104 protein-coding genes and 2 tRNA genes (2 of these 106 cut by a window edge) are annotated in these 115,343 nt (G+C 61.7%); 68 read left to right on the top strand and 38 right to left on the bottom strand.

What is annotated here, in order from left to right:
• The 3 genes in view from FGKAn22_RS08675 to FGKAn22_RS08665 are tightly spaced (at most 41 nt apart) and all read left to right on the top strand, a layout consistent with a single transcriptional unit that may run on beyond the window.
• On the top strand, positions 1–453 hold the 3' portion of the coding sequence (locus tag FGKAn22_RS08675) for an RNA pyrophosphohydrolase (protein ID WP_212785257.1). Its footprint begins 57 nt before the window's first position; only the last 453 of its 510 coding nucleotides appear in the window; the start codon falls outside the window, past its left edge; it ends in the stop codon at positions 451–453.
• A gap of 41 nt (positions 454–494) precedes the next feature.
• Complete coding sequence (locus tag FGKAn22_RS08670) at positions 495–1,091, top strand: CBS domain-containing protein (protein WP_212785256.1); 597 nt, start codon at positions 495–497, stop codon at positions 1,089–1,091.
• Between the two features lie 27 nt (positions 1,092–1,118).
• Entirely contained in the window at positions 1,119–2,159 is a 1,041-nt protein-coding gene (locus FGKAn22_RS08665) for a PEGA domain-containing protein (protein ID WP_212785255.1), read from the top strand.
• Between the two features lie 50 nt (positions 2,160–2,209).
• Here the strand turns inward: FGKAn22_RS08665 and dut are convergent, their stop codons facing one another.
• Both dut and coaBC read right to left on the bottom strand, forming a co-directional pair.
• Positions 2,210–2,665 (bottom strand): dUTP diphosphatase, encoded by a 456-nt coding sequence (dut, locus tag FGKAn22_RS08660; protein ID WP_212785254.1) that lies wholly within the window; start codon positions 2,663–2,665, stop codon positions 2,210–2,212.
• Positions 2,662–3,855: a bifunctional phosphopantothenoylcysteine decarboxylase/phosphopantothenate--cysteine ligase CoaBC gene (gene coaBC / locus FGKAn22_RS08655; RefSeq protein WP_212785253.1), complete on the bottom strand. Its 1,194-nt coding sequence runs from the start codon at positions 3,853–3,855 to the stop codon at positions 2,662–2,664. The genes dut and coaBC overlap by 4 nt, the downstream gene beginning before the upstream one ends.
• Before the next feature lie 137 nt (positions 3,856–3,992).
• Between coaBC and radC the strand changes: the two genes are divergently transcribed.
• The 3 genes from radC to FGKAn22_RS08640 all read left to right on the top strand — a co-directional run bounded on the left by radC (position 3,993) and on the right by FGKAn22_RS08640 (position 9,724).
• Complete coding sequence (gene radC, locus FGKAn22_RS08650; RefSeq protein WP_212785252.1) at positions 3,993–4,667, top strand: RadC family protein; 675 nt, start codon at positions 3,993–3,995, stop codon at positions 4,665–4,667.
• A gap of 74 nt (positions 4,668–4,741) precedes the next feature.
• Positions 4,742–6,337, top strand: a complete 1,596-nt coding sequence (locus FGKAn22_RS08645) for a tetratricopeptide repeat protein (protein WP_212785251.1) — start codon at positions 4,742–4,744, stop codon at positions 6,335–6,337.
• Between the two features lie 21 nt (positions 6,338–6,358).
• Complete coding sequence (locus FGKAn22_RS08640) at positions 6,359–9,724, top strand: FecR domain-containing protein (RefSeq protein WP_212785250.1); 3,366 nt, start codon at positions 6,359–6,361, stop codon at positions 9,722–9,724.
• 68 nt (positions 9,725–9,792) lie between these two features.
• Here the strand turns inward: FGKAn22_RS08640 and purB are convergent, their stop codons facing one another.
• From purB to FGKAn22_RS08615, 5 genes are all read right to left on the bottom strand, one after another.
• Entirely contained in the window at positions 9,793–11,157 is a 1,365-nt protein-coding gene (purB, locus tag FGKAn22_RS08635) for an adenylosuccinate lyase (protein WP_212785249.1), read from the bottom strand.
• 119 nt (positions 11,158–11,276) lie between these two features.
• The gene (gene mnmA, locus FGKAn22_RS08630) at positions 11,277–12,362 is read right to left on the bottom strand and encodes a tRNA 2-thiouridine(34) synthase MnmA (RefSeq protein WP_281411910.1); all 1,086 of its coding nucleotides are present in this window, start codon (positions 12,360–12,362) and stop codon (positions 11,277–11,279) included.
• A gap of 67 nt (positions 12,363–12,429) precedes the next feature.
• Entirely contained in the window at positions 12,430–12,876 is a 447-nt protein-coding gene (locus FGKAn22_RS08625; RefSeq protein ID WP_212785247.1) for an NUDIX hydrolase, read from the bottom strand.
• A 66-nt stretch (positions 12,877–12,942) separates the two neighbouring features.
• Positions 12,943–13,161 carry a hypothetical protein gene (locus FGKAn22_RS08620; protein ID WP_212785246.1) on the bottom strand — a complete coding sequence of 73 codons (219 nt, stop codon included), beginning with the start codon at positions 13,159–13,161 and terminating at the stop codon, positions 12,943–12,945.
• Between the two features lie 109 nt (positions 13,162–13,270).
• Positions 13,271–13,357, bottom strand: a tRNA-Leu gene (locus tag FGKAn22_RS08615).
• A gap of 81 nt (positions 13,358–13,438) precedes the next feature.
• Here FGKAn22_RS08615 and queA point away from each other — a divergent pair.
• The 5 genes from queA (at position 13,439) to FGKAn22_RS08590 (ending at position 19,109) form a co-directional block, all read left to right on the top strand.
• On the top strand, positions 13,439–14,467 hold the full coding sequence (gene queA, locus FGKAn22_RS08610; protein WP_212785245.1) for a tRNA preQ1(34) S-adenosylmethionine ribosyltransferase-isomerase QueA: 1,029 nt from the start codon (positions 13,439–13,441) through the stop codon (positions 14,465–14,467).
• A complete protein-coding gene (tgt, locus tag FGKAn22_RS08605; protein WP_212785244.1) occupies positions 14,467–15,600 on the top strand; it encodes a tRNA guanosine(34) transglycosylase Tgt in 1,134 nt (377 codons plus the stop codon). The genes queA and tgt overlap by 1 nt, the downstream gene beginning before the upstream one ends.
• Before the next feature lie 2 nt (positions 15,601–15,602).
• A complete protein-coding gene (locus FGKAn22_RS08600; RefSeq protein ID WP_212785243.1) occupies positions 15,603–16,382 on the top strand; it encodes a helix-turn-helix transcriptional regulator in 780 nt (259 codons plus the stop codon).
• Positions 16,383–16,443: 61 nt separating this feature from the next.
• On the top strand, positions 16,444–16,680 hold the full coding sequence (locus FGKAn22_RS08595; protein ID WP_212785242.1) for a hypothetical protein: 237 nt from the start codon (positions 16,444–16,446) through the stop codon (positions 16,678–16,680).
• Positions 16,681–16,859: 179 nt separating this feature from the next.
• On the top strand, positions 16,860–19,109 hold the full coding sequence (locus FGKAn22_RS08590) for a two-partner secretion domain-containing protein (protein WP_212787193.1): 2,250 nt from the start codon (positions 16,860–16,862) through the stop codon (positions 19,107–19,109).
• 196 nt (positions 19,110–19,305) lie between these two features.
• Here the strand turns inward: FGKAn22_RS08590 and FGKAn22_RS08585 are convergent, their stop codons facing one another.
• A complete protein-coding gene (locus FGKAn22_RS08585; RefSeq protein WP_212785241.1) occupies positions 19,306–19,461 on the bottom strand; it encodes a hypothetical protein in 156 nt (51 codons plus the stop codon).
• A gap of 371 nt (positions 19,462–19,832) precedes the next feature.
• Between FGKAn22_RS08585 and FGKAn22_RS08580 the strand changes: the two genes are divergently transcribed.
• From FGKAn22_RS08580 to folK, 16 genes are all read left to right on the top strand, one after another.
• A complete protein-coding gene (locus FGKAn22_RS08580) occupies positions 19,833–21,287 on the top strand; it encodes an MBG domain-containing protein (RefSeq protein ID WP_212785240.1) in 1,455 nt (484 codons plus the stop codon).
• Between the two features lie 26 nt (positions 21,288–21,313).
• A complete protein-coding gene (locus tag FGKAn22_RS08575; RefSeq protein WP_212785239.1) occupies positions 21,314–22,972 on the top strand; it encodes a ShlB/FhaC/HecB family hemolysin secretion/activation protein in 1,659 nt (552 codons plus the stop codon).
• A 34-nt stretch (positions 22,973–23,006) separates the two neighbouring features.
• Entirely contained in the window at positions 23,007–23,246 is a 240-nt protein-coding gene (locus tag FGKAn22_RS08570; protein WP_212785238.1) for a hypothetical protein, read from the top strand.
• A complete protein-coding gene (yajC, locus tag FGKAn22_RS08565) occupies positions 23,233–23,559 on the top strand; it encodes a preprotein translocase subunit YajC (RefSeq protein ID WP_212785237.1) in 327 nt (108 codons plus the stop codon). The genes FGKAn22_RS08570 and yajC overlap by 14 nt, the downstream gene beginning before the upstream one ends.
• 82 nt (positions 23,560–23,641) lie before the next feature.
• Positions 23,642–25,453, top strand: a complete 1,812-nt coding sequence (gene secD / locus FGKAn22_RS08560; RefSeq protein WP_212785236.1) for a protein translocase subunit SecD — start codon at positions 23,642–23,644, stop codon at positions 25,451–25,453.
• Between the two features lie 13 nt (positions 25,454–25,466).
• Positions 25,467–26,402: a protein translocase subunit SecF gene (secF, locus tag FGKAn22_RS08555; protein WP_212785235.1), complete on the top strand. Its 936-nt coding sequence runs from the start codon at positions 25,467–25,469 to the stop codon at positions 26,400–26,402.
• A 56-nt stretch (positions 26,403–26,458) separates the two neighbouring features.
• Complete coding sequence (locus FGKAn22_RS08550) at positions 26,459–27,097, top strand: DedA family protein (protein WP_212785234.1); 639 nt, start codon at positions 26,459–26,461, stop codon at positions 27,095–27,097.
• A gap of 106 nt (positions 27,098–27,203) precedes the next feature.
• On the top strand, positions 27,204–27,926 hold the full coding sequence (locus tag FGKAn22_RS08545; protein WP_246487373.1) for a glycine zipper 2TM domain-containing protein: 723 nt from the start codon (positions 27,204–27,206) through the stop codon (positions 27,924–27,926).
• 264 nt (positions 27,927–28,190) lie between these two features.
• Complete coding sequence (locus FGKAn22_RS08540; protein WP_212785233.1) at positions 28,191–28,802, top strand: DUF5666 domain-containing protein; 612 nt, start codon at positions 28,191–28,193, stop codon at positions 28,800–28,802.
• A gap of 37 nt (positions 28,803–28,839) precedes the next feature.
• Entirely contained in the window at positions 28,840–29,445 is a 606-nt protein-coding gene (wrbA, locus tag FGKAn22_RS08535; RefSeq protein ID WP_212785232.1) for an NAD(P)H:quinone oxidoreductase, read from the top strand.
• A gap of 30 nt (positions 29,446–29,475) precedes the next feature.
• Positions 29,476–31,200 carry an alpha-glucan family phosphorylase gene (gene glgP / locus FGKAn22_RS08530; protein ID WP_212785231.1) on the top strand — a complete coding sequence of 575 codons (1,725 nt, stop codon included), beginning with the start codon at positions 29,476–29,478 and terminating at the stop codon, positions 31,198–31,200.
• A gap of 21 nt (positions 31,201–31,221) precedes the next feature.
• Entirely contained in the window at positions 31,222–32,157 is a 936-nt protein-coding gene (locus FGKAn22_RS08525) for an NADP-dependent oxidoreductase (protein WP_212785230.1), read from the top strand.
• 137 nt (positions 32,158–32,294) lie between these two features.
• Positions 32,295–33,401 (top strand): metallophosphoesterase, encoded by a 1,107-nt coding sequence (locus tag FGKAn22_RS08520; RefSeq protein ID WP_212785229.1) that lies wholly within the window; start codon positions 32,295–32,297, stop codon positions 33,399–33,401.
• Between the two features lie 364 nt (positions 33,402–33,765).
• Entirely contained in the window at positions 33,766–34,968 is a 1,203-nt protein-coding gene (locus FGKAn22_RS08515) for an NAD(P)/FAD-dependent oxidoreductase (protein WP_212785228.1), read from the top strand.
• 35 nt (positions 34,969–35,003) lie between these two features.
• Positions 35,004–35,354: a dihydroneopterin aldolase gene (gene folB / locus FGKAn22_RS08510; RefSeq protein WP_212785227.1), complete on the top strand. Its 351-nt coding sequence runs from the start codon at positions 35,004–35,006 to the stop codon at positions 35,352–35,354.
• 7 nt (positions 35,355–35,361) lie between these two features.
• Positions 35,362–35,886: a 2-amino-4-hydroxy-6-hydroxymethyldihydropteridine diphosphokinase gene (folK, locus tag FGKAn22_RS08505; protein WP_212785226.1), complete on the top strand. Its 525-nt coding sequence runs from the start codon at positions 35,362–35,364 to the stop codon at positions 35,884–35,886.
• 72 nt (positions 35,887–35,958) lie between these two features.
• Here the strand turns inward: folK and mgtA are convergent, their stop codons facing one another.
• Together mgtA and ald are read right to left on the bottom strand one after the other, a co-directional pair.
• Positions 35,959–38,514, bottom strand: a complete 2,556-nt coding sequence (mgtA, locus tag FGKAn22_RS08500) for a magnesium-translocating P-type ATPase (protein ID WP_212785225.1) — start codon at positions 38,512–38,514, stop codon at positions 35,959–35,961.
• A 101-nt stretch (positions 38,515–38,615) separates the two neighbouring features.
• Positions 38,616–39,728, bottom strand: coding sequence for an alanine dehydrogenase (gene ald, locus FGKAn22_RS08495; protein WP_212785224.1), 1,113 nt, complete (start codon positions 39,726–39,728; stop codon positions 38,616–38,618).
• 249 nt (positions 39,729–39,977) lie between these two features.
• Between ald and FGKAn22_RS08490 the strand changes: the two genes are divergently transcribed.
• The 14 genes from FGKAn22_RS08490 to FGKAn22_RS08425 all read left to right on the top strand — a co-directional run bounded on the left by FGKAn22_RS08490 (position 39,978) and on the right by FGKAn22_RS08425 (position 54,338).
• Positions 39,978–40,565, top strand: coding sequence for a HupE/UreJ family protein (locus FGKAn22_RS08490; protein ID WP_212785223.1), 588 nt, complete (start codon positions 39,978–39,980; stop codon positions 40,563–40,565).
• A 29-nt stretch (positions 40,566–40,594) separates the two neighbouring features.
• On the top strand, positions 40,595–40,936 hold the full coding sequence (gene hypA, locus FGKAn22_RS08485) for a hydrogenase maturation nickel metallochaperone HypA (protein ID WP_212785222.1): 342 nt from the start codon (positions 40,595–40,597) through the stop codon (positions 40,934–40,936).
• A gap of 8 nt (positions 40,937–40,944) precedes the next feature.
• Complete coding sequence (gene hypB, locus FGKAn22_RS08480; protein WP_212785221.1) at positions 40,945–41,838, top strand: hydrogenase nickel incorporation protein HypB; 894 nt, start codon at positions 40,945–40,947, stop codon at positions 41,836–41,838.
• 10 nt (positions 41,839–41,848) lie between these two features.
• Positions 41,849–44,152: a carbamoyltransferase HypF gene (gene hypF, locus FGKAn22_RS08475; protein ID WP_212785220.1), complete on the top strand. Its 2,304-nt coding sequence runs from the start codon at positions 41,849–41,851 to the stop codon at positions 44,150–44,152.
• A gap of 3 nt (positions 44,153–44,155) precedes the next feature.
• Positions 44,156–44,389 carry a HypC/HybG/HupF family hydrogenase formation chaperone gene (locus tag FGKAn22_RS08470; protein WP_212785219.1) on the top strand — a complete coding sequence of 78 codons (234 nt, stop codon included), beginning with the start codon at positions 44,156–44,158 and terminating at the stop codon, positions 44,387–44,389.
• Entirely contained in the window at positions 44,386–45,522 is a 1,137-nt protein-coding gene (hypD, locus tag FGKAn22_RS08465) for a hydrogenase formation protein HypD (RefSeq protein WP_212785218.1), read from the top strand. The genes FGKAn22_RS08470 and hypD overlap by 4 nt, the downstream gene beginning before the upstream one ends.
• On the top strand, positions 45,519–46,586 hold the full coding sequence (hypE, locus tag FGKAn22_RS08460; protein ID WP_212785217.1) for a hydrogenase expression/formation protein HypE: 1,068 nt from the start codon (positions 45,519–45,521) through the stop codon (positions 46,584–46,586). The genes hypD and hypE overlap by 4 nt, the downstream gene beginning before the upstream one ends.
• A gap of 2 nt (positions 46,587–46,588) precedes the next feature.
• Positions 46,589–48,298, top strand: a complete 1,710-nt coding sequence (locus FGKAn22_RS08455) for a hydrogenase maturation protein (protein ID WP_212785216.1) — start codon at positions 46,589–46,591, stop codon at positions 48,296–48,298.
• Between the two features lie 227 nt (positions 48,299–48,525).
• Positions 48,526–48,966: a hydrogenase expression/formation C-terminal domain-containing protein gene (locus FGKAn22_RS08450; protein ID WP_212785215.1), complete on the top strand. Its 441-nt coding sequence runs from the start codon at positions 48,526–48,528 to the stop codon at positions 48,964–48,966.
• 160 nt (positions 48,967–49,126) lie between these two features.
• Entirely contained in the window at positions 49,127–51,163 is a 2,037-nt protein-coding gene (locus tag FGKAn22_RS08445; protein ID WP_212785214.1) for a glycoside hydrolase family 15 protein, read from the top strand.
• Between the two features lie 4 nt (positions 51,164–51,167).
• On the top strand, positions 51,168–52,433 hold the full coding sequence (locus FGKAn22_RS08440) for a protoglobin domain-containing protein (protein ID WP_212785213.1): 1,266 nt from the start codon (positions 51,168–51,170) through the stop codon (positions 52,431–52,433).
• Positions 52,434–52,443: 10 nt separating this feature from the next.
• Entirely contained in the window at positions 52,444–53,232 is a 789-nt protein-coding gene (locus FGKAn22_RS08435; protein ID WP_212785212.1) for a response regulator, read from the top strand.
• A complete protein-coding gene (locus FGKAn22_RS08430; protein ID WP_212785211.1) occupies positions 53,225–53,644 on the top strand; it encodes a response regulator in 420 nt (139 codons plus the stop codon). The genes FGKAn22_RS08435 and FGKAn22_RS08430 overlap by 8 nt, the downstream gene beginning before the upstream one ends.
• Positions 53,637–54,338 (top strand): response regulator, encoded by a 702-nt coding sequence (locus tag FGKAn22_RS08425; RefSeq protein WP_212785210.1) that lies wholly within the window; start codon positions 53,637–53,639, stop codon positions 54,336–54,338. The genes FGKAn22_RS08430 and FGKAn22_RS08425 overlap by 8 nt, the downstream gene beginning before the upstream one ends.
• A 25-nt stretch (positions 54,339–54,363) precedes the next feature.
• Here FGKAn22_RS08425 and FGKAn22_RS08420 read toward each other — a convergent pair whose 3' ends face one another.
• The 5 genes from FGKAn22_RS08420 to serB all read right to left on the bottom strand — a co-directional run bounded on the left by FGKAn22_RS08420 (position 54,364) and on the right by serB (position 62,145).
• Positions 54,364–56,277, bottom strand: a complete 1,914-nt coding sequence (locus FGKAn22_RS08420) for a diguanylate cyclase domain-containing protein (protein WP_212785209.1) — start codon at positions 56,275–56,277, stop codon at positions 54,364–54,366.
• Positions 56,278–56,435: 158 nt separating this feature from the next.
• The gene (locus tag FGKAn22_RS08415; RefSeq protein WP_212785208.1) at positions 56,436–57,518 is read right to left on the bottom strand and encodes a lipid A deacylase LpxR family protein; all 1,083 of its coding nucleotides are present in this window, start codon (positions 57,516–57,518) and stop codon (positions 56,436–56,438) included.
• A 53-nt stretch (positions 57,519–57,571) separates the two neighbouring features.
• The gene (locus tag FGKAn22_RS08410) at positions 57,572–60,394 is read right to left on the bottom strand and encodes an adenosylcobalamin-dependent ribonucleoside-diphosphate reductase (RefSeq protein ID WP_212785207.1); all 2,823 of its coding nucleotides are present in this window, start codon (positions 60,392–60,394) and stop codon (positions 57,572–57,574) included.
• Complete coding sequence (locus tag FGKAn22_RS08405; protein ID WP_212785206.1) at positions 60,391–61,017, bottom strand: hypothetical protein; 627 nt, start codon at positions 61,015–61,017, stop codon at positions 60,391–60,393. The genes FGKAn22_RS08410 and FGKAn22_RS08405 overlap by 4 nt, the downstream gene beginning before the upstream one ends.
• Positions 61,018–61,308: 291 nt before the next feature.
• Positions 61,309–62,145 (bottom strand): phosphoserine phosphatase SerB, encoded by an 837-nt coding sequence (gene serB / locus FGKAn22_RS08400; protein WP_212785205.1) that lies wholly within the window; start codon positions 62,143–62,145, stop codon positions 61,309–61,311.
• 166 nt (positions 62,146–62,311) lie between these two features.
• On the opposite strand from serB, the gene rlmF reads away from it, so the two are divergent.
• A complete protein-coding gene (gene rlmF, locus FGKAn22_RS08395; protein ID WP_212785204.1) occupies positions 62,312–63,256 on the top strand; it encodes a 23S rRNA (adenine(1618)-N(6))-methyltransferase RlmF in 945 nt (314 codons plus the stop codon).
• Between the two features lie 66 nt (positions 63,257–63,322).
• On the opposite strand, the gene FGKAn22_RS08390 is transcribed toward rlmF, so the two are convergent.
• Together FGKAn22_RS08390 and FGKAn22_RS08385 are read right to left on the bottom strand one after the other, a co-directional pair.
• On the bottom strand, positions 63,323–63,982 hold the full coding sequence (locus tag FGKAn22_RS08390) for a cysteine hydrolase family protein (protein ID WP_212785203.1): 660 nt from the start codon (positions 63,980–63,982) through the stop codon (positions 63,323–63,325).
• Positions 63,983–64,015: 33 nt separating this feature from the next.
• A complete protein-coding gene (locus tag FGKAn22_RS08385) occupies positions 64,016–64,408 on the bottom strand; it encodes a YybH family protein (RefSeq protein ID WP_212785202.1) in 393 nt (130 codons plus the stop codon).
• A 97-nt stretch (positions 64,409–64,505) separates the two neighbouring features.
• Between FGKAn22_RS08385 and FGKAn22_RS08380 the strand changes: the two genes are divergently transcribed.
• On the top strand, positions 64,506–65,471 hold the full coding sequence (locus FGKAn22_RS08380; protein WP_212785201.1) for a GlxA family transcriptional regulator: 966 nt from the start codon (positions 64,506–64,508) through the stop codon (positions 65,469–65,471).
• Between the two features lie 38 nt (positions 65,472–65,509).
• Here the strand turns inward: FGKAn22_RS08380 and FGKAn22_RS08375 are convergent, their stop codons facing one another.
• Positions 65,510–65,899 carry a winged helix-turn-helix transcriptional regulator gene (locus tag FGKAn22_RS08375; RefSeq protein ID WP_212785200.1) on the bottom strand — a complete coding sequence of 130 codons (390 nt, stop codon included), beginning with the start codon at positions 65,897–65,899 and terminating at the stop codon, positions 65,510–65,512.
• A 93-nt stretch (positions 65,900–65,992) separates the two neighbouring features.
• Between FGKAn22_RS08375 and FGKAn22_RS08370 the strand changes: the two genes are divergently transcribed.
• Complete coding sequence (locus tag FGKAn22_RS08370; protein WP_212785199.1) at positions 65,993–66,841, top strand: SDR family oxidoreductase; 849 nt, start codon at positions 65,993–65,995, stop codon at positions 66,839–66,841.
• 27 nt (positions 66,842–66,868) lie between these two features.
• Here the strand turns inward: FGKAn22_RS08370 and mfd are convergent, their stop codons facing one another.
• A complete protein-coding gene (gene mfd, locus FGKAn22_RS08365; protein WP_212785198.1) occupies positions 66,869–70,351 on the bottom strand; it encodes a transcription-repair coupling factor in 3,483 nt (1,160 codons plus the stop codon).
• 95 nt (positions 70,352–70,446) lie between these two features.
• On the opposite strand from mfd, the gene FGKAn22_RS08360 reads away from it, so the two are divergent.
• The 11 genes from FGKAn22_RS08360 to FGKAn22_RS08310 all read left to right on the top strand — a co-directional run bounded on the left by FGKAn22_RS08360 (position 70,447) and on the right by FGKAn22_RS08310 (position 86,627).
• Positions 70,447–71,733, top strand: coding sequence for an ABC transporter substrate-binding protein (locus FGKAn22_RS08360; protein WP_212785197.1), 1,287 nt, complete (start codon positions 70,447–70,449; stop codon positions 71,731–71,733).
• Between the two features lie 4 nt (positions 71,734–71,737).
• On the top strand, positions 71,738–74,713 hold the full coding sequence (locus tag FGKAn22_RS08355; RefSeq protein ID WP_212785196.1) for an ATP-binding protein: 2,976 nt from the start codon (positions 71,738–71,740) through the stop codon (positions 74,711–74,713).
• Positions 74,710–74,928, top strand: coding sequence for a hypothetical protein (locus FGKAn22_RS08350; protein ID WP_212785195.1), 219 nt, complete (start codon positions 74,710–74,712; stop codon positions 74,926–74,928). Before FGKAn22_RS08355 ends, FGKAn22_RS08350 begins: the two co-directional genes overlap by 4 nt.
• Positions 74,925–76,577: an HD domain-containing phosphohydrolase gene (locus FGKAn22_RS08345; protein WP_212785194.1), complete on the top strand. Its 1,653-nt coding sequence runs from the start codon at positions 74,925–74,927 to the stop codon at positions 76,575–76,577. The genes FGKAn22_RS08350 and FGKAn22_RS08345 overlap by 4 nt, the downstream gene beginning before the upstream one ends.
• A 148-nt stretch (positions 76,578–76,725) precedes the next feature.
• Positions 76,726–79,224, top strand: a complete 2,499-nt coding sequence (locus FGKAn22_RS08340; protein WP_212785193.1) for a PAS domain S-box protein — start codon at positions 76,726–76,728, stop codon at positions 79,222–79,224.
• A 39-nt stretch (positions 79,225–79,263) separates the two neighbouring features.
• Positions 79,264–79,944, top strand: coding sequence for a 2-C-methyl-D-erythritol 4-phosphate cytidylyltransferase (ispD, locus tag FGKAn22_RS08335; RefSeq protein ID WP_212785192.1), 681 nt, complete (start codon positions 79,264–79,266; stop codon positions 79,942–79,944).
• 2 nt (positions 79,945–79,946) lie between these two features.
• Entirely contained in the window at positions 79,947–80,423 is a 477-nt protein-coding gene (ispF, locus tag FGKAn22_RS08330; RefSeq protein ID WP_281411864.1) for a 2-C-methyl-D-erythritol 2,4-cyclodiphosphate synthase, read from the top strand.
• Positions 80,423–81,103, top strand: a complete 681-nt coding sequence (gene tsaB / locus FGKAn22_RS08325; RefSeq protein WP_212785191.1) for a tRNA (adenosine(37)-N6)-threonylcarbamoyltransferase complex dimerization subunit type 1 TsaB — start codon at positions 80,423–80,425, stop codon at positions 81,101–81,103. The genes ispF and tsaB overlap by 1 nt, the downstream gene beginning before the upstream one ends.
• A gap of 8 nt (positions 81,104–81,111) precedes the next feature.
• Positions 81,112–81,552 (top strand): ribosomal protein S18-alanine N-acetyltransferase, encoded by a 441-nt coding sequence (gene rimI / locus FGKAn22_RS08320; RefSeq protein WP_343214980.1) that lies wholly within the window; start codon positions 81,112–81,114, stop codon positions 81,550–81,552.
• Positions 81,545–82,462, top strand: coding sequence for a uracil-DNA glycosylase (locus tag FGKAn22_RS08315; protein WP_212785189.1), 918 nt, complete (start codon positions 81,545–81,547; stop codon positions 82,460–82,462). Before rimI ends, FGKAn22_RS08315 begins: the two co-directional genes overlap by 8 nt.
• Positions 82,463–82,532: 70 nt before the next feature.
• Complete coding sequence (locus FGKAn22_RS08310; protein ID WP_212785188.1) at positions 82,533–86,627, top strand: PAS domain S-box protein; 4,095 nt, start codon at positions 82,533–82,535, stop codon at positions 86,625–86,627.
• Positions 86,628–86,630: 3 nt separating this feature from the next.
• Here the strand turns inward: FGKAn22_RS08310 and lplT are convergent, their stop codons facing one another.
• Positions 86,631–87,860, bottom strand: coding sequence for a lysophospholipid transporter LplT (gene lplT, locus FGKAn22_RS08305; RefSeq protein ID WP_212785187.1), 1,230 nt, complete (start codon positions 87,858–87,860; stop codon positions 86,631–86,633).
• Positions 87,861–87,959: 99 nt separating this feature from the next.
• Here lplT and alr point away from each other — a divergent pair, with 99 nt between their 5' ends.
• From alr to FGKAn22_RS08280, 5 genes are read left to right on the top strand one after another with little or no spacing between them, the layout of a single operon-like run.
• On the top strand, positions 87,960–89,024 hold the full coding sequence (alr, locus tag FGKAn22_RS08300; RefSeq protein ID WP_212785186.1) for an alanine racemase: 1,065 nt from the start codon (positions 87,960–87,962) through the stop codon (positions 89,022–89,024).
• Positions 89,025–89,045: 21 nt separating this feature from the next.
• On the top strand, positions 89,046–89,909 hold the full coding sequence (locus FGKAn22_RS08295; RefSeq protein ID WP_212785185.1) for an S-methyl-5'-thioadenosine phosphorylase: 864 nt from the start codon (positions 89,046–89,048) through the stop codon (positions 89,907–89,909).
• Positions 89,910–89,918: 9 nt separating this feature from the next.
• Complete coding sequence (locus FGKAn22_RS08290; protein WP_212785184.1) at positions 89,919–90,446, top strand: adenine phosphoribosyltransferase; 528 nt, start codon at positions 89,919–89,921, stop codon at positions 90,444–90,446.
• Entirely contained in the window at positions 90,446–91,534 is a 1,089-nt protein-coding gene (gene mtnA / locus FGKAn22_RS08285) for an S-methyl-5-thioribose-1-phosphate isomerase (protein WP_212785183.1), read from the top strand. The genes FGKAn22_RS08290 and mtnA overlap by 1 nt, the downstream gene beginning before the upstream one ends.
• Entirely contained in the window at positions 91,531–92,166 is a 636-nt protein-coding gene (locus tag FGKAn22_RS08280; RefSeq protein WP_212785182.1) for a class II aldolase/adducin family protein, read from the top strand. Before mtnA ends, FGKAn22_RS08280 begins: the two co-directional genes overlap by 4 nt.
• A gap of 59 nt (positions 92,167–92,225) precedes the next feature.
• Here FGKAn22_RS08280 and FGKAn22_RS08275 read toward each other — a convergent pair whose 3' ends face one another.
• From FGKAn22_RS08275 to FGKAn22_RS08255, 5 genes are all read right to left on the bottom strand, one after another.
• Positions 92,226–92,678, bottom strand: a complete 453-nt coding sequence (locus FGKAn22_RS08275) for a DUF3617 domain-containing protein (protein WP_212785181.1) — start codon at positions 92,676–92,678, stop codon at positions 92,226–92,228.
• A 47-nt stretch (positions 92,679–92,725) separates the two neighbouring features.
• The gene (locus tag FGKAn22_RS08270; protein WP_212785180.1) at positions 92,726–93,586 is read right to left on the bottom strand and encodes a M48 family metallopeptidase; all 861 of its coding nucleotides are present in this window, start codon (positions 93,584–93,586) and stop codon (positions 92,726–92,728) included.
• Between the two features lie 10 nt (positions 93,587–93,596).
• Positions 93,597–94,091 carry an SH3 domain-containing protein gene (locus tag FGKAn22_RS08265; protein ID WP_212785179.1) on the bottom strand — a complete coding sequence of 165 codons (495 nt, stop codon included), beginning with the start codon at positions 94,089–94,091 and terminating at the stop codon, positions 93,597–93,599.
• A complete protein-coding gene (locus tag FGKAn22_RS08260; RefSeq protein WP_246487371.1) occupies positions 94,088–95,917 on the bottom strand; it encodes a CHASE2 domain-containing protein in 1,830 nt (609 codons plus the stop codon). Before FGKAn22_RS08260 ends, FGKAn22_RS08265 begins: the two co-directional genes overlap by 4 nt.
• Positions 95,918–96,013: 96 nt before the next feature.
• Positions 96,014–96,088, bottom strand: a tRNA-Arg gene (locus FGKAn22_RS08255).
• Positions 96,089–96,183: 95 nt separating this feature from the next.
• Between FGKAn22_RS08255 and FGKAn22_RS08250 the strand changes: the two genes are divergently transcribed.
• The 6 genes from FGKAn22_RS08250 (at position 96,184) to FGKAn22_RS08225 (ending at position 101,025) form a co-directional block, all read left to right on the top strand.
• Positions 96,184–96,627 (top strand): hypothetical protein, encoded by a 444-nt coding sequence (locus FGKAn22_RS08250; protein ID WP_212785178.1) that lies wholly within the window; start codon positions 96,184–96,186, stop codon positions 96,625–96,627.
• Complete coding sequence (locus FGKAn22_RS08245; protein WP_212785177.1) at positions 96,628–98,553, top strand: ATP-binding cassette domain-containing protein; 1,926 nt, start codon at positions 96,628–96,630, stop codon at positions 98,551–98,553.
• Between the two features lie 81 nt (positions 98,554–98,634).
• Positions 98,635–99,156, top strand: coding sequence for a cytochrome b (locus tag FGKAn22_RS08240; RefSeq protein ID WP_212785176.1), 522 nt, complete (start codon positions 98,635–98,637; stop codon positions 99,154–99,156).
• A gap of 206 nt (positions 99,157–99,362) precedes the next feature.
• On the top strand, positions 99,363–99,566 hold the full coding sequence (locus tag FGKAn22_RS08235) for a cold-shock protein (RefSeq protein WP_212785175.1): 204 nt from the start codon (positions 99,363–99,365) through the stop codon (positions 99,564–99,566).
• A gap of 147 nt (positions 99,567–99,713) precedes the next feature.
• The gene (locus FGKAn22_RS08230) at positions 99,714–100,109 is read left to right on the top strand and encodes a hypothetical protein (RefSeq protein WP_212785174.1); all 396 of its coding nucleotides are present in this window, start codon (positions 99,714–99,716) and stop codon (positions 100,107–100,109) included.
• 22 nt (positions 100,110–100,131) lie between these two features.
• The gene (locus tag FGKAn22_RS08225) at positions 100,132–101,025 is read left to right on the top strand and encodes a flagellar brake protein (RefSeq protein ID WP_212785173.1); all 894 of its coding nucleotides are present in this window, start codon (positions 100,132–100,134) and stop codon (positions 101,023–101,025) included.
• Between the two features lie 96 nt (positions 101,026–101,121).
• On the opposite strand, the gene FGKAn22_RS08220 is transcribed toward FGKAn22_RS08225, so the two are convergent.
• The 8 genes from FGKAn22_RS08220 to FGKAn22_RS08185 all read right to left on the bottom strand — a co-directional run bounded on the left by FGKAn22_RS08220 (position 101,122) and on the right by FGKAn22_RS08185 (position 106,833).
• Complete coding sequence (locus FGKAn22_RS08220) at positions 101,122–101,919, bottom strand: family 1 encapsulin nanocompartment shell protein (RefSeq protein ID WP_212785172.1); 798 nt, start codon at positions 101,917–101,919, stop codon at positions 101,122–101,124.
• A gap of 1 nt (position 101,920) precedes the next feature.
• Entirely contained in the window at positions 101,921–102,301 is a 381-nt protein-coding gene (locus FGKAn22_RS08215) for a ferritin family protein (RefSeq protein ID WP_212785171.1), read from the bottom strand.
• A 180-nt stretch (positions 102,302–102,481) separates the two neighbouring features.
• Complete coding sequence (locus tag FGKAn22_RS08210) at positions 102,482–102,868, bottom strand: VOC family protein (RefSeq protein WP_212785170.1); 387 nt, start codon at positions 102,866–102,868, stop codon at positions 102,482–102,484.
• Between the two features lie 56 nt (positions 102,869–102,924).
• Positions 102,925–103,824 carry a hypothetical protein gene (locus tag FGKAn22_RS08205; protein ID WP_212785169.1) on the bottom strand — a complete coding sequence of 300 codons (900 nt, stop codon included), beginning with the start codon at positions 103,822–103,824 and terminating at the stop codon, positions 102,925–102,927.
• A gap of 6 nt (positions 103,825–103,830) precedes the next feature.
• Positions 103,831–104,397 carry a LemA family protein gene (locus FGKAn22_RS08200; protein ID WP_212785168.1) on the bottom strand — a complete coding sequence of 189 codons (567 nt, stop codon included), beginning with the start codon at positions 104,395–104,397 and terminating at the stop codon, positions 103,831–103,833.
• 34 nt (positions 104,398–104,431) lie between these two features.
• The gene (locus tag FGKAn22_RS08195; RefSeq protein WP_212785167.1) at positions 104,432–105,115 is read right to left on the bottom strand and encodes an SIMPL domain-containing protein; all 684 of its coding nucleotides are present in this window, start codon (positions 105,113–105,115) and stop codon (positions 104,432–104,434) included.
• A 58-nt stretch (positions 105,116–105,173) separates the two neighbouring features.
• Positions 105,174–105,920: a fused MFS/spermidine synthase gene (locus FGKAn22_RS08190; RefSeq protein WP_212785166.1), complete on the bottom strand. Its 747-nt coding sequence runs from the start codon at positions 105,918–105,920 to the stop codon at positions 105,174–105,176.
• 67 nt (positions 105,921–105,987) lie between these two features.
• On the bottom strand, positions 105,988–106,833 hold the full coding sequence (locus tag FGKAn22_RS08185; protein WP_212785165.1) for an NAD(P)H-hydrate dehydratase: 846 nt from the start codon (positions 106,831–106,833) through the stop codon (positions 105,988–105,990).
• A gap of 71 nt (positions 106,834–106,904) precedes the next feature.
• Between FGKAn22_RS08185 and purL the strand changes: the two genes are divergently transcribed.
• Complete coding sequence (purL, locus tag FGKAn22_RS08180) at positions 106,905–110,807, top strand: phosphoribosylformylglycinamidine synthase (protein WP_212785164.1); 3,903 nt, start codon at positions 106,905–106,907, stop codon at positions 110,805–110,807.
• Between the two features lie 192 nt (positions 110,808–110,999).
• Here the strand turns inward: purL and FGKAn22_RS08175 are convergent, their stop codons facing one another.
• From FGKAn22_RS08175 to FGKAn22_RS08165, 3 genes are read right to left on the bottom strand one after another with little or no spacing between them, the layout of a single operon-like run.
• Complete coding sequence (locus FGKAn22_RS08175; protein WP_212785163.1) at positions 111,000–112,310, bottom strand: ankyrin repeat domain-containing protein; 1,311 nt, start codon at positions 112,308–112,310, stop codon at positions 111,000–111,002.
• A gap of 43 nt (positions 112,311–112,353) precedes the next feature.
• Positions 112,354–112,614: a KTSC domain-containing protein gene (locus FGKAn22_RS08170; protein WP_212785162.1), complete on the bottom strand. Its 261-nt coding sequence runs from the start codon at positions 112,612–112,614 to the stop codon at positions 112,354–112,356.
• 11 nt (positions 112,615–112,625) lie between these two features.
• Positions 112,626–113,819 (bottom strand): EAL domain-containing protein, encoded by a 1,194-nt coding sequence (locus tag FGKAn22_RS08165; RefSeq protein WP_212785161.1) that lies wholly within the window; start codon positions 113,817–113,819, stop codon positions 112,626–112,628.
• A gap of 302 nt (positions 113,820–114,121) precedes the next feature.
• Here FGKAn22_RS08165 and FGKAn22_RS08160 point away from each other — a divergent pair, with 302 nt between their 5' ends.
• Complete coding sequence (locus FGKAn22_RS08160) at positions 114,122–114,727, top strand: histidine phosphatase family protein (protein WP_212785160.1); 606 nt, start codon at positions 114,122–114,124, stop codon at positions 114,725–114,727.
• A gap of 99 nt (positions 114,728–114,826) precedes the next feature.
• On the opposite strand, the gene FGKAn22_RS08155 is transcribed toward FGKAn22_RS08160, so the two are convergent.
• Entirely contained in the window at positions 114,827–115,114 is a 288-nt protein-coding gene (locus FGKAn22_RS08155; protein ID WP_212785159.1) for a SemiSWEET transporter, read from the bottom strand.
• A gap of 89 nt (positions 115,115–115,203) precedes the next feature.
• A protein-coding gene (locus FGKAn22_RS08150; RefSeq protein WP_212785158.1) for an esterase/lipase family protein crosses the window boundary here: on the bottom strand, positions 115,204–115,343 show its end. 1,189 nt of this gene lie beyond the right edge of the window; only the last 140 of its 1,329 coding nucleotides appear in the window; the start codon falls outside the window, past its right edge; its stop codon occupies positions 115,204–115,206.

Here is a 115,343-nt window from a genome sequence, read left to right as displayed (position 1 = left end):
AATCAGGTGTTCTGGGGCAAGCGGATACGTCAGCATGCGTGGCAGTTTCCGCAAGGCGGCATCCAGTATGGCGAGACCCCGGAGCAGGCAATGTACCGCGAGTTGCACGAAGAAGTCGGCTTGCTGCCGGAGCATGTGAAGATACTCGGGCGCACCCGTGACTGGATGCGTTACGAGGTTCCCCAGAGCTGGAGCAAGCGTGAATCGCGCGGGGGCTATCGCGGGCAGAAACAGATTTGGTTCTTGCTGCGCCTGATCGGACGTGATTGTGATGTGCATCTGCGCGCCAGCGAGCATCCGGAGTTCGATGCGTGGCGTTGGAACGATTACTGGCTGGACATCAATGCCGTGATCGAATTCAAGCGAGAAGTGTATACGATGGCGCTTAACGAGCTGGCCCGCTATCTTCCGGGGCACAGGCATGGGATGGCCCATCTGCAGGCGCATAAGTGATTTTCCGCAGGCTGTCATCAACTTAATTGAGGAGTGTCGCCATGATCAGAGAATACAACGCACTGCAATCGTCCCTGTTGAAGTCCGGTTCCTCTTTTGTGCGCCCAGTCCAGTCTTTTCCGGAGCGCGTCAAACTGAGCGATCCTGCGACAGACGTGATGACCGATTTGGGCAAGGTGTCGGTGGTGAACGTACGTTCCAAGACTTCCATGGACAAGGCCAATGCCAAGATGATCCGCTATGGCGTGCGGATGTTGCTGGTGCTGGACGACAACGATCAGGTGGCGGGCCTGTTGACAGCGACCGATGTGCTGGGGGAGAAGCCGATGCGTTTCCTGCAGAACATGGGCGGAACCCATGCCGACATCATGGTGCGTGACATCATGACCACTCAGCGCGAACTGGAAGTGCTGAAGATCGAGGATGTGCGCAATGCCACGGTCGGGGATATCGTCGCCACCCTGAAACAGCACAACCGGCAGCATGCGATGGTCGTTGACGAAGCGGCGGACGGCAGGCAGTCGGTGTGCGGCCTGTTCTCCATCACCCAGATCGCCCGCCAGTTGGGCGCGCAAGTGCAGAGCTTCGAGTTGGCGCGCACTTTTGACGAAATCGAGGCAGTGATTGCGCGCGGTTAATATATTTGAAATCCTGAGGTAAATTCCATGAATCCATTATCACGGCGCGTTGCGCTGGTCGTCCTGTTGTCTGCCGTTGCCGGATGCTCTACCGTCAAGGACGCCAAGGATTCGGTTGCAAGCTGGGTTAACGGCGGCGATGGCACGCTCAGCACCAAGGCCGAGAAAAAGGCTGCTGGCGAGAGTTCCGGTCCCGCACTCAAGTATGCGGCGACGTTGCGTGTCAGCAAGTACGTAGATCAGCGCAAGACGGGCAATCCGCGATTGCTTGGCATGGCGAAAAATCGTGTGCGTGGCGTGGACGGTGAGCAGATGCTGCTTGACCAGGAGATCGCGACCATCGTGACGACGGCGATCAAGAAGCGTTTCGATGCTGAGGGCTATCAGGTAATGGAAGGCGGCAGTGCCGGCAACGCGCTGTTTGAGGTATCGGGCGTCATCAAGGACCTGACCCTGAATGTGAAAAACCGCGACGAAATTTCCATTGCCATCGAAACCACACTGAAGGATTTGAGCAGCGGCGAAGTGGTGTGGTCCGGCCTGGTGACAGAAAAGAACGATCGTTTTGCCGGTATTTCCGGCAATAACAAGGACGATGTGGTTGCCTACCTCAACAAGGAGTTGAAAGTCGCCAGCAGCAAGACGGTCGAGGCGGTCAGCGCGTCGCTGATGGCGGCGAAGCCGGAACTGTTCAACCTGACGGCGGGCACCAAGGCGATTCCCGGTGTGACGGTGTACGTCGCTCCGGCTGCTGCTAAGCCCGCACCGGCTGCGATGCCGGCAACCACCATGCCCGCTTATGGCGTGCAGTCTGGCAGCGCGGTTCCGCCACCGGCGTATATGCCACGTGCCAGTGCCACTACCGGGCTGTTGCTGGTGAATACCAATCCGCAGCGCGCCAAGGTGTATCTGGATGGGGTGTACTATGGGCTGTCGCCGTTGCGTCTGGAAATGGAGCCGGGCGTGCATGCGATCAGTGTGAAACTGGAAGGCTACAAGATGGTCACCGAGAAGGTGTCGGTGCGCAAGGGGGACAACACCGAGATGGAGTTGAACCTCGAACGCTGACTCTCCGACAGTAGGAGGTAAAACAAAGCCCGCTTTGCGGGCTTTGTTTTTTAGTGTTTGCCTGTGCTGCCGAAGCCGCCGCTACCGCGCTCGCTCAGCGGGAATTCTTCGACAATATTGAATTGTGCCTGCATCACCGGCACGATGACCAGCTGTGCCATGCGTTCCATCGGCATCAGCGTAAAAGGCATCTGGCTGCGGTTCCACAGCGAAACGAAGATCTGTCCCTGGTAGTCGGAATCGATCAGGCCGACCAGATTGCCGAGCACGATGCCGTGCTTATGCCCCAAGCCGGAGCGCGGCAGGATCATCGCGGCATAGCCGGGGTTTTCGAGGTGGATAGCGATGCCGCTGGGGATGAGTTCGCACTGCTTGGGCTGGATCACCATGCTCTGGTCGATGCAGGCCCGCAGGTCGATGCCCGCAGAACCGGCGGTTGCATAGCCGGGCATGTTGTCATGCAAACGGCGGTCGAGAATCTTGACGTCTACGGCAATGTGTTTCATCGGTTTGCTCCTTTGTAACGCAGTGCGATCTGCTGCATCAATTGACGAGCCAGTGTGAGCTTGTCGGCGCGCGGCAGAGGATGGGTGCCCTGATCGTCGAACAGGACCAGTTCGTTGTCGTCGCTGCCGATGGCCTGTTGAGCGAGATTGCCCACCAGCAGGGGCAGCTTCTTCGCGCGGCGTTTCTGCTCGGCATATTCGGCGAGATTCTCGCTCTCGGCGGCAAAGCCCACGCAGAACGGCGGGTTCGCAAGGCCGGCGACATGTGCCAGGATGTCCGGGTTGGGCACCAGATTCAGCGTGAGTGCTTCCGCGCTCTTCTTGATTTTCTGCTCGCTGGGTTGCGCCACGCGGTAATCGGCGACCGCGGCCACGCTGATGAAGACGTCACACGCTGTTGCGCGCTGCATCACCGCGTCGAACATCTGTGAGGCACTCTCTACATCCACGCCATGCGAGCCATGCGGCTTGGCAAGAGCGGTGGGGCCGGAAATCAGCGTCACTTCCGCCCCCAACTCCAGCGCAGCTTGTGCGATGGCATAGCCCATCTTGCCGGAGCTGCGGTTGGTGATGCCGCGCACCGCATCGATGGCCTCATAGGTCGGTCCGGCGGTGATGAGCACCCTGGTGCCAATCAGAATCTTTGGCTGGAAGAACGCAGCGACATCGCGCGCCAGCTGTTCCGCCTCCAGCATCCGACCCATGCCTTCCTCGCCGCAGGCCTGCACGCCGCTGACCGGTCCCAGTACTTGCACGCCGTCCGTTTGCAGTTGCGCAAGGTTGCGCTGCGTCGCGGCATTGCCCCACATCTCGCAATTCATCGCAGGGGCGATGAGGAGCGGGCAGTTGCGCGCCAGGCACAGGGTAGAGAGCAGATCGCCGGCCAGACCATGCGCCAACTTGGCGATGAAGTCCGCCGTGGCCGGTGCAATCACGATGGCGTCGGCGGTTCGGCTCAGATTGATATGCGCCATGCCGTTTTCGGTGGCGTCCCATTGATCGACCAGCACAGGGCGGCCGGTGAGCGCCTGCATGGTGGCCGGCGTGATGAAATGGCCGGCCGCTTCGGTCATGGCGACCTGCACCTCCATCCCTTGCTTGATGAGCAGGCGCGCCAACTCCGCCGCCTTGTAGGCCGCGATACCGCCGGTGATGCCGAGCAGGATGCGTTTTGTATGTGCTTGTTCCATAATGCCGTGCATCTTACAAGAAATTTCGGTGAGGGCGTTATGGCGATCACTGGCGACACGCTGCGCAGCAGCTTGTTGCGGCGCAGGCTAACCTTCAGGTTATGCCGAAGCCACGGGCCCGAGAGAAGGAGATGTGAATGGCTATCACTGACTGGCCCGAGGGCGACCGTCCCAGAGAGAAGCTCCTTCAGCGAGGTGCCTCGTCGCTTTCCGATGCCGAGTTGCTCGCTATCTTCCTGCGTACCGGCGTGGTGGGCAAGAGCGCAGTGGACTTGGCGCGCGAACTGCTAAGCCGATTCGGCAGCCTCACCCGGATGTTTGCCGCCAGCGAAGCGGAGTTCTGCGAGACGCACGGCATGGGACAGGCCAAGTACGTACAGCTGCAGGCCGTGCTGGAGATGTCGCGCCGCGCGCTGAAAGAGGAATTGCAGCGCGGCGATGCGCTCAACTCACCCCGGGCGGTGCGCGACTATCTGCAGTTGCTGCTCGGCGGCCGGCAGCAGGAGGTTTTCCTGGCGATGTTCCTCGACACCCAGCATCGCGTGGTCGCCGCCGAGGAGCTGTTCCACGGCACCCTCGGCCAGACCAGTGTCTATCCTCGCGAAGTGGTGAAGCGCGCATTGGCGCACAACGCCGCTGCCGTGATCCTTGCGCACAACCATCCTTCCGGTGTCGCCGAGCCGAGCCAGTCCGACCGTTTGCTTACCGATGCGCTCAAACAAGCCCTGAGTCTGGTGGATGTGCGCGTCCTCGATCACTTCGTGGTCGGAACCGGTCAAACTTTGTCATTCGCCGAGAAAGGGCTGATGTAGCTAGGCCTTTCGGCATATTGTTCTAAGGGGGGGAGGGGTGTAGTATTTTGCCCATAAAACAAACAGGGGGACTTATGAAGTTAGCATGTGCAGCGGGTTGGGTGTTGTCCGGTCTGGTATTGGCTATGAGTGGCGCATATGCGCAAGAGCCGGCAGGTACTGCTGTCGGCGGCAAGGCCAAGGTTTCCAAGAAAGCCAGGGCCGCGGCGAAAAAGTCAGTCCAACCGGATGCCCGCACCCTCCGGGTCCAGCGTGAAGCGGAAGCCCGTGCCAAGGCTGTGCTGGAAGCGCGTCAGCGCGCCGAGGCAGAGGCCAAGAGGTTGGCCGAAATCGAGGCCCGCGAGAAGCCGCTACGCAATGCAGACGAACTGATCAAGGGCGGCAAACCTGCCGAGGCCTACTTACTGTTGGAGCCACTCGAATTCGAACGTTCCGGCGAGGTGCGCTTCGATTACCTGCTGGGTATCGCTGCCCTTGACAGCGGCAAGCCGGACAAGGCGACACTGGCTTTTGAACGCGTCCTGGCCGTGGATCCCAATTTTGCCGGTGCCCGCCTGGACATGGCTCGCGCCTATTACCAGCTTGGCGACCTGCCGCGCGCCAAGACCGAGTTCGAGACCGTGATGGGACAGAACCCACCGGAAGCGGCGAAAGCAACGATCCAGAAATATCTGGATGCGATCGCCGCGTATGAGGAAGCGAAGAAGACTCATATGTCCGCCTATCTCGAGGGAGTGGTGGGGAACGACAGCAACGTCAATACCGGGACGGGATCGACGATCTCGGTTTCCAGCTTGTCCCCGGGGCTGGCTGCGCTGATCACCGCCATAACCGGAAATCCTAACCCGCAAATTCCGCCGTCACAGCGAAGGGATAATTATCTCGGCGTAAATGCCGGCGGTGAGATCAGCCGCAGCATAGGTGCGAACTGGCTGGTATATGGCGGGGCCGATGTCCGTCAACATGGCAACATGGTTGCGACTCCCTATGACACGACGAGTACGGAGGGAAGGGCGGGCGTGATGTATGCCAAAGAACAGAATGCATACAAGCTGACTTTGGTTGGCGGGCAAGCCTACTCGGCCAATTCCATGCGCCGCGATTCGGTGGGGGCGAATGCCGAGTGGCAACACACCTTCAGTCCGGCCAACCAACTGAATACCTTTGCGCAATATGCGAGAAATCGTGCCGTAGGTTCGCCGCCCACGGCGCCCGGAACGGATGCGAGAACCACCGGGAATACCGATTTGGTTCTTGCCGGAGCCGGTTGGCTGCACATCATGGCGGATGGCAAAAAGGCTGTGTTTGCCAGCGCCTATACGGGCAAGGAGCTGGATGTAGTCCCGGTGAATGTAATCCAGCCGCCGGATGGGAAAAAACGTTTTGACGGGGTGCGAGTCGGCGGGCAGGTCGCTTTTACCGACCAGGTGGACGGGTTCTCCAGCTTGGGGTGGCAGCATGCGGTGTATTCCAAGCCGAACGCCTTCATCGTCAACAACGGCAACCGCGATGAATACCAATACGACTTGATCGTCGGGGCGAACTGGCGCCTGGATAAGCTGTGGTCAGTCAAGCCGCAGGCCTGGTTCTCGAGAAAAAGCTCCAACCTGGCAATCTACAGTTACGACCGTACAGACATCTCGCTGACTCTTCGTCGCGACTTCAAATAATCTTGATTGGAGAGGTGCGTCATGAAAAAATTCAGAATCCTCCTGTTGATGTCGGGTTTTGTTCTTTTGTCGGTGCAATCAGAAGGCGCTCTGGCGGCGGTGGCCGGACATGTTCAATTCGTGCACGGGGTGGTGCAGATCACCACCCCAGGCGGTCAAGTCCGAACAGCTCAAAAAGGGGATGCGGTCAACGAGGGCGATATCCTCACGTCCGCCGAGGATGCTTCGGCACAGGTCCGTATGCAAGACGGTGGATTCATTGCCGTTCGTCCAGAAACCAGGATGAAGTTTGATCAGTTCAGATTCAGCGGAAAAGAAGATGGCGAAGAAAGAGGCTTCTTTTCGCTGTTCAAAGGCGGATTCCGTGCGGTGACGGGGCTGATCGGGCGCATTAACAAACAGAATTACAAAATCACCACGCCGTCGGCAACCATCGGAATCCGCGGCACCGATCACGAATCCTACGAAGTCACCCCCGGCAGTGCGATGGCGCAGGTTGCTCCTGTCGGAGCATACAGCAAGGTGAATACGGGCGGGACTACCATGACCACCGACCAGGGGACGATCAATGTGCAGCCCAACCAGATGGGTTTCGCCGCCGGCATGAACCAGGCTCCAGTAGTGCAGCAGCTTAATACCAACATCTTCACGGTAGCGCCCGCTCCGGCAGAAGAAACCAAGCTGGAAAAGAAAGAAGAGAAGCCAGCGCAGCAGGCTGCGAGCGGTGGGGAGGCGACAGGGGCAGCCGGATCAGGAACGGAGCAGACTGAAAGCGCGCAGCAAGAGCCTGTTCGCGATACCGCTGTGGTCGATGCAACTCCGCCTGCAGCGGGAGTCCTGCCTGCGGCCACTACTCCGGTGGTGGCCGGTGGTGCGGCGGGAACCACAGTGTCGACACCAGTGGCGACGACCGTTGCGCCGCCGACAGTTTTGCCAGTTGACGGGCAGACCGTCAACCTGAACAACCAAACCATTACCACGACGGCGACTGGACAAACGACTACGGTCACCGGAAACATGCCGACCTATGCCGCATCGAACGGTTACGGCTATGAGGTGTTGGGAGTGGATCCCGCGACGGGCGCATGGGCCAATCCTTTTGCCACGAACCTGCCGGCTACCAGTTATCTGCTGGACGCCGGGAATAATCTGGTGGAGGTGGTCGGTCAGGGGAAAATTAGCGGAGGGGTGGCGAAGGATACTTATGTCAGTGCTGACGGCAGCGTCTATTTCGGTCGTTGGCAAGGGGGCGTCGTTGCCTTTACGGCGCCGGCGGGCAGCAATTTCGCATTGGGCAACACCAGCTTGCAATGGGTCTTCTCGGCCAACCCGCCGGTGGGGTATGTGCAGACATTGGCCGGCTTGACGAATTATTCCCTGACGGCTGCCACACATCCTACCGACCGGTTCGGCAACGTCGGCACCTTGACTGCGGCGACATTGTCGGCTGATTTTACTAACCAGATCGTCAATATTTCGCTGGCTCTCTCTTTCAGCACTGCCGATCCCAACTTCATCAGTACACAGAATAAGGCGTTTACGGTAACCACCCCCAATGGAATCCCGATTTCCGGGGATAACATCTGGATGGGAGGCATTAATGGCGTGACCTGTACCGGTGTCAATTGCGATGCGGCTGGATATACCGCAGACATCTGGGCGCGCTTTGCGGCAAATGCCGCCGACAAGGTGGCAATCCCTTACAACATCGTCGGCAATTCGACCGACGTGGTGCAGGGCGTGGCGATGGTTACCGCTGCGACGCCGCCCCTCGTCATCCCGCCAGTGGCCTCGGCGCCTTTTGTGCAAACCGACTTGGCTGTGGCAGTTGCGACAACCGAAACCACTTCGGTGCCCTCTCCTGCCTACACTACAGTCAATACCCTCATCGCGAAACCGGCGGATGTTAATAACACGCTGCCCAGTCCTTCTTTCACGGACCGTTTTGTTTCTAACGGCCCGGCTACCTATTCATTGAGCGGGGCTGTTGCTGCGCAGCCGGTAACCACGATAGCGGCAACTGGGATTCAATTTGGTCAATACAGCGCAACATCCGCGCAATACGTGCTGGGTGCGGGAAATCCCACTTCGTCGGGTAGGCCGGTTTACTCTCACTGGATTGGCGGTCCTGCGGTAACCCCGGTCTATCTTCCGGAAGTGTTGCTGACGACCAATGCCGCTTATACCTTTGCGGGCGGCACCACGCCCACGTCGACAATAGCAGGGGCAGCGGCAACCTTGAACTCAGCATCACTGAGCGTGAATTTTAGCCTGCAAGTGGTGAACTTCAATCTGGCGCTGTCGGTGGGGGGCACCCCCTGGAGTGCAGTCACCACGGGAGCGGGGGTGCCCTTGGAGATCATGTACTTCAACAGTGCCAAGGTCGGGTTCAGGGCTACGACCATGGCGCGTCCGGGTTGGTCATCGGCGCTGTCGGTAATGGTCGGTACTAGTCCTGCCAGTGGGGAAGTCGCCGGCCAACTGACCGGTAACGCGCTGAACGGGGCGATATTGTCCTATGCATTGTCCAATTTTAATATGGCAAACAGTACCGTCGACCAGGTCGCCGGGGTGGCGGCCTTCACCGGCACGGCGCAGAACACCGCGACCCCTTACCGAATCGCGGCGCTCTCCACCATCGATACGGTAATCCCCGCAACCGGTCCAAGCCAGCTGGCTCCGGTGACAATGGGTGGCTATAACAATTCAGGGAGGGTGCTGTTCGATGCGGCGGGTAACGCCACGCAGTTTGACACCGACAAGTCCTTCACAAACGGCGTGGGCACCGTTACGGTCAGTCCGGCGGCGGGTACCACCGTGGCCGGGTTGGGTACGGACCCCATCTCCGGCATCAGCTGGGGGCGTTGGGTGGGAACGGTGCTGATGACCGATCGTGTTACGAATACGACGACCAGCCTCAACGCTAACGGCACTTCACATTGGATCACCGGACCGGTGATGACCGGGCCGGTGGCTTTGCCGGTGTCCGGCACATACAACTATGTGCTGGCAGGAGGAACCGCCCCCACTGATTCGCTGGGCGGCGTGGGGACGCTGAACAGCGCCACGCTGAGCGCCAATTTCACAACCCAGACCGTGAACCTTGGGGTTAACGTGACTACGCCCAATGCGGGCAATCTGGTGGCGAGCGGGACTAATATCCCCATCGAACAGAAGAGCTTCTTCGGCGCCGCCACCGCGAACTCGCCTAGCGGCGGTCCGAATGTGGGCGCTCTGACCGTGACCTGTCCGGCGGGCTGTGCGGGGGCGCTATCCGGCCATGTGGGCGGCGTGTTCACTGGTGCCGGCGGTCTCGGGGCCGGAATGCTGTACGGCTTGCAGAATGGTTCTGTCAGCGTGAACGGTGTGACTGCCTTCCACCGCTGATTTTTGCCGCCCCCCAAATACAAAGCCCGCACAAGCGGGCTTTGTTATTTCTGGGAGCGTGGCTATTGTTAGATGCGCTTCGCCAGTTCCGCAGCCTTGCCGGTATAGGTGGCGGGCGACAGTTTCAGCAGGCGCTGTTTTTCGGCTTCCGGGATGTTCAGCGTTGCGATGAAGGCGGCAAGGCTTTCCTTATTGATGCCGCCCTTGCCGCGAGTCAGTTCCTTCAGCTTGTCGTAGGCGTTCTCCACGCCATAGCGGCGCATCACGGTCTGAATTGGCTCGGCCAGCACTTCCCAGCTGTTGTCCAGGTCTTCGGCCACGCGTTGTGGGTTGGCTTCCAGCTTGTTCAGGCCTTTCAACAGCGACTCGTATCCGAGCAGGGTGTAGCCCAGCGCCACGCCCATGTTGCGCAGCACCGTGGAGTCGGTCAGGTCGCGCTGCCAGCGCGAGATCGGCAGCTTCTCGGACAGGTGCTTCAGCAGGGCGTTGGCCAGGCCGAAGTTGCCTTCCGAGTTCTCGAAGTCGATCGGGTTGACCTTGTGCGGCATGGTCGAGGAGCCGACTTCGCCCGCCACCACCTTCTGCTTGAAGTAGCCCAGCGAGATGTAGCCCCAGATGTCGCGATCCAAATCGATAAGAATGGTGTTGATGCGTGCGAACGCGTCGTACAGCTCGGCCATGTAGTCGTGCGGCTCGATCTGGATGGTGTAGGGATTGAAGGTCAGGCCGCGCGCCTCGACGAAACGCTTCGCGAACGACTCCCAGTCCACTTCCGGGTAGGCCGACAGGTGCGCGTTGTAGTTGCCAACCGCGCCGTTGATCTTGCCGAGGATCTCCACGCCTGCGAGACGCTGCTCGGCACGCTGCAGACGGTACACCACGTTAGCCATCTCCTTGCCCAGCGTGCTCGGTGTGGCGGTCTGGCCGTGGGTGCGGCACAGCATCGGCAGCTCGGCGAGCTGGTGTGCGAGCTCCTTCAAGCGTGTAGTCACACTGTGCAGCGCAGGCAGCATCACCGCCTCGCGAGCGCCCTTGAGCATCAGCGCGTGGGAGAGGTTGTTGATGTCCTCCGACGTGCAGGCGAAGTGGATGAACTCCAGTACCTTCGCGGTCTCGGGATTGCCCGACAGTTTGTCGCGCAGCCAGTATTCGATGGCCTTAACGTCGTGATTGGTGCGCTTCTCGATACCTTTGATCGCCTCGGCATCCGCCTCGCAGAAGTTCGCGTTGAGGGCGTCCAGTTGCGCGACGGTCGCGGCGGAGAAGGGTGCGATCTCGGGAATGTCGGACTGAGCGCTGAGCGCCTTGAGCCATTCGATCTCGACCAGCACGCGGAAGCGGATCAGGCCGAATTCGCTGAAGTAGCCGCGCAAGGCGTCAACCTTGCCTGCGTAGCGTCCGTCGAGAGGGGAGAGGGCGGTAAGTGTGTTCATGATCGTGCCTTGAATCGGAAAGCGCGCATTTTACGCGAATCGGGATGGTGATTGTTTGCGAAGTCTTGCGGAATCGTTGGGAGCCGTTCGAGAACAATGGCTCGCGACGCGGCAGATCGCTAGAGGTTCCCCTCGATGATCCCGCCGCCCAGGCAGACTTCGCCGTCGTACACGACGACAGACTGGCCGGGCGTGACCGCCCATTGCGGCTCGTCGAATTCGAAGGCATAGCGTTCGCCCTGCAACGCCGCGATGCGGCAAGGGGCATCGGCCTGGCGGTACCGTGTCTTGGCGGCATAGGGGCGTGTCATGTCGGGTGCACGGCCGGAGATCCAGTGCATCTCCATGGCATCCAGATGCGGGTTCTGCAGCATGGGATGGTCGTGTCCCTGCACCACGATCAGACGGTTGTTTGCCATGTCCTTGCCCGCAACGAACCAGGGTTCGCCGGTGGAGTCCTTGCCGCCGCCGATGCCCAGGCCCTGGCGCTGGCCGATGGTGTAGAACGACAGCCCCATGTGCTTGCCCACCACCTTGCCTTCAGGCGTGCGCATCTCGCCCGGCTGGGTGGGCAGGTAGCGGTTGAGGAATTCGCGGAACGGGCGCTCGCCGATGAAGCAGATGCCGGTGCTGTCCTTCTTCGCATAGTTCGACAGACCATGCTGCTCGGCGATGGCGCGCACCTGCGACTTCAGCAGCTTGCCGAGCGGGAACATCGCCTTGGACAATTGCGCCTGGTTCAGGCGGTGCAGGAAATAGCTCTGGTCCTTGCTGTCGTCCTCGGCCTTGAGCAACTGGAACAGGCCGTCCACCTCCCGCACCTGCGCATAGTGCCCGGTGGCGATGCAGTCCGCGCCGAGCTGGATCGCGTGGTCGAGGAAGGCCTTGAACTTGATCTCGGAGTTGCACAGGATGTCCGGGTTGGGCGTGCGTCCGGCTTCGTATTCGCGCAGGAAATAGCTGAACACGCGATCCTTGTATTCCTTGGCGAAGTTCACCGCCTCGATGGGGATGCCGATGGTGTCGGCCACCGAGACCGCGTCCAGCAGGTCCTGGCGCGAGGAGCAGTACTCGCTGTCGTCGTCGTCTTCCCAGTTCTTCATGAACAGGCCGACCACGTCATAGCCCTGCTGCTTGAGCAACAGGGCGGTGACGGAGGAATCGACGCCGCCGGACATGCCGACGACCACGCGGGTTTTATGGATGCTTTTCACGTTCGTCCCCTCGCCCGCTTGCGGGAGAGGGTTGGGGAGAGGGGAACGAGCTTGCTCGTTACTCATAGTGGGTGATCAACTCCAGAGGGTAACGCTTGCCAGCGAGGTAATCCTCGACGCAGCGCAGGATCAGCGGGCTGCGATGGCGTTCCTGCGTGGCGCGGATTTCGTCCGGCGTCATCCATACCGCGCGCACGATGCCTTTGTCCAGCGCGCGCTCCGGCTCGTGGCAGGTGACGATGCCGGTGTAGGCGAAGCGCAGATAGGTGATGTCCGCCGAATCCGAATGCCAGCGGTAGATGCCAAGCAGATGCTGCGGGGTGAAATGGTAGGCGGTTTCTTCCAGCGCCTCGCGCGCTGCACCTTGTTCCAAAGTCTCGTTTGGTTCCCAGTGGCCTGCGGGCTGGTTGAACCGCAGACCCTGTGCGGTCTCTTCTTCCACCAGCAGGAACTTGCCCTCGCGTTCGATGACGGCGGCGACGGTGACGTTTGGTTTCCAGATCATGTCGGATGAAAAATACAAATAAAAAAGGCAGGGATAACTCCCTGCCTTCGTTCGTCCTCTTAGAGATTACTTGGCTGCGGGAGCGGCTTCAGCTTTTGGTGCGGCCTTCTTGTGCTTCTTGGATTTCTTGGCCTTCTTTGCCGGTTCCATCTTTTCAGCCTTGGCAGGAGCGGCTGCTTCGGCCTTAGCCGGTTCGGCGGCCGGCTTGGCAGCCTCAGCGGCGACGGCGGAGAAGGAAACAGCGGTAAAAACAGCAGCGATCAATGCAGTCATCAATTTGCTCATTCTGTAGCTCCTATAGGTTGTTTGCGAACGTTCGCGACACTATGCGTGTCGGTTACAGTAACGCAACAGCAACCCGACTGGTTGACGACTGATGCTGTCTATTGCAATTTGGTGCCGGGGGAGGGACTCGAACCCTCACGCCATCTCTGGCACCGGATTTTGAGTCCGGCACGTCTACCAGTTCCATCACCCCGGCGGTAAAGAGCCGCGAATTATCCATGAAACGATGGGCTTCATCAACTACAATCGCGCCCTCATAAAGTTTTGCTTTGTATTCATGCGTACCGAAGAATTCGATTTTGACCTGCCCGAGCGGCTGATTGCGCAACATCCGCCCGAGCGGCGCGGCACCAGCCGCTTGCTGTATGCGCACGACGGCGCGCTCGAGGATTGCCGATTTGCCGACCTGCTGCGGTTTATCCGTCCGAACGACGTGCTGGTGTTGAACGACACGCGCGTCATCAAGGCGCGGCTGTTCGGTGAGAAAGAGACGGGCGGCAAGGTCGAGGTGCTGGTCGAGCGCGTGCTGAACGAGCATGAGGTACTGGTGCAGATGCGCGCCAGCAAGTCGCCCAAGGCGGGCGCAAGGCTGATGCTTGTTGATGTGCTGCCGGTCGAGGTGCTGGGGCGCGAGGGCGAGTTCTTCCATCTGCGCTTCCTGAGTGAAGAGCCGGTGCTGGACCTGCTGGACCGCTACGGACGCCTGCCCCTGCCGCCCTATATCACGCATGCGGCGGGCGACGAGGACGAGCAGCGTTACCAGACCGTGTTCGCACGCGAGGCGGGCGCGGTGGCGGCGCCCACGGCGGGGCTGCATTTCGACGACGCCATGCTGCAAGCCCTGCGCGACAAGGGGGCGAAGCTCGCCTATGTCACGCTGCATGTCGGCGCCGGCACGTTCCAGCCGGTGCGTACCGAGAACATCCGCGAACACGCGATGCACAGCGAGCGCTATGAGATTCCGCAGGAGACCGTGGACGCCATCGCCGCCGCGCGCGCTGCGGGCGGTCGCGTGGTGTCGGTGGGCACGACCAGTCTGCGCGCGCTGGAGAGTGCAGCGCAGTCCGGTGAGCTGAAGGCCGGATCGGGTGAGACGCGCATCTTCATCACGCCGGGCTACCGTTTTCGCGTGGTGGACGTGCTACTGACCAACTTCCACCTGCCGAAGTCCACGCTGCTGATGCTGGTGTCCGCCTTCGGCGGGATGGAACGGATGCGGGCGGCCTACCGCCACGCCGTGGACAACGAATATCGCTTCTTCAGTTACGGGGATGCGATGCTGATTGAAAGAAATGAAGGGCAGTAATGGAATTTACCTTATATAAAACATCCGGCATGGCGCGGCGCGGCCAGTTGACCCTGGCGCACGGCACGGTGCAGACTCCGGCCTTTATGCCCGTTGGAACATACGGCACGGTGAAGGCGATGTCGCCTGCCGAATTGCACGATATCGACGCGCACATCGTGCTGGGCAACACCTTTCACCTGTGGCTGCGCCCGGGCCTCGAAGTCATCGAGGCGCACGGCGGGCTGCACCGCTTCATGGGCTGGGACGGTCCGATACTGACCGACTCCGGTGGCTTCCAGGTGTTCAGCCTCGGCGCGCTGCGCAAGATCACCGGCGGCGGCGTGGAGTTCAAGTCGCCGGTGAACGGCGACAAATGCTTCCTTTCGCCGGAAGAGTCGATGCGCATCCAGAAGGTATTGAACTCCGACATCGTGATGATCTTCGACGAATGCACTCCCTATCCCGCGGACGAGCGGGTCGCTGGCGAATCCATGCGCCTGTCTCTGAGCTGGGCGGAGCGCAGCAAGCGCGCCCACGAGGGCAATCCGAATGCGCTGTTCGGCATCGTGCAGGGCGGCATGCATGAACACCTGCGCGACGAATCGCTGGCGGGGCTGACCAATATCGGCTTCGACGGCTATGCCATCGGCGGCCTGTCGGTGGGGGAGCCCAAGGACGACATGCTGCGTATTCTCAAGCACACTGCGCCGCAGCTGCCGACCGACAAGCCGCGCTACCTGATGGGCGTGGGCACGCCGGAAGACATCGTGGCGGCGGTGTCGCAGGGCATCGACATGTTCGACTGCGTGATGCCGACGCGCAACGCGCGCAACGGCCACCTGTTCACGCGCCACGGCGACGTGCGCATCAAGAACGCGCAATACCGCATGGACACGCGCCCGCTGGACGAGGAGTGCGGCTGCTACACCTGCCGCAACTTCAGTCGCGCCTATCTGCACCATTTGCACAGGCTTGGCGAGATCCTCGGCGCGCGCCTGAATACCATCCACAACCTGCATTACTACCAGGACCTGATGCGCGACATCCGCAGGGCGATAGAAACGGGACGGTTTGACGCCTTCGTGGCGGATTTCCGGCGTGCGCGGGCAGGCTTCCCCCTTGAACTTTCGGGCCGCGAGAGTAGGGGATAAGCATGGAAGAAAGTACACGTGATTTCATTCATAACCTGTGGGACCAGTTGGCTGACTTCGACGCGGCCCACTCCGACGAGGCACTCACCCTCCTGATGGAAGGGCTATGCACCTTGGCGGGGGCGTGGAATGTCTCATGGATGGGGGTGGTGCGCCTGGATACCTCGTTCCCCGGCGATCCGGTAAAAGGCTGGCGCCCGCGCCTCGCCCATTTCCTGCACCCTTCGCCGCCGCTGAACGATGCCGTGCGGGAACAGATGGATGAGCTGGAACAAGGTATCGTGGATGTAACCACCATCCGAGGTGCCGAAGGCGCGGGCGCCTTCCGCGCCATGCGGCTGTGCGACGTGGCTGGCCCGGAGTGGTTCGAGTCGCTTTACTATCGTGTTTATTATCAGGGTTTCGGCAGGGCGGATGCTACCTGGGTGGCTTTCCCGGTGTCCGAGGACGCCGAATCCTGGTTTGGCATCTTCCGCGCTTCCGATCTCCCGCCTTTTACGGAAGCCGAACGGGATACCGTTGCCTACGCCCTGCGCGGCATCAAATGGTTCCACCGGCAGCTCATGCTCTCCCATGGCCTGCTGATCGCAGCGGCTTCACTGACGCCGGCGGAGCGGCGGGTGCTGCACCTGCTGTTGGCCGGCCTGCCGGAAAAACTGATTGCGGAAGAACTGGGACGCAGCTATCACACCACCCACGAACACGTTACCTCCATCTACCGCAAGTTCGGAGTCAGTAACCGGGCGGCGCTGATGGCCATCTGGCTGGGCAAGGCTTCCTGATTCCCACTTCCCCCTGATTAGGGGGTTAGTCATCTTCATGGCAATGGCATAGTTCGCCGCCATGATTTTCGTCCTTCCCGCCCCCGCAATCCGTGAACGCATCCATACCCTCCGGGACACGCTGGCCGACTTCGATGCCGCCCAAGGCCAGAGCTGCCACGCCATCCACGAATACGTCACCAACATCAACCGCAAGTTCGGCGTCAGCAACCGGTCGGCGCTGATGGCCATCTGGCTGCAAGGCTTCCTGATTCCCCATACCCCCGGATTAGGGGGAGGAGCAAGGTCGGCGCCGTGAGTACAATCCCCAACTTTTGACGCGGTTAAAAGGCGCGTGTCGTTGGGTGGTTCGTGCACGCGACATGCTACAGGTTTGCGGAAGCCGCTGGATGAACTTGCCCCGATGATTATCGAGGCCGAACGTGGTGCTTCAACAACCGGGAGCTGGGCCGAAAAATCAAATACTCTGGGGGAAATATGCAGCGCCATGCATCGATGAATCATATCTACCGGCTCGTGTGGAGCCATGTGCTCAACTCGTGGGTTGCCGTGGCGGAAACCGCTCGCGGATGCGGCAAACGTACCTGCCGCAGGCTCGTCGCCGCGGCGTTCGTGCTTTGCGCAGGCCAGGCGTTGGCTGCACCGACGGGCGGACTGGTCACCGCGGGCAGCGGCACGATCACCCGATCCGGTACCACCACCACCATCAAACAGACCAGCCCGAACCTGTCGCTCTCCTGGCAGAGCTTCGATACCGCGCCGACGGAGACGGTGAATTTCGTGCAGCCCTCGGCTGCTGCCGTCGCGGTCAACCGCATCTACGACACCAACGGCACCCAATTCCTCGGTCACCTCAATGCCAACGGCCAGGTCTACCTCATCAATCCCAATGGCATCCTGTTCGGTGCGGGTTCGCAGGTCAACGTCGGCGGCCTGGTGGCCTCCACGCTGGATATCAATGACGCCAGCCTGAACAGCGCGACGCGCAGCTTCAGTGGCCACGGCACCGGCAGCATCGTCAACCGGGGCACGATCAACGGCGGCTATGTCGCATTCATCGGCAACACCGTCAGCAACCAGGGCACCATTGTTGCGAATGGCGGGACTGCGGCGCTGGGCGCGGGCGATGCCGTCACGCTGACCTTCGCCGGCAACAGCCTGGTCAAGTTGCAGGTGGACCGGAGCACGCTGGACAACCTGGCCGAGAATGGCGGGCTGATCCGCGCCGACGGCGGCATGGTGCTGATGTCGGCGGGCGCGAAGAATGCGCTGCTTGCCAGCGCGGTGAACAATACCGGCGTCATCGAGGCGCGCACTGTGCAGAACGTCAACGGCACCATCATCCTGATGGGCGGGATGGCTGCGGGCACGGTCAACGTCGGCGGCACGCTGGATGCTTCCGCACCCGCGGCGGCAAATCCGGGCGCGATAAATCGCGCCCCTACGGGCGGTTTTATCGAAACTTCCGCCGCCCACGTCAAGATCGCCAACGGTGCGGTCGTCACCACCAAGTCCGAAAACGGCTTGAGCGGCACATGGCTCATCGATCCGGTGGACTTCACCATCGCGGCTTCCGGCGGCGACATGACCGGCGCGACGCTCTCGACCAACCTCGCCGGCGGCAACGTCATCATCCAATCCACCAGCGGCGCCGCCGGCACGGCGGGGGATGTGAACGTCAACGACAGCGTCACCTGGTCCGCTAATACGCTGACGCTGAACGCTCAGAGGAACATCAACATCAACGCCGCCATGAACGGCAGCGGTACCGCCGGCCTCGCGCTGGAATACGGCCAAGGCGCCGTGAACGCTGGCAACACCGCTGCGTACAACGTCAACGCTCCGGTCAACCTGGCCTCGACGGGCAGCTTCAGCACCAAGCTGGGCAGCGACGGCGCGACCACCCCCTACACCATCATCACCACCCTGGGTACGCGGAGCAGCAACGCCGGCACCGACCTGCAAGGCGTGGCCGGCAACCTCGCCGGCCACTACGTGCTGGGCGCAAACATCGATGCCACCGAGACGGTGGGCTGGGAAGGCGGCGCCGGCTTCATGCCGGCGGGTAACATATTTTTCAATTTCACCGGCGTCTTCGACGGCCTCGGCCATACCATCGACGGGCTGACCATCAATCGTCCCGGCGACTACGCGGGGCTGTTCGGCGCGGTGAGCGGCACGCTGCGCAACGTCGGACTCACCAACGTCAATATCAACGGGGGCAGCATAGCCGGCACGCTGACGGCAACTCTCAATGGCGGCTCGATTGCCAACAGCTACGCCACCGGCACGGTTGCCGGGGCAAACTATCAGACGACTGTCGGCGGTCTGGTGGGGGAGATGTCGGGGGGCACAATCACCAACAGCTATGCCACCGCCGACGTCCACGGCACTGCGGCATCCGCCGTATATGGCGGCGGTCTGGTGGGGGGGTATCGGGGGGCACGATCACGAACAGCTATGCCACGGGCGCAGTCAGCGCCACTGGAGGTGTATGGTTCATCGGCGGTCTGGTGGGGGCGATATCGGGGAGCACGGTCACCAACAGCTACTGGGACACCGTCACATCCGGCCAGGCGACCTCTGCGGCCGGCACCGGCCTCACCACCGCGCAGATGCAGTCCATGGCCAGCTTCGGCGGCTGGAGCATCGCCAACAGCGGCGGCAGTACGGCGGTTTGGCGCATCTACGAGGGAGCCACCTATCCGCTGCTGCGTACCTTCCTGACGCCCGTCACCCTCACGCCGGTTTATGACGGCACGGCGCAGACGCTGACCAACATCGGCGATTACACCGCCAGCATCGCCAACCCGGTCGGCGCCAACATTCTCGGCACGGTAACGGGACTGACCCTGAGCAGCAGCGCGACGCCGGGCAGCTACACGGCGTCGCTGACGAACACCCTGTACAGCAACCAGCAGGGCTATGACATCAGCACGATCACCCGCACCATCACCGGCACGGGCAGCGCGGCCAACGACCTCGCCATCGCCAACGGAGTGAGCTGGAGCGCGGGCCAGCTTACGCTCAGCGCGCAGAACAATATCCACCTCAATGCGGCCCTGAACGCCTCCGGCATGGGCAGCCTGGCGCTGCGATACGGTCAGGGCGCGGTGGCAGCGGGCAACACCGGCACCTACACCGGCAACGGCGCGCAAATCAACCTGCCCGCGGGCAATAACTTCAGCACCAAGCTGGGTTCGGATGGCACAATCACTACCTACACCGTCATTACCGCATTGGGGGCGGCGGGGAGTGTTACCGGCACCGACCTGCAGGGCATGGGCGGCAACCTTGCGGGCAACTACGTGCTGGGCGCCGACATCGACGCCACCGCCACTTCGGGCTGGAATGCCGGCGCCGGCTTCGCGCCGGTGGGCAACAACATTACGCCGTTCACCGGCAACTTTTCCGGCCTCGGCCACACCGTCACCGGGCTGACCATCAACCGTGGGGGGGGACAGTTTCGTCGGCCTGTTCGGTTATATCGACGCCGGCTCCACGCTGCGCTACGTCGGCCTGCTGAACAGCAGCATGAACGGAGCGAACGACGTAGGCGCGCTGGCGGGATACAATGCCGGAGCCATCAGTTACAGCTATGCCGACGGCGGCACGGTGAACGGCAGCAACAATTCCGTCGGCGGCTTGGTGGGCAGCAGCCCCGGCACCATCGATTACAGCTACGCCAACGTCCGCGTGACCGGCGGCAACACCGGCGCCGGCGGGTTGAAGGGTACCGGCTCCGGCAACGTCAGCAACAGCTACGCCACCGGCAGTGTGATGGGGTTTTTCAACGTTGGCGGCCTGGTGGGACAGCAAGGCGCCCCCGGCACCATCAGCAACTGCTATTCGACGGGCGCCGTCGACGGGCTCCCCACGGGCGGCTTGGTGGGCGGCCTGACCGGCGGGGCGGGTGGGGCGGGTGGGGGGGCTGTCAACGCGAACGTCGTCAACAGCTACTGGGACACCCAGACTTCCAGAGTGGCGTCCAGCTTGGGTGGCACCGGGCTCACCACCGCCCAGATGCAGTCCATGGCCAGCTTCAGCGGCTGGAGCATCGCCAACAGCGGCGGCAGCACGGCGGTTTGGCGCATCTACGAGGGGGCTACCTATCCATTGTTGAAATCCTTCCTCACGCCGCTTACCGTCACCGCCAACAGCACCGGCAAGACCTATGACGGTCTGGCCTACAGCGGCAGCAACGGCGCGAGCTATTCCGTGGCAGGAGCGGGAACCAGCCCCAACCTGCTGGGTTCCCTGAGCTATGGCGGCACGTCGCAAGGGGCGGTCAACGCGGGCAGCTACACGATCACCGCAAGCGGTTACTGGTCGAATCAGCGGGGCTACGACATCAGCTATGTGGACGGCGCGCTGACGGTGAACCCGGCGTCGCTCACCGTCACTGCCAACAATGCCGGCAAGACCTATGACGGCCTGGCCTGGAGCGGCAGTAACGGGGTTGCATACACCGGTTTCGTCAACGGCGAGACCTCCTCGGTGCTGGGCGGGACGCTGGCTTATGGCGGCACATCGCAGGGCGCGGTCAATGCGGGCACTTACGCCATCACTCCTTCCGGACTGACCAGCGGCAATTACACCATTACCTACGCGGGCGGCATCTTGAACATCGACAATGCCACTCCGTCGCAAACTGTCCAGAATGCGGTGAGCCAGGCACAGGCAACCGTGCTGCCGCCCCAAGCGAGCACGCCGCACGAGGCGAGTGCGCAGCCGCACACCATGGACCCGTCGCCGACGATCACCGATGTCTCTGCCGGAGGCGTCGTCATGGCCAATACCATGTGGAACGTTGCCGGGACCGGGCCGACGCTGCAAGTCGTGAACGGCGGCATGAAGCTGCCGGCAAACACCACCATTGGAAACGATTCGAAAGGGCCGCTATGAAATTCGATATCCGTCGAGGCCACCACATGAAACCGCTACTGGCAGCGCTGCTGTCCTTGCCTCTCGCCGCGCAGGCTGCGGGGGCCGTCGTTCCCGATGCCGGGTCGCTGCTGCAGCAGATCAAGCCTTCCGCGCCGCCCGAGCCCTCTCCCAGCGAGACCGGGCTCAAGATCGAACCCCGGAGCGGGGTGAAGCTGCCGCCCTCCGCGCCGTTCGAAGTCAAGGCCATCCGGATCTCGGGCAACACCCTGTTCGATACGGCAACCCTGCACGCGCTGGTGGCGGAAGGCGAAGGCAAAAAGCTTGACCTTTCCCAGCTGGACGAATTGGCTGCGCGCATCACCGACTACTACCAAAGCCATGGCTATCCGCTGGCGCGCGCGATCATTCCGGCGCAGACGATACGCGACGGCATGCTGGATTTCGAGGTCATCGAGGCGCGTTACGGCAGGATCAAGCTCGACAACCGCAGCCGAGTGGATGACGCCTTGCTGCAGGGCACGCTTTCCCCGTTGCAAGGCGGACAGGTGGTCGGCCAGCGGGAAATGGATCGTGCGCTCCTCCTGCTCTCGGACATCCCGGGTGTCGCGGTCAACGCGACTCTGAAGTCGGGCGAAGCCGTGGGGACTTCCGACCTGCAGGTGGAGGCAACGGCCGCTCCGGCCTTTGCTGCCCAGGTGTCCGTGGATAACTATGGCAACCGCTACACCGGCAAGACGCGCGCCGGAGCGACGGTCAACTTCACCAATCCGTTGCATCACGGCGACGTGCTGGGCGCGACGCTGCTGGGTTCGGGCAGCGGGCTGGATTACGGACGCATCAGTTACGAATCGCTGCTGAACGGGCTGGGTACCCGCATCGGCGGCGCGTATTCGGCGGTGCACTACGTCCTCGGCGACACCCTGGCACCGCTCAACGCGCACGGCACCGCTCAGGTGGGGAGCCTGTGGGTCCGGCAGCCGTTCATGCGCAGCCGCGACCTGAATCTCTACGGCCAGCTACAGTACGACCGGAAAATGCTGCGCGACCGCATCGACACGAGCGCGATCCGTACCGACCGCCATCTCGGCAACTGGGTGCTGAGCCTGAACGGCGACCTGCGCGATGCGCTCCTGTCCGGCGGCGTCAACACCTGGAGCCTGGCCTGGACATCGGGGCGCGTCTCTTTCGACGATGCCACGGCGCAGGCCGTCGATGCGGCCACCGCAGGAACCCAAGGCAGCTTCTCGAAATGGGACGCGAACTTTGCTCGGCATCAGGCGCTGACGCCGGAAAACGAGCTCTACATCGAGGTGGCCGCGCAGTGGGCGAATGCCAACCTGGATTCCGCGGAAAAGATGACGGTGGGCGGCCCCTATACAGTGCGAGCCTACGACGTGGGTGCCGCATCGGGCGACACAGGTTACGCGGGAAGCGTCGAGTGGCGCCACGACCTGCGCGCCGGAGGCGGCCAATGGCAGGCGGTGGCCTTCGTCGACAGCGCGCATGTGACGGTCAACAAGAGTCCCTGGGTGGGGGGAGCCAACGGCGCGACGCTGAGCGGCGCAGGCGTGGGGCTCAACTGGGCCGGCGGCGACCAGTGGCATGCCAAGGCCTATATCGCCTCGCGTCTCGGCTCGACTCCGGCGCTGGTGGCCAACTCATCGTCCACGCGGGCGTGGGTCGAGATCGGCAAGGGATTCTGACCGATCAGAGCCGGGCAGGGCGTGTCGAGCGCCCATGCGCCTGCACGCCATCAGGCGGGCGCATTATTCATGCGGGCTTTCTGAAATGCGGCCGTGCAGTCCCGAAATTCCCCATACCCGCACCGAATCCGTTGCCGGGCAGGATAAAAAATTCGGGATGTGCAGGGAGGGGGCACGCCCGGTTATACCCAAGGAACTCCTGAAGGCGCTTCATGATAAGATGCGCGCCTTTCGATCCTTTACTTTCGGAGACTTAAAAGATGTTCATCAGTAACGCCTACGCTCAAACCGCTGCTGCTCCCCAAGGCGGCGGAATCATGGACTTCCTGCCGCTGATCGCGCTGATCGCGGTGTTCTATTTCCTGGTGCTGCGTCCGCAGAGCAAGCGCGCCAAGGAACACAAGGCCATGGTCGAGGCGCTGCAGCGCGGCGACGAGATCATCACGGTGGGCGGTCAAGTCGGCACCGTCAGCAAGGTCTTCGAGGAATACGTGGGCATGCAGATCGCCGAGAACGTCGAAGTGACGGTGCAGAAGTCCGCGATCCAGAACGTGCTGCCCAAGGGCACGATCAAGTCCATCAAGTAATCGAATTGCGCCGCTCCCGCACTCGCCGGGGCGGCGCAAGCCATGCCTGTCCGGGCATGCGAGCAGTCATCACGAGGTTGTTATGAACCGTTACCCGCTGTGGAAATACCTGCTGATCCTGGCCGTGTTGCTGGCCGGGCTGATCTACACCTTGCCTAACTTCTACGGCGAGTCGCCTGCGGTTCAGGTGTCTCCGCTGCGCTCCAGCATGAAGGCGGATGCGGCGTTGCTGGAACGCGTCGCGGGCATCCTGAAGGCTGGCGGCCTGAATCCGGAAGTGGTCGCGCTGGACGGCAACAGCATCAAGGCGCGCTTCGCCGATACCGATCACCAGCTCAAGGCCAAGGACGTGTTGACCGCCCAACTGGGCGAGGATTACATGGTTGCGCTCAACCTGTTGTCGCGCTCGCCGCAATGGCTGACCAGTCTCCATGCCTTGCCGATGTACCTCGGCCTGGACTTGCGCGGCGGCGTGCATTTCCTGTTGCAGGTGGATATGAAGGCCGCGCTGGACAAGGCGCTGGAAGCGGCGACCGGTGACATCCGCAGCGCGCTGCGTGAACAGAACGTCGCTTACTCCGGCGTCAATCGCGACGGCAACGTGCTGGTGGTGAAATTCCGCGACGCCGATGCGCGCAGCAAGGGCGAGGCCGAGATCAAGCAGCGTTTCTCCGATTACAACCTGGCCGATAAGGACGAGGGCGGCGAGTTTCTGTTGCGCGCCACGCTGAAGCCCGAGGCCGAGCGCCGCCTCCAGGATTCCGCGGTGCAGCAGAATCTGCTGACCCTGCGCAATCGCGTGAACGAACTGGGCGTGGCCGAGCCGGTGATCCAGCAGCAGGGCGCGGACCGCGTGGTGGTGCAGCTGCCGGGCGTGCAGGACACGGCGCGCGCGAAAGACATCCTTGGCCGCACCGCGACACTGGAAGTGCGCATGGTGGACGAAGAGCATCAGGCCGTTCCGGGTGCCGTGGCACCGTTCGGCACCGAGATGTTCAAGGACCGCGAAGGCGGTTACCTGCTGGTGAAGAAGCAGGTGATCCTCACCGGCGAGCGCATCAACGGTGCACAGCCCGGCTTCGACAGCCGCACCAACGAGGCTGCAGTGCACATCAATCTCGACGGCGTAGGCGCACGCAAGTTCAAGGAAGCGACGCGCGAGAACGTCGGCAAGCGCATGGCCATCATCCTGTTCGAGAAGGGCAAGGGCGAGGTCGTCACCGCGCCGGTGATCCGCGAAGAGATCGGCGGCGGCCGCGTGCAGATCAGCGGCAAAATGAACACCATGGAAGCGCAGGATACCGCGCTGCTGCTGCGCGCAGGTGCGCTGGCTGCGCCGATGGAGATCATTGAAGAGCGTACCGTAGGCCCCAGCCTCGGCGCGGAAAACATCCAGCGCGGCTTCGATTCCACCAAGATCGGCTTCATCATGGTCGCGGTGTTCATGATCGCCTACTACCTGATGTTCGGCACGATCTCGATGCTGTCGCTGGGAGCGAACCTGCTGTTGCTGGTGGCGCTGCTGTCCACGCTGCAAGCCACGCTGACACTGCCGGGCATGGCGGGTATCGCGCTGACGCTGGGCATGGCGATCGACTCCAACGTGTTGATCAACGAACGCATTCGCGACGAGTTGCGCAACGGCCTGTCGCCTCAGGCGGCGATCCATGCGGGCTACGACCGTGCCTTCGGCACCATCCTCGACTCCAATATCACCACGCTGATCGTCGGCATCACGCTGTTCATGTTCGGCTCCGGTCCGATCAAGGGCTTCGCCGTGGTGCTGTGCCTGGGCATCCTGACTTCGATGTTCAGCGCGGTGCTGGTGTCTCGCTCGCTGGTGAACCTGATCTACGGGCGCAAGGCTCGCCTGTCCAGCGTGGCAATCGGTTAAAGGAACTGACGACATGGAATTCTTCAAGATCAAACGCGACATCCCGTTCATGAGCTACGGGAAGTACACCACTACCATCTCGCTGGTGACCTTCATCTTTGCGGTGTTCTTCCTCTCGACCAAGGGGCTGAACTTCGGCGTGGATTTCACCGGCGGTACGGTGATGGAAGTGCATTACGCCCAGTCTGCGGACATTGCCAAGGTGCGCGAGCGTCTGGCCGCTAGCGGTCTGCCGGACGCACAGGTGCAGAACTTCGGTTCCAGCCAGGATGTGCTGATCCAGGTGCCGCTGAAGCAGAACCATGCCGGCGCCAAGCTCTCCGAACAGGTGATGGAATCGCTGCGCGTGCAGGACGCTACTGTCGAGATGCGTCGCGTCGAATTCGTCGGTCCGCAGGTGGGCCAGGACCTGGTGGATAACGGCGCTTTGGCGCTGTTGCTGGTGTCCCTGGGTATCGTCGGCTACCTGTGGTTGCGCTTCGAGTGGAAGTTCGGCCTCGCGGCGATCATCGCCAACCTGCACGACGTGGTCATCATCCTGGGCTTCTTCGCCTTCTTCCAGTGGGAGTTCTCGCTGTCTGTGCTGGCGGCGGTGCTCGCGGTGCTGGGCTACTCGGTGAACGAATCGGTGGTGGTGTTCGACCGTATCCGCGAGAACTTCCGGTCGATGCGCAAGGCGGAGGTGGCCGAGATCATCGACAATGCCATCACCCGCACCATGTCCCGCACCATCATCACCCACGGCTGTACGCAGATGATGGTCGGCGCGATGCTGTTCCTCGGCGGCGAGACGCTGCACTACTTCGCCATGGCGCTGACCATCGGCATCCTGTTCAGTATCTATTCCTCGGTGCTGGTTGCCAGCCCGCTGCTGATGCTGCTCGGTGTGTCGCGCGAGGACTTTATCAAGCCGGAGAAGACAGAAGAGGCCGAAGAGGTCCTGCCGTAATTAAATACTGTCATTCCCGCTTAAGCGGGAATGACAGTTTCTGAGGTTCCAATACCGTGGATTTACTCGCAACATTCATCGACATCGTCCTGCACCTGGATACCCATCTGCTCGCCCTGACGCAGGAATACGGGATATGGGTGTACGCCATCCTGTTCCTCATTATCTTTTGCGAGACCGGCCTGGTGGTCGCGCCTTTTCTGCCAGGAGATTCGCTGCTGTTCGTGGCGGGTGCGCTGTGCGGCATGGGCGCGCTGCAGCTCGAATGGCTAGTTCCTGTGCTGATGCTGGCGGCCTTCGGCGGCGACAACACCAACTACTGGATTGGGCGCCTGATCGGCATGCGCCTGCTACGGCGCAGCAACAGGGTCATCAGGCAAGAGCACATCGACAAGACCCACGCCTTCTACGAGAAGCACGGCGGCAAGACCATCCTGTTCGCACGTTTCCTGCCCATCGTTCGCACCTTTGCGCCGTTCATCGCGGGCATCGGGCTGATGCGCTACCGCTTGTTCGTGATGTACAGTGCGCTGGGCAGCCTGGCGTGGATCGGCAGCCTGACCGTGGCGGGCTACCTGTTCGGCAACATCCCGTTCATCAAGAACAACCTCACCGTGATGATCCTCGGCATCATCGTGGTCTCGTTCCTGCCTGCCATCCGCGAATTCATCCGCCATCGCAGGCAGCGCGCCTGATGTTGTTCCCTACAATTTGATACAGTTGTTACGGAACGAGCAGACGGATAGCCGGTCACAGCCATGCCCCGCGTTTAGCGGGTATTTTTTGAAGAGGAGCGAATAAATGAAGAAAAGTTTGTTGGCGTTGAGCATTGTTTCCCTGTTCGGCAGCGCATACGCGGCAGATTTCACCGACACCGCGCGCGTGGTCTCCAGCACCCCGATCTACGAACGCGTTTCCGAGCCGAAGCGCGAGTGCTGGACTGAATCCGTGCAGGTCGCACCCAAAGAACGCTCCATCGGTGGCGCCGTGGTCGGCGGTCTCGCCGGCGGTCTGCTGGGCAGCCAGGTCGGCGGCGGCAACGGCAGTACCGTAGCAACCGGTGCGGGGGCTGTGGCCGGTGCCGTGGTCGGCGACCGTGTGGCCAATCCGGACAGCAACCGCTCCGCTACCGGTGCTGTGGTTGGCGGCGTGGCCGGCGCCCTGCTGGGTAGCCAGGTCGGCGGCGGCTCGGGCAACAAGGCCGCGACCGCAGTAGGCGGTATCGCCGGTGCCGTGATCGGCGACCGCGTCGCCAACCCGGACCAGCCGCGTACCGAACAGGTCGAGCGTTGCCGCGAGGTGCAATCCAGCCGCGAAGTCATCAAGGGCTACACTGTGGTTTATCGCTATAACGGCCAGGACGTCACCACCACCTTGCCTTACCGTCCCGGTTCGACCATCCGCGTCGGCGTCAGCGTGATCGATGAGGGCGGCCGAGCAGATGCGCCCAGCTATCGCCGTAACGAGCGCGGCGATGAACCAAACTACCGCCGTACCGACAGCGAATCGAGCTATTACCGCTGATCGCTTGCGCTAATGAAAAAGCCCGGCTCAGGCCGGGCTTTTTCATTTGGGTGTCCGTTGTCCAATTCGGGAGGGCAGGGGAGCTCTCAGCGAATCATTCATTCCGAATGCCCATTCCGCAGCATTCGTCCATGACTTCCTGGTGATGCACCCGCCATATTCCCGCACAGTGTAGCCGCACAATACTTGGAAGCAGGTATTGAAAACCCAGCCCGGCGGTCGCACGCTTTATCACTCATCAAGAAGGCTTTTCGGGAGCGCATCATGAGCAAAGGTAAGGCATTGCTGTTGGCGGTCGCGATTTTGTTCGGGGTGACGAACGCACTGGCACAGTCGCAGCCGGCCATGAGGATACGGGGCGCCATCACCGGTTTCGACGGCCACGAACTTCAGGTGGAAACGCGCAGCGGCACAGCGTTGAAGATGAGCGTCACCGACGAGACCAAAATAAGCGTCTTGTCCCCGCTCAAGATGAGCGCTATCAAACAGGGCAGCTTCGTCGGAGTGACTGCGGTCCGGCAGGGACCTGGAACTTCGCTGCTGGCGCGCGAAGTGCACCTGTTTCCGGAAGAGCTTCGGGGGACGGGGGAAGGTCATCGCGACTGGGATCTCGAGCCCGGCTCCACCATGACCAATGCCAACGTCGATGCGATCGTAGACACTAACAACGGCAAGGAACTGACGCTGGTCTACAAGGGCGGCAGCCAGAAGATCATCGTGACTAAGGGCGTGCCCATCATCACCTTCAAACCCGCCGACCAGTCGCTGCTCAAGGCTGGTGCGCAGGTCTTCATCATCACGCAGCAAGCGGCCGACGGCAGCCTGACGGCGCAGCGCATCCAGGTCGGCAAGGACAACATGAAGCCGCCGATGTAAACCGGTCTCGATAATTCTCAATCACAGGAGGTCTACCATGACAAAAGTACTCGTTCTCTATTACAGCATGTACGGGCATATCGAAAGAATGGCCGAGGCCGTGGCCGAGGGTGTTCGCACGGTGGAGGGCGTGGAAGTGGCGGTCAAACGCGTGCCGGAAATCATCCCGGAAGACCGGGCACGCGCCATGGGCGTCAAGCTGGACCAGCCGGCCCCCATCGCAACCGTCGACGAACTGAGGGGATACGACGCGATCATCTTCGGCACACCGACCCGGTTCGGCAACATGGCTGCACAGATGCGCAATTTTCTGGATCAGACCGGGAAGTTGTGGGTGGAAGGGGCGCTGATCGGCAAGGTCGCCAGCGTATTCACCAGCACCGGCACGCAGCACGGCGGGCAGGAAACGACGATCACATCCTTTCACTCGACGCTGCTGCACCAGGGCATGATCATCGTAGGCGTACCGTATTCCTGCAAGGGGCTCACGGTGATGACGGAGATCACCGGCGGTTCGCCCTATGGGGCTTCGACCATGGCTGGCGGTGACGGCAAGCGGATGCCCACCGATAACGAACTGGAGATCGCACGTTTCCAGGGGCAGCATGTGGCCCAGATCGCCAAGCGGCAGGCGGCGCACTGACAGTTTGCAGGCTTTGGGGAAGGACTCGACATGGACGGAAAAGACTATATCGCCTACTTCACAATGGAGATCGGCCTGAGTGAAGACATCAAGACTTATTCCGGTGGCCTCGGTATCCTCGCCGGAGACACCGTGCGCTCCGCCGCCGACCTCGGCATCCGCATGGTCGTGGTGACGCTGCTCCACCGCAAGGGCTATTTCCGCCAGAGACTCGATGCGTCCGGCTGGCAAACCGAAGAAGATGCCATCTGGCCGATAGCGGATCAGCTCGAGGAAATGGAACCGCGCTGCACGATGGAGATCGAGGGGCGGCGGCTCCAGTTGCGCGCCTGGAAGTACGAGGTCAAGGGCGTGAGCGGTTATAGCGTGCCGGTCATATTTCTGGATACCGACCTCGAGCAGAATGCCGAACAGGACCGGGCCATCACGGACCACCTCTACGGTGGCGATGTGCGTTACCGCATTTGCCAGGAGGCCGTGCTGGGAGTCGGCGGCGTCAGGATGCTCAGCGCCTTGGGGTACAACGACATCAAGCGCTATCACATGAACGAAGGGCATGCCGCCCTGTTGATCCTTGAGCTTGCCCACGAGTTTGCCAGACAGGCATGGGACCTTGCCTACGAGCCGGTCAGTCATACCGTTACGATGGAACATCTGCAGCTGGTCAAACCCAAGTGCATCTTCACCACCCACACTCCGGTGCCTGCCGGACACGACAAGTTCTCCGTGGAGCAGGTTCGCCAGGTCGTCACCGGGTATGGAGAGGCGTTCGCCGAACTCGAGCATGAATTCTGCCCCAAAAACGTGTTGAACATGACCTATCTCGCGCTCGAGAACAGCTACTACGTTAACGGAGTGGCGAAACGTCATGGCGAAGTGACGCAGCAGCTATTTTCCAAGTACGACATCCATTCCATCACCAACGGCGTGCATACCGCGACCTGGGCCGCGCCGCCGATCGCACGGCTGTTCGACGAGCGCATTCCGGGCTGGCGCGAGGACAATCAGAGCTTGCGCTATGCGCTCAACATCTCCAAACGGGACATCTGGGCGGTTCACCGTCAGGCGAAGGACATACTCATCGGCAAGGTGAAGGAGCTTACCGGCGTCAGCCTGGCACCCGACGTATTCACCATCGGCTTCGCAAGGCGCGCGGCCGAATACAAGCGCGCCGATCTGCTGTTCCAGGACATCGACAGGCTGGTCGAGATCGCAGGCAAGGGAGGCGCGTTGCAACTTGTCTATGCGGGCAAGGCCCATCCGCAGGATATGCCCGGCAAGGAACTGATACGCCGCATCCATGAGATCAAGGAGATACTCAAGGGGAAGATCAAGCTGGTCTATCTCGAGGATTACGGCATCGAGATGGCAAAACTGATCACCGCTGGCGTGGACCTTTGGCTCAACACTCCGCAGCCGCCGCTCGAAGCGTCCGGCACCAGCGGCATGAAGGCCGCCGTCAACGGCGTGCCCTCGTTCAGCATCCTGGACGGCTGGTGGGCGGAGGGCTGCATCGAGGGCGTGACCGGCTGGTCGATAGGCGCGGACAAGAATGCCGTCCTGGGAAGCGGCGAAACCAGGGAAGAGGATGCACAGGCGCTGTATAACAAGCTGGAGATGGTCATCCTTCCCATGTTCAACAACGAGCCGGATCGCTACTCTGATGTGATGCGCCACTCGATCGCCCTCAACGCGTCGTTCTTCAACACCGAGCGGATGCTTACCCAATACATTTCCAAGGCCTATTACAGGTGACCTTTTTGACAGGAGGCTTTCATGAAAGCAGTCAGGATTCATGCCTACGGCAATGCGGATGTGCTGAAGTATGAAGACGCGCCCCTGCCCGACGTCGCGCCCAACGACGTGCTGGTCCAGGTGGTGGCCGCCTCGGTGAACCCGGTCGACTGGAAGATCCGGGAGGGCTACCTGCAGCAGATGATCTCCTATCAGTTCCCGCTCACCCTGGGCTGGGATGTTTCAGGCGTGGTGGATGCGGTGGGCAGTAAGGTGACGCGCTTCAAGGTGGGCGACGCCGTGTTTTCCCGGCCCGACATCAGGCGCAACGGCACCTATGCCGAATACGTGGCGATACGGGAGGACGAGCTCGCGCTCAAGCCCGGGACGATCTCCCATGTCGAGGCTGCGACGCTTCCGCTGGCGGGCATCGCCGCGTGGGAGGCCATCGTCACCACGGCCAAGGTTACGGCAGGTCAGCGTGTGCTGATCCACGCCGCTTCCGGCGGCGTGGGCTCCATCGCGGTGCAGCTGGCCAAGTCGCGCGGGGCTTATGTCATCGCCACCACTTCCGAGAAGAACCGGGCCTTGGTGAGGTCCATTGGTGCCGATGAGGTGATCGATTACCGGGTGCTGAAGTTCGAGGAAGTGGCGCGCGAGATGGATGTCGTGCTCGACACCATGGGCGGTCAGGTGCAGGAAGCCTCATTGTCGGTGCTCAAACCCGGCGGCATCCTCGTCTCGATCATCAGCCCCCCTCCCGAGGAGAGGGCAAAAGCGCTCGGTGTGCGCAGCGCCTTCCTGTTCATCCAGCCGAGCGCTGCGATCCTGTCGCAACTTGCAGCGCTGGTCGAGAGCGGCAAGCTCCGTCCCATCGTCGGCGCGGAATTCGCCCTCAAGGATATCGCCAAGGCGCACGCGCTCAGTCAGTCGGGGCACGCGGTAGGCAAGATCGCCCTCTATGTGGGGCAACCCTGACACGCGCCCCCAGACTTTCCGGGTGACCGTTCCTCAGAACTGAGCCGGCCCCGGTTCCATAGCAGAGGCAGTTGGATGCAGATCGACACTTTCTGCCTGCCGGATCAACAGAAAAAAGCGCGGTATAGGAGGCAGACGTGTTCGGCGTCATTCTCATCTTCGCTGTCACACTCATGCAAGGCTATGTATTCTGGCGTGCCGCTTCGGTGCCGTTTGTCAGGCGCCGCATTTCGCGCAAAGGTCTGGCCGGACTTGGGTTCGTCCTGTGGGTGCTCTTTATGCTGGGCCGCGTTTCTGCTCACGAGGATTCCGGGAGCCTGGCGGCGATGCTGGAATTGCTGGGCATGACCTGGATGGCCGTATTGTTCCTGATGTCCGTGTCCCTGCTCGCGGTGGAGGCCGCCACCGGCTTCGGCATCTTTCTGGCTCGATTCGCTCCGACCTTGCGCGGCGCAGCGCTTGTCGTCGGAGGTGCGCTCTCTGCGGTGGCGCTCATTCAGGGGCTGCGGCCGCCGGTGGTGCAGTCCTATGACGTTTACCTCGATGGGCTGCCCGGAGAACTCGATGGCACGGTGATCGTTGCCTTGTCCGATCTGCATCTTGGACCCGTGCTCGGCGAAGGATGGCTCGCGGCTCGTATCGCGCAGGTCCGGGAAGAGCGGCCCGACATCGTCGTGCTGCTCGGCGATGTGTTCGAAGGGCACGGTGCCCCCGGAAAGGAATTGCTTGCGGTTCTGCGGCGCTTGTCTGCCCCGATGGGTATCTGGGCCGTTCTCGGCAACCATGAGTTTCACGGCAACCGGAGCAACACGGCCTGGTTCGAAGCAGCCGGTATCCACGTGCTGCGCGATACCTGGGTCGAACTGCGTCCGGGCCTCGTTCTGGCGGGCGTGGATGATCTCACCAACAACAATGCCGCTGATTCCCTTGCGAAGGCGCTCGCGGGACGGCCAACGGGTGTCACGGTCCTTCTGTCCCATGCGCCCTTGCCGGAGGACGTTGTCGCCGGCAAGGGCGTGAACCTGCTACTGAGCGGTCATACTCACGGCGGGCAAGTATGGCCCTTCGGCTATCTGGTCGAGCAACGATTCCCGCTGCTGGAAGGGCGCTATGAGTTTGAGGGGATGACGGCCATCGTTTCCCGCGGAATGGGAACCTGGGGCCCCCCCATGCGCCTTTGGCGTCCCGCGGAGATACTCCGCGTGACCTTGCATGGGGGAACAAGGACGCCGCATGGCATGTGAGTGCCAATAGCGGACCGTTCCTATTTCATGGCGTGAGCCGCTGTTTCATTCATCCGCTCATAGCACTCGGCTCACCTTCATCGGTAGGTGTTTACCCCATAGGTAACCGTCCGGGAGTTTGCTAAGTTGTCCCCGCATTCATGCAACTGAATGGCACTTCGGTATGCCCCGCCTTTGCATTTCTGGCTGACCCACCGCAGAGCGTAACAGCGAGTCCGGATGGCTTGTTCAGGTGCGGCTCAATGTTGAATTGATATGGGCGCTGCATAAGACATGGATAACGTCGATCTTTCGGTACATGGAGCGCAGTGATCGACTTGCTTGCTGCGCATGACTGCAATTTTCTTCGAGGTGAAGAGGCGACATGAAATCTGATTACGATTACGTGATTGTGGGCGGCGGGCTGGCGGGTGCTTCGGCAGTGGAGGGCATACGCGAGCGCGATGCGGCAGGAAGCATCCTGCTGATCGGCGAGGAGGTCCACTTGCCCTACGACCGGCCGCCGTTGTCCAAGAAACTGTGGTTCGGCAAGAAGAACGTGGAGGATATCTTTCTCCATGACCGCGCTTTTTACGATACGCATGGTGTGGCCCTGGCGCTGGGTGCTGCAGCGTCGCGGCTCGATCCCGCCGCAAAGAGGATCACCCTCGCAGGCGGCGCGACCTACGGCTACGGCAAGCTGCTGCTGGCAACGGGCTGCAAGCCGCGGCACTTGGATATTCCCGGCGGCGATCTCGATGGCATCTGTTACTTCCGCGACCTGGACGATTACCTGCACACCAGGGGCAAAGCCGCGGAGGGAAAGTCCGCGGTGGTGGTCGGCGGAGGATTCATCGGTTCCGAGCTGGCCGCCGCGCTCAACATCAACAAGCTCGACGTCACCATGATCTTTCCGGGTGAACTTCTGTGCGACCGGGTGCTGCCTGACTATCTCGGGCGGGCCGTGCAGCAGCGCTATCAGGAGAAGGGCGTGAGGATACTGGCGTCGGATAAGCCCGTGTCGTTCGGCAACAACGGCAACCAGTTCGTCACCCGCACATGGAAGGGCGAGACGATCGCGTCGGACATCGTCATCGTCGGCGTGGGCGTCGTCCCTGATCTGGAGCTCGCCAGGAGCGGCGGGCTGGAGGTGGGCAACGGCATCGTGGTGAACGAGTACCTCGAGACTTCCAGTCCGGATATCTATGCCGCCGGGGACAATGCCTTCTTTCCATACCGGGTGTTGGGGCAAGCTATGCGCATCGAGCATTGGGACCATGCCCTCATTCAGGGCAGGTGGGCTGGGCGCAACATGGCTGGCGCACATGAGCCCTACACCCATCTGCCGTATTTCTTCTCGGACCTGTTCGAATTCGGCTATGAGGCGACCGGCGAGGTCGATTCGCGGCTGGAGACCTTCGCCGACTGGCAGAAGGAGAACGAGACCGGCGTCATCTACTATCTTCGCGATGGCAAGGTCAGGGGTGTGATGATGTGCAACGTGTGGGACAAGGTCGAGACGGCGCGCGAACTGATCCGCAAGGACGAAACGGTGTCGCCAGAGAAGTTGCGCGGCCTCATCCGCTAGTTAACGGTATCGCAGGAAGAACACAGGGAGAACATATGGACCGTATCAGGATTAGTGACCTGCTCGTGCGCTGCATTCTTGGCATCAACGAGGATGAGCGCCGCGAAAAGCAGGATGTGGTGATCAACCTCGTCCTTCATGCCGACATCCACCAGGCCGGCAAGAGCGACAACATGAGGGACACTGTCGATTACCGCGCGCTCAAGAAACGCGTACTGGCCATGGCGGAAAGATCGCAATATTTCCTGGTGGAGGCGCTGGCCGAGGCCATCGCGGAACTGTGCCTTGAGCATCAGGCGGTGCGGCAGGTCGATGTGTGTGTGGAGAAGCCGAACGCGCTTCGTTTCGCGAGGAGCGTGGCGGTGGAAATCACCCGCAAGCGGTGAGCAGGCCTTGGCCCGCGCTTTCATCGGCATCGGCTCCAACATCGAACCCGCGAAGAACGTGCGGGCCGCGATCCATAGCCTCGCCCGGCAGACTCGGCTCATCGGCGTCTCCACGGTCTATTGCACCGACGCACTCGAGCGCCTGGAGCAGCCGCCCTATTTCAACTGCGTGGCGGAGATCGAAACGGAGTTGAGTCCCGTGCAGGTGAAGCATGCCATGCTGCGGCCCATCGAAAATGAACTGTGGCGCATCCGGACGCAGGACAAATACGCACCGCGCACCATAGACCTCGACCTCATCGTGTATGGCGAGCTGGCGATGGATGATGGAGACCTCAGGTTGCCCGATCCGGATATTTTCGAACGTCCCTTCCTCGCCATCCCGCTCTCTGAGCTCGCGCCCGATCTGGTGCTGGCCGGCTATGGCCTGCGCATCGGCGACATTGCCGCGAAGCTGTCGCTTGATGGAATGAGACCGCTACGGGATTATTCCTGGTTGCTGAAAGAGGATGTGAGCCGTCGCGTTAAATAAACCGGCGCGACGACGTCCTGACACGCGCTCCAACTTGCGGATGTCCGAGGTGGAAGGCCGGCTGTGACGGTTTTAACGCACTGTGAAATGCCGGTAAAAGTATTGCTTCACAAACTCCACCGTTACGAGATAACAGAGCACCATGGCCAGCAGGATCAGGAAGAACAGTGGCGGAGGCGCAACGAAGCCCAGGTGCGCCGCGAATGGTGTGAACGGCAGCGCCATTGCTATCAATACGACCGCCAAGGAAGTGACGGTCAGCGCAAGGTTCGGTCGACTCTTGAAAGGGTTTCCCCGGGTACGGATGACAAAGATCACCATGACCTGGGTGGCGAAGGATTCGATGAACCAGCCGGTGTGGAACAGCTCTTCACCGGCCCCGAAAACCTTCAGCAGGATGTAGAACGTCAGGAAATCGAATATCGAGCTGACCGGCCCGACGACCCACATGAAGTTGCGTATGAAGGTCGTGTCCCATTGCCTGGGTTGCGACAGATAGGCGTTGTCTACGTTATCCATGGGAATCGGAAGTTCCGAGATATCGTAGAGCAGGTTGTTGAGCAATATCTGCGACGGCAGCATGGGCAGGAACGGCAGGAATAGCGTCGCGGCGGCCATGCTGAACATGTTCCCGAAATTCGAACTCGTCCCCATCATGATGTATTTCATGATGTTGGCGAAGGTGCGCCGCCCCTCCCGCACGCCCGAGTGCAGCACGTTCAGGTCGTGCCGCAGCATGATCATGTCGGCCGCCGCCTTTGCGACATCCACCGCGCTGTCGACCGAAATGCCGACATCCGCAGTACGCAGCGAAGGGGCATCGTTGATGCCGTCACCGAGGTATCCGACTGTGCGCCCCTGCGCTTTCAGCGACAGGATCAAGCGGTTCTTCTGCATCGGGGTGACACGACAGAACAGGTTGGCCTCCCTCACCCGAACAGCAAGAGTCGGATCATCCATCTGCTGTATTTCGCTCCCGGTCAGCACGCCGGTGACCGGCATGTTCAGTTGTGCGCACACATAGCGGGTGACCAGCTCGCTGTCGCCGGTGACGATCTTGACGCTCACCCCGTCCGCAGCGAGCGCCTTGAGTGCATGTGCCGCGCTCTCTTTGGGCGAGTCCAGGAATGCAGCGAAGCCGGCGAAGATCAATTCGGTCTCGTCATCCACGATGGCATGCGGATGGTCCTGAGCCACCGGTCGCCACGCGATACCGAGCACCTTGAATCCTTCACGGCCGAGGCTGTCGTGCAAGGCATGGAGGGATGCCAATGCCTGGTCATCCAGCGGTTTAAAGCCCTGCGATTCCCCGACCGCATATTGTGTGGATAGCCTGAGGATATCCTCGGGCGAGCCTTTGACCACGAGTAGCCGTTTCTTGTCCTGTCCGGGTTTCTCCTGCTCGACCAGTACCGAAACGCGCCGACGTTCGAAGTCGAATGGGACCTCGTCGATCTTGCGCCAGCCGCTGGCATCGATCTCCTTGTGCTCGAGGATCGCGTCATCGAGCGGGCTTTTCAGCCCGGTTTCGAAATAACTGTTGAGGTAGGCCAGTTGCAACACCTGTTCACTCTCTTTCCCTTGAGCGTCTAGGTGCCGTTCCAGCCGGATGCGTCCTTCGGTGAGCGTACCGGTCTTGTCGGTGCATATCACGTCCATGCTGCCCAGATTGTGAATCGAGGCGAGCTGTTTCACGATCACCTGCTTTTTTGCCATGCGCAAGGCGCCCCGCGACAGCGTCACCGTGACCACCATCGGCAACAGTTCCGGTGTCAGCCCGACGGCCAGTGCGATCGCGAACAGGAATGATTCGAGAAAGGGGCGGTGAAAGAACGCGTTGTTCAGGAACACGAACAACACCAGCAGGAAAGTCAGGCGCATGATCAGCATGCCAAAGCTCTGTGTGCCCAGCTCGAATGCGGTGGGCGGCGGCTTGACCTGCAACGAATCCGCGATATCGCCCACGGCGGTGTCGGCGCCGGTGCGGCATACGAGGGCTTTGGCCATCCCGCTGATGACCGAAGTGCCCATGAACACGGAATTCACGGCTTGGCTGAGGTCTGCCGCCGGCTCGGACAATTCACGGGCGAATTTTTCTACCGGATAGGATTCCCCGGTCAGCAATGCCTGGTTGATGAAGAAGTCTTTCGCATCGAGCAAGCGGCAGTCGGCCGGGATCAGATCGCCTGCAGTCAGCAGTACCACATCTCCCGGTACCAGGCCTTCTATCTGAATCTCCTGTGGCTGGGCATCGCGCAGCACCGTGGTGCGTACCGCCACCGCCTTCTTCAACTGGTCTGCCGCGCGACCGGCACGGTATTCCTGAACGAAATCCAGCGTTACGCTCATCAGCACGATGACCCAGATGATCACGAAGCTGGTTATTTCATCGGTCAGCGCGGATACAGCGCTGGCGGCCAGAAGGACGATCACCAGCGGATTCTTGAAGTGACTCAGGTACTGGATGAGGATCGGCCGTTCGGCATGGTCACGCAGCGTGTTTGGGCCGAACCGTGCATGCCGTAGGAGCGCTTCATCTTGGCTCAGACCGGCCTGTGTCGCCTCCAAGCGCGATTGAAGGGATTCTGTCGGCAGATTCCAGAACGTGGCGTCGAGGCGATCCATCATGCTCACCTTTTTGGGGCAGACTGGGATGTCAATCGCATCGTACGCCTGAATGGAGCAGGCCGCGAATGACGGCTTTGGGGCGACAGCCGACGAAGAGTACCTTACAGAAACGCCCCCGCATCATGCATGAACGTCCCGAAGGCCGCGGCCACGGCCTGGTGGGTGATCTTGCCGTCCACGATGTTCAGTCCCTTTTGCAGCGCGCCGTTATCGCGCAATGCCTGCTTCCATCCCTTGTTCGCCAGTTGCAGCACGTAGGGCAGCGTGGCGTTGGTGAGGGCGAGGGTGGAGGTGCGCGGCACGCCGCCGGGCATGTTGGCGACGGCGTAGTGGATGATGCCGTCCACGATGTAGGTAGGATTTTCGTGGGTGGTGGGGTGCGTGGTCTCGGCGCAGCCGCCCTGGTCGACGGCAACGTCCACGATCACCGCGCCGGGATGCATGCTCTTGAGGTCTTCGCGTCGGATGAGCTTGGGCGTGAGCGCGCCTGGAATCAGCACGCCGCCGACGACGAGGTCGGCCTCGGCGAGTTGTTCCTGCACTGCGTGCCGGTTCGAGAACAGCAGTTGCACATTGGGCGGCATCACGTCGCTGAGGTAGCGCAGCCGTTCCAGCGAGGTGTCGAGGATGGTGACGTGCGCGCCCAGCCCTGCCGCCATCTTCGCGGCGTTGTGTCCCACCGTGCCGCCGCCGAGGATGGATACTCTCGCAGGCGCCACGCCGGGCACGCCGCCGAGCAGGATGCCGCGCCCGCCGTAGATATTCTCGAGGTACTTGGCGCCTTGTTGCACCGCCATGCGTCCCGCCACTTCCGACATCGGCGTGAGCAGGGGCAGTTCGCGCGAGGGCAGCTCGACCGTCTCGTAGGCGATGCAGGTCGCGCCGGAGGCGAGGTGCGCTTCGGTCAGTTTTCTGTCGGCGGCGAAGTGGAAGTAGGTGAACAGCACCTGTCCCGGCCTGATGCGCTTCCACTCCGGTTCGATCGGTTCCTTCACCTTGACGATGAGCTCGGCCTCGGCCCATACCGCACCGGCTTCTGGCGCGATGCGCGCCCCTGCCGCGGCGTATTGCTCGTCGTTAAATCCGCTTCCCAGCCCGGCGCCCTGTTCCACCAGCACTTCGTGTCCGGCGGCGATCAGCGCCTCGACGCCGGAAGGGACGACCGCAACGCGGTTCTCGTTGGTCTTGATCTCCTTGGGGATGCCGATCTTCATCTGCTGACCTCGTGGTTGCTCGTGGATGAGAGTCACACGATAGCAAATATTGATGCGGCAAAGTTAAGATCGAAGCTCATTGCGAGAAGAGCTGCAAATACTCGGCCCCCCGAAAATGAATACGGGTTTGTGCGTATTCAACAACTACTGGCGGACGGATACAGTCTCCCCCGAAAAATCGATTGCCGTGCGCGAATGATTCGCGGTATTTTTGGGCGTCGCGCCACGCAATCCTTACAAGGAACAGCCATGAAAATCTCATCGCGTAACAACCCGATTGTCCGCGCGGCCTGTTTGACGCTGCTGCTCGGCGCGTTGCCGTCGCTGGCCTACGCGCATCCGGGCGGGTCGGGTGGATTAGCACATGGGCTGGTGCATCCCTTCAGCGGCCTGGATCACTTGTGCGCCATGGTCGCAGTCGGCCTGTGGGCTGCGCAGATGGGCGGGCGCGCGGCCTGGCTGGTGCCGCTCTCTTTCGTGGCTGTCATGGCGCTGGGAGGGTTGCTGGGCATGGCGGAGATCGCAGTTCCTTTCGTCGAGACAGGGATCATCATGTCGCTGCTGGCGCTGGGCTTGCTGATCGCCGCTGCAGTCCGTTTGCCGCTGGCGTTGAGTGCTGCCATCGTCGGGATGTTTGCGCTCTTCCACGGCTACGCGCACGGTGCCGAGATGTCGCCGTGCACTTCCGCGCTTGCATATGCGCTGGGCTTCATGGCGGCGAGCGCCTTGCTGCACCTGTCCGGTTTCACCTTCGGCATGCTGGCGCGGGCACAGCTGCTGCGCTTTGTGGGCGCAGCTGTGGCGATGGCCGGAGGCTATCTCTGGTTCGCGGCCTGATCCTTCACTTTATGAAGAGGAAATGTCACATGCATGAAATGTCGCTGGCTGAGAGTGTAGTGGACTTGGTTGATTACCGCGCGCGCAGAGATGGATATCAGCGGGTCAAGACCGTGCGGCTGGAGATCGGCAAGCTGTCCGGCGTCGAGCCCGAGGCGATACGCTTCTGCTTCGACGAGGTAGCCAGCGGCACCTTGGCCGAAGGCGCTGCGCTGGATATCCTTGAACAGGACGGGCAGGCATGGTGCTTCGATTGCGGGCAGCTGGTGCCGCTTGCGGCGCGCAGCGATCCCTGTCCGGAATGCGGCGGTTTTCGCTTGCGGATGGACGAAGGCGTGGCGATGCGCGTCAAGGAATTGGAAATCGAATAGGGGAAATCATGTGTACGGTATGCGGCTGCAGCGGTGAGGAAGCGAAAATCGAAGGTACGGGGAATCACATGCGTTTCCACGTCCATGCCGACGGCACGGCGCATTCACATAGCGGTGGTGCTCATCATCACCGCCACGATATTCACTATGGCCTGGGGCCTGCCCATGCGCATGCGCCCGGCATGAGCCAGGCACGCATGGTCAAGGTCGAGCAGGACATTCTCGCCAAGAACGATGCCTATGCCGCGGCGAATCGCAACTATTTCCGCGCGCATGGCATTTTTGCACTCAATCTGGTTTCGAGTCCGGGTTCCGGAAAGACCACGTTGCTGGTGCGCACCGTCGGGGCCTTGCAAGAGCGCTATCCGGTCTGCGTGATCGAGGGCGACCAGCAGACTTCGCTGGATGCCGACCGCATCCGCGCCACAGGCGTTCCCGCGCTGCAGATCAACACCGGGCGCGGCTGCCATCTGGATGCGCACATGGTGGGCCATGCGCTGGAGCAGCTGCGGCCCAGGGACAACAGTCTGCTGCTGATCGAGAACGTGGGCAACCTGGTGTGCCCGGCTTCCTTCGATCTCGGCGAGGCGCACAAGGTCGCGATCCTGTCGGTGACAGAGGGCGAGGACAAGCCGCTGAAGTATCCCGACATGTTCGCCGCTGCGGATCTGATGCTGCTCAACAAGTCCGATCTGCTGCCCCACCTCGATTTCGACGTCTCTCTCGCCATCGAATATGCGCGCCGGGTCAATCCCGGCATCCGCGCCATCGTCCTTTCTGCACGCACCGGCGAGGGCATGGACGAATGGCTGGACTGGCTCGAGATGCAGATGGACATTGCCGCCTTTCCTGGCGCGGAGGCCGGCGAGTCGCGCATCGGCGAGCTCGAGGTGCGCGACTGAAAGGCTGGCGATGGATGCGACGCTTGCCGCCGAATCGTTGATGCGCTGCCGCGTGCAGGTGCGCGGCCAGGTGCAGGGTGTCGGCTTCCGTCCCTTCGTCTTCCGGCTCGCGCAGGAACTCGGACTGTCCGGCTGGGTGCGCAACTGCGGCGCGGGCGTGGAGCTCGAAGTGCAGGGGCACGGCAAACAAGTGGATTCGCTGCTGCGCAAGCTGCGCCATGAGCCACCGCCGCTCGCGCGCATCGCCGGGGTGTCGGTGGAGATCGCCGAGGTCGAGCCGGAACGCGGCTTCGCCATCCTGGAAAGCCGCGGCGGCGAGACATTGACCCGCATCGCACCGGACACCTCGATCTGCCCCGATTGCCTCGCAGAACTGTTCACACCAGGCGACCGCCGCTACCGTTATCCCTTCATCAATTGCACGCATTGCGGGCCGCGCTACACCCTCGCCGCGAGGGTGCCCTACGACCGTGCACACACTGCAATGGCGAAGTTTCCGTTGTGCCCGGCATGCCAAACCGAATACCACGCACCCGACAATCGCCGCTTCCACGCCGAGGCCACTGCTTGTCCGGTGTGCGGGCCGCAGCTTGCGTTGCTCAACGCGGACGGTTCTGCCGTGCGGACGGAAAACGCCATCGCGAGCGCCGTCGCCCAACTGAAGGACGGCAAGATACTCGCGGTGAAGGGACTGGGAGGTTTCCATCTGATGTGCGATGCGAACAATCCAGTGGCGGTCGCGCGCTTGCGCGAGCGCAAGGCGCGCGAGGAAAAGCCGTTTGCGGTGATGGCGCTGAACGCAGCCTCGCTCGAGGGTTATGCGAAATACACCGAGGCAGAACTCGCCCTGCTCGAAAGTCCGGCGCGGCCCGTAGTCATCCTCGAGCGCACAGGTGAATTGCAGGGTATCGCCGACGGCATGCCGGGCTTCGGGGCGATGCTGCCCTACACGCCGCTGCATTACCTGTTGTTCCATGAGGCGGCGGGGAGTCCGGCAGGGCGGTCATGGCTGTCCGAATCGCTGCCTTTCCTGATGGTGTGCACATCCGCGAACCCCGGCGGCGAGCCGCTGGTGTACCGCAACGACGAGGCCGTGCAGCGGTTGAATGGCATCGCCGACGGATTCCTGATTCACGACCGCGACATCCTCGTGCGCGCCGATGACTGCGTGATGCGCGTGTCCGGCAAGGCGCCAGGCTTCGTCCGCCGCAGCCGCGGCTATACGCCTTCGCCGATCGCATTGCCGCTTTCCGGCCCGCCCGTACTCGCCGTCGGGGGCTTCTACAAGAACGCCGTGTGCGTGACGCGCGGCAGCGAAGCATTCCTGTCACAGCACATCGGCGAACTCGACAATGCCGCGACCTGCGAGGCGCTGGAGCAGGCGGTCTGGCACCTGCTGGATGTCCTCGAGATCCGCCCCGAGCTGGTCGTCCACGATCTGCATCCCGATTTTTTCAGTTCCCGTTTCGCCGCGAGATTCGCCGCCGAGCGTGGCATCCCCGCGCTCGCGGTGCAGCACCATCATGCCCACATCGGCGCAGTCGCCGCCGAGCACGGGGTAAGCGGACCGCTGCTGGGACTGGCGCTGGACGGCGTGGGGCTGGGGACGGACGGCTCGGCGTGGGGGGGCGAACTGCTGCGGGTCGATGGTGCGAGGAAACAGCGGTTGGGCAGCCTCGATCCCCTGGCACTGCCCGGCGGCGATGCCGCGGCGCGCGAGCCTTGGCGCATGGCTGCCGCCGCATTGCACGCGCTGGGACGCGGCGAGGAAATCACGCAACGCTTTGCGGAACCGGCGGCACAAACCGTGGCCGCGATGCTCGAGCACGGCGCGAACGTGCCATACACCTCGAGCTGCGGCAGGCTGTTCGATGCGGCTGCGGCGCTTCTGCGCGTGAAGAACAGAAACGGCTTCGAGGGGCAGGCCGCGATGCTGCTCGAGGGCCTGGCCGCACATCACGGCAGGACTGGGCCGCTACAGCACGGTTTTGTGCTGGACGATGGGACGCTGAGCTTCCTGCCTTTGCTCGACCATCTTGCCGACATGCGCGACGCCGACGCAGGCGCGGCGCTGTTCCATGCCACACTGGCGGAGGGGCTGGCTGCCTGGGTAGTGCAGGCAGCGCGGCAGCAAGGCTTGCGCAAAGTCGCGCTGGGCGGCGGCTGTTTCCTCAACGCGGAGCTGAGTTCCTCTCTGGAAGAGGCTTTGCGCGAGGAAGGGATAACGGTGTTGAGGGCGGAGCAGGCGCCGCCCAACGATGGCGGGCTTGCGCTGGGGCAGGCGTGGATCGGACTGAATTTTTTGAAGGACTGAGCGATGTGTCTTGCGATTCCGGCCAGGGTGGTACAGATATTCGACGGCGAACGGGCCGTGGTGGACATGGGCGGCGTGCAGAAGGAGGTTTCGCTGGCGCTGCTGGAGGACGTGAGTGAGGGCGACTATGTGATCGTGCACGTCGGGTTCGCGCTGAACAGGCTAGACCCCGAAGAGGCGGAGAGGACGCTGGCGCTGTTCGCCGAGATGGACGAGCCGGATCCGGCCGCCGCATGAAATACGTCGACGAGTTTCGCGACGGCGCGCTGGCGAAGAACCTGGCCGCATCCATCGCGCGCGAGGTATGCGAGCGCAGCTACAGTTTCATGGAATTCTGCGGCGGCCACACCCACGCCATTTCGCGTTACGGCGTCACCGACCTGCTTCCACCCAATGTGCGCATGATCCACGGCCCCGGCTGCCCGGTGTGCGTGCTACCCATAGGTCGCGTGGACATGGCTATCGAGCTGGCGCTCGAGCATGGCGCGACGCTGTGCACCTATGCCGATACGGTGCGAGTCCCGGCCTCCGACAACCTGTCGCTGCAGAAGGCGAAGGCGCGCGGCGGTGACATCCGCATGGTCTATTCCGCCATCGATGCGCTGGCTCTCGCGCAGCAGCATCCGGAAAAACAGGTGGTGTTCTTCGCCATCGGTTTCGAGACCACGACGCCGCCCACGGCCGTGGTCATCAAACAGGCCAAGGCGTTAGGCCTGAAGAATTTTTCGGTACTGTGCTGTCATGTGCTCACGCCATCAGCTATCTCCAGCATCCTCGAATCGCCCGAGGTGCGCCAGTACGGCACCGTGCCGCTGGACGGCTTCATCGGCCCGGCCCATGTCTCCACCGTGATCGGCAGCCGTCCCTACGAGTTCTTCGCCGAGGAATACCGCAAGCCGGTGGTGATCGCTGGCTTCGAGCCGCTGGACGTGATGCAGGCGATCCTGATGCTGGTACGGCAAGTGAATGAGAACCGCGCCGAAGTGGAGAACGAATTCACCCGCGCGGTCACGCGCGACGGCAACCTCAAGGCGCAGAACCTGGTGGCCGAGGTGTTCGAGCTGCGCAGGGAGTTCGAATGGCGCGGACTGGGGCTGGTGCCGTATTCGGCGCTGAAGATACGCCGCGAGTTTGCCGACTTCGATGCGGAGCTGCGTTTCCCGCTGACCTACCGCGCGGTGGCGGACAACAAGGGCTGCGAGTGCGGCGCCGTCCTGCGCGGCGTGAGGCGTCCATGGGACTGCAAACTGTTCGGCACAGTGTGCACACCGGAAAACCCGGTTGGCTCCTGCATGGTGAGTTCCGAAGGCGCGTGTGCCGCACACTACACCTATGGCCGATTCAAGGATATCGAAGTGGTGAGCCTATGAATGACGCATTGAATGGCGGCAAAGTGCGCAAAGGCTATGTTCGCGCGCTGGACATCAAGAACGGGCGCGTGGACATGAGCCACGGTAGCGGCGGACGCGCGATGGCGCAGCTCATCGAGGAGCTGTTCACCGACGCGTTCGACAACGACTACCTGCGCCAGGGCAATGACGGCGCGCTGCTGCCGCAGGCTTCCGGCAGGCTGGTGATGGCGACCGATTCGCACGTGGTGTCGCCGCTGTTCTTCCCCGGGGGCGACATCGGCTGCCTCTCGGTGCACGGCACCATCAACGACGTCGCGGTGATGGGCGCGAGACCGCTTTATCTCTCTGCGAGTTTCATCCTCGAGGAGGGTTTCCCGCTGGCGGACCTTGAGCGCATCGTGATGTCCATGGCACTGTCAGCGAAGAACGCCGGCGTGCATATCGTCACCGGTGACACCAAGGTGGTGGAGCAGGGCAAGGGCGATGGCGTGTTCATCACTACAACCGGTGTGGGCGTGGTGCCCGACGGTGTACATCTTTCCGGCGACCGCGCGCGTGCGGGCGACCGAATTCTCGTTTCCGGCACGCTGGGGGATCACGGCATGGCCATCATGGCCCAGCGCGAGAGCCTGGGGTTCTCTTCAGCCATCGTCTCCGACACCGCGGCGCTGCACGGATTGGTCGCAGCGCTGCTGGACAGCGGGGCGGACATCCATGTGCTGCGCGACCCCACGCGCGGCGGACTCGCGACCACGCTCAACGAGATCGCCGCGCAGTCCGGCGTCGGCATGATGCTGGATGAGCGGGCCATTCCCATCAATCCCGAAGTGGCGAGTGCCTGCGAATTCCTCGGCCTCGACCCGTTGTATGTGGCCAACGAGGGCAAGCTGGTGGCCATCGTTGCGGCGGCAGACGCGGAGCGGGCGCTGGCCGCGATGCGCGAGCATCCGCTGGGCGCACAGGCCGCCATCGTCGGCACGGTGCAGGAGGATGCGCATCACTTCGTGCAGATGACCACCGGATTCGGCGGGAGGCGCATCGTCGACTGGCTCTCCGGCGAACAGTTACCAAGAATCTGCTGACCATGCGCATCCTGCTCCTCGCCCACAGTTTCAACAGCCTCACGCAGCGGATTTATGCCGAGCTGGCGGCGCGTGGGCACGACTTGTCAGTCGAGTTCGATATCGCGGATGAGGTGGCAGAAGAGGCGGTGCTGCTGTTCCGCCCTGAGCTCATCGTTTCGCCTTACCTGCGCCGCGAGATTCCCGAGTCCATCTGGAGCAAGCATGTCTGCCTGGTGGTGCATCCGGGCATCGTCGGCGACCGAGGGCCTTCCGCGCTGGACTGGGCGATACAGGAAGGCGAATCGGAGTGGGGTGTCACGGTGCTGCAGGCAGACGCCGAAATGGATGCGGGGCCTGTGTGGGCCAGCGAAACTTTTTCGATGCGCAGCGCCAGCAAGGCCAGCCTTTACCGAAATGAAGTCACGACAGCGGCCTGCCGCGCGGTGCTGGATGCCGTCGAGCGCTTTGCTTCCGGCCATTTCATGCCGGTGCCGCTCACCGAGTCCGCGCTGGGGCGGTTGCGCCCGCTGCTGCAGCAGGACGGACGGCGCATCGACTGGAGCAGTGACGACACCGCGACGGTGCTGCGCAAACTCGCGGCGGGAGACGGTTTCCCCGGCGTCGCCGACCGGATGTTCGGCGAGCCTTGCTTCCTGTATGACGGTCATGCCGAATCTTCGATACGCGGCGATGCTCCCGGTGAGGTCATCGGACGGCGCGAGACTGCGCTGCTGCGCACCACCGTGGATGGCGCGGTTTGGATCGGCCATGTGCGGCGCTACGAGAGCGACAACGCAATCAAGCTGCCTGCGGCTGTGGCCTTCGCCGATGAGGCTGTCTCGGTGCCGGAACTGCCGCTGACCGAGTGGTGGGCGGCGCAGACCGACACTTGGCAGGACATCGCCTACCGCGAGGCGGATGGCGTCGGCTACCTGCACTTCGAGTTCTACAACGGTGCGATGGGCACGGCACAATGCCGCCGCCTGCTGCGAGCCTACCGCTGGGCGCTGACGCGGCCGACGCGCGTGGTGGTGCTGATGGGCGGCACGGACTTCTGGAGCAACGGCATCCACCTCAACCTGATCGAGGCCGCTGAGTCGCCCGCCGACGAATCCTGGGCCAACATCAATGCAATGAACGACCTGGCCGAGGCCGTCATCCGCAGCGAGACGCACCTCACCGTTGCCGCGCTGCAGGGCAATGCCGGTGCGGGCGGCTGCTTCCTCGCGCGCGCGGCGGACCAGCTCTGGCTGCGCGACGGCGTGCTGCTCAACCCGCACTACAAGAACATGGGCAACCTCTACGGTTCCGAATTCTGGACTTACCTGCTGCCGCCCAGAGTGGGCGAGGAAGGCGTGAACGCCATCATGCGCAACCGTTTGCCGCTGACGGCGCAGGCGGCGGTGGATTGCGGCTTTGCCGATGCCAGCCTGTATTCCAATCCCGCCGCATTCCGCGCCGAAGTGACGCGGCGTGCACGCGAACTTGCTCTATCCCGGGATTTTCCCCAACAGCTTACCGCCAAGCGGATGAAGCGCATCGCGGACGAGGCGGCCAAGCCGCTGAGCCAGTACCGCGAAGAGGAACTGGAACAGATGCGGCGCAACTTCTACGGCTTCGATCCCAGCTACCACGTGGCCCGCTACCACTTCGTGCGCAAGTCTCCATGTTCCTGGACGCCGCGCCATCTCGCACGGCACCGCAACCCTGGATGGCAGGTCCCTGCCTGACGGTCGTCTCACAAGAAGGTTGCAGCGCGTAGGCCATCGATTGGAGCTACACAAATAGCGGTATTCAAATACTGCTTATGCCGTATGGAGTCGGCTATTCCCTGTACTTAGCATGTGATCATCCACGCATCCCGCGATGATGCTTACGTCAGGAGATTGACATGCCAGTCGAGAATAGTGGGTCCACATTTACAGGAAATGATACGCAACCGCATTCCGTTTTCTGGATGAGCCAATCCAACACGGTGTTGACTGTCGACAAGGAATCGGGTGCTTTGGCACGAGCCGTCCTGTCGGACATCGAAGAATGCGCGTCGCGTTTCGCCGCCGTCGGCGAAGAAGCCTCGATTAGCCTGCGCTGCCTGAAGGCGATGCCGGAGGAACGCGAGATCCTGGCAACCCTGCTGGGGCACGGAGAGGTGTCGGCCATCGTGGAGGCGGTCGACCGCAGCGAGATACATGAAACTTCCATTCCCTGCGTCTGGTGGGTGAGTCACCGGAATGCCGAAGGGGAAACCATCCGCGAGTCGATCGAGATCACCGGCGTTCCGGACGTCATCATCGGTGACCGGAGGGCTATCCCTTATGGACTGGAGACCCTGCGCATCGCGTGGCCGTTCCGTATGCACAGGCTGTCGACCGCTACTGCAAATGCAGACAAAGGGTGACCGCGATGAACCATCTAAATCACTGTGTCAGCCGTTACAGAGCCAAGGCATATCGCTCCTAAAATTGGCCTGCCAATTGGCCGTTAAGCAATCCACCTACTTGTAACTTGGTGACCTCATTAGCACTATCCATCGCTGATTCTGTCGAGGATTTAAGCCCATGCCACGCGATCTTCCCATTGGAAACGGTACGTTGCTTGCCGCTTTCGATTTCGATTTCCAGCTGCGCGATTTTTACTATCCTCGCGTCGGCAAGGAGAACCATGCGCTGGGTTATCCATGGCGGTTCGGCGTGTGGCTGGACGGCGAATTTTCCTGGCTCAACCGCCAGAACTGGCGACTGCATCTGGATTATGTCCCGGATGCGCTGGTTACGGACGTCAGCGCCACGCACACGCGCCTGCCGCTGCGCCTGCGTTTTCACGATGCCATCGATCATGAGAAGAACATCCTGATCCGGCAGGTCAGGGTGCAGAACCTGTCCCCCAGGCCGCTGGCGCCGCGGCTGTTCTTCCATGCCGACATCAATGCGCTGGAGAACGAGATCGGCGACACGGTATTCTTCGACCCCAAGAACGCCAGCCTGATCCACTACAAGGGGCCGCGCTATTTCCTGATGAGCTGCGCCACGTCGACCTCTCTCGGCGTCACCCATTTTTCCACCGGCTCCAAACGTCACCACGGGCTGGAGGGAACCTGGCGCGACGCGGAGAACGGAGAGCTGGGCGGCAATCCCATTTCGCAGGGTTCGGTGGATTCGGTCATCGGCATGCACCTGACCATCGAACCGAAACAGGAGGAAGTCTGCCACTACTGGATGGCGGTGGGAACGAATTATAGCGAGGTCGAGGAACTGCACCGGCAGGTGGCGCAGATCGGGCCGGAGCGGCTGATCGAGCGCAACATCGATTATTGGCGGCACTGGGTTGCCGCTTCCGAGCGGGATTTCACCGGGCTGCCCCCCGAGCTGGTGGCGATGTACAAGCGCAGCCTGCTGGTGCTGCGCACCCAGATCGACAACGGCGGCGCGGTGATCGCCGCCAACGACACCGACATTCGCCAGTTCAACCAGGACACCTACAGCTACATGTGGCCGCGCGACGGCGCGATAGTGTCGCAGGCTATTGACCGTGCCGGCTACGGCAGCGTGAGCCAGCGTTTCCTGCAGTTCTGCACCGTCAAGGCGCGCAGCTTCAATTATTCGGCCAGCATCCTGGACGAGACCGGCTTCCTTATGCACAAGTACAACCCGGACGGTTCGGTGGGCAGCTCATGGCAGCCGTGGCTGGATGGCGAGGAGATGCTGTTTCCAATCCAGGAAGACGAGACTGCGCTGGTGATCTGGGCGATCTGGAACCATTACCTGATCCACCGCGACATCGAGGTCATTCGCCCGTTCTACAGGCCGTTCGTGGAGCAGGCGGCGGATTTTCTGCTGTCCTTCCGCGACGACAAGACCGGCCTGCCGCTGCCTTCCTTCGACCTTTGGGAAGAGCGGCGCGGCATCTTCACCTATACCACCGCCACCGTCATCGGGGGGCTGAAAGCGGCCGCGGGGCTGGCTGCGCTGTTCCATGAAGAGGAGCGCGCACGCGTCTATGCACAGGCCGCCCAGGAGATCGCGGAGGCCATGAACGAGCATCTGTATTGTCCGCACGAAGGCCGTTATGCGCGCGGCATCCTGATCAAGGACGGTGAGCAGGTCCGCGACACCACCGTGGATGCGAGCCTGCTCGGGCTGGTGCTATTCGGGGATTACGACCCACTTGACGCGCGCGTGGTCCGAACGGTCCAGGCGGTGGAGGAGCGGCTGTGGGTGAAGATGGGGCACGGTGGCCTGGCGCGTTACGAAGGGGATGATTACCAGCGGGCGATATCGAGCTCGGCCGTGGCGGGAAATCCCTGGGTGGTCTGCACCCTGTGGCTGGCCCAGTACCGCATCGCCGCCGCGCGCGACATGGAATCTCTGGAACAGGCGCTGCCTTTACTGATGTGGGCGGTCGAACGGGCGCTGCCGTCCGGTGTGCTGCCGGAGCAGGTCCATCCACAGACGGGGGAGTGCCTGTCGATCTCCCCGTTGACCTGGAGCCACGGCACGCTGGTGGCGGCAGTGCTGGATTATGTCGAGAAGGCGCAGTCGCTGGACGGAAGGAACGCTCAGCCGCTCCCGGCACTGGCCGGATATGAGATGGGGTGAAGCGATGACCGAGCAGCCTTATGGCGAGGTGATCTCGCCGGTATTCGACGAGGCCGCGCGCAAGCAGCGGCTGGAATTCCTCAAGTTCAGCGAACGGGATGCCGAGTTGCTGCATGACCTGCAAGAGTTGTTCCGTGCGCGACTGGACGAGATATCCGAGCAGTTCTACACGCACCTGCTTGCCTTCGAGGAGACCCGCAAGGTGTTCAGGGACGAGGCCATGATCCGCCGCCTGGGCGAGGCGCAGAAAGCCTATTTGATGCAGGCGGTGCAGGGCCCTTACGATGCCGGCTATTTCGAGCGCCGCTGGCGCATCGGCTACATCCACAATGCCATCCATGTGGAGCCGGAATGGTTCATCGGAGCCTTCCAGCTCTACCACCGCATCCTCTATCCGATGATTCTGGAACACTACCGGAGCGATGCAAAGGCAGTGGTCGAGCACATCCTGGCGCTGGACAAGGTCATGAACCTCGACATGCAGATCGGCATCCAGAGCTATTACACCCACTACGCGGAGACCCTGGAGAAGTTGCGCGAGCTGAACCTCAAGATCGAGGCGGCAAGTGCCGCCAAGAGCCAGTTCCTCGCCAACATGTCGCACGAGTTCCGCACTCCGCTGAATGCCATCATCGGTTTCACAGAGGTGCTGCAGGACCAGATACCCGGCCCAATCAACGCCGACCAGATGGAGTATCTCGGCGACATCCACGAAGGCGGCCAGCTGCTGCTGCGGCTGATCAACGACGTGCTCGACTTGTCGAAGGTCGAAGCAGGGCGGTTGGAACTGTTCTACGAGACCTTCCCCATCGCGCAGACGGTGCGCGAGACCATCACCACCTTGCGCGGCATGGCCGAGAAGAAGGGGCTCAGTTTGCAAGCGGAGCTGCCGCCCGACCTTGGTCTGATCACGGCGGACCAGATCCGCTTCAAGCAGGTGTTGTACAACTTGTTGTCCAACGCCGTGAAGTTCACCGACAAAGGCACGGTGACGGTGTCTGCCGCGATAGAAGACCAGCAATTGCACCTGAAGGTCATCGACACCGGCATCGGCATCCGCTCGGAGGACATGGACCGCATCTTCGTCGAGTTCAGCCAGGTGGACGCTTCGCATGCGCGTCGCCACGAGGGAACCGGCTTGGGGCTGGTGCTTTCCAAGCGTTTGTTGGAAGCTCACCACGGGCGCATCTGGGTGGAGAGTAACTTCGGCGAGGGCAGCACTTTCCATGCCGTACTGCCGTTGCGGCCCGTCGAAAACGGGAAAAATTAGAGGATAGGCCATGGCCTCGAATGACGATATGGGAACCGGAAACAGTAACACCATCCTGGTGGTGGAGGACAACCCGCAGGCGGCGAAACTGATGTCCCTTTATCTCGTCAAGGCGGGCTATCAGGTGTTGATCGCGCAAAGCGGCGCCGAGGCCCTGTTGCTCGCTGCGCAATACCAGCCCATGGCTATCACGCTGGACCTGTTGCTGCCCGACATGGACGGCTGGCAGGTACTGAGCGAACTGAAGGCCATGCCGCGCACACGCAGTATTCCCGTGGTGATCGTTTCGGTGCTGGACCGCCAGGTACTGGGCTTCCGCCTCGGCGCGTCGGATTACCTGGTCAAGCCGGTGGACCGCACGGAACTGCTGCATGCCCTGCGGCGCAGCATTCCTCGTGGCGTTTCCCACAAGGTGATGGTGGTGCACACCGACCCGGATGAACTGAGCCTGCTGGCGATGATACTGGCACAAGAGAACTATGAAGTGATCCAGGCGCTGGGCCCAGAGGAAGCCGCCAACCTGGCGAAATGCGCGCAACCCGATCTGGTGGTGATCAACCTGATGGCAGGCGGGATGGACTTCTTCGGTTTGCTGGAAGTGCTAAAGGCGGCACCCGAGACCGCCCATATCCCCGTGCTGGCCTTGACCACCAGGGTATTCGCCGCCACCGAGGAACAGGCGCCCGGGGAAGGGAGGATCGAATTCGTGCTGTTGCGCGAGAACGAAATGATCGAAGAACGCCTGCTGGCAGCGATCACGATGCTGTTGAAAAGGGCGGGAATTTCATCCGATGAATAAGGGCGCGACAATGGAACAACCGGTAAAAACCATCCTGCTGGTCGAGGACGATGCCGCCAACCGCAAGCTGGTGCGTGTGGTGCTGGGCGATAAGTGCCACTACCGCATCCTCGAAGCGGCCAGCGCCGCCGAGGCGATGGAGCAACTCCGGCGCGAGAAACCGGACCTGCTGCTGCTCGACATCCGGCTCGGCGAGGGCAGCGGGCTGGACGTGATCGATGCGGTGAGGGCCGACAGCACCTACGACGACGTGCCGGCGGTGGCGATCACCGCGCAGGCGATGAAAGATGACGAACAGCGCTTCCTCGCTGCGGGCTTCGACGGATATTTGAGCAAGCCCGTGGATACCCGGCACCTGCCGGAAGTGGTCAAGCGTTTCATCAACGAAGGCAGGAAAGTGACACATGCCTGACAAGGATTTTCCCGCAGGCGCGGCCATCCTGGTGGTGGACGATGCGGCACCCAACGTGAAGCTGCTGCGACTCATCCTGGGCGCTGCCGGCTACCGTGTGCTCGAGGCATTCAGCGGTCCCGAGGCATTGGAAGTGTTGCGCCGCGAAAGGCCCGATGCCATGCTGCTGGACGTGCGCATGCCCGGCATGACGGGCTACGATGTATGCCGAAGAGTCCGCGAAGACCTGGAATTCGCTACGTTGCCGGTGATCATGGTGACCGCGCTGTCGCAGTCCGAGGAACGCATCATGGGCATCGAGGCCGGCGCCACCGATTTCATCAGCAAGCCGTTCAACAAGAGGGAGCTGCTGGCAAGGGTGAGGTCCAGCCTGATGATGGTGAAATACGGCAGAAGCGGCATCGTCCCGCAATTGCCCGGTGCAGTGGTGATCACCGATCCCGACTGGCGCATCCTCGCCTCGTCGCCCCAGGCCCTCACGTTATTGGATATCCCCTCGATGGGCGCGATGCAGTTCGATCTGACACAGCTGCTTGGACAGACGGAGAGGGAATTGCTCACGGCGGGAAAGGAGCTGGATGGCTTTCAACTGCACGTCCACCCTTCACTGGCGGCCAGACAGACCGCCATCAGGGACCCTGATGGCAATATCATCTTGCGGCTGGTTACGCTGAGCGAAACGATACCAGCCTAGCGCCATATCGATCCAACGCCGCTGGTCAGGTGCTTTGGTCATCAAAAGAGACTCTATTGCGTCCGGACGCTTTTGCCCGGTACATCGCAATATCCGCCTGCTTGAGTATCTCTTCCCGGCTTGCGTGGTAGTTGAACAGCACCACACCGATGCTGGCAGTGCAATGATATTCGACCGTGCTCCCCGCACTGCCGTTTTGCCGGACCGTCAGCAGGTATGGTTCTGCCAGAGAGGCACGGATCTTCTCGGCGACGATGTCCGCGTTTCTTGTGGACTCGACTTTGTCGATATCCAGTTCACTGAGCACCACGACATACTCATCGCCGCCGAAACGCGCTACCGTGTCGGTTTCGCGTATGCAGCCGCTGATGCGGCGTGCGACCTCGATCAGGAGCAGATCGCCCACATCGTGGCCAAAGGTGTCATTGAGCGGCTTGAAATTGTCCAGATCCAGCAGCATCAGCGCGCCATAGCGTCCGCTGCGCTTGCTGGCCGCAAGCGCCTGACCCATGCGGTCATTCAGCAGGCGGCGATTGGGGAGTTGCGTCAATGTGTCATAGAAGGCGAGGTTGCGTATCTGGGCTTCGGCCAGGTTGCGCTCGGTGAGGTCGAGGAAGGTGGCGATCGCCCCCTGCACAATGCCATCCACGATGATGGGCCGTGACCAGTACTCTATGGGTATGGCGCTGCCGTTTTTGTGCCAGAACACCTCGCTCAGGACATGGATTTCCCTGCTGCGATATGCGTTGTGCATCTTGCATTCCGAGGCCGGATAAGGACTGCCGTCGGGATGCGCATGATGAATGAGTGCATGTATATGCTTGCCGATGACTTCGTCCTCATGTTCATACCCCAGAATGCGCATGAACGACCGGTTCACGAACGTGCAATTGCCGTTCAAATCGAGGCCATAAGCCCCCTCCGCCATCGAGTTGAGAAGCGAATACATTTTTTGGTGCGATTCGTGCAGCGCCGTTTCGGCGTGTTTGCGCTCGGTGACATCCTGGAGGATGGCCACGCCTCCGGCGATCTGCCCTGCGGCATCGCGTGAGGTGGCGCAGGTCATGGCAAACCATCCATCGGTATCGCTGAGCGTGGCCGTGTAATGGCCCTCGTAGTAGCCTATTTCCCCTTCCAGCGCTTTTTTCAAGGCAGGCATGACCGACTGGTCCCTGAGTGACTTCATGTCCAGTCCGATCAGGCGCTCAGCCGAGTTGTGCATGATACTGGCGAAGCGATCGTTGCAATAAGTGATGACGAGGTTGGTGTCGTAATGGATGATGCCCACGGGCGAATGTTTCAGCAACAGCCGGTAGCGTTCCTCGCTGATGCGCACCGTTTCCTCGCGCTCGGAAGCCTCGAGGTGCAATACGATGTTCTCTCGAATGTTCCTGTTGATGTGCCGGATGCTCATGAGCATGAAACCGAGGTACAACGTTCCCGCCATGCCCATCGCAATAGACAGATTTTCTTCAGCAATAAACAGGCGGACTACGGCTGGCGTGAGGGCGGCTACGGCAAAGCAGATGCCGCTGAAAAGATCGGCCGAATATGAAACCACGCCACCAGCAGTCAAGCCCGCCAGCATAAAAATCAGAAACATCTGGTGCGGCGGATCATGGGGCGGGAACATCACAATCCCCGCCGAACCCCACATCACACCAATGGCAAGAACGCCGATACGGAACGTGGTCAGTCGGGCCCGTAACGATGATTGCTCGGTTGGCGGGGAACGCAGATAAGCATCGGCAAGGGCCGCGCGGAGGATCGCGACCAACACGATCAGGATCAGCCAGACAAGGACCGCTGTCGAAGCGATCACTTCGTGTTGTATATAGGCAAGGATCGCAGCGAGCAGCGTGCTGGTGATGATCGTAATCTTGCTTGAAGCCAACATCTGCCGGAGCAGGGCGGCTTGTATGGCTATGTGTTTATCCATGTTGTTATCACATTTATTTTGGCAGCCTACTGTTCCATATGACGGGTGGGTGCGAGTGATGAAGATTCCAGTCGCCCGGATTATGCCTTATGTCTCCTGATGTTTTTTGAGGCCGCGCCACGGCTGGTTACACTGAGCGAAACGACTACAGCCTAGCGTTACATATCCCACTCGTAGGCTATGGTGCCGAAGTTGAATATCGGCGCCGGTCCGGCGGGCGACCTGAATTCCGAGCCGCGGCGATGGAACAATATGCTCACACGCCTGCCTTCGCCTTCCCCCTTGCCCTGCCATTCCAGCACCATCCCGAAGGTGAGTTGGGGCACGATCTGTTTGCTGCTCACGTAGGAAACGTGGGGCGCTGTGCGCAGCATACTGCCGTCGATGAAGGTGTTGTGAACGATGCCTTTCATGTCCAGTCGCGCCAGCAGGTAGGCGGCACTGTCGATCTTGCTGAACTGGCCTATCGCCGGATTCTCGATGGTGCCCGGCGTGATATCCGTCAATTTGGTGCCGAGCCGCGCGGTCAGTCCGCCGTTGACGTAATCGAACAACGTGCCCCCCACTGCGCCGTAGTGCCAGGCAAAATCGACGGATAGCGGCGAGCCGGAGATCCGGTGCTGTGGCGTGTGGACCGTGCGCGAGTAAGTGATCTGGATAGCCGGTTCGGTCCTGATCTGGTTGTTCCAGCCTTGGGGCGAGGTAGATTTGCTCAGTGAGTGGATCAGCTTCTGCAACTGTTCCGCACCGGACAAGGGGCCGGTCACGCCGTAATCGACTTCCAGCGTTTCCAGTTCATCCCGGTGACCTTTGGGTTGCCGTTGCACCAGCATGCCGGTGTACAGCAAGCCGCCCCAGAAGCGGTCCATGGGCTGCGGCAGGGGCGTGGTCAGGTTTTTCGGTGTGAACATCAGCTGTCCGACGGCGAACCCGAACACGAGGTCATATTCCTGGTCGTTCATCACGGACGACAACGTGTCGTGCAACTGGTCCGGCACCCAGCCCGGGATGCAGTTCGGCTTGTAGCTGGAGGCCAGCTTGATACCGTTCGTATACCACTTGTCCGAGCGGCCCAGCAGTTTGGACGTGAATAGGTCGTTTTCCCACAGGATGTGTGTACCGTTCTCCTTCTCGCCGCATCCGGAAGGGATACCTTCCTTCCCGGCATGTGCGCCGGACGCGCTAAGCAGCAACACAGCCGCGACGACGGCTGAACAACATATCGTTTGAACCGGTTTCATGCGCCTCTCCTCCCTGTTTTATGTTCGGCGCAGGTCGTGCGGTTATGTCCCCGTCAGCCGCACGCTCCTATTGCCCCGCAACTGGTACAGAACTCGCAGCCGTCCTTCCTGATCAGCGTGGCGTTGCCGCACTCCTTGCACACCTTGCCGGTCAACGGCTTGATGCCCGTGGGTTTGATCTGCCCCTCGGGGATCTCCAGCACGCCCATCTGCTGCACCGGATAGCCGTGTTCGTCGAGGATGCCGAGCATCGCGTAGCGGTGGATGATGAGCTTCGCGACGTAGGAGACGGTGGAGGGGTAGCTCTCCATCTTGCTGCCGCCCGGCACGCGTGCCATGAAGTCGCCCAGCGGTTCGCCGAAGTTGAGCAGCTTGCGCAGCTTCATGCCGATCCACGCCGGGTCGATCACGCGCATGTCCAGGCTCAACACCTTGCACAGCCCGTCGAGGGCGCGCGGGTACACGCCGGAGAGCCACATCGAGTAGGGGCGGCGCTGGCCGTCGGGCAGCACCAGTTCCTTGAGGCCCAGCACGAAGTCGTCGCCGGTGCCGGCGTTGGCGATGTCCACCGTCCAGCTCATGGTGCCGTCGGTGCCGGTCTTCGGTTCCTTCTTCGCGAACAGCGCATCCATCACCGGCGTGGTCGCGCCATCAGTGATCTCCAGCGCGCCGAGCTGTTCGATGCGGTATTTCAGCAGGTGCGCGAACGCGGCGACCAGGCTGGGCATGCGCTTCACCTCGCCGTCCGGCGGCATCGGCATGTCGAAGGCGTCGTCGCCTGCGGTCTTCATCAGCATCTCCAGCTTCATGCGCAGCCACACGGGGTCGCGCGCGCGCATGTCCATCGACAGCGACTTCGCCAGCGCGCCGAGGCCGCGCGGCTGCTCCGAGCCGTTCACCCACACTTCGAACGGATGGTTGTGGCCGTTGGTGGTGTGGGAGATGAACACCACGAAGCGTCCGAGCGGATGCTTGACCACCTGCGACACCCAGCCCTCGCTGCCGCCGGTCAGGTCGGGACGGCCCGGCCAGCGCAGCGAGGCGAGGGCGGGCTTGGGCGCGGCTTCGAGTACGATGCGCCGGTCCTGGTCGAACATCAGGTCCTGCGGCTGTTCCTCCTTAGCGGCGGGCGAGACCGACAGCACTGCGCCCAGCACGGCGTTAGGGCGGTAGGTCGCGAGGCCCTTCAATCCGGCCTTCCACGCCTCGGTGTAAAGGTCCTTGAAATCCTCGTAGGGATAGTCGGCGGGCACGTTGACCGTCTTGCTGATCGAGGTGTCGATGAAGGGCGCGACGGCGGCGACCATCCTCATGTGGTCGATGGCGGAGATCTCCAGTGCCGTGACGAAGGCGGGTGGCAGCAGGTTCACGTCGCCCCCTGTCTCTTTGTACAAGCGCCAGGCATGATCCTCGACCTGGTAGTCCTTGGTGCTGCCGTCCAGCATGCGCTTCTTGCGCGTGTAGAACCACGAGAACGGCGGCTCGATGCCGTTCGAGGCATTGTCGGCGAAGGCGAGCGAGATGGTGCCCGTGGGCGCGATGGACAGCAGGTGGCTGTTGCGTATGCCATGCTTTCGTATCGATGCCTTGATCTCATCCGGCAGGCGCGAGGCGAAGCGCGGCGCGGCGAGATATTGCTCCGCATCCAGCAGTGGGAATGCGCCGCGTTCTTTCGCCAGTTCTATCGAGGCGAGATAAGCCTCGTCGCGCATGATGCGCGTGATATCGGCGGCGAAGGCGCGTGCCTCGTCGGTGTCGTAGCGTAGGCCCAGCATCGCCAGCGCATCGCCCAGCCCGGTAAAGCCCAGCCCGATGCGCCGCTTGTCCTGCGCTTCCTGCTGCTGTTCCGGCAGCGGCCAGGCGCTGACTTCCAGCACGTTGTCGAGCATGCGCACGCAGATGCGCACCAGTTGCTTGAACGGCTCGTAATCGAAGCCCGCATGGTTCGTGAACGGATTCTTCACCATGCGAGTCAGGTCGATGGAGCCGAGGCAGCAGCAGCCGTAGGCGGGCAGCGGTTGTTCCGCGCAGGGGTTGGTTGCCTCGATCGCCTCACAATACGACAGGTTGTTGTCGCTGTTCATCAGGTCGATGAACAGCACCCCCGGCTCGGCGTGATCGTAGGTGCTCTCCATGATCTGCTTCCACAGGTCGGCGGCGCGCATGCTGCGGTATACCCAATTGCCGTCGGCGCGCTGCACAGCACCCTGTTCGATGAGCGCGAGGGAAGGCGTCGCGCTGTGCACCAGTTCGAACGGCAGGTCGTTTTCCACTGCGTGCATGAGCGCGTCGGTGACGCCGACGGAGATGTTGAAGTTTCGCAGGTCGCCCTGGTCCTTGGCGTGGATGAATTTTTCGATGTCGGGATGGTCGCAGCGCAGCACGCCCATCTGGGCGCCGCGCCGCGCGCCGGCCGATTCCACCGTTTCGCAGGAGCGGTCGAACACGCGCATGTAGGAGATCGGGCCGCTGGCGCGCGAGTTGGTGCCTTTCACCTGTGCGCCCTCGGGGCGGATCGCGGAGAAGTCGTAACCCACGCCGCCGCCGCGCCGCATGGTCTCGGCGGCCTGCTGCAAGGCGTCGTAGATGCCGGGCTTGCCGTCGATGGTGCCGGAGATGGCATCGCCCACCGGCTGCACGAAGCAGTTGATCAGCGTCGCCTGGCTGTCCAGCCCCGCGGCGGAGTTGATGCGCCCGGCGGGCACGAAGCCGTTCTGCTGCGCGAGGAAGAACTCTTCCTCCCACTTCGCGCGCTGCTCCGGTTTCTCGGCTTGAGCCAGCCCGCGCGCCACGCGGCGGCGCACGTCCTCGACCGAGGTCTCGCCCGGCTCGGCATATTTTTCCAGCAATACTTCGGTACTGATTTCCTGTGTCATGGGTGTTCCTTTATTTCGGGCCGTGAGGCCGCTGCGGCTTTTTCTTTGGCGAGTTCGGCGCGGAACGCTTCCAGTTTGCCGTGGAAGTCATCCGCCTCGCCGTATTCGAGGAAACGGTCATAGCGATTATGCGCGGCGAGCACCTTGCGCGCATGTTTGATCGGGCAGAAATACTGCTCGGTGCGCGCGATGATCTCTCCCGCATAGGCCAGCAGGCCGACCGCATACGAGCAATACAGGCAATGCGCCTTCTCGATGGCGTTCAGGTAGGCCAGGTGCTGGTGGTCGTACACGATGTAGTCGACGCGCTTCACCCTGGCGATGCGGTAGACGGGAAAGCAGATCAGTTGATACAGGCTGATGCACAAGTCGAACAGCGCCAGTGGGACGGCGGCGCCGTAGATCACGGGCATGGTGAGGTAGTTCTGCGGACGGACGGTGAGGAACCAGCGGAACAGGCCCAGCTTCACACGCTGGTGCGCTTCCCGGACGGCCTGCTCAAACACCACGCGCTTTCCCTCCAGCTGGTAGCGCAGGCGCTGCTCGTGTTCCTCGACGGCGGCGTTCAGCTCATCCTCCAGCGCGGCGATCTGCTGGACGATCTGGCGTATCCGGTTGTTCATGCTGCTACCCCTTATGTAGGACGCAAACGGCCCGGCTCGATTCTGTACTGAATTGCGCTTTCGCGCTATCGGCAGGATTGCAGATTCGGAAATTCATCAGATTGCTGAAAAACGTCGCGAGGATGGTCAGCTGCAAGGCGCCCGGAGCGGAGCGACGAGAAAACGAGCTTGCGAGTTTCGGCGAAGACTAACCTTCAGGTTATGTCGAAGCCACATACCTTATGGGTAGGCGAGGAAGCGAGTACCGCGCAACGCCGCAGATGACCACCGCAGTAGTTTTTCAGCAATCTGTTAGTGCGACAGCAGGTTCACCAGCCCATCCAGTCCCACGAAATTCAGCGCGTAGCTCGCCTGTACCCGCACCACAGGCTTGGCATGGTAGGCGATGCTGATGCCGGCCTGCGCCATCATCTTCAGGTCGTTCGCACCGTCGCCCATGGCGATGACCTCGTCCGGTTTGAGTTCCAGTTCGTCACGGACATGCGCCAGCCAGTCGGCCTTGCCCTGCGCGTCCAGTATCTTGCCCAGCACCTTGCCGGTGAGCTTGCCGTCGACGATCTCCAGCGTGTTTGCGTGGGCGAAGTCGAGGCCGAGGCGGGCTTTCAGCCGCTCGGTGAAGAACACGAAGCCGCCGGACACCAGCAGCGTCTTGATGCCATGCTTCTTCAGTTCCGCCAGCATGGTCTCTGCGCCGGGATTGAGCTGAAGGCGCTCGTCGTACACGCGCTGCAATGCGCCTTCATCCAGGCCTTCCAGCAGCGCCACGCGGCGGCGCAGGCTCTCGGCGAAATCGATCTCGCCGCGCATCGCCGATTCGGTGATCTCCGCCACCTGTGGCTTCAGCCCTTGCATGTCGGCGATCTCGTCGATGCACTCGATGGAGATCAGCGTGGAATCCATGTCCATCACCAGCAGGCCGAAGTCGGAAAGATGCTTGCCCTGCGGCACAAAGCCGTAATCGAGCTGGTGCTCGAGGCAATAGGGCGCGATGCCGTCATGCGGCACGGCGTCGCGCAGGCGGTAGAGGTGCGCGCCGACCTGCTCGACGCGTGCGGCGGCGGAAAGCTGCGCGAGGTGGTCGATGTGGACGGCGGGGATGTCGTGTGCGGCTTGGATGATGAGGTTCATGCTATCGAGAGATGGTTCGTTGTTTGCCCGGGGCGGTAATTTCGAATCCGGCCCCCGGCTCAGATTACGGGCGCGTATTTTAGCGGAATATCACGGGCCGCGTTTGTCGCGGCGGGGCAGTATGCGGCTGTTACAATCGCCGAATATAAATGTTATGAACAGTGTCATGAGTCAAGCCGCAACAAAAGATAATTTGCATCCGCGCAATCTGCATCGGGGGCGCTACGACTTCGCTCAACTCGTCGCGGGCAGCCCGGAGCTGGCAGAGTTTGTGAAGGTGAATGAGCATGGGAATGAGACGATCGATTTCGCTGATCCGTCTGCCGTCAAAGCGCTCAATCGCGCATTGTTGAAACACCATTACGGCATCAAGGACTGGGACATCCCCGCACAATATCTGTGTCCGCCCATCCCCGGTCGCGCAGACTACCTGCACTATCTCGCCGACCTGCTGAGCGAGAGCAACGGCGGCAATATTCCGTGCGGAAAGTCGGTGCGCGTGCTCGACATCGGCGTGGGCGCGAACTGCATCTACCCGCTCATCGGCCATGCCACGTATGGCTGGCAGTTCGTCGGCACGGACGTCGATGCGGCAGCGCTGAAGAACGCGCAACGTATCCTGGATGCGAATCAGTTGAGCGATGCCGTCGAGCTGCGCCTGCAGGAATCCCCCACGGCGATTTTTGCAGGCGTGACCTATCCGGATGAATTCTTCGATCTCACGCTATGCAACCCGCCATTCCATGCTTCCCTGGCCGAAGCCAGACACGGCTCGCAGCGCAAATGGAAGAATCTCGGCAAGGAAAGCAACAAGCACAAGAATCCCGTGCTGAACTTCGGCGGGCAGAACCTGGAGCTGTGCTGCGAAGGCGGCGAAGAGGCATTCGTCTCGCGCATGATCGAAGAGAGCGTACCGGGTCACAGCAACTGCCTCTGGTTCACCACTCTGATCTCAAAGTCGTCCACTTTGCCGCACGTGTATCGCGCTTTGAAGTACGCCGGTGCGACAGACAATCGAACCATAGAGATGTCGCAAGGCCAGAAGAAGAGCCGCATCCTTGCCTGGACGTTCATGGATAAGCAACAGCAGCGGGATTGGTGGAAGCGGTGAGCGAAAAATACAAATGCGATGCTGAGCAGACCCGTTTAATTCGCCCCGCGCCCCCGGAAAGTTGGCTTACTCCAGGATAGCCCGCTCGACTGACACTACCGTTGCTGTTCTGTCCGCCAGCTCCGCCAGGCTGGCCGCCTGCACCACCACGGCCGGGATCGTATTGCCCTTGGCGTCGGGTAGATTGCGAGTGGCCGTCGCCGCGGCCACGATGGTCGGCGCATAGCCGAGGTCGCGCGCCGTCCGAGCGGTCGAACTGACGCAGTTGTGTGTCATGAAGCCGACGATGATGAGGTTCTTCCTGCCTGTGCGCTGAATCGCCTCTTCCAGCCTGGTATCGGCGAATGCACTTACCCGAGTCTTCTCGATGACCTGCTCGCCATCTTGCGGATGCAAGGCCGGAACAATCTCGAAATACTTGCCCTCGGGGTTGAACAGGCCACCGGCTCTACCCTTGTGCACGATGTGGATGACGGGCGTTCCCGATTTGCGAGCGCGTTTCAGCAACTGCGCCGTTTCGGCAATGGCCTCGTTCACCCCACTCAGAGGCAGTGCACCATCGACATATTCGCGCTGCGCATCGATGATGACGAGCACGCTGTTCGACAGTTTCGCCGCCTCCAATTCGACTCCCGCCATCTCGAACAGCGTTTTCGGCGCATCAGCCGCCAGCGCGGTCTGCATGCAAAACAACAAACCTGCCAGTGCGATTGCTGCAAATTTCATTTCATTCTCCTTGTGTGCGTTCAACCTGCAAGCTCAACCCTGCATGGGCTGCGTGATCGACCAGTGCGTCTGCACGATGCGCCAACCATCCTTGTCGTGCTGGTACACTTCGGTGCAGTTCCAGCGCATCACCGTCGCGCCGCTGTGCGATACGAGATTGAAGGTCAACACCGCCACTTCGCCATACACCTGCACCTTGGGGGCGAGCATTTCGTAACGATCGACATGGATCGTGCCGCGCAGCGGCGCATACCAGGCGGATAGCGCCTCCAGCCCGTCGATACGGCGCTCGATGAATGGATCGAAGTAGGTTACCTCTGGCGCGGAGATATCCAGATAGCCGGACGGGGCGCCCGCGCCCCAGCGATCCAGGGCGGTGCGTTCCAGTACGATGATCCCGGCAGCGATTTGCTCTGTGTTTGTCATGCTCGACTCCTGTACTGTTGAACTGTGCGCATCTTGTCATCGGCCACGGCAAAGCAGCAGTGGCATAATTGCCCAAATCCATGCCGAATCTGCCAACATGAAAATCGCCCTATTGTTAGAAGACGGCTCCACCGCCTCCAGCGTCGCCATCACACTGGATATGTTCCGCCTCGCCGCGCGTTTCCAGCCCGAAGCCGGCTGGCGACCGCATCTTTACTCCCCGCACGGAGGCTTGGTGCGCCTGACCGATGCGATGGCGGTGGAAACGCAACGCCTGCCCGCCGACCTCGGCGGCTACGACGCCATCATTCTGCCCGGATTCTTCGCCGAGTCGGTCGAGTGCATCACCGAGCGGCTGCAGACCAGTTGGCGCGGAGTCATTGCCCATCTGCAAAAGCTCCCCGACAGCACGCTGGTCGCGGCGAGCTGCTACGGCACGTTCGTGTTGGCGGAAGCCGGCTTACTGAACGGCGTTCCGGCGACGACCACCTGGTGGTTGTCCGATGCCTTCCGTCAACGCTACCCGCAAGTGAAGCTTGATGCGGACAAGGCGCTGGTCGATAGCGGACGCGCCATCACCGCCGGGGCGATGACCGCGCATGCCGACCTTGCTCTGCATGTGTTGCGGCGTTTGGGCGGCGTGGCGCTGGCGCGCAGCGTGGGCGGTATCATGCTGGTGGACGGCGCGCGCACTTCGCAGCGGCCGTTCATGTCGGTGCAGAAAGACTATGCAGAGCCGCTGATTCAGCACGCTATCGCGTGGATGGAAAAACATCTCACCCATCCCGCCAGCATCGACGAACTCGCGGATGCCATGCACGTCAGTTACCGCACTTTGAACCGGCGATTCACCGAAGTGGTCGGCATGGCTCCGCTCGCCTACATGCAGGCGTTGAAGATTGAACGGGCGAAGGAATTGCTGGAAATCTCCAATGCGGATTTCGAAACGATCACAGAGAAAGTCGGCTATGGCGATGCCTCGTCGTTCCGGCGCTTGTTCAAACGCAGCACCGGGTTGTCACCGGCGCAGTACCGGCGGCAGTTCAAGGGCAACATGAAGTAGCCGCGTATCGAGAGCGACTTGAGAAGTCTTCTAGACCCTCAGGCAAGCCGCTTCTGCTGTGCCTTCATGATCTTCGGCAGGTTGATTTCGATCCAGTCGGTCAGCGCCTCGACCTGCCTGCCGATACCCTCGCCCAGCGGCGTCAGGGAATACTCGACATGCGGCGGCACCACCGGGTACGAGACGCGGTCGATGAAACCGTCCTGCTCCAGTTGTTGCAGCGTCTGCGCCAGCATCTTCTCGCTCACCCCACCTACCTTGCGGCGCAGCTCGCTGAAACGATGCGTTCCTTCCATTAGCGCCACCAGAACCAATACGCCCCACTGACTGGTCACATGCTTGAGGATTTCGCGCGAAGGGCATTCCGTGGCCAAGACTTCTCCGCGACGCATTATCTCTGCGAGCTTGCCGGTATTTTTTTTAGGCATATCACTTACCTTTTTGTGCGTACTTACGAAAAGTAATTGTAACGGATACTCTGCGCATCCCGAATTTAACAACCAACGAAGAAAGGAAACACCATGATCGTCGTTACCGGAGCCACCGGCCAGCTGGGACATCTGGCTATCAAGGCCTTGCTGAAAAAAGTCCCCGCCGCCGACATCGTCGCCGCCGTACGCAACGTGGATAAGGCTGCTGATCTCGCGGCTCTTGGCGTGCAGGTTCGCCAGGCAGATTACAGCCAGCCCGCCAGTTGGGATGCAGCACTGCAAGGCGCGGACAAGGTATTGCTGATCTCCTCCAGCGAGATCGGTCAGCGTGCGAAACAGCACCAGGCCGTGATTGATGCCGCCAAGCGTGCAGGCGTGAAGCTGCTGGCCTACACCAGCGTGCTGCATGCCGACACCTCGCCGCTTGGCCTGGCCGCCGAACATAAAGAGACCGAAGCGGCACTGCGAGCTTCCGGAGTCCCATTCGTCTTGCTGCGCCACGGCTGGTACACCGAGAACTACACGATGGGCATCCCCGGTGCACTGGCTCATGGCGCGGTGTACGGCTGCGCAGGCGATGGCCGCATCTCATCGGCCACCCGCGCCGACTACGCCGAAGCGGACGTTGCCGTGCTGACTGCCGATAATCAGGCAGGGAAAATCTATGAGCTGGCAGGCGATACGGCTTACACCTTAAGCGAATTGGCGGCAGAGATATCGCGCCAATCCGGCAAGTGCATCGGTTACGTGAACCTGCCCGAAGCCGAATACAAGAACGTGCTGATCAAGGCGGGGTTGCCGGAGCCTGTCGCTGCGTTGCTCTCAGATTCCGACACGGGCGTATCCAAAGGCGGGCTGTTCGACGACAGCTATCAATTGAGCAAGCTCATCGGCAGGCCGACGATGCCATTGGCGACAGCGGTAAAGGCCGCGTTGTAAAGATAAGCAAGGCAGGCTGCGGCCTGCCTACTTCAACTCCCCAAAGAAATTCTTGATTGCCAGCACGCGCTGGTGCAGGTCGCCGTATTTCAGTTCGATCCTCAGCTTGTCCTGTCCCGCCATCTTGATGTGGCGCTTGCTCTGGATCAGGGTGATGATCTTCATCGGGTCGATGGGCGGGTTGGGCACGAACTGGATCACGATGGCTTCCGAGGAGGCATCCACCTTCATGATGCCGAGCGGCTTGGCGAGGATGCGCAGGCGGTGGCTGTCGAGCAGGGTCTGGGCGGGATCGGGCAGCAGGCCGAAGCGGTCGATGAGTTCCTGCTGCATGTCGTCCAGATCTTGCTGCGTGTCGCAGTTCGCCAGCCGCTTGTAGATCACCAGGCGCTGGTGGATGTCGCCGCAATAGTCGTTGGGCAGCAGGGCGGGGGTGTGCAGGTTGATTTCGGTGGTCACACCCAGCGGGTGCGCCATGTCAGGCTCGTGCCCGGCCTTGAGCGACTTGATCGCGGCGTTGAGCATGTCGTTGTAGAGCGAAAAGCCGATTTCCTGCATCTCGCCGCTCTGCGATTCGCCCAGCACTTCGCCCGCGCCGCGGATCTCGAGGTCGTGCATGGCAAGGTAGAAGCCGGAGCCGAGTTGTTCCATCGCCTGGATGGCTTCTAACCGTTTCTTCGCCTGTGCGGTGAGGCCGTCCATGCTGTCCACCAGCAGGTAGGCATAGGCCTGGTGGTGCGAGCGCCCGACGCGGCCGCGCAGCTGGTGCAGCTGTGCGAGGCCGAAGCGGTCGGCGCGGTTCATGATGATGGTGTTGGCGGTGGGCACGTCGATGCCGGTCTCGATGATGGTGGTGCACAGCAGCACGTTGAAACGCTGGTGGTGGAAGTCGCGCATCACCGCTTCCAGGTCGCGCTCGCCCATCTGGCCGTGTGCCACGCGGATGCGCGCTTCCGGCAGCAGCGTCTCTAGCTTCTCCAGCATGTTGTTGATGGTGTCTACCTCGTTGTGCAGGAAGTACACCTGGCCGCCGCGCTTGAGTTCGCGCAGCACGGCCTCGCGGATCACGCCCTGGCTGTATTGGCTGACGAAGGTCTTGATCGAGAGGCGGCGCTGCGGCGCGGTGGCGATCACCGAGAAGTCGCGCAAGCCTTCGAGCGACATCGCCAGCGTGCGCGGGATGGGCGTCGCGGTGAGCGTGAGCACGTCCACTTCGGCGCGCAATGCCTTCAGGCGCTCTTTCTGCTGCACGCCGAAGCGGTGCTCCTCGTCGAGGATCACCAGGCCGAGGTTGTGGAACTTCACGTCCTTCTGGATCAGCTTGTGGGTGCCGATGATGATATCCAGCTTGCCGTCGGCCAGATCCTTCAAAGCCTGCGTCGTCTCCTTGGCGGAGCGGAAGCGAGACAGTTCGGCGATCTTCACCGGAAAGTCGGCGAACCTGTTCGAGAAGTTCTGGAAGTGCTGCTCGGCGAGCAGCGTGGTCGGCACCAGCACCGCGACCTGCTTGCCGTCCATCACGGCGACGAAGGCGGCGCGCAACGCGACCTCGGTCTTGCCGAAGCCCACGTCGCCGCAGATTAGGCGGTCCATCGGCTTGCCGCACTTGAGGTCGATCAGTACGGCCTCGATGGCCGCGGCCTGGTCGGCGGTTTCCTCGAAACCGAAACCGGCGGCGAACGCCTCGTAGTCGTGGTAGTTCAGGTTGAATGCATGGCCCTTGCGCGTGGCGCGCTGCGCATAGAGGTTGAGCAGTTCGGCGGCGGTGTCGCGCACCTGCTGCATGGCGCGGCGTTTCGCCTTGTCCCACGCGCCGCTGCCCAGCTTGTGCAAGGGGGCGGATTCCGCCGCGCCGCCGCTGTAGCGGCTGATGACGTGCAGTTGCGAGACCGGCACGTAGAGCTTGTCCTCGCCCGCATATTCCAGCAGCAGGAACTCGTTCTCGCCCTCGCCGAGGTCGAGGTTCACCAGTCCCTGATAGCGCGCGATGCCGTGCTGCTCGTGCACCACCGGGTCGCCCGGCTTGAGCTCGGACAGGTCACGCAGCATGCCCTCGACGTTGCTCTTCTTCGCGGCGCGCGCGGCGCGGTTCCTGGGCTGCGAGGCATAGAGCTCGGTTTCGGTGACGATGGCGAGGTTGTCGTCGGGCAGGACGAAGCCGTTCTGCAGCGGTGCGACGCACAGCATGAACTTGTCCTGTGCGGCGATGAACGATGCATAGTCCTCGCAGGTGGCGGGCGCGAGGCCGTATTCCTGCAGGTAGTCTGCCATGATTTCGCGCCGCCCCAGGCTGTCGGCGAGCAGCAGCACGCGGCCCTGATAGCTCTTCAGGAAGTCCTCGAATTTTTGCGTGGGGACTTCGGCGCGGCGGTCCACGGCGATGTTGGGCAACTTTGCGGTTGCGCAGGGAGTGAGCGTCTTTGGCGCATCATGAAGCCGTTCGTGCTGAGCTTGTCGAAGCATGGACGGCTCGTCCTCTTGCCCTTCGACAGGCTTAGGGCGAACGGTTGATTGAACTATGTCGATGCGCGCGAACTCCTTCGCGCGGACGAAGAACTGCTTCGAATCCAGGAACAGCTCCTTCGGTTCCAGCAGCGGGCGCTGCGGGTCGCCGCGCAGCAGGTTGTAGCGCGAGGCGGCGTCCTTGCCGAAGCTGGCAATGGCCTCGTCCACGTCGTGATGCAGGCACAGCGTCGCATTCTTCGGCAGGTAGTCGAACAGCGTGGCGGTCTTGTCGAAGAACAGCGGCAGGTAATACTCGATGCCCGCCGGGGCGATGCCCTTGCTCACGTCCTTGTAGATGCGCGACTTCGACGGGTCCCCCTCGAAGCGCTCGCGGAAGCGCTGGCGGAAGGTCGCCTGTCCCTTCTCGTCCATCGGGAATTCGCGCGCGGGCAGCATGCGGATCTCCGGCACGGGATACAGGGTGCGCTGGCTGTCCACATCGAAGGTGGCGATGGTCTCGATCTCGTCGTCGAACAGGTCGATGCGGTAGGGCAGCACGCTGCCCATGGCGAACAGGTCGATGATGCCGCCGCGCACGCAGTATTCGCCGGGGGTCAGCACCTGTTGCACATGGTTGTATCCGGCGAAGGTCAGCTGTTCGCGCAGTTTGGCGACGTCCAGCCGCTCGCCGCGCTTGAGGAAGAAGGTGTAGGCGGCGAGATGCTCCACCGGCGGCAGCGGATACAGCACGGTGGTGAGCGGCACGATCACCACGTCGCAGGCGTTGCTGCGGATATGGTGCAGCGTCGCGAGCCGCTCGGAGATCAGGTCCTGGTGCGGAGAGAAGTGGTCGTAGGGCAGCGTCTCCCAGTCCGGCAGCAGGTGCACGCGCAGCTTTGGATCGAAGAACGGGATCTCCTCCACCAGCCGCTGCGCTTCAAGCGCGTTCGCGGCGACTACGACCAGCGGCGAGGCCTTCGTGGCGTACTGGGCCAGCGCCAGCGCGTCGGACGAGCCTTGTAACTGGGTGTAGCGGGGGCGGGAGTGTCGGGAGGTGAACAGCATGGGGAACAGCCTGAAACAAAGGCGCCCATTATAAAGGAGAGAAATCATGGATATGCGATAAAATCCGTGCATCGCATGTGGTTCGGGTGAATATCGTGGTTGAACGGTATGGTCGGTTACTGCTGTGTCTGATGCTGCTCTGCGGCAGTGCCTCGGCGCGTCCGCTACAGCCCGCAAAGGTGTTGTTCTATTACCCGATTGCGGTGGGCGGCGAGATCGCAAGCGTCATCGATCAGCGAGTCGCCGAGTTCGAGGCGATGCATCCTGCAATCGACATCGAGCCGATTTATTCCGGCACCTACAAAGAATCGTTAGCCAAGGTGCTGGCGGCCAACAGGGCCGGTACGCCGCCAACTTTGGCCGTGCTACACGCGGTGGATCTGCATACCCTGATTGATGCCGATGCGATTGTGCCTTTCGATGAGTTCGCTACAACCGTGGATCGAGATTGGCTGGAAGATTTCGAGCCGGCCTTCATGGTCAATAGCCGGGCTGGCGGCAAGACCTGGGGTATACCCTTCCAGCGTTCGACTATTCTGCTCTACTGGAACAAACGTGCGTTCAGTGCCGCTGGCTTGAATCCGGAGCGTCCGCCACAAAGCTGGGATGAGATGCGCAGCATGGCACGCCGGCTGACCTTGCGCGATAAGTCCGGAAATGTGACGCGCTGGGGCGTGCAGATACCTTCCTCGGGTTTCCCCTATTGGCTGTTCCAGGGGTGGGTGACGACCAACGGGGGAGAGTTGATGAATGCGGCGGGAACAGAAACATACTTTGACCAGCCTGCCGTGATCGAAGCGCTGGATTACTGGAATGACCTGTCGCGGGGGGATCAAGTGCACCCGCCCGGTATCATCGAGTGGGGAAGCACTCCGGATGATTTCCTTGATGAGCGCGTTTCCATGATCTGGACGACCAGCGGCAATCTGGCAAACATCGCACGCCGTGCACAATTCGAATTCGGCGTGACCTCACTGCCCGCACACAAGCGCTCCGGTTCGCCCACAGGCGGGGGGAATTTCTATGTGTTCAAACGCAGCACACCAGCCCAGCGCGAGGCCGCGCTGGAGTTCATTCAATGGATGACTTCGCCGCAGCAAGCAGCGCAATGGAGCATGGATACCGGCTATATCCCCGTGCGCAAGAGTGCCTGGGATGTGCCGTTGTACAGGCAGTATGCACGACGCTTTCCGGTAGCGACTGTCGCGCATGCGGCGCTGGAACACAGCGTGCCTGAGCTTTCGACCCACGAGAACCAACGCGTGACCAAGGTGCTCGACGAAGCTTTGTACGCAGCTTTGAAAGGGGAGAAGACACCTGGGCAAGCCTTGCGTGAGGCGCAGTCCAGGGCGATGCGCATTTTGCGGCCTTATCAAAGGTGAAAGAATGAACAGCATCGTCAATATATTCAGGAGGTTCGTCCCGGGCACCGCAGGACGCTCGTCCAGCGCGCTGTTGGATAAATGGCGCGCCGGTTCGGCGCTGGCCGCATTGGCTGTGCTGCTCATCTGTTTGGGGGTCACCTATTACCTTTGGCAGAAAGAGCAACGCGACATACAAAACGAGGTACGTTCGACTTTTCAAAACAGGACGGATCAGGCTGTCGTGCGCTTCAGGCAGCATTTCGAGATGTACGAACAGATGTTGCATGCAACCGAGGGATTGTTCATGGCTTCCAATCGCGTTGAGCCCGAGGAGTTCCGGCGCTTCATCGCGAGTCTGCACTTGCATGAAAAGATTCCTGAGATTCGCTCGGTGGGTTTCATTGCCGCAAGGCCAGACGCACAAAGTCTGGGCGGCATGCACGCGGTGACTACGCTGATCGAACCGGCGACGGCCGGGAACCGGGCCGCACTGGGGCGTGATATCTATCTCGATCGGCTGCGACGCGAGTCGCTGGATCTCGCCGCACATTCTGGCGGACTCGCGATCTCCAACAAGATCCGGTTGCTCGGGGAATCCGAAGCGGAAGCACAAACCGGCTTGCGGCTGTATTGGCCAGTTTATCGGCATGGTCGGTGGGATGGAGGCACCTTTTCGAATCGCGAAAACGGGCGCCGAGAGTTGGATGGCTGGGTGTTTGCCTCACTCGATATGGAACCGGTGCTCGGCGAATTCGCGCACGGCGAGAACCAGGTCACCATCGATATCTATGATGGCGACGACATGCTTGATGCCGAGCGACAGCAGGACAGCGAGGTGGATAGGGTGGGGGGGGATTCGGGTGTCGCGATGATGACGGCGGCGCGCCGTGTGGACATCGGCGGTTATACCTGGACACTTGTCGCCCATGCATTACCAGACACGATGGCGATATCGAAGCGTGACCAGTCTGCGCTGGTCCTGCGCATCGGGATCGCCGCCAGCGTTTTGTTGGCGTTGTTCACTGGGTTGTTGCTGCGCAGTGCGTTGCGTGCGCTGGTGCAACAGCATGAATTGGCGCAGCAGGAGGAAGCCTTACGTTTGAGCGAGAGCAAGCTGCAAGCTGTGCTGGATAATGCACCTGTCGGCATTTGGTTGTTGGATGTGGGCGGGCGCTACCGCTTCGTCAACAAGGTGTTTTGCGAATCGTTGGGTATACCGGAAGAGCGTTTCTTGAGTGCGAACAGCCTCTTCGAAGTGCTCGAGCCGACCATGGCGGAGCAATGCCTGCGTTCCGACCGTGAGTGCCTGCAAGGTGATGGCATCCACCACTCGCGTGAGGTGCTCACCCTCTTCGATGGTAAGCAGCACCAGATGGCGGTGACCAAGGTTAAGTTGCACGATAGTGCCGGAAAAGTGGTTGGGATGATCGGTGTGTCGGCGGATATCTCCGAACAGCAGGCGCGTGAAGAGGCATTGCAAGCCTTGCTGAGCGCCAAGAGCGCTTTCATGGCCAATATGAGCCATGAGATACGAACCCCCATGAACAGCGTGCTCGGCATGTCCCGCTTGGCACTGGATATCGCGCCGGAAGGAAGATTGCGCGGATACCTTGAAAAGATCGAAGAGTCGGGAGAGCTGCTGTTGCGCATCATCGACGACATCCTGGATTTCTCCAAAATCGAGGCAGGCAAACTGGAGATCGAAAACACCGACTTCGACCTGGGCGTGCTGATTGCCAGCGTGGCGAACTTGCATAGTGAACGTGCTCGAGCCAAGGGCATTGCGTTACGAATTGAGCACGTGCCGCAACTATCCCGTTTGCGCGGCGATGCTTTGCGTATTCGCCAAGTGCTGATCAATCTCATCGATAACGCCGTCAAATTTACCACGCGTGGCGAAGTGACAGTGCGCGTACAGGAAATCATCCACGGCGATGGCGTTGAGTTGCGCTTCGAAGTCGAAGACAGCGGCATCGGTATGAGCGAAGCTGTGATGCTGCGATTGTTTCAGCCTTTTCAGCAGGCCGATATGTCCACCACGCGGCAGTTCGGCGGCAGCGGCCTCGGGCTGAGTATATGCAAGCGGCTGGTCGAGCTGATGGGAGGGAAGATTGGCGTGCGCAGCAAGGAAGGGCTGGGCAGCGCATTCTGGTTCACCTTGCATTTGCTACGGGCGCCGCAAATCGAACTGCAAAAGGATATCTTGTCCAGGGACGCAACTGTGCAGATGCACAAGCTTCATGATGCCAAAGTGCTGCTGGTCGAGAACAATCCGTTCAATCAGGAGGTGGCAACCGAATTTCTTGTTAAGGCGGGTATGTCCGTACAGATTGCCAACACCGGGCTGGAAGCGCTTGAGTTGTTGCGCAAAGACACCTTCGACTGTGTGCTGATGGATGTGCAAATGCCGGAAATGGATGGACTGGAAGCGACACGCCAGATTCGCAGCAATTCCGCATGGGCGGAACTGCCAGTCATTGCGATGACTGCCAGCGCGTTCAGGGAAGACCGGGAGCAATGCATGGCGGCAGGCATGAGCGACTTCATCAGCAAGCCGGTGCATCCGGCGCAATTGTACGCAGTGATCGCACGCTGGCTGGTGGGGAGTTCCTCGTCGGATGAAATTCCGCCGGTCGAGCCGCTGCAGCCCTCCGAAACGGCAGAACTGGAACTGTCTGATCTGTATGAGCGCCTGGGGCAGGATCGCCACAAGGTCGGTGAGTTCGTGCACAAATTCCTCGGGATGGCGCGTGGCGATATGGTGAATATTGAAGAAGCCCTGCGCTTGCGCGACGGCGAGGCGCTGAAGCAGTGGGGGCATCATTTGCGTTCCCCGGCCTTTATGGTCGGGGCTTACCGCTTCTCCGCACTGTGCGAGCAGATGGAAAAATTGAAAGAAGAAAACTGGGCGGCGGTGCAGCATCTTGTGGCAGAAATGCATGCCGTTCTGGATTGTGTCGAAGATAAACTGGATCATGCCCTGGAGGCATTGGCATGAAAAGCTGGTTTGGCTGGACGCAGAAGCGGCGGCTGTTCTGCTGTACGGGGCGGCAGCTGCACCTTGGCATTGAGGGGCGGAAAGAGCCGGGTCTGCTCGCGCAGCGCACACGGGCAACGCAGATTGCCGGCTCGCTGTCGCTGGGCGAGCGCGGAATTTCCACAATCCAAAATGCCACGCTGGTTGCAAATTACTGGGGACAACGCGACACATGAGCCACGAACAGCAGATACTGCCCATACTTTATGAGATGGCCATGTCCATCGGCGGCGAGGTGAGCTTGAAACCGCTGCTGGTGAAGACGCTGCAACGACTGCTTTACCATACCTCGTTTCCGGCCGGCCTGGTGTTTCTCGATATGCCGCCCGACACCGGCGCGGCGACGGTTGAGGCCAGGCTGGAGGCCGTCATCGGCGATTTTGAACTCGGTGGAAGCGTCGGACATACTTTGACACTGCCTGCCACTCTTCTGCGCGGAGGTCCCGAACTGCGCGAAGACCCTGCATTGCTCGCATCGCTTTCCGGCCAAGGGAGTGCCTATTCCATGTTCCTGCGCCTGCCTATTGATCGCCATGGAGTGATCCTGCTGCTCGCGCCCAGGCTCCCGCAAACCGAACTGCCGCTCACCCGGATTTTCCAGCCGGTGATGGCGAACCTGGCCAAGGCCATTCTGCTCTGCCGTCATTACGATGCATACACCGCCGGGCTGGTCAGCGAACGCGACGTGGCCTGGGAGAGTCTGCGCAAGGTCAACCGCGCACTAAAGACGCTGAGTTCCGGCAATGAAGCTCTGGTTCGCGCCTCAGAAGAGGCTACGTTGCTTCAGGAAATGTGCCGCGTGGTGGTCGAGGTCGGCGGCTATCACGTGGCTTGGGTCGGCTATGCGCAGAATGACGAGAAGAAGTCGGTGCAGCCGATGGCTCAGTACGGAATCGAGGCGGACTATCTCGGCAAACTGCGCTTCTCATGGGCAGACGACGAGTTCGGGCGAGGGCCGACGGGAACCGCGATCCGCAGCGGCGAACTGCAGGTCATCTCAGATGCATATACCGCCCCTTCCTTTACACCTTGGCGCGCCGCGGCCATCGAGAGCGGCTGCGCTTCCATCCTCGCATTGCCACTCATGGACAGCGAGGGGCATGCCTTCGGCGCGCTCACCATCGACACCGCGGAAGCGAACGCATTCCACGAGGAAGAGGTCCGACTGTTGCGCGAGCTTGCCAACGACCTTTCGTATGGCATCGTCAATCTGCGCAGCCGTGCGGAACGCCGGCGCAATGCGGAACAGTTGCATAAGGGACTGGAGGATACGATCCAGGCGATCTCAGCCACGGTCGAGATGCGCGATCCCTCTACCTCCGGCCATCAGCGGCGCGTGGCGCAGCTCGCCGGGGCGATCGCCACCGAACTGGGGCTGACGCCGGATCGCGTCCACGGCATCCGCCTTGCCGGCATGGTGCACGATGTCGGCAAGATCGGTGTTCCGGCGGAGATACTCAGCAAACCGGCACGGCTGAGTCCGATTGAAATGCGGCTGGTGCGCGAGCATGCAGCGATGGGGTACAACATCCTCAAGGACGTCAAGTTTGCCTGGCCGGTCGCCGAGATCGCCCATCAGCACCACGAACGCATGGATGGTTCCGGCTACCCGCAGGGACTCAAGGGCGAGGCGATCTGCCTGGAAGCGAGGATCGTCGCCGTGGCCGACGTGGTGGAATCGATGGCTTCGCATCGTCCGTACAGGCCTGCAATGGGCATGGAATCGGTAGTGCAGGAGATAACCGTTAACCGCGGTGTGCTTTACGATGCGCAAGTGGTGGATGTCTGCCTCCGGCTGCTGGATCAAGGCTTCAAGTTCGAGTGAATTCACCAGGGAGGAACGAAAGCCTCCCCACCGCTTGGTATGCTTCCGGCAAGCGGCGGTTTCTGCGTATGTTGCGCTCCCCCTTCGCCAGGCAACACGGTATCATCGCCGTCATCCTTTGATGAACGAAAGGCCCGGTATCCGGCAAATGCGGCACGCAGAACATTCCCGAATCAGGCAACTCTGGCGCAATATCAGGCTGTTCATGGCCGTGTGGACACTGGTCATCGGTGGGTCCCTGGTCTGGAGCCTCTATTACCAGCAACACGGTTTCGAGTCCGCGCTGCATGCCGAGGCCACATCCATCCATGACATGGACATGGCATACCGTTACTGGATCGTCCACAGCGGCGGCATATACGTGCCGGTCAGTGACAAGACGCCTCCCAATCCCTTGCTGAGTCACGTGCCGGAGCGCGACATTACCACCCCTTCAGGGAAACAACTCACCCTGCTGAACTCGGCATATCTCCTCAGGCTGGTACATGAGGACATGGCTCATGGCAGCGGGCTGCGGGCTCATATCGCCAGCCTGAAGCCGATCAACCCGGTCAACATGGCGGACAACTGGGAGCGGCAGGCACTTGAAGCCTTCAAACGAGGCAGCAAGGAGTGGGCGTCGGTCGATGCGATGGACGGCAAAACCTACTACCGCTACATGAAGCCCATGGTTACGGAGCAGGATTGCCTGAAGTGCCATGCCAAGTACGGCGACAAGCTGGGAGACATCCGCGGCGGAGTCAGTGTTTCCATTCCTATCGACGCGCTGTTACGGGACGATCGGAACGAGCGCATCGTATTGATCGGCGGGCACGGAGTGATCTGGGGACTGGGCCTGCTGGGATTGTTCCTCGGCGGCAAGCGGCAACGGCGGGTGATCCTTGACGCGGAGCAGAGCGAAGCGGAGGCCACCCTGCTGGCGAATTCTATCGCGCATGCCATCTACGGCCAGGATGTGGAAGGGAACTGCACCTTTGTGAACGAGGCCTGCGTAAAGGTGCTTGGCTATAACGATGCATCCGAACTGCTTGGCAGGAAGATGCATGCGCTGATACACCATACCCGGCCGGACGGTTCGCCCTATCCCTACGAAGCCTGCCCGACCTACCGCTCGATCCATGAGGGGAGGTCGTTCTATGTCGACGACGAGGTGCTCTGGCGCAAGGACGGCAGTTCCTTCCCCGTCGAATACTGGTCCTATCCGGTGATGCAGGACGGTCAGGCGCGGGGCGCGGTGGTGACCTTCCTCGACATCACCGAGCAATTGCGCGTCAAGGATGAACTGAAGCACTCCCAGGTTTTGTTCGAGGCCGTCATCGAGAACATCCCGGCGATGGTGTTCCTCAAGCGGGCAGATGATCTTCGTTTTGAACTGTTCAATCGCACGGGCGAAAAACTGCTGGGTTATTCACGTGTCGATCTGCTGGGCAAGAACGACCACGACTTGTTCCCGAAGGAACAGGCGGACTTCTTCATTCAGAAGGATCGCGAGGTGCTGGCGAGCCATCGCTTGCTGGAGGTACCGGAAGAGCCGATCAAGGCCGCCGACGGCAGCGAGAAATGGCTGCATACCTTCAAGATCGGCCTGTACGACGAGAAGGGGCAGCCCAGCCACCTGCTCGGCATCTCGGTCGACATCACCGCACGCAAGAAGGTCGAGGACGAGCTGCGCGAGAGCGAAGCCAAGCTGGCCGAGGCTCAGCGCATGGCGCATCTGGGGCATTGGCATCTTGACCTGGCGAAGAACGAATTGAAGTGGTCGGACGAGATCTACCGCATCTTCGAAATCGATCCGCAGCGCTTCGGCGCCACCTACGAGGCGTTCCTCGACAGCATCCACCCGGACGACCGCGAAGCGGTGAACCAGGCCTATACCAATTCGCTGAAGAACCGCTCTTCCTACCGGATCGAGCACCGCCTGCTGATGAAGGACGGGCGGGTCAAATATGTCGAGGAGAAGTGCGAGACGACCTTTGCCGAGGATGGCACGCCGCTACGCTCCCTGGGGACGGTGCAGGACGTGACGGCGATCCGCTTCTCGGAGCGTGCCCTGCGCGAGCATCAGGAAGTGCTGGAGCAGGCGCTGGAAGGCACGATCCATACAGTCTCGATGGCGGTCGAGTTGCGCGATCCCTATACCTCCGGTCATCAGCGGCGCGTGGCCGAACTGGCCTGCGCGATCGGGCGGGCGATGGGATTGGACGACGAACGTATCAAGGGCATCCGCCTGGGCGCGACCATCCACGACATCGGCAAGATCGCCGTGCCGGCCGAGGTGCTCAGCAAACCCTCGCGGCTGACCACGATCGAATACCAGATCGTGCGGGAGCATGCCGTGATGGGCTACAACATCCTCAAGGACGTGAAGTTCCCCTGGCCGGTCGCCGAGATCGCGCATCAGCATCACGAGCGCATGGACGGTTCCGGCTATCCGCAGGGACTCAAGGGCGAGGCGATCTGCCTGGAAGCGAGGATAGTCGCCGTGGCCGACGTGGTGGAATCGATGGCCTCGCATCGTCCCTATCGTCCGGGGCTGGGCATGCCGGCGGCGCTGGATGAGATTGCCACCCACCGCGGGGTGCTCTATGACGCGCAGGTGGTCGATGCCTGCCGTCAGGTGCTGGATGCCGGATTCGAGTTCACCTGAGTTCGCGTCCGATGCGCGGGAGTTTGGTAAACTCGCGCCATGTCTGAATTCCACGCTCTGGTTCCTGCCGCCGGCTTCGGCGCGCGCATGGGGCATGAACTGCCCAAGCAATATCTGCCGCTCGCCGGCAAGCCGATGATCGCCCACGCGCTCGAAACGCTCTGCGCTTGTCCCGACCTGTCCACGGTATTCGTCGTGCTGGCTCCCGACGATACGCTGTTCCACGGTTACGACTGGTCGCATTGCGGCGAGAAGCTGCAGCCGCTGTATTGCGGCGGCGAGACGCGCGCGGAGAGCGTGGCCAACGGCCTGCTGGCGTCTGAGCTGGAGCCGGACGACTGGGTGCTGGTGCACGATGCGGCGCGCCCCTGTCTGATGCAGGCGCATCTGTCCAAACTGATCGCCGAGCTGCGCGACGACGCGGTGGGCGGCATTCTCGCCGTGCCGGTGGCGGACACGCTGAAACGCGCCGATGCGCAGCAGCGCATCGCCTGCACCGAGCCGCGCGAAGGGCTGTGGCAGGCACAGACGCCGCAGATGTTCCGCGCGGGCCTGCTGGCGCAGGCGCTGCAGCAATGCCGCAATGTGACGGACGAGGCATCTGCCGTCGAGGCGCTGGGCCTGAGCCCGAAGCTGGTGGCGAGCGAATCGACCAATTTCAAGGTGACTTATCCGCAGGACCTGCTGCTGGCGGAGTTGCTGCTTCAACAAGGAAAATAATCATGCGTATCGGACAGGGTTTCGACGTCCATCAACTCGTCGAAGGGCGCAAGCTCATCATCGGCGGCGTGGACATCCCGTATGACAAGGGGCTGCTCGGGCATTCCGACGCGGACGTGCTGCTGCATGCGATCAGCGATGCGCTGCTGGGCGCGGCGGCGCTGGGCGACATCGGCAAACATTTCGCCGATACCGACGCGAAGTACAAGAACATCGACAGCCGCATTCTACTTCGCGAAGTGGTGCACATGGTGCGCGAGCAGGGCTATCGCGTCGCCAACCTGGATGCGACCATCATCGCGCAGGCGCCGAAGATGGCGCCGCATATCGCGCACATGGTCGCGCACATCGCATCAGACCTGCGTGTGGAGAAAAGCGCCGTCAACGTGAAGGCGACCACCACCGAGAAGCTGGGCTATACCGGGCGCGGTGAGGGAATCGCGGCGCAGGCGGTGGTATTGCTGCTGGCAGATAACTGATGCGCGTATTGGCACTGGAAACCTCCACCGAATACTGCTCCGTCGCCTTGTGGCAGGACGGCGCAGTCATGGACCGCTGCGAAGCGGTGGGGCAGAAGCATTCCGAGGTATTGATGAGCATGCTGGATGCCTTGCTCAAGGATGCGGGACTCGGGATCAGGGACATGGACGGCATCGCCTTCGGCATGGGGCCGGGCTCGTTCACCGGCGTGCGCATCGCCTGCGGCGTGACACAGGGGCTGGCGCTGGGGGCGAACCTGCCGGTGGTCGGCGTGTGCACGCTCGAGGCGCTGGCCGAAGCGTCGGGACACGGCAAGGTGGTCGCGGTGCTGGATGCGCGCATGGGCGAGATCTACCACGCGGCCTACGAGAAGCAGGGCGGCGAGTGGATCGCGGCGAGCGAACCCTGTCTGTGCAAGCCGGGGGATGCGCCGGTGGTGACGGGCGAGCGCTGGTTCGCTACAGGCAGCGGTTTCTCGGTGAACAGCGAAGCGCTGCAGGCGCGTTATGCGGGGCAGCTGCATGGCGTGGACGGAACCGTCGTCCCGCAGGCCTCCGCCATCGCCTCGCTGGGCGCGCGGCGTCTCGCGAGAGGCGAGGGCGTCGATGCGGCGCAGGCTCTGCCGCTCTACTTGCGCGACAAGGTCGCGCTGAAGACCAGTGAACGGGAAGCGCGTTGATGCGACCCATGACCGAAGCCGACGTGGATGCGGTGTTCGCCATCGAGCAGGCGGTGCAGGCCTACCCGTGGACGCGCGGCAATTTCAGCGACTCGCTGGCGAACGGCTACCTGTGCCGCGTGGATGAGACGGAAGACGGAATACGCGGCTATGCGATCCTGATGCCGGCGGTGGACGAGGCGGAGTTGCTGACCATTGGTGTGGCCGCGGCCCAGCAGCGCAAAGGTCTGGGGCGCGCGATGCTGGGCGCGATGCTCATGCTTGCGCGCGAGAGGAACATGCAGCGCGTGTTCCTCGAAGTGCGTCCGTCCAACACGGCAGCGGTCGCGTTGTACCGCAGCGCGGGCTTCGCCGAGGTCGGTGTGCGGCGCGGTTACTATCAGAACGCGAACGGCAGCGAGGACGCGCTGGTGATGGCGTGCGATTTTGCTGGAGATGAACATGGATAGGCAGGAAGCGGTACTGCGCGAGTTGAATCTGTACCCGCTGTGGCAGCGGAGAGGCGCGCCTGCACCAATGGCCGGCAATCCTGAAGCGGATGTGGAATCGACGCCGCCCATTGAAGCGTCGATCGAAACCGCCGCTGCGGTAGCACCTCCGGCAGCCGAAGCGAGCAGGGTGGGTGGAGGCGAAGCCGATACCCAACAATCGGTGACGGGTATCGCGGAGCCTGTTCTGAGCGCAGACGAAGGGTTCAACCCATCCTGCGCAAGTTCGCCGTCGCTTGCCGCCGCAGATTCCGAGCCCGCGACGATCGTCACAACCGGGAACGGGGAACAGAATCGCGAACAGCGCATCGCCGAACTCGGTTGGCCGGAATTGAAGACGATGGTGCGCGATTGCACTGCCTGCAAGCTGCGCGCTGGATGCACGCAGACGGTGTTCGGCGTGGGCGACGAGCAGGCCGACTGGTTGTTCGTCGGCGAAGGGCCGGGCGCAGACGAGGATGTGCAGGGCGAGCCGTTTGTGGGGCAGGCGGGCAAGTTGCTGGACAACATGCTGATGTCAGTCAAACTGAAGCGCGGCAACAACGTGTACATCGCCAACATCGTCAAGTGCCGCCCGCCCGGCAACCGCACGCCGGAGGCCGACGAGATCGCCACCTGTTTCCCATACCTGCAACGACAGATACAACTGATTCGTCCCAAGGTGATCGTGGCGCTGGGCAAGACCGCCGCCACTGCGCTATTGGGGCGCGATGCAGCGCTCGGCTCGCTGCGCGGGACGACGCATGACTATCAGGGGATTCCTCTGATAGTCACCTATCACCCCGCCTACCTGCTGCGCAGCCCGCTGGAAAAGGCCAAGGCATGGGAGGATCTGTGCCGCGCGATGCAGGTATTTAACGCACTTCCATAAGGGCTTTTACTTAATAGTCCTGCAGTTGCTTGTGTAGTAGCATGCCTCATCGCTTCCGAATGGGGAATGCATGAAGCTGCATGACTTCCGCCTGTCTACGCGCATCACTGCCACCGCCCTGATCCTGGTGGCCGCAGCTTCGTTGGTAACGATGTATATCGAAGAGGCGCGCCTGCAGGATGTTTACCTCAGCGAGCGGCGTGCCGATCTGGAAGAGATATCCCACGCCGAAAAATTACGTTTGACCCAGGCGATAGACGCACTGCGCCAGAGTCTGCTGTTCCTGTCCGATACTCCGCCTGTCTCCGGCATCCTGCGCGCCGTACAGAACAACGGTTACGACACCCGCGATGGGGATACTCAGGCCAGATGGGAAGCGCGTTTGCAGCAGGTCTTTACCGCTTTTTCAAACTCACACCCGGGTTATGACCACATCCGCTACATCGGCGTGGCCGACGGGGGGCGGGAACTCGTGCGCGTCGAGCAGCGCGGCGGCAAGGCCGAGGTTATACCGCCTGCCGAGCTTAAGGCCAGAGATGAGCAGGACTATTTCAAGTCCACGCTGAACTTGCGGCCAGGCCAAGTGTATTTCTCGGCATTCGAATTCAACCGGGAGGATGTGCCCGTCGGGCAAGCTGCCCGGCTGATCGTGCGCGCCGCCTCGCCAGTCTATGCCGGGGACGGAAATATCTTCGGCATGGTGGTAGTCGATATGGATGTGGCGGAATTGCTGAAGTTCGCCACCTTGGGATTGCCGCCCGGGGTGCAGACTTATGTCGCCAACAGGGACGGGGTCTACCTGCTGCACCCCGAGACAGAGCGAAGTACTGCTTCCGCGCCGGGGCGCAAGGATGAAGCCAGCCGGGACTTCCCTACACTGAAATCGCTGTTCGATCTGCGGGTTCCTTCCTACCTGCCGCTGCATGCAGCCGCCACGAGGGACATGAGCGGATATGTGGCGGCTGAGCGGATCCATTTCGATTCCGGCAATCCGGCTCGTTTCCTGTTGCTGGCCTATCACATCCCGGCTGCCGTGGCGGCGCGGCAGGTCGCTTCGATTCCCGTAATACAAGTCGCCGGCGGATTCGCCGCGATGTTGCTCGTCGGAGGGCTCGTGCTGCTGATGCTGCGCCGAACCTTCACACCGCTCGAACAGCTCACCGCTACGGCCGACAAGATCGCCGCCGGCGATTATGGCGTCCAGTTGCCGAAGGATGGCGGCGGCGAGATCGGTAGTCTGCTCAATGCATTCAATGCCATGCTGGACAGCCTGAGCCAGCGGGAACTGGAGATCTATCGCATCAACGTGGGGCTGGAGCAGCAGGTGGCCGAGCGCACCAGGCAGCTGGAAGAGACCAACGATCGGTTGCGCGAGGAGATGCGCGAGCGCGAGCGAGCCGTCGAGGTCATCAGGCGCGAGCATGACTTCCGCGAGGAGATGATCGAGTCGCTGCCCGGCATCTTCTACATGATCGACGCCTCCGGACGCTTTTCGATGTGGAACGACAATCTCGAGCGCGTGCTGCATTGCAGTGCCGATGAACTTTCCCAAAGTCACCCCCTGGATTTTTTCGAAGGGGTGGATCGCGCCGCGATCGAGAGCAGCATCCGCAAGGTGTTCGAGGAGGGCGAGGCCACCGTGGATGCGGTGCTGGTGGCGCGGGATGGCAAGAAAACGCCTTATCACTTCACCGGCCGGCGCATAGAGCGCGACGGCGAGCCCGTGCTGGTCGGCCTGGGCATCGATATCGCCGAGAGGCAGCGCATCCTGCACGAGACCGAGATGCTGTTGCGGCGCAACCAGGTCTTGATGCTGACCTCGATGGACGGGATCCATGTGATGGATATGCAGGGCGATCTCGTGGCATCCAACGATGCGTTCTGCCGCATGCTGGGCTACAGCCGGGAAGAGGTGGCCAAGCTCAACGTCGCCGATTGGGATGTGCAGTGGTCTGCGGTGGAGTTGCGTGAAAAATTCAAGGAACTCATCGGCAAGAATGCCATGTTCGAGTCCGTGCACCGGCGCAAGGACGGTTCGCTGATCAACGTCGAGATCAGTGCAGCCGGAGTGGAACTGGATGGCACGCAATACCTGTATGCGTCGAGCCGGGACATCACCGCGCGCAAGCGTGCCGAAGCGGTGCTGGTGCAGCACAAGGCCGTGCTGGACACCGCGCAGGATGGGTTCTGGATGGCCGATGAGCGGGGGTATCTGCTGGAAGTCAACGAGGCTTACGCCAGGATGTCGGGTTATTCAGTCGAAGAACTGATGGGGATGCACATCGGCCAGCTGGAGGCGAAAGAGCAGGCGGAAGAGGTAACGGCACACATCGACAAAATCATTGCACAAGGCGCGGACCGCTTCGAGAGCCGACACCGCTGCAAGGACGGACATGAGATCGATGTCGAGGTATCGGTGACCTTCATGCCGGAATCCCGGCGGTTCTTCGTGTTCTGCCATGACATCACCCGACGCAAGCAGGCTGAGCAGGCATTGCGCGTCGCGGCGACAACCTTCGAGACCCACGACGCGATCGTGATCACCGATGCCGATGCCAACATCATCCGCGTCAACCAGGCCTACACGGACATCACCGGCTATGGCGCCGAGGAGGTGCTGGGCAGGAATCCGCGCATCATGAAATCGGGGCGGCATGACAAGGATTTCTACACCGGGATGTGGCAACAGTTGTTGCACACCGGATCGTGGGCGGGCGAGATCTGGGACCGGCGCAAGAACAAGCAGATATATCCGAAGTGGCTGACGATCACCGCGGTCAAGGACGAGCATCAGGAGATCACCAACTACGTCGGCATCTTCAGCGATATTACCGCGCGCAAACAAGCCGAGGAGGAGATCCGCAACCTGGCGTTCTATGACGCGCTGACCAAGCTGCCCAACCGGCGCCTGTTTCTCGACCGCTTCCGCGCCGCGCTGCCCGCCTCCGCGCGCCACCGCAACTACGGCGCGGTGCTGTTCATCGACATGGATAAGTTCAAGTCGCTCAACGACACGCTGGGGCACGATTACGGCGACATGATGCTGGTCGATGTCGCCAGGCGCATCAAGTCCTGCGTGCGCGAGTCGGATACCGTGGCGCGACTGGGTGGAGACGAGTTCGTGGTGCTGATCGAAGAGGTCAGCCGGAATGCGGAAGATGCCGCGCACAAGGTCGGACTGGTCGCCGAGAAGATCCGCGAGACGCTGGCGCAGCCGTACCGGCTCAAGGAGCACGAGCACCACAGTTCACCCAGCATCGGCATCAGCCTCTATCTCGGCAACGAGAGTCCGGTGGAAGAGCTGCTGCACCATGCCGATATGGCGATGTACCAGGCCAAGGATTCGGGGCGCAATGCGGTGCGTTTCTTCGACCCGCTCATGCAGGAGAACGTGGCGAACCACGCCGCGCTGGAACATGACCTGCGGCATGCCATCGCGAAGCAGCAGTTGCAGCTGTATTACCAGATACAGGTGGACAGCAGCAACCGGCCCATCGGCGCAGAGGCATTGCTGCGCTGGCAGCATCCGCAGCGCGGCCTGGTGATGCCCGCGCAGGTCATTCCGGTCGCCGAAGAGAGCACGCTGATCATCGATATCGGCCAGTGGGTGCTGGATACCGCTTGCCGGCAGCTCGCCCTATGGGGCGGCAACGAGCGGACGCGCAACCTGACGCTGGCGGTGAACATCAGCGCGAAGCAGTTCGCGCTGCCGGACTTCGTGGATAAGGTGGACAAGCTTCTGATGGCTCATCGCGTCAAACCTGAGCGCCTGAAGCTGGAGCTGACCGAGAGCATGGTGCTGGCCGATCTGGCGGGCACGGTGGACAAGATGAGGGCGCTACGCCAGCTCGGGGTCAGCCTTTCGATGGACGATTTCGGCACCGGTTATTCATCGCTGTCCTACCTCAAGCAATTGCCGCTCGATCAACTCAAGATCGACCAGAGCTTCATACACGGCATCGTAAGTGATGGCAGCGACGCGCTGCTGGTCCAGACCATCATCGATCTGGCAACCAGCTTCCATCTGAACGTGATTGCCGAAGGGGTGGAGAGCGAGGCGCAGCTGGCGTTCCTCAAACACCACGAATGTATGGCCTACCAAGGCTACTTGTTCAGCAAGCCGGTGCCGATCGGGGAGTTCGAGGCGCTGCTGGAGCAGATGTAACGGCTAGAAGACTTTGCCGGAGTCCTGGTCATGCCCGTGGCGCTTGTATAGTGCGGCCATGACGCCGGACAGCAGCAGGCCGAACACCAGGATGATGAGATAGATGTGCAGTTCCAGCTTCTGCATCACGGCGTACAGCCCCAGCATGACGAAGATGCTCAGGTTCTCGTTGAAGTTCTGCACAGCGATGGAACGGCCAGCGCCCATCAGCAGGTGGCCGCGGTGCTGCAGCAGCGCGTTCATCGGTACCACGAAATAGCCGCCCATCGCACCCATGACGATCAGCAGCAGCACTGCCAGCGTGCTGTTGGTTATCGGGATCATCATCAGCACGACCACGCCCATGGCGATGCCGACCGGCAGCACCTTCACCGAATGCTCCAGCGTGATGTATTTCGCCGCCAGCACTGACCCGATGGCTATACCGATGGCGAACCAGGCGGTGAGTCTCGCGGCCTCTCCGATGTCGTAGTTCAGCGCCACCGCGGCCCAGCCGAGGAGCAGCAGGCGCAGTGTGGCGCCCGCGCCCCAGAACAGCGTGGTCACCGCGAGCGAGACCTGGCCCAGCGGGTCTCTCCACAGCAGCTTGAAGCAGTGCCAGAAATCCCGGGTCAGCGCGACCGGGCTGGTATCGAACGGCTTGTGTTCGATGGCGACCCGCGGGATGTAGAGGTTGAACACCGCGGCGGCGATGTAGATCAGCACGATGACGGCTATTGCCAGCTTCGCCACGCTGTCGATCAGCGGGATGTCCAGCGACGTCACCAGCGGCGCGACGAGGTGGGGGGTGATGAGGATGCCGCCGATCACCGCGCCGAGCACGATGGCGGCGACGGTCAGGCCCTCCATCCAGCTGTTCGCCGTGACCAGCTGGCTGGGCGGCAGGTATTCGGTGAGGATGCCGTATTTCGCGGGCGAGTAGGCCGCAGCACCAAGTCCGACCAGGCCGTAGGCGAGCAGCGGATGGACGCCGGCCAGCATGGCAAGACAGCCGGATAGCTTGATGGTGTTGCTGATGAACATCACGCGCCCCTTGGGTAGCGAGTCGGCGAACGCACCGACGAACGGTGCCAATATGATGTAGGAGACGATGAATCCCTGCTGCAATACCGGCGTGTGCCAGGCCGGCGAGCTCAGGTCCTTGAGCAGGGCGATGGCGGCAAACAGCAGGGCATTGTCTGCGAGCGCGGACAAGAACTGCGCCGCAAGGATGATGTAGAAGCCGAGATTCATTCAGCAGGGGATATTTTTATCAGGCCGTTTTATAACATGAAAATATTGCCCCTGCTATCATTCGCGTCTATCTAAAACACTTGTCAGTTCCCCGTTTCCATGCCCCGCCCGATCCAAGCCCTTATCGACCACAGCGCACTGGAGAACAATCTTCGCGTGGCGCGCCGCGCCACGAGTGCGCGCATCATGGCCGTTATCAAAGCCGAAGGCTACGGCCACGGTCTCTTGCGCGTGGCGGAGGCGCTTGCCGATGCGGACGGCTATGCGCTGCTGGATATCCGCGATGCGCTGCGGCTGCGCGATGCGGGCTACCGGCAGGCCATCCTGCTGCTGGAAGGCTACTTCGACGCCGAGGACATGGTGCTGGCCGCCGAGCACGGGGTGAGCTGTGTGATCCACAGCGACTGGCAGATCGCGCTGCTGGACGCTTGCCCCAAGCGCGGCGCGTTGGACGTGTGGCTCAAGGTCAACACCGGCATGAACCGGCTCGGTTTCGCGCCGCAACAGGTGGCGCAGGCGATGGAGCGGCTGCGCCGCCACCGTGCGGTGCGCGACATCACGCTGATGACCCATTTCGCCAATGCCGACGAGGCGCGCGGCATCGCGGCGCCGCTGGCGCTGTTCAATGATGTCGCCGGCAGCTACCGCGCAGCGCGTTCGCTGTCGAATTCCGCGGCCTTGCTGCGCTATCCGCAGGCGCACGGCGACTGGGTGCGTCCCGGCATCATGCTGTACGGTGCTTCGCCGTTCGCCGAGACCAGCGCGCAGCAGCTCGGCCTGAAACCGGTGATGACCCTGAGCAGCCGCATCATCGCCGTGCAGGAACTGCGCGCGGGTGACGAGGTGGGTTACGGCTCGCTGTTCCGCGCCGAACATTCGATGCGCATCGGTATCGTCGCCTGCGGCTACGCCGACGGCTACCCGCGCCACGCACCGACGGGCACGCCCCTCCTGGTGGACGGGCAGCGCACGCGCACGCTGGGCCGCGTCTCGATGGATATGCTGTTCGCCGACCTGAGTGCCTTGCCCCAGGCGGGCGTCGGCAGCAGCGTCGTGCTGTGGGGAGAGGGCATGCCGGTCGAGGAGGTCGCACATGCTGCAGGCACGATCAGTTATGAATTGACCTGCGCGCTGACCGCGCGCGTGCCGGTCGTGACACGCTAATCATTTCAGGGGAGAGGAAACATGCTGGGCATCATCGGCGGCAGCGGTGTCTATAACATCGAAGGGTTGGAGAACACCCGTTGGGTGAAGGCGGAGTCGTCATTCGGCGAGCCATCGGACGAGGTTCTGATGGGCGAACTGAACGGCGAGTCCATCGCCTTCCTGCCGCGCCACGGCCGTGGTCACCGCATCTCGCCGTCAGACATCAACTTCCGCGCCAACATCGATGCATTGAAGCGGCTTGGCGTGACCGATGTCGTTTCGGTGAGCGCGGTCGGCTCGCTGCGCGAACACCTCGCACCGGGCACCTTCGTCATCGTCGACCAGTTCATCGACCGCACCTTCGCGCGGGAGAAGAGCTTCTTCGGCAGCGGAATGGTTGCGCACGTGTCGATGGCACGCCCGGTATGCAAGCGTCTCGGCGACCATCTCGAGGCCGCCGCGCGGCAGATGGAGATCAACGTGGTGCGCGGCGGCACCTATCTGGTGATGGAAGGGATGCAGTTCTCCAGTCTCGCCGAGTCGGAGCTATACCGCTCGTGGGGCTGCGACGTGATCGGCATGACCAACATGCCGGAAGCCAAGCTCGCGCGCGAGGCCGAGCTCTGCTACGCGACCGTGGCGATGGTCACCGACTACGACTGCTGGCATCCCGATCACGACCATGTGACGGTAGAGGCCATCGTCAAGGTGCTGCTGGAGAATGCCGACCGTGCGCGCGGCCTGGTCAAGAGTGTCGCGCCGCGCGTCCAGAACGACGCGGCAGGCTGTGAGTGCGGTTGCCGCCATGCCTTGCAGTACGCCATCCTCACCGCGCCCGAGGCGCGCGATCCCGAGCTGATCGAGAAACTGTCCGCAGTCGCGGGCCGCATACTCAACCGCTAAAGGAAAGCCATGACCATTAAGTCCAGAATTCGCACCATCCCGCACTATCCCCATCAGGGGATCATGTTCCGTGACATCACCACGTTGCTGAAGGACTCCGTCGGCCTGCGCGCCACCGTGCAGGAGCTCGCCCACCGCTACAAGGACATGAAGATCGACAAGGTGGTCGGCATCGAGTCGCGCGGCTTCATCGTCGGCACGCCGCTCGCCTATGAACTGGGTCTGGGGTTCGTCCCCATCCGCAAGCGCGGTAAGTTGCCCGCCGAGACGGTGGGGCGCGACTACCAGCTTGAGTACGGCAGCGATCGCATCGAGATCCACGTCGACGCGATCCGGACGGGCGACCGCGTGCTGCTGGTGGACGACCTCATCGCCACCGGTGGCACGGCGGAGGCCGCCGTCGGCCTGATCGAGGACATGGGAGGCGAGGTGGTGGAATGCGCCTTCGTCATCGACCTGCCGGACATCGGCGGCCGCGCGAGGCTGGAGAAACTGGGGCAGAAAGTATTCGCGCTGTGCGAATTCGAGGGTGACTGATGCAAGTTAACGGCAAACCCTATCGCACCATCTGGCCCACCGCCGACCATGCGGTGGAGATCATCGACCAGACCAGACTTCCGCACGAGTTCGTCACGGTGCGGCTGGAGAACATGCGCGACGCGGAGCGGGCGATACGCGACATGTGGGTGCGCGGCGCGCCTTTGATCGGCGTGACGGCGGCTTACGGTGTGGCGCTGTCGATGCGGCACCATGCTTCGGATGCGGCGCTTGAGGCGAGTTGCGGCGTGCTGCTCGCGGCGCGTCCGACGGCGGTGAACTTGCGCTGGGGAGTGGAGCGCATGCGCGCCTTCCTCGCACCGTTGCCCGAAGCCGAGCGCGCCGAGGCGGCTTGGCGGGAAGCGGCGCGCATCGCGGACGAGGACGTGGAGATCAACGCAAGCATCGGCCGCCATGGCGCCGAACTGTTCCGTGCGATGCGCGAGGCCAAGCAGCGCGACGGCCGCAGCGGTGTGGTCAACGTCCTGACCCACTGCAACGCGGGCTGGCTCGCGACGGTGGACTGGGGCACGGCGCTGGCACCCATCTATGCAGCGTTCGACGCGGGCATTCCACTGCATGTATGGGTGGACGAGACGCGTCCGCGCAACCAGGGCGCGAGCCTCACTGCATGGGAGCTGGGGCAGCACGGCGTGCCCCACACCGTCATCGTCGACAACGCGGGCGGCCATTTGATGCAGCATGGGTTGGTGGACATGGTCATCGTCGGCACCGACCGCGTGACCGCGCGCGGCGACGTATGCAACAAGATCGGCACTTATCTCAAGGCATTGGCTGCGCACGACAACGGCGTGCCGTTCTATGTCGCGCTGCCGACGCCGACCGTGGACTGGACGCTGCAGGACGGCGTGCAGGAGATCCCCATCGAGGAGCGCGCACCGGAAGAGGTGACGCACATCTCCGGTCTGTGCGAAGACGGCCAGGTGCGCACGGTGCAGGTCACTCCGCAGGGTGCACGTGCCGCGAACTACGGATTCGATGTCACGCCTGCGCGGCTGGTGACGGGGCTGATCACCGAACGCGGCGTCGTGAAAGCGAACGCCGGGGCGATGGAGGCACTGAAATGAACGAGAACCAGTTGCGCGGCGAGCTCGCGCGCATCGCAAAGCGGCTAGACGACCAGGGGCTGAACCGCGGCTCATCCGGCAACCTCAGCGCGCGCCATGAGGACGGCATGCTCATCACGCCCTCCGGCATGGGGGCGGGGCTGACCGGGGACGACATGGTGTTCGTCGATGCGCAGGGCAAGGCGCACGGCCGCCGCAAGCCATCCAGCGAATGGCTGTTCCACCGCGACATCTTCTCGCAGCGTCCCGAATTCGGCGCGGTGATCCATACCCATTCCGTCGCCGCGACCGCGCTGGCGTGCATGCGCCGCGACATCCCTTCGTTCCATTACATGATCCTGATGGCGGGCGGCGACAGCATCCGCTGTTCCGGCTATGCGACCTTCGGCACGCAGGCGTTATCCGATACGGTGCTGGAGGCGATGCAGGACCGCCGTGCCTGCCTGCTGGCGAACCACGGCATGATCGCCGCGGGCAGGAACCTGCTCGATGCATTCAAGCTCGCGGTCGAGGTCGAGACGTTGTGCGAACTCTATCTGCGCACGCTGCAGTCGGGCGGTCCGGTGTTGCTGAATGCGGAAGAACTGAGCGATGCCCGGCGGCAGTTCACCGAACTGCGCTACGGCGAGTAATAGACGCTCAAAATTCCGCGTTCCTTCGGATGTTGTCTTGAGTTCGCAGTTCTTGCGAACTATTTTTTGCCGCCGATATTCTGCGGGAGCTGCGAGGTATCGCAGGCCGGGCCGACGCGCTTGCCGCGGTACGTGCTGGTCATGTTGACGGGGTTTCCGCCCGTGGTGCCGGAGAGGCGCGTCACGCCCTGGTAGTTGTCCGGGGTGCCTGTGAATTCGCCGCTGCCGTTCGTCACCTCGCCGTTGCGGACGCAGTGCATCTTCCACGTGGTCTTGTTGCCGGACGTCGAGATGTTTGTCATCTTGCAAGTCTTGTCCTGCATCGCCTGGGGCGGATTGTGCGTCGTGGCTTTGGCGAGGCAGACCCTGGTGGTCGTCGCGGGGATGCTGAAGGGCATGTCGGGCATCTCGGTCTTGCTGGAGATTTCCCACCATTCGCCCTGCTCGGCAAAGGCTGCGGGAGCGAACGCGCCCCAGAGCAGGGCGAGGCTGATCGGCAATGTCTTTTTCACGATGATCTCCTTCGTGTCGGGTTGAAGTGCGGATTCGGCGGTGTCAGCTACCTGTGGAACAGGATGCCGGTATTGCCCATCACCGCCATGAAGCGCCGCGCGTGGTCGGGCTGGTTCTCGTAGCGGTCGAACTGGCCGTACATCAGCCGGTCCAGCAGGCTCAGGCGCTCGCCCAATGCAGGGTGGGTCTTGAACAGCAGAGCCAGGCTGGAGTCCTGCACGTTCATTCCCTGCAGGGTCTGTAGCACGGTGGGCAGGCCGTAGGGGTCATAGCCCGCGCGCGTGGCGATCACCACGCCCATGCGGTCGGCCTCGAACTCGTCTTCCTTGTCGAGGCCGCGCGCATAGACTTCAGTGCCCGCGCTGACCAGCTTGTTGAATGCGGGGTCTGCGCCTCCGCCCTTCAGGGCCTCTCCCGCGAACTCCGCCATCAGGCCGGTGCGCGCCCCCTTCTTGATCGCCTCCAAGTAATGCTTGCGCAGGATGTGCGACATCTCGTGCGCCAGCACGCCGGCCAGTTCCGCTTCGCTCCTCATCTGCGCGAGCAGCCCCCTGGTGACGAAGACATAGCCGCCGGGTGCGGCGAAGGCATTGACGTCATTGTCGTCCAGCACGCCGAAACGCCACGGCAGGTTGGGGCGCTCGGTCTGCAGTGCGAGCCACATACCTACGTCGTTCACGTACTTCTGGACGCGCTGGTTCTTCAGCAGCGGTGCGGCGCCCAGCAGGTTGCTGGCGATGCCGCCGCCCAGTTGGATCTCTTTCGACTCATCGATGTCGGCGGATGCCTGCTGCGCTTTTTTCAGACTGTCCAGCGCCTTGCCTACGTCGATGTCGCCCAGGTCGAAGGCAAGCGCGGAGGAGGCGAAACTGCACAGGAAAACGATGGATATGAGTTTGCGGTTCATTTCATTCTCCTCATTTCGCCGGAGGCAGGTAGTCGATCCGGTGCGTCGCCAGCTTGCCCGACTTGCCGAAGTTCAGCGCTTCCTGCCTGCTGGCCGCGTAGCGCTGCAATTCCTTCATCGCCTGAGGGTTGGGTTGCGGATTCTTCAGTTTCTCTTCGGAAAGGCCGCGTACGCCGGTGGACACTGTGCTGCCGCTGCCGCCGGTGGTGGCGACGCTGAACAGCGCTCCCAGTCCGCTGTCGCCGGACTTTTTCTGCGCGGCGGCATCGCCGAAGCGCAGGCTCAGCATCCTCACCCAGCCCGTTGCGCCGTCGGATCTGATCTGCATCCAGCCCGACTTCCGCGCGATCACCTCGACCCGGCTGCTTTGTGGCAGGCTGGACAGCGTGGCTGCATCGGAGAACGGTTTGGCTTTTATTTCGGTGGGGCGCACGGTGTAGGCGATTTCGGCCGCGTGCGCGGCGGATACGCTCCATGCCAGACAGAATGCGAGCAACCATCTCATGGTTTGTTCCTCCTCAACGTTGGTGCAAACAGTTCGACTTCCTGCTCCCGGCCCTTGACCTTATACGAACCGAAGGATTGGAAGTCAAATGCGTCGCCGCACAGTTCCTTCGTGTCGCGCGAGACGAGGATGCGCGACACGCCCTTGGTCAATCCTTCGATGCGGCTGGCGAGGTTCACCGTGTCGCCGATGGCGGTGTATTCGCGCCGCTGCTCCGAACCGATCAGGCCCACCACCGCGGGGCCGGAATGGATACCGATGCCGACGTCGAATCCGGGTTCGCTCTCGCCGATCTCCTGCTTGAAGCGTTGCAGTACCTCAGCCATCTCCAGCGCTGCCTCCACCGCGTGGCGCGCATGCTCCGCATCGTCCAGCGGCGCGCCCCAGAAGGCCATGATGGCGTCGCCGATGAACTTGTCCAGCGAGCCGCCGTGGCGGAAGATGACCTCGACCTGCAGGCTGAAATAGCGGTTGAGCAGTGCGACGACCTCCTGCGGCGTGTGGCGCTCCGACAGCGTGGTGAAACCGCGGATGTCGGAGAACAGCACCGTGATCTGGCGGCTTTCGCCCGCTCGGTTGAGGCCTCCGTGGGCGATCAGCTCCTTGACTACATGCGGGTTCACGAAGCGGCTGAACATCTGCACTGCCTGCTCGCGCGAACGGCGTTCGCGCAGGTACTCCGCGAGCGCGCAGGAGAAATAGCAGGCCCAGGCCAGCAGCAGTGGTGCCAATACCGGCAGCAGGTAAAGCCGCCCCGTCGCGAGGTAGCTGCCGCCCAGCAGCAGCATCGAAGCCACAGCCAGCCTAAGTCCTGCACGCAGCGCGTTCGTTCCACGCAGGAAGGCGGCGCCCAGCGCGACTATCAGTGCGAATGCGAGCAGGGGGGCGAACCACTGCGGCGCCGCTTGCATCATGCGCCGGTTCTTCAGGTTGTCCAGCGCGGTCGCCAGTATCTCCATGCCGGGATACAGGCTGGCGACGGGCGTCACACGCACGTCGTGCAGGCCGCTGGCGGCCGTGCCGACGACGACGATCTTGCCGGTGAATTCGTCGCGCGGGCGCAACGGATGCTCGCGGCCGAAGTCCTCGTACAGCTCGGCATAGGAAATATGCCGGAAGGAGCGTGCCTTGCCGCGCCATGCGAGGATCATGTCGTCCTGATGCGGCACCGGGTAGCCGAGGTCGGCGGCCACCCTTGCGGGCAGCGACGGGATCAGCCAGCCGCGCACGTCGGTGTAAAGCTGGTAGCGCCGTCCCACGCCGTCGGCGTCTTCCTCGAAGTTGATGGTGCCACTGCGCCAGTGGCGCGGGTCGATGGCCAGCGGCGGCAGCAGCGCAACGCGCGCATCCGGGGCGGCCTTGTCCGTGCGCGTCAGTCCCAGCATGGGCGCGATCTGCGCCAGCGGCGCCCCCTTGGCGTCCAGCACCGGGTCGCGCCGTATCATCGGGAAGTAGATATTGTCGCTAGCTCCCAACGCTTCATTGAACTGACGGTCGCTCTCCGGACGGTACTGGTCGCGTTCGCTGAACAGGATGTCGAACACGATGGCCGCGGGATGCTGCGCCGCGATGCCGCGCACCAATTCGCCGTGCACCGCGCGCGGCCACGGCCAGTTACCGGCGACGTCCTGCATGCGCGCGAGGCTGGCATCGTCGATGTCAACGATGACGATCTGCGGGTCGGGCTCCAGGTGTTGCGCCTGCTGGCGTACGAAGAGATCGGATAGCCTGTTTTCCAGCGGACGGAGCGTATGCAGCCAGCCGGTCTCGACGACGGCCAGCAGGAGGAACAGCATGGTGATTCGCACCAGTGGTTTTGAGAGCATTGCCATTCCGCAATATTAATCTCATTCGTGGCAGGCAGGGGGTAGGGTGATACCCCACAGAAACGGGCAGATAGCCTGAATCCGGGAAGGGGAAATTGGCGTCCTCGACAGGAATCGAACCTGTAATTGACCCTTAGGAGGGGCCGGTTATATCCATTTAACTACGAGGACAGCGGTGCGCATTCTAGCGGAAATGCGCCGCAATCAGAAACGCATTGACTGGTATCATGCGCGCCATTCGAAATATTCCGCACAGAGGAAATACTATGCAGGGTCGCATCAACTTGTTTTTGGCGTGGTTCTTCATTCCGCAGACGCTGGCAATGGGCTGGGTGGCGGCGGTCGGCCGCACGCTGCTGGATGCACTGGGCGCAACGACGTTCGAGGGTGACATCCCGGGGCGTATCGTTGGCGCGCTGCTGTCGCTGATGGTGGTCTACCTGGTGCTGCACTTCCGCGGTTCGCTGCCCCCGGAGGGCAAGCCCGAAGGCAACGGATACCGCTTCGGCCAGCGCATCGTGCTGCTGGGCAACGTGCTGGCGGCACTGCTGTTCGTGTTCCAGTTCTTCGAGCCTTCTATCAGCGATCACAACACGCACCTGATCCTGCAAAAATTCACCACGGCGTTCGGTTACTGGGCGATGGGTTGTTGGGCAGTGGGCTTCTCGTTCCTCTATCAATCCTCGCTGCCTCAGCAAGAAGCCAAGTAGATGCCACTCGTCACACTGGATAAGGCGAGCCTTGCCTTCGGGCACGTCGCGCTGCTGGACCACGCCGACTTTCAGCTCGACGAGGGCGAGCGCGTCGGCCTGATCGGGCGCAACGGCGGCGGCAAGTCGAGCATGATGCGCGTGCTCGCCGGGCAGGGGAATCTCGATGACGGGCTGGTGTGGCGCGCCCCGACGGCACGCATCTGCTACGTCAGCCAGGAGCCTGCGCTGGATGCCGACGACACGGTGTTCGACGCCGTGGCGAAAGGCTTGGGCAAGCTCCAGCAGCTGCTGCACGATTACCATCATGTCTCGCATCAAATCTCCGAGCCGGATGCGGATGTCGACAAGCTGTTGGAAGAGATGCAGCACTTGCAGACCCAACTCGAGGCACAGAACGGCTGGTCGGTGCAGGCGCGCATCGAAACCGCCATCGCCAGGCTCGACCTGAACGCCGACGACCGCGTGGGTGCCCTGTCCGGCGGACAGCGCAAACGCGTGGCGCTGGCGCAGGCGCTGGTGGCCGAGCCGGACGTGCTGATCCTCGACGAGCCGACCAACCACCTCGACTTCGCCTCCATCGAATGGCTCGAAGGCCTGCTCAACGAATTCAGGGGCGCGGTGCTGTTCGTCACCCATGACCGGCGCTTCCTCGACAACGTATCCACCCGTATCGTCGAACTGGACCGCGGCAGGCTGACCAGTTTTCAGGGTAACTTCGCCAACTACCTGAGCATCAAGGAACGCATGCTGGCGGACGAGGCCGTGGTGAACGCCAAGTTCGACAAGGTGCTGGCACAGGAAGAGGTGTGGATACGCCAGGGCGTCAAAGCCCGCCGCACACGCAACGAAGGGCGCGTGCTGCGTCTGGAACAGTTGCGCCGCGAGCGCGCGGCGCGGCGCGAGAAACAGGGCAAGGTCGAGATGAATCTCGATGCGGGCGAGCGTTCCGGCAAGCTGGTGGCGGAACTCACCAACGTGAGCAAGTCGTTCGGGGCGCGCAAGATCGTCGACGATTTTTCCTGCCGCATCCAGCGCGGCGACAAGATCGGTCTGCTCGGCCCCAACGGCGCGGGCAAGAGCACGCTGCTCAAGATCATCCTCGGCGAACTGGAGCCGGACAGCGGCAGCGTCAAGCTGGGGACGAAGATATCCGTCGCCTATTTCGACCAGTTGCGCGCGCAGCTCGACGACGAGGCGACGCTGGCTGACACCATCAGCCAGGGATCGGATTTCATCGAGATCGGCGGACAGAAGAAACACGTCATCAGCTACCTCGGCGATTTCCTGTTCGCGCCGGAGCGCGCCCGTTCGCCGGTAAAGAGCTGTTCCGGCGGCGAGCGCAATCGTTTGTTATTGGCGCGGTTGTTCACGCGTCCCGCCAACGTGCTAGTGCTGGACGAACCGACCAACGATCTGGACATCGAGACGCTGGAGCTGCTGGAAGAGCTGCTGGCGCAATACGATGGCACGCTGTTCCTGGTCAGCCACGACCGCGCCTTCCTCGACAACGTGGTGACGCAGGTGATCGCGTTCGAGGGCAACGGCAAGTTGATGGAATACGTCGGCGGCTACGAGGACTGGGTGCGCGTGCAGAAATTCCAGGCCGCGAGCACGGCAGCCAAGCCGGTCGCTGCACCGGTCAAGCCCGTGGTGCAGGCGGCACCCTCGGCGGCGGAAAAGCCGAAGCAGAGCAAGCTCAGCTACAAGGATGCACGCGAACTGGAGGAACTGCCCAAGCGCATCGAGGCACTGGAGCAGGAACAGATCGACATCACCGCACACTTCGCCGACGGCAGCATCTTCCGCAACGACCCCAAGCGCGCCAAGCAGTTGCAGGCACGCAGCGAGGAGATAGAGGCGGAAGTGCTGGCGGCGATGGAGCGATGGGAAGAGCTGGAACAGCGCGCCGGTTCATCGTCATAATTCTCGTATCTCCTTTCGCTATAATCCGGCGCAAGGGAGCAGAACAAAAAAACCAACCGATCAATTCTGGAGATTCTACGCATGGAAAAATACAGCAAACGCAACATCATCATTCACTGGCTGACCCTGGCCTTGCTGGTCGCCGCATGGTTCCTGGGCGATGCCCTGGACGAAGCGCGTCATGAAGGCGGCGCGACGATCGCGGGTTACGTGGTCCACTTGCTGGTGGGAGCCTCGGTGTTGCTGATGACGCTGGCACGCCTGGTTTTCCGCAGCAAGGACGGCATTCCTCCGGCAATGGGCAACACCCCGATGGACAAGGTCGCCAAGGGAATCCATTACGCGCTGTACGCAGTGCTGGTCCTGTTGCCGGTGAGCGGCATGATGGTGGTGCTGGGCAGCGATGTGGGCAAGGCGATCATGTCTGGCGACGCGACCCTGTTGCCGGCGAAGTTCCAGGGTGTGGAGGCGCACGAGGTCCACGAAGTGCTGGTGACCGTGCTGATCACGCTGGTGGTGGTTCACCTGCTGGGCGCGCTCAAGCACCAGTTCGTGATGAAGGACAACATCATGGATCGCATGTCGCTGCGCAATAAGGGCTGAGGCAGCGCTGCCGGAATCTGGCTGATGCGGCAATCGAAGGGCGGATCATTATGATCCGCCCTTTTGTTTCGCGGGTTCGGGATGGATAGATACCGCGCCTTAATTTACAGGGTTTTGTTTATTGAGCCGGGGTTTAGGGGTTGCTAAGTTGCGCATACCGGTCGGATGGCCTGGTACATCTTTCAACTCTTTAAGGAAAACGCATCATGGCAACTGGTATCGTTAAATGGTTCAACGACGCAAAGGGATTCGGTTTCATCAGCCCGGACGACGGCGGCGAGGATATCTTCGCGCATTTCTCCGCCATCCAGGCGCACGGGTTCAAGTCCCTGAAGGAAGGTCAGCGGGTCACCTTCGAGATCATGCAAGGAGCGAAGGGCAAGCAGGCAGCGAACATTCAATATGCCTGATGCCATGCCGGCAGCCCCTCGTCCGCCGGAGGGGCGCCGGATAGTCGCATAGTTTCCAGCGGGTGAATGGCGGCAACGGGCGCCTGCTTCCTGTTACGCCTTCCGAATCGCCGCCATGGCTGTCGGCATCATGGCATGGAGGATACGATGACTTCTTTTTTCGGGATAGACGAACACCACACGGACAGTACTCTAGACCACGGGCTGGTGTGCCTGGACAAATCCAATGAGAGGGAGGCGGCGTTGCTCGGCTCCTTCCGGCGCATCGCCACGGAAGATGTCGTCTTCGTCAAACACTACACTCCGCAGACCGGCCTCACCGTGAAATCGGTGGGCATCGTGCTGTCCAGCTTCGGGACCGAGGACGACAAGGGGATTTGCATCCCGGTCGAATGGGTCTGGAAGGGCGAAAAATTCCTCGAACAGCTCAGCGAAGAACTGCTTCACTGCGCCGAGCCTATCTATGAGGAATTCAACATCCTGGTGCAGCGGGAGATCATCGACCTGGCGCCCGACAGGCTCGAATTGCCGGAAGAATGGTGATGCTCGCGCCATCCTCCTGACCATGATGAATCTCCAGCCTGTCACCGTAGAAGACATTCCCGTCGGCAGCCCCTTGCCCTGGCGCTTGTATGACCGCGACGGTTACATCGTGTTTGCGCGCGGCGAATTGGTGGCAAGCCGTGAGCAACTGGAGAGCCTGCTCGCCAGAGGCTTGCTGCGGGACATGGATGCGCAGGCACAAACCCATGAGGCGGGTGACTGGGTCGAGTTCAGGGATGTCGAGCCGATAAGAGGGTTTCCGTCGCAGGGCATCAAGCCCCAGGTCGGGGCGCGAGTTCAGTTGCGCCTGCTGAACCGGAATCTCCAAACCTATTATTCCGCTCACATGGTCGGCTATATCAAGAACCGGAGCATCCTGGTGACGACGCCGGCCATTGCCGGAACCCCACTTATTCTGATGGATGGCGAGCAGGTGGAAGTGCGCATGGTGACCGGAAACAACATCCATGCATTTCAGACCTCCATCCAGCGCCTGTGCATCAGCCCTGTCCATTACATGCATCTGGATTACCCCGTCGAGGTGCGCGTACAGAAGCTGCGCCGGTCGCCCTGGGCCAGGGTGAGCCTCGGTGCCACCGTGACCGACGCACAGGGCTCCCACGAAATGGTCCGCATCGTCAATCTCAGCCCGGATGGCGCGCAACTTCATGCACCACCTTTGCTGGGCAATCCGGGCGAGGCCTTGCGGCTTTCTTTGCATGCCGACCTGGATGAGCTGAAGACCAACTTGAACCTCAATGCGACGATCGTGCATGTGCATATGCCGCAAGCCGGCAGGGAGGCGGAGGCCAACATGATGGAATACGGCATCGCCTTCCGCGATGTCTCCGCCGCGAATGCGCTCTGGTTGAAGGGAATTGTCTACCGGCAGATCGCCGAGGGCGGCCTGGTTTAGCAGGCCGTTGAAAAACTACTGATGAGACGACTAGCCATTCGACTAGGCCGTCTAAATACAACGGCCAAGTCGCTGGTTATGCGGTGGCTATCTGCGCTAACCTTTTGGACTGATGGTGCAGATCGCCTTGGGAGCGTTGATGCGCAGCACGATGGACTCGCGCACGGTGAAATTGAAGTGGGCGGAATCGGGGAAGGTGAATGCCACGGCGAGATCCTCGCCGACCAGGAGCGTGCCGGCTTCCGGCGCAGCCAGTACGCCGCCGCGGATGTCGGCCTTGTAGATGCCCAGGGTGCACAGCCCTTTCAGGTGGTCGATCTGCAGTATGTCCGAGCCTTCCGTGTAACGCCGGAACAGGTTGTTGTACAGCCTGGGCTCGAGCACCATGGCATACGGGCCGTGGAAGTGCGCATTGTCCAGCAGCGTCACTGCCGCCAGCACGTCGCGCAGCACCTGCTCCACGTCGTTCCAGTTCCCCGCGTCCAGGTGGTTGCGGTTCTCGACCGTGCACAGTCCTGCCAATCCGAATTCCGGGTCGCCCTGATAGATCAGCTCGTCTTCGCGCGCCGCCAGTTCGAAGGTCGCCTGGCCGAGTTGGCTGAAGTCCAGCGGCTGGCCCAGCTCGAGATGTGCGGAGACGCGCCGGCGGCTCATGGTGAAATGCCGGAAGATCATCGGCACGGGGATGGTGCGGGCGATGATGGTGGTGGCACCATGCGAGGCATGCTGGCGCTGGTCGTCATTGCCCACCGGCGCGGCCAGATATCCCAGCCCGAAGGGGCCTTCTACCGGCAGGAAGCGGCGGGCGGTCAATATTTTTCGCGCCTCGGCTATCGCCATCTCTTCCATGCGGTCGAGGATGACGGGGTCGAATGGCAGGGTAGGGGTGTCCATGTCATGCTCCTTTCATGTGGCCGACGGTCATGCGTCGTGTTCCGCCCTCGCTTTGCGCAAGGCTATCGCCGGCGATCTTGCTCTTGTTCTTTTCTTCGAGGCGGGTGAGATCGCCCTGCGTGAACAGATAGGTCCTCAGGATCTCATCCAGTCTGGGCGTGCTGCGGCGCAGCCATTCCAGCAGCATCGCCGCATGCTCCATCTCCTCGTGCATGTTGTGCAGCAGGATGTCGCGCAACTCCGCATCGGTGCAGGCATCGGCCCGCTGGTGGTACCAGTCCACCGCCTCGAATTCCTCCATCAGCGAAAGGATGGCGCGGTGGGCATCCACCGTCGGGATGGCGAGTTTCTCTTCGCGCTCGTGCAGGCCTTCGTGTGACATGATTTCGCTTCCTTCCTGATCGGTTGGCGGCGGCCGGGAAAACCAGAGTGGCAGCCGGACGCGACGATATTTGCACAGCGGGTAACGGGTGGACATACAGTGTTCGGCTGTATATCTGGTGGTAAAACTAGGTAGCCGTCAGCGCTGGCCGGCAGAGGGATGCACCCGCCCCTGCGACGGTCACATTTTCTTGTAGGTGATGGCGTTGATCGTGGCGCCTTGCGGGTCCTGGATCACGCAGAAACGGCCGACGTCGGGGATGTCGGTCGGCGGCACGCAGAGTTTCGCGCCCAGCTGTTCGGCGGTCTTCGCCGTCGCGTCGACGTCGTCGACCGTGACGTAGGTGCCCCATGCCGGCGGCATGCCTTTGGCATCTTTCGGGATCGCCATGATGCCGCCTATCCCGTTACCTCCCACCTTGATCACGGTATAGGTCATGCCGGGCATCTTCATGTCTTCCATGACCCAGCCGAAGAGCTTGGTGTAGAAGGCCTTCGCCGCTTCCACGTCCATGGTCATCAGCTCACTCCAGCTGAATGCCCCATGTTGTTTGAATGGTTCGTTCATCGCCGTTCCCTCCATGGTTGGTGAGGGATAAACCTTATGTGTCCCGCTTGTTGGAATCAATAAGGTGGATTGCTGAGCACCCAGCCGAAACCGGCCAGTGCGCCGAAGAAGATGACCAGATGAGCCCATGACCAGAACAGGTAGCGGCGTGAGAGTTTTTCCGGTGTGAGGTTGCTGAGCAGGAACAGCTTGCCGTCACTCGGCAGGTCGAGAAGGTGGATATCGGGCTGCGCCTGCACCTCGCGCCTCTTCTTTTCCACCTCGCGCTTGGCGGCCTGGCGCGCCAGCATCCACTCCTTCATGTCGAGTTGACCGTCCTGGTTGAGGTCGAAGCGCGCATGCAACGCGGGCTTGTCTTGCTTCCACTCGGCGAGCAGCGCGTTGAGTTCGGAGCGCGAGTCGAATTCCGCGCCCAGGCTGCGCGTGCGGAACTCGCCGATGGCATAGATGCTGTCGTCCTGGATGAACTTCCACTCGGTATAGCGGTGGTCGCCATCGGTCCACTGGTCGCGATGCCTGGTGACGATCTCGGCATGCTCCGGGTCGACCACGCACTCGCCGCTGTCGTCGCGCAGTACGAACGAATCGACGCTCTCGCCGCTATCGACGGTTTCCCAGTGGTCCTTGTCGGTGCGGCGTTCGACCGTGTAGCGGTACCACAGGCAGGGCAATCCCCGCAGTTTGCTGATGAGCGGCGTATCGCCGAAGGGGCGGCCGCGACCGACGAGTTCGACGTAGCCCTGTGCGGCGGAAGCGATTTTCGAGGTGGGGGTGTCGCGGATCGTGCGCAGCCGGTACAGCGCCGACAACCAGGCGAAGAAGCTGATGAGCGCCATCGCCGACAGGGTGCCCAGCCAGCCCTCGCGCGACTCCAGCTTGAAGCCGGCGAACAGCAGCAACAGCTGCGCGCCGGAGGTGACCAGTTGCGCGTATTCGCGGCGCAGCCTGACCAGCATGATTTGCTATTTGAACAGTTGTTTCATGTCCACATCCGCCTTTTCGGCAGACGAGAATTCCAGCAGCGGCTTGGCTTCATAGCGGAACATGTTGGCGATCAGCACGGCGGGGAACTGCTCGATGCCGACGTTGTAGATGTTCACCGACTCGTTGTACAGCTCGCGGCGGTCGGCGATACCGTTCTCCAGCCCGGTGATACGCGTCTGCAATTGCATGAAGTTCTCGTTCGCCTTCAGTTCGGGATAAGCCTCCGCCACCGCAAAGATGTTGCCCAGCCCCATGCGCAGCATGCCCTCCGCCTGGCCCAGCGCGCCGATGTCCTGGCTTTCGCGTGCGGACTGCACCCGCGAGCGGGCCTCGATCACCTTCTGCAAAGTAGATTGCTCGAACTCCTTGTACTGCTTGCACACCTCGACCAGCTTGGGCAGCTCGTCATGGCGCTGCTTGAGCAGCACGTCGATGTTGGCCCAGGCCTTGGCGACGGCGTGCTTGAGGTTGACCAGGTGGTTGTACAGGCTGATGCCGTAGAACAAAGCGACGAGGGTGATGCCGAGAAAGATCAGGCTGCTCATGTGTTCTCCTTGGTGTTATTGCAGTTCGCCTATGTTATTGCAATTCGATGGTGCCGCTTACCTGCACCGTCATGCGCGTGTCGCCGCCGGCGAATTCGGGTTCCGGTATCGCCGCATCCGATGCCATCGGCGCGGCACGCATCATCGCCTTGGCATAGGGGCGGGGCATGCCGCCGTTGATCGAGAAATGCACGTTCTTGTAGGCACGCGCACCGACGGCGGCGCGTATCGCATCGGCGCGGCGCTGGAATGCCTTGATCGCTTCGGCGATGAGTTCGCTCTCGCTCTGCGTGCGTGTGTCAGGCGCGAGGGTGAAATCCAGCCCGGTCAGTTGCAGCGAGGATTGCAGCTGCATGATGAGTTCGCCGGCCGCCTTGAAGTCGCGGCTCTCCAGCCGGATATCGGCATGGCCGCGCCAGGCGTCGACCTGGTTGTTCTTGCCGTAAACGGGATAGGTGTTCTGGCCGCCGCTGGTGACCTTCACGTTGCCGAAGGCTGCGGCCTTTTTCAGCGCGTCGTTGAGCGCGGTGTTGATCTGTTGCGCTACGCGGGCGGGCTGCTTGTCCTGCACCTCGATGCTCATGCCGGCCACCAGCAGGTCGTTGGCGACCTCGCGCGCAGCCTCGACCTGGAAGTCCACGCGGTTGTAGGGCTCGCTCTCGGCATGCGCCCAGCCATGGAGAGACAACAGACCAAACAGCAATGCGATGCGCAACATGGCAGCCTCCTTCTTGTTGTTAGTGGCCTATGCTAAAGCAAAACTGCGGCTATGTGGGTTACAGGATGAGGGTATTGTTGAGGCAGGTCTTCGCCTGCGCCAGTCGGGTTAGCGTGGGCAAGAGGTTCAGCCCGGTTGCTTCCTTCAACGCGTGCGCGCTTTCCTTCAGATCCTCGAACGGTATCTCGATGGGATCGCCCGCCGCCGCGAGGGCGACCGCGTTGCCGCTTTCGCAGGATGGGAATACCAGCGCACGGTCCTCGAACGCCTCGGCGATCTGCGCCGTGGTTCGGTTGAATCCGCGGCTGGCCGTCAGCAGGTTCACCGCCATCGCGCCGTTGCGGCTCAGGTGTGCGCGGCAGGCCTGGTAGAACGGCAGCGTCTCCAGCGCGCCGGTGCGAGCCTTCTCGTCGAAGCCATCCACCAGGATCAGGTCGAACTTCTTGTTGCTGTTCATCACGAATTCCGCGCCGTCGCCGATCACCAGATGGATGCGCTTCGGGTCTTCCGGCAGCTTGAAGAACTGCCGCGCCGCGGCGACCACGGCGGGCTCGATCTCCACCACGGTGAGGTGCGCGAGCGGATAGTGGCGGTAGAGGAACTTGGTCAGCGAAGCCGCGCCCAGCCCGATGAGCAGTACCTTTTTCGGAGGGTCGCGCAGCAGCAGCGAAGTCATCATCTCGCGCGTGTATTCCAGCTCCAGGTTCCACGGCCGCGCGATGCGCATCGCGCCCTGTACCCATTCGGAACCGAAATGCAGCGTGCGTACGCCGGCTTCTTCGCTGATTTCTATCGGTGTTGCCATTGTCTTTGCTTGTCATTCCCGCGAAGGCGGGAATCCAGAAGTTGTAATGAAGGTCTTTGAGGTTTGGTTATGCCCACTGATTGAGCAGCCAGCGCGCCCACTCGGTGACTTCGGTCGAAGTCATGCCTATCGTCGCGACCTGCTTTGCCAATTCATCGCCCGCCGCGCCATGCAGGTGCACGGCCAGCAGCAGCGCATCGTCAGCGCTCATGCCCTGGGCGATGAAGGCGGCGATCATGCCGGTCAGTACGTCGCCCATGCCGGGCGCGCTCATGCCGGGATTGCCGGCCTTGTTGACGTGCAGCTTGCCGTCACGCGTGGCGCACAGGCTGTCGGCGCCTTTCAGCACCACGCTGCTGCCGAACTTCTGCGCCAGTTTTTGCACCGCATCGGGGCGGTCGGCCTGCACCTCGTCGATCTCCATGCCCAGCAGGCGCGCGGCCTCGCCGGGGTGCGGGGTGATCACGGTCGCGGCATTGCGTCCCAGCAGCGTCGTGCGCAGGTCGGGGCGCTGCGCGAGGATGTTCAGCGCATCGGCGTCCAGCACCAGCGCGGCATTCGTGTTCATTGCATCATGCAGCAGCTTTTGCGCCGCCAGGTCGCGCCCCAGGCCGCAGCCGATGGCCAGCACGTCCATGCCGGTCAGTTTCAGCGCGGCGGCAGCCGGATGCAGCATCAGCTCCGGCTGCATCGGATCGACCGCAGGTGCGTTGTTCGCCATCAGCCCGACATGCACGCAACCCGCGCCCAGCTTGAGTGCGGCGCGGGCCGCCATCAGCGGCGCGCCGACCATGCCCGAAGCGCCGCCGATCACCACGACGGTGCCGAACTGGCCCTTGTGGCTGTCTTTCGGGCGTTTCGGGAAGCTGGACATGACTTGTCTGGAGGTGAGGGCGGGGATGCGTTTGCTCATTTCTGGTCGAGTGCTGTGTGTGAGGGGCATAGTATAATCGCGCCTCGCCATTTAATCGCACTGTCACATCTATGTACCAGACCTCCTACGGCAAATCCGCACTATCCGCATTCCGTCTCGAAAAACTGCGCGCCGCGCTGAACGATGCCGCTCCCGGCGTCGCTGTCGCCGACACGCGCCACTGCTACTTCAGCGCGCTCAAGAGCAAGACGCTGAGCCAGGCGCAATCCAAGCTGCTGGGCAAGGTGCTCGGCCTCGACAAGTCGGCGGGCGAGCCTGCCGACGTGAAGAAATACCAGCGCCTGCTGGTGATCCCGCGCCTCGGCACCATCTCGCCGTGGTCTACGAAGGCCACCGACATCGCGCAGCATTGCGGCCTGTCCGGCGTGCAGCGCATCGAGCGCGGCGTGGTGTATTACCTTTCGACCAAAAGCGGCAAGGCGCTGAGCCAGGCCGAGCTGGCCACGGTGCTGCCGCTGCTGCACGACCGCATGACCGAGACCGTGCTGGGCGATGTCGCCGGCGCGGCGGAAAAGATCTTCCAGCACGGCAAGCCGCAGCCCCTCGAGACCGTGGACGTGCTGAAGGGCGGCCGCAAGGCGCTGGAGAAGGCCAACCGCGAGATGGGCCTGGCGCTGTCGGCCGACGAGATCGACTACCTGGTTGAGAACTTCAAGAAGCTGGAGCGCAACCCGACTGACGTCGAGCTGATGATGTTCGCGCAGGCGAACTCCGAGCACTGCCGCCACAAGATCTTCAACGCTGACTGGGTGATTGACGGCGAGGCGCAGGACATGTCGCTGTTCGGCATGATCCGCAACACCCACAAGGTCAGCCCGCAGGGCACCGTGGTGGCCTATTCCGACAACTCCTCCGTCATCGAGGGCGCGCGCATCGATCGCTTCTACCCGCGTGCCGACGGTGGCTACGCGTTCAGCGAGGAACTGACCCACACCCTGATGAAGGTCGAGACGCACAACCACCCGACGGCCATCGCGCCGTTCGCGGGCGCGGCCACAGGCTCCGGCGGCGAGATCCGCGACGAGGGCGCGACCGGCAGCGGCTCCAAGCCCAAGGCCGGCCTGAGCGGTTTCTCCGTCTCGAACCTGAACATCCCCAGCTACGCACAGCCTTGGGAAGGCAATTACGGCAAACCCTCACGCATCGTCACCGCCCTGCAGATCATGCTGGACGGCCCGATCGGCAGCGCGGCGTTCAACAACGAATTCGGCCGCCCCAACCTGGCGGGTTATTTCCGCACCTTCGAAGAGAACGTCAGCGGCGAGATGCGCGGCTACCACAAGCCCATCATGCTGGCGGGCGGCGTCGGCAACATCAAGGCCGAGCACACGCACAAGCATGACCTGCCGACCGGCGCGCTGGTGATCCACCTCGGCGGCCCCGGCATGCTGATCGGCCTGGGCGGCGGCGCGGCATCCTCGATGGACACCGGCGCGAACGCCGAGAACCTGGACTTCGATTCGGTGCAGCGCGGCAACCCCGAGATGCAGCGCCGCGCGCAGGAAGTGATCGACCGTTGCTGGCAACTGGGCGACAAGAACCCCATCCTGTCCATCCACGACGTCGGCGCGGGCGGCATGTCCAACGCGCTGCCGGAACTGGTGCATGGCGGCGGCAAGGGCGCGCGCTTCGAGCTGCGCAAGATCCCTCTGGACGAGACCGGCATGTCGCCGAAGCAGATCTGGTGCAACGAGTCTCAGGAACGCTACGTGCTGGCCATCGCGCCCGAGCGCCTCGACGAGTTCCGCGCGATGTGCGAGCGCGAGCGCTGCCCGTTCGCCGTGGTGGGCACCGCCATCGACGAAGACCAGATCACCGTGCATGACGCGGAATTCAAGAATGATCCGGTGGACATGCCGCTGTCCGTGCTGCTCGGCAAGCCGCCCAAGATGACGCGCAACGTGAAGCGCGAGACGCCGCGCCTGTCGTCGTTCGACAGCAGCGCGTTCGACCTGCGCGAGTCCATCGAGCGCGTGCTGCGCCTGCCTTCCGTGGCGAACAAGACCTTCCTCATCAGCATCGGCGACCGCACCGTGGGCGGCATGACCGCGCGCGACCAGATGGTCGGCCCGTGGCAGGTGCCGGTGGCCGACGTGGCCGTCTCGCTGATGGGTTTCAACACCAACCGCGCCGAGGCCTTCGCCATCGGCGAGCGCACCCCGCTGGCGCTGATCAACGCACCCGCATCGGGCCGCATGGCGGTAGGCGAGGCGATCACCAACATTGCCGCCGCGCGCATCGAGAAGATCGGCGACATCAAGCTGTCGGCCAACTGGATGGCCGCGGCCGGACACCACGGCGAGGACGCCGCGCTGTTCGACACCGTGCGCGCGGTCGGCATGGAACTGTGCCCGCAGCTCGGCATCGGCATCCCGGTCGGCAAGGACTCGATGTCCATGAAGACGACCTGGAAGGAAGGCAAGAAGGACAAGGCCGTCACCGCGCCGCTGTCGCTGATCGTGTCGGCGTTCGCGCCGTGCCCGGATGCGCGCGACACGCTCACGCCCCAGCTCGCCGCCGACCTCGACACCACGCTGCTGCTGATCGACCTGGGGCAGGGCAAGAACCGCATGGGCGGCTCCGCGCTGGCGCAGGTTTACAAGCAGGTCGGCGACGTCGCGCCGGATGTGGACGATGCGCAGGTACTCAAGACCTTCTTCGAACTGGTGCAGCGCCTGAACGGCGAAGGCAAGCTGCTGGCCTATCACGATCGTTCCGACGGCGGCGCGTTCGTCGCATTGTGCGAGATGGCATTTGCCTCGCACATCGGCCTCGACATCCAGATCGACGGCTCGCACGGTGACACGCTGCGCGCGTTGTTCAACGAGGAGCTCGGCGCGGTGGTGCAGGTGAAGAACCGCGACGTGGCGCACATCCTTCAACTGGCGCAGGAGTCCGGCCTGAAGAGCGTGCAGAAGATCGCCACGCTGAACCAGACCGGTACGATCGAGATCACGCGCGGCAGCGACAAGCTGTACAGCGAGAACGCCGCGCAGCTGCAACGCGTGTGGTCGGAGACCACGTACCAGATGCAGAAGCTGCGCGACAACCCGGCCTGTGCGCAGCAGGAATTCGACCGCCTGCTCGACGTGAACGACCCCGGCCTGCACGCGAAGCTGACCTACGACCCGAACGAGAATCCATCCGTTCGCCCCGAGCTGGTCGAAGGGCGTGCGGTGCTGACCCGTCCGAAGATCGCCATCCTGCGCGAGCAGGGCGTGAACGGCCAGGTCGAGATGGCGGCGGCGTTCGACCGCGCCGGCTTCGCCGCGGTGGACGTGCACATGAGCGACATCATCAGCGGCCGCGTCAAGCTGGAAGACTTCAAGGGCTTCGCGGCCTGCGGCGGCTTCTCCTACGGCGACGTGCTGGGCGCGGGCGAGGGCTGGGCCAAGTCCATCCTGCTCAATCCAAGAGCGCGCGACGAGTTCGAAGCCTTCTTCAAGCGCAACGACACCTTCGCACTGGGCGTGTGCAACGGCTGCCAGATGATGAGCAACCTGCATGAGATCATCCCCGGCGCGGAGAACTGGGCGCACTTTGCGCGCAACCAGTCCGAGCAGTTCGAGGCGCGCTTCGCGATGGTCGAGGTGCAGAAGTCGCCCTCGATCTTCTTCGACGGCATGGCCGGCAGCCGCATGCCCATCGTCGTCGCGCACGGCGAAGGCTATGCCGACTTCGGCAACGCGAAGAAGCTGAAGGCCGCGCAGGACCTGGTGACGATGCGCTACGTGGACAACTACGGCCGGCCCACCGAGACCTATCCGCTCAACCCCAACGGCTCGCCGCAGGGCATCACCGGCCTCACCACCCCGGACGGCCGCTTCAGCATCATGATGCCGCACCCCGAACGCGTGTTCCGTGCGGTGCAGAACTCGTGGTATCCGAGCGAATGGCAGGAGAACGGGGCGTGGCTGCGGATGTTCCAGAATGCCCGTAAGTGGGTAGGTTGAAAGTAGTCTAGGCAGGAAAGAAAAAGGCGACCGGTGGTCGCCTTTTTTATGTGGTCTACTTTCGATTATTCAAACGAAGTTGCCCCCTATTTGTTCTTATGGCGCGCCACGCGCGATGGATGCCACACCAAAGCGATATCAGGGAAGTCTCCCTGGATTGAAAACGGCTCGATCCCAATAGCTCGCTCTCAATCACTTTTCGGCCAATGCTTTAAGCTTGGCTGCCAGTTCCGTATTTCCATTGCGTTCCGCAAAAAATGCTGCGTCGCCACCATTCCATGGAGCTTGCATATGCACATCGGCCCCCTTCGCAAGAAGCATGTTAACAATTTCAATGTTTCCTTCGTCCACTGCACTAAGAAGTGGCGTCCATCCATTCGTGTCCCTGGTATTAGGGTTAGCATGCAAATCAAGCAGTACCCTAACCTGATTAACTCTATTTCGGTTCGTTGCTATAAGAAGGGCCGTTGACCCATCTTCGGCCTGAGCATCAATTGAAATCCCTTTTTCAGAGACCAGAGCCTTTGCCAGATTCTCGCCCACTGGTGAAGAGGCCCCATAAGCCATAACCTCTGAAAGTACGGGGAAAATCTTGAAAGCCTCTTGGAAATAAACTTCACCGTTTTTCGCATTACCCTGCGCTACCATGTCAGCCCATTTGCGGTATAGAGCCATAGCAAGGGTTTGTTCCCCCATTCCATAATTCATGATATTTAATGCTAGACGAGCCTGAATGATCGCCTCATCATTGCGACCAAGCGTATTGGTTAGGTATCCGGCAAAGTTCCCTCGCAGCCAAGCGTCGTTCGGGTTTTGTTTAATCCGTTCTTCATAAAGCGCCACAGCTTTATTGTGCTCTTCTGTACGTATGTAGCCTGAGATTAAAAATTCATAAGCCGTATTGAGCACATTGTTTTTGGTTGTTCCGCTATGCAAGACACGTTCCACCCGTTTGTTTCCGGACGAATAGTCTCCTTTAGCGTAATTAATGCTTGCCCAGTTTAATTGTAGCCATGGATCATCGGTTCCAAGCTTCTCGGCATAAGCAAGGCTTTTTGCCGCCTCATCCAGTTTTGAATGTTGGTATTGGATATATCCGAGCAATACATATCCTTCTGCAAAGCTTGGATTGATTCGAATGGCCTCACGAACTGTCGCTTCGGCCTGCTCCAGAGTACCTGGAACAAAATTGCCAACAACGTAGATATTTTTTTGATACGTTACATTGCGATTATTAATATAGCCTTCCGCTATCTGACTGCGAGCTAATTCCTTCAGTGCTAGATAATCTTGAGGGTCAACTTTCAATGCATGCACAAGTTTTTCTCTGGCTTGAATAAGAATCGAGGTCTCTCCGCCCCATGAATCAAGCAATTCCCTAGATTCTTTGACCTCAGGGCTTCCCCCCCCATCCGAAAATTTTTCGGCGCCCAAATAGGAGGCAATAAAAATTGCTATCCCGCCCCCGACAAGTACTGAAATGATCTTGCTTTTTCGTGTCATTTATAGCTCTCTTTTTAGGTTAAATTAGATGGCAGCATCACACTTATTTCTGAGCGAACAAATCATCCAGCGGATTTTTCCCCGCCGGCGTGCTGGCCGATGAAATCCGCTTCGCGGTGAATTCCTCTTCGATGTTGTCGCGGTAGTAGCTCCAGGCTGAGGCCGAGCTGCTGAACTGGCGCCAGGTTTCCTCGCCGACGGCGCTGTACTGGAGCGTAGTACCGTCGTCGAGCTGGACTTGCAGGAGGCGGGTACGCGCGTCGTAGCCGATGGCGCGCAGCTTGCCGGAATTGATCTTCTTCATTTCCGTGGGCGCTATCCGTTCTGTTCGGCGGCCTGGAAGAAGGCTTCGTTTTCCAGTTCCTGCAACAGGCCGAGGACGATGCTCGACAGCTTGGTCAATTCCCGCAGACCGTTGGTGATCTCTTCCCTCGTGCTGCCGTTCCTGGCGGCCTCGATCAGTTTCGCCCCTTGCTCGTGAAGCAGGCGGTGCGGTTCTTCCAGCTCGTCGAATGTTGATATGCCTTTGAACTCCTGCCCCAGCCCGTAGTACCAGACTCCGAGTTTGCAGCGGTGGGGGTCCTGTTCAGCCGAGACGCCCTGGACGCTTTTTTCCTTGCTGTGGTTGAAGGCGAGGGTGGTGACCTGATCTATCAGGGTCTTGCGCCAGTGGATGTGATCGAGTTGCGCCATATGGATCAGGCCAGCCGGCAGGGCGGACCAGCGCCGGTCGCTTCTGATGAATGCGAGCAGTTCGGCCAGGGGCATGGGTTGGGCGAGCCAGAAACCCTGTGCGTCGGTACATCCGGCGTGAAGCAGGAAATCGTACACGTTGGCGCTTTCTATCCCTTCTGCCACGACGTTGATCCCCAGTTGGTGGGCCATACGGATGCTGGCTTGCACGATGGTCGTGCTCTTCTCGGATTCGACCATGCGCCGGATCAGGCCCTGGTCTATCTTGACGACCGAGAAAGGCCATTGGCTCAGGGTGTCGATGGAGGAATAGCCTGTTCCGTAATCGTCCATCGCCAGCTTGACGCCCAGCTTGACGAGTTCATTCAGGTTGTTGCGGATGTTGGGATCGTTGATGTCGATGATCGCCGCTTCCGTCAATTCGACCTGCAGCTTGTCGGGATCGATCTGGTGGCTTTCGATTGCCGAACGGATCAGTTCCAGCATTTCCGGTGACTCGAAGTCTTTTGACGATAAATTGAATGCGATACTTATCGAGGCATCCATATCGTTCAGGATCAGCATGTCGGCAACCAGTTTCGGGAACATGGCGCGGCTGATCTCGGTGATGAAGCCGGTCGATTCCGCGATGGGAATGAATTCGTCGGGAGGGATTATCGTGCCGTCAGGCTTCTTCCAGCGGATCAGTGCCTCGGCGCCGTTCACTTTGCCCCCTACCAGGGATACCTTGGGCTGGTAATAGAAGACGAACTCGTCGTGCGCCAAACCTTTGGCGAGTTCCACCAGGGTGATCGGAGGGGTTGTGCCTGCATCCATTTTTATCTCTCCCTGTAAGTGCGCACGCTCTAATGAGGACAAAGCCAAATTGTATGGCGTGCTGCATAAATAATCCGCACTCGAATTCTTCGTGGTTTTTACAACACCCAATCATCGGGCGCAACCCAAAAAAATGCCTATATATTTCTTGAGAAATTAAATGGAGGGGAATCATTTCCATATGAACGGAGCATCAAGCGAGACTGCAGAAGCTGGAGCTGGAGACAATCAGGCGGAGGCATATGTCGTGATGGTGAAACGGCTGTGATAACCTCGGCGCTCCTGTGTCTTGCGAGTGAAGAATGAAGATCGTCCTGGTCCGCCACGGCGAGAGCGAAGCGAATGTCGCGCACGTCATCAATGACGATCCCACCCGTGCGGTAAATCTCACGGAGCGGGGCAGGGCACAGGCCGAAGAGGCTGCCGGGCGCCTGCGCGATGTGCCGTTCACCCACGCCTACGCCTCCGAATTCCTGCGAGCGCAGCAGACCGCGGAGATCCTGCTGCGCCACCACGATTGTCCGCTGCAGATCGACGCGCGCCTCAACGAACGCCGCACCGGGCTGGACGGCCAGCCGGTGCATGTGTTCAACGACCTGGTGCGCCCCGATCCGCTGCATATCAGGCCGGAGGGCGGAGAGACGTTTCTGGAACAGATGGAAAGGCTGCGCGGTTTTCTGGATGAGGTCGCGGCGCGTCATCCGGATGGCGTGATACTGGCCGTGTCGCACGAGAACCCGATAGTCGCCGCACTGGCCTTGACCGTAGCCGACCCTGGGCAGGTGGTCAGGCGCAACATCACCAATTGCGAGGCGGTGGAACTGGATTGGCCGTTAGTAGATGCATCTAGGCAGGGCGGATCATGTCCTCGAGTCGTGCGTGGGAGTTCGCAACAAAGCACTAAATAAATCCGTTCGCCCTGAGCTTGTCGAAGGGCATTTCGTTTAACGGGTGAGCCAATAAGTCATCCGTTCATGGTTCGACAGGCACACCACGAACGGATGGCGTCAGCGTTCCTCGATAGCTTGCTCGCGCCGCATCTCCACTATCTTCAGCCACAACACCACCGAAGCCAGCATCAGCGTCACCGCGTTCGCCGCGATCACCGGCGTGCTGCCGATCGCCAGTCCGTAGCCCAGCCATAGTGCCACGCCCAGCGTGAACAGCGCATACATCGGCAGCGAGATGCCGGACAGGTCGCGAGTGTGCCAGGATTGCCATGCCTGCGGCACGAAGGCGACGGTGGTCAGGAACGCGGCGGGGTAGCCGAGCAGGGTGCTGAGGTCGGTGTTCATGGTCTTGCCTTGAGGTATTAGGGGGCGCATGAGGGGCGGCGCATGGCGCGCATTTTACCCAAGGCTGGGAAGTCCGCGGCGCGGACCGATCAAATCGGGGCGTTGATCCTGAATACCTTCTCGCCGACCTTCCGGGTGATCGTGATGTCGATCAACAGTGTCCTGTGCGCCTTGAAGAAATCGGGCAGTTGTTCGCCGGAGAGTTTCAGGCCGCCGGTCTGGTTCTGCG

It is taken from the genome of Ferrigenium kumadai, assembly GCF_018324385.1.
GTDB lineage: Bacteria > Pseudomonadota > Gammaproteobacteria > Burkholderiales > Gallionellaceae > Gallionella > Gallionella kumadai.
Note: the sequence above shows the minus strand (reverse complement) of the source record. Positions and strands in the feature narration are given on the sequence as shown.

Bases quoted from the DNA above. Each gene is read 5' to 3' on its own strand.
- hypA (WP_212785222.1), top strand. From the start codon at position 40,595: ATGCATGAAATGTCGCTGGCTGAGAGTGTAGTGGACTTGGTTGATTAC.
- FGKAn22_RS08195 (WP_212785167.1), bottom strand. From the start codon at position 105,115: ATGTTGCGCATCGCATTGCTGTTTGGTCTGTTGTCTCTCCATGGCTGG.
- FGKAn22_RS08575 (WP_212785239.1), top strand. From the start codon at position 21,314: ATGAAACCGCTACTGGCAGCGCTGCTGTCCTTGCCTCTCGCCGCGCAG.
- FGKAn22_RS08590 (WP_212787193.1), top strand. From the start codon at position 16,860: ATGCAGCGCCATGCATCGATGAATCATATCTACCGGCTCGTGTGGAGC.
- FGKAn22_RS08625 (WP_212785247.1), bottom strand. From the start codon at position 12,876: ATGATCTGGAAACCAAACGTCACCGTCGCCGCCGTCATCGAACGCGAG.
- FGKAn22_RS08405 (WP_212785206.1), bottom strand. From the start codon at position 61,017: ATGAACAACCGGATACGCCAGATCGTCCAGCAGATCGCCGCGCTGGAG.
- mfd (WP_212785198.1), bottom strand. From the start codon at position 70,351: ATGCTGTTCACCTCCCGACACTCCCGCCCCCGCTACACCCAGTTACAA.
- FGKAn22_RS08265 (WP_212785179.1), bottom strand. From the start codon at position 94,091: ATGAGATGGTTGCTCGCATTCTGTCTGGCATGGAGCGTATCCGCCGCG.
- wrbA (WP_212785232.1), top strand. From the start codon at position 28,840: ATGACAAAAGTACTCGTTCTCTATTACAGCATGTACGGGCATATCGAA.
- FGKAn22_RS08665 (WP_212785255.1), top strand. From the start codon at position 1,119: ATGAATCCATTATCACGGCGCGTTGCGCTGGTCGTCCTGTTGTCTGCC.
- FGKAn22_RS08250 (WP_212785178.1), top strand. From the start codon at position 96,184: ATGCAGGGTCGCATCAACTTGTTTTTGGCGTGGTTCTTCATTCCGCAG.
- FGKAn22_RS08270 (WP_212785180.1), bottom strand. From the start codon at position 93,586: ATGAACCGCAAACTCATATCCATCGTTTTCCTGTGCAGTTTCGCCTCC.
- FGKAn22_RS08310 (WP_212785188.1), top strand. From the start codon at position 82,533: ATGAAGCTGCATGACTTCCGCCTGTCTACGCGCATCACTGCCACCGCC.
- FGKAn22_RS08525 (WP_212785230.1), top strand. From the start codon at position 31,222: ATGAAAGCAGTCAGGATTCATGCCTACGGCAATGCGGATGTGCTGAAG.
- FGKAn22_RS08435 (WP_212785212.1), top strand. From the start codon at position 52,444: ATGGCCTCGAATGACGATATGGGAACCGGAAACAGTAACACCATCCTG.
- hypD (WP_212785218.1), top strand. From the start codon at position 44,386: ATGAAATACGTCGACGAGTTTCGCGACGGCGCGCTGGCGAAGAACCTG.
- FGKAn22_RS08430 (WP_212785211.1), top strand. From the start codon at position 53,225: ATGAATAAGGGCGCGACAATGGAACAACCGGTAAAAACCATCCTGCTG.
- FGKAn22_RS08390 (WP_212785203.1), bottom strand. From the start codon at position 63,982: ATGAAATTTGCAGCAATCGCACTGGCAGGTTTGTTGTTTTGCATGCAG.
- FGKAn22_RS08440 (WP_212785213.1), top strand. From the start codon at position 51,168: ATGACCGAGCAGCCTTATGGCGAGGTGATCTCGCCGGTATTCGACGAG.
- FGKAn22_RS08600 (WP_212785243.1), top strand. From the start codon at position 15,603: ATGGAAGAAAGTACACGTGATTTCATTCATAACCTGTGGGACCAGTTG.
- coaBC (WP_212785253.1), bottom strand. From the start codon at position 3,855: ATGGAACAAGCACATACAAAACGCATCCTGCTCGGCATCACCGGCGGT.
- FGKAn22_RS08190 (WP_212785166.1), bottom strand. From the start codon at position 105,920: ATGGCAACACCGATAGAAATCAGCGAAGAAGCCGGCGTACGCACGCTG.
- FGKAn22_RS08490 (WP_212785223.1), top strand. From the start codon at position 39,978: ATGAAAATCTCATCGCGTAACAACCCGATTGTCCGCGCGGCCTGTTTG.
- FGKAn22_RS08415 (WP_212785208.1), bottom strand. From the start codon at position 57,518: ATGAAACCGGTTCAAACGATATGTTGTTCAGCCGTCGTCGCGGCTGTG.
- hypE (WP_212785217.1), top strand. From the start codon at position 45,519: ATGAATGACGCATTGAATGGCGGCAAAGTGCGCAAAGGCTATGTTCGC.
- FGKAn22_RS08450 (WP_212785215.1), top strand. From the start codon at position 48,526: ATGAGCCAATCCAACACGGTGTTGACTGTCGACAAGGAATCGGGTGCT.
- FGKAn22_RS08240 (WP_212785176.1), top strand. From the start codon at position 98,635: ATGGAAAAATACAGCAAACGCAACATCATCATTCACTGGCTGACCCTG.
- ispD (WP_212785192.1), top strand. From the start codon at position 79,264: ATGTCTGAATTCCACGCTCTGGTTCCTGCCGCCGGCTTCGGCGCGCGC.
- FGKAn22_RS08380 (WP_212785201.1), top strand. From the start codon at position 64,506: ATGAAAATCGCCCTATTGTTAGAAGACGGCTCCACCGCCTCCAGCGTC.
- FGKAn22_RS08425 (WP_212785210.1), top strand. From the start codon at position 53,637: ATGCCTGACAAGGATTTTCCCGCAGGCGCGGCCATCCTGGTGGTGGAC.
- FGKAn22_RS08370 (WP_212785199.1), top strand. From the start codon at position 65,993: ATGATCGTCGTTACCGGAGCCACCGGCCAGCTGGGACATCTGGCTATC.
- FGKAn22_RS08175 (WP_212785163.1), bottom strand. From the start codon at position 112,310: ATGACACGAAAAAGCAAGATCATTTCAGTACTTGTCGGGGGCGGGATA.
- purL (WP_212785164.1), top strand. From the start codon at position 106,905: ATGTACCAGACCTCCTACGGCAAATCCGCACTATCCGCATTCCGTCTC.
- alr (WP_212785186.1), top strand. From the start codon at position 87,960: ATGCCCCGCCCGATCCAAGCCCTTATCGACCACAGCGCACTGGAGAAC.
- FGKAn22_RS08160 (WP_212785160.1), top strand. From the start codon at position 114,122: ATGAAGATCGTCCTGGTCCGCCACGGCGAGAGCGAAGCGAATGTCGCG.
- serB (WP_212785205.1), bottom strand. From the start codon at position 62,145: ATGAACCTCATCATCCAAGCCGCACACGACATCCCCGCCGTCCACATC.
- FGKAn22_RS08295 (WP_212785185.1), top strand. From the start codon at position 89,046: ATGCTGGGCATCATCGGCGGCAGCGGTGTCTATAACATCGAAGGGTTG.
- secF (WP_212785235.1), top strand. From the start codon at position 25,467: ATGGAATTCTTCAAGATCAAACGCGACATCCCGTTCATGAGCTACGGG.
- FGKAn22_RS08470 (WP_212785219.1), top strand. From the start codon at position 44,156: ATGTGTCTTGCGATTCCGGCCAGGGTGGTACAGATATTCGACGGCGAA.
- folB (WP_212785227.1), top strand. From the start codon at position 35,004: ATGGACCGTATCAGGATTAGTGACCTGCTCGTGCGCTGCATTCTTGGC.
- mgtA (WP_212785225.1), bottom strand. From the start codon at position 38,514: ATGATGGATCGCCTCGACGCCACGTTCTGGAATCTGCCGACAGAATCC.
- FGKAn22_RS08375 (WP_212785200.1), bottom strand. From the start codon at position 65,899: ATGCCTAAAAAAAATACCGGCAAGCTCGCAGAGATAATGCGTCGCGGA.
- FGKAn22_RS08570 (WP_212785238.1), top strand. From the start codon at position 23,007: ATGCGCCTGCACGCCATCAGGCGGGCGCATTATTCATGCGGGCTTTCT.
- ispF (WP_281411864.1), top strand. From the start codon at position 79,947: ATGCGTATCGGACAGGGTTTCGACGTCCATCAACTCGTCGAAGGGCGC.
- FGKAn22_RS08215 (WP_212785171.1), bottom strand. From the start codon at position 102,301: ATGTCACACGAAGGCCTGCACGAGCGCGAAGAGAAACTCGCCATCCCG.
- FGKAn22_RS08640 (WP_212785250.1), top strand. From the start codon at position 6,359: ATGAAAAAATTCAGAATCCTCCTGTTGATGTCGGGTTTTGTTCTTTTG.
- glgP (WP_212785231.1), top strand. From the start codon at position 29,476: ATGGACGGAAAAGACTATATCGCCTACTTCACAATGGAGATCGGCCTG.
- tgt (WP_212785244.1), top strand. From the start codon at position 14,467: ATGGAATTTACCTTATATAAAACATCCGGCATGGCGCGGCGCGGCCAG.
- FGKAn22_RS08340 (WP_212785193.1), top strand. From the start codon at position 76,726: ATGCGGCACGCAGAACATTCCCGAATCAGGCAACTCTGGCGCAATATC.
- FGKAn22_RS08420 (WP_212785209.1), bottom strand. From the start codon at position 56,277: ATGGATAAACACATAGCCATACAAGCCGCCCTGCTCCGGCAGATGTTG.
- FGKAn22_RS08540 (WP_212785233.1), top strand. From the start codon at position 28,191: ATGAGCAAAGGTAAGGCATTGCTGTTGGCGGTCGCGATTTTGTTCGGG.
- FGKAn22_RS08350 (WP_212785195.1), top strand. From the start codon at position 74,710: ATGAAAAGCTGGTTTGGCTGGACGCAGAAGCGGCGGCTGTTCTGCTGT.
- queA (WP_212785245.1), top strand. From the start codon at position 13,439: ATGCGTACCGAAGAATTCGATTTTGACCTGCCCGAGCGGCTGATTGCG.
- FGKAn22_RS08170 (WP_212785162.1), bottom strand. From the start codon at position 112,614: ATGAAGAAGATCAATTCCGGCAAGCTGCGCGCCATCGGCTACGACGCG.
- FGKAn22_RS08345 (WP_212785194.1), top strand. From the start codon at position 74,925: ATGAGCCACGAACAGCAGATACTGCCCATACTTTATGAGATGGCCATG.
- FGKAn22_RS08200 (WP_212785168.1), bottom strand. From the start codon at position 104,397: ATGAGCAGCCTGATCTTTCTCGGCATCACCCTCGTCGCTTTGTTCTAC.
- rimI (WP_343214980.1), top strand. From the start codon at position 81,112: ATGACCGAAGCCGACGTGGATGCGGTGTTCGCCATCGAGCAGGCGGTG.
- FGKAn22_RS08290 (WP_212785184.1), top strand. From the start codon at position 89,919: ATGACCATTAAGTCCAGAATTCGCACCATCCCGCACTATCCCCATCAG.
- hypB (WP_212785221.1), top strand. From the start codon at position 40,945: ATGTGTACGGTATGCGGCTGCAGCGGTGAGGAAGCGAAAATCGAAGGT.
- FGKAn22_RS08645 (WP_212785251.1), top strand. From the start codon at position 4,742: ATGAAGTTAGCATGTGCAGCGGGTTGGGTGTTGTCCGGTCTGGTATTG.
- rlmF (WP_212785204.1), top strand. From the start codon at position 62,312: ATGAGTCAAGCCGCAACAAAAGATAATTTGCATCCGCGCAATCTGCAT.
- yajC (WP_212785237.1), top strand. From the start codon at position 23,233: ATGTTCATCAGTAACGCCTACGCTCAAACCGCTGCTGCTCCCCAAGGC.
- radC (WP_212785252.1), top strand. From the start codon at position 3,993: ATGGCTATCACTGACTGGCCCGAGGGCGACCGTCCCAGAGAGAAGCTC.
- FGKAn22_RS08445 (WP_212785214.1), top strand. From the start codon at position 49,127: ATGCCACGCGATCTTCCCATTGGAAACGGTACGTTGCTTGCCGCTTTC.
- FGKAn22_RS08620 (WP_212785246.1), bottom strand. From the start codon at position 13,161: ATGAGCAAATTGATGACTGCATTGATCGCTGCTGTTTTTACCGCTGTT.
- FGKAn22_RS08210 (WP_212785170.1), bottom strand. From the start codon at position 102,868: ATGAACGAACCATTCAAACAACATGGGGCATTCAGCTGGAGTGAGCTG.
- FGKAn22_RS08545 (WP_246487373.1), top strand. From the start codon at position 27,204: ATGAAGAAAAGTTTGTTGGCGTTGAGCATTGTTTCCCTGTTCGGCAGC.
- FGKAn22_RS08410 (WP_212785207.1), bottom strand. From the start codon at position 60,394: ATGACACAGGAAATCAGTACCGAAGTATTGCTGGAAAAATATGCCGAG.
- secD (WP_212785236.1), top strand. From the start codon at position 23,642: ATGAACCGTTACCCGCTGTGGAAATACCTGCTGATCCTGGCCGTGTTG.
- FGKAn22_RS08225 (WP_212785173.1), top strand. From the start codon at position 100,132: ATGATGAATCTCCAGCCTGTCACCGTAGAAGACATTCCCGTCGGCAGC.
- FGKAn22_RS08245 (WP_212785177.1), top strand. From the start codon at position 96,628: ATGCCACTCGTCACACTGGATAAGGCGAGCCTTGCCTTCGGGCACGTC.
- FGKAn22_RS08670 (WP_212785256.1), top strand. From the start codon at position 495: ATGATCAGAGAATACAACGCACTGCAATCGTCCCTGTTGAAGTCCGGT.
- FGKAn22_RS08230 (WP_212785174.1), top strand. From the start codon at position 99,714: ATGACTTCTTTTTTCGGGATAGACGAACACCACACGGACAGTACTCTA.
- FGKAn22_RS08585 (WP_212785241.1), bottom strand. From the start codon at position 19,461: ATGCCGGAGGCGTTCAGGGCCGCATTGAGGTGGATATTGTTCTGCGCG.
- FGKAn22_RS08185 (WP_212785165.1), bottom strand. From the start codon at position 106,833: ATGAGCAAACGCATCCCCGCCCTCACCTCCAGACAAGTCATGTCCAGC.
- tsaB (WP_212785191.1), top strand. From the start codon at position 80,423: ATGCGCGTATTGGCACTGGAAACCTCCACCGAATACTGCTCCGTCGCC.
- hypF (WP_212785220.1), top strand. From the start codon at position 41,849: ATGGATGCGACGCTTGCCGCCGAATCGTTGATGCGCTGCCGCGTGCAG.
- FGKAn22_RS08155 (WP_212785159.1), bottom strand. From the start codon at position 115,114: ATGAACACCGACCTCAGCACCCTGCTCGGCTACCCCGCCGCGTTCCTG.
- FGKAn22_RS08385 (WP_212785202.1), bottom strand. From the start codon at position 64,408: ATGACAAACACAGAGCAAATCGCTGCCGGGATCATCGTACTGGAACGC.
- FGKAn22_RS08355 (WP_212785196.1), top strand. From the start codon at position 71,738: ATGAACAGCATCGTCAATATATTCAGGAGGTTCGTCCCGGGCACCGCA.
- purB (WP_212785249.1), bottom strand. From the start codon at position 11,157: ATGAACACACTTACCGCCCTCTCCCCTCTCGACGGACGCTACGCAGGC.
- FGKAn22_RS08235 (WP_212785175.1), top strand. From the start codon at position 99,363: ATGGCAACTGGTATCGTTAAATGGTTCAACGACGCAAAGGGATTCGGT.
- FGKAn22_RS08280 (WP_212785182.1), top strand. From the start codon at position 91,531: ATGAACGAGAACCAGTTGCGCGGCGAGCTCGCGCGCATCGCAAAGCGG.
- FGKAn22_RS08165 (WP_212785161.1), bottom strand. From the start codon at position 113,819: ATGGATGCAGGCACAACCCCTCCGATCACCCTGGTGGAACTCGCCAAA.
- dut (WP_212785254.1), bottom strand. From the start codon at position 2,665: ATGAAACACATTGCCGTAGACGTCAAGATTCTCGACCGCCGTTTGCAT.
- FGKAn22_RS08515 (WP_212785228.1), top strand. From the start codon at position 33,766: ATGAAATCTGATTACGATTACGTGATTGTGGGCGGCGGGCTGGCGGGT.
- FGKAn22_RS08205 (WP_212785169.1), bottom strand. From the start codon at position 103,824: ATGCTGGTCAGGCTGCGCCGCGAATACGCGCAACTGGTCACCTCCGGC.
- ald (WP_212785224.1), bottom strand. From the start codon at position 39,728: ATGAAGATCGGCATCCCCAAGGAGATCAAGACCAACGAGAACCGCGTT.
- FGKAn22_RS08260 (WP_246487371.1), bottom strand. From the start codon at position 95,917: ATGCTCTCAAAACCACTGGTGCGAATCACCATGCTGTTCCTCCTGCTG.
- FGKAn22_RS08595 (WP_212785242.1), top strand. From the start codon at position 16,444: ATGATTTTCGTCCTTCCCGCCCCCGCAATCCGTGAACGCATCCATACC.
- mtnA (WP_212785183.1), top strand. From the start codon at position 90,446: ATGCAAGTTAACGGCAAACCCTATCGCACCATCTGGCCCACCGCCGAC.
- FGKAn22_RS08315 (WP_212785189.1), top strand. From the start codon at position 81,545: ATGGATAGGCAGGAAGCGGTACTGCGCGAGTTGAATCTGTACCCGCTG.
- FGKAn22_RS08455 (WP_212785216.1), top strand. From the start codon at position 46,589: ATGCGCATCCTGCTCCTCGCCCACAGTTTCAACAGCCTCACGCAGCGG.
- lplT (WP_212785187.1), bottom strand. From the start codon at position 87,860: ATGAATCTCGGCTTCTACATCATCCTTGCGGCGCAGTTCTTGTCCGCG.
- FGKAn22_RS08220 (WP_212785172.1), bottom strand. From the start codon at position 101,919: ATGGACACCCCTACCCTGCCATTCGACCCCGTCATCCTCGACCGCATG.